The 113,832-nt window shown below is 67.8% G+C and carries 106 protein-coding genes, 1 tRNA gene and 1 riboswitch (1 of these 108 cut by a window edge); of the genes, 37 read left to right on the forward strand and 70 right to left on the reverse strand.

From position 1 onward, the window contains the following. From MBR110_RS11180 to MBR110_RS11190, 3 genes are all read left to right on the forward strand, one after another. A protein-coding gene (locus tag MBR110_RS11180; RefSeq protein ID WP_011884308.1) for a peptidoglycan DD-metalloendopeptidase family protein crosses the window boundary here: on the forward strand, nt 1-275 show its end. The gene continues 424 nt to the left of window position 1, outside the view; 275 of the gene's 699 nt are visible here — the last part of the coding sequence; its start codon lies beyond the left edge, outside the window; the stop codon is at nt 273-275. Nucleotides 276-1,124: 849 nt separating this feature from the next. Continuing rightward, entirely contained in the window at nt 1,125-1,448 is a 324-nt protein-coding gene (locus MBR110_RS11185) for a DUF2288 domain-containing protein (protein WP_034193252.1), read from the forward strand. A gap of 10 nt (nt 1,449-1,458) precedes the next feature. Next, entirely contained in the window at nt 1,459-2,829 is a 1,371-nt protein-coding gene (locus MBR110_RS11190) for an MATE family efflux transporter (RefSeq protein ID WP_181709070.1), read from the forward strand. A gap of 16 nt (nt 2,830-2,845) precedes the next feature. Here MBR110_RS11190 and MBR110_RS11195 read toward each other — a convergent pair whose 3' ends face one another. After that, on the reverse strand, nt 2,846-3,031 hold the full coding sequence (locus MBR110_RS11195; RefSeq protein WP_034193330.1) for a hypothetical protein: 186 nt from the start codon (nt 3,029-3,031) through the stop codon (nt 2,846-2,848). Nucleotides 3,032-3,166: 135 nt separating this feature from the next. Between MBR110_RS11195 and MBR110_RS11200 the strand changes: the two genes are divergently transcribed. Further along, a complete protein-coding gene (locus tag MBR110_RS11200; protein ID WP_011884304.1) occupies nt 3,167-3,337 on the forward strand; it encodes a hypothetical protein in 171 nt (56 codons plus the stop codon). Between the two features lie 172 nt (nt 3,338-3,509). On the opposite strand, the gene MBR110_RS11205 is transcribed toward MBR110_RS11200, so the two are convergent. Then, complete coding sequence (locus MBR110_RS11205; RefSeq protein WP_011884303.1) at nt 3,510-4,316, reverse strand: GNAT family N-acetyltransferase; 807 nt, start codon at nt 4,314-4,316, stop codon at nt 3,510-3,512. A gap of 160 nt (nt 4,317-4,476) precedes the next feature. After that, nucleotides 4,477-4,938, reverse strand: a complete 462-nt coding sequence (gene sixA, locus MBR110_RS11210; RefSeq protein ID WP_011884302.1) for a phosphohistidine phosphatase SixA — start codon at nt 4,936-4,938, stop codon at nt 4,477-4,479. A gap of 161 nt (nt 4,939-5,099) precedes the next feature. Between sixA and MBR110_RS11215 the strand changes: the two genes are divergently transcribed. Continuing rightward, nucleotides 5,100-5,176 (forward strand) — tRNA-Pro (locus tag MBR110_RS11215). Nucleotides 5,177-5,318: 142 nt separating this feature from the next. Further along, nucleotides 5,319-5,753 carry a hypothetical protein gene (locus tag MBR110_RS11220; RefSeq protein ID WP_011884291.1) on the forward strand — a complete coding sequence of 145 codons (435 nt, stop codon included), beginning with the start codon at nt 5,319-5,321 and terminating at the stop codon, nt 5,751-5,753. Between the two features lie 72 nt (nt 5,754-5,825). Here the strand turns inward: MBR110_RS11220 and ppx are convergent, their stop codons facing one another. After that, the gene (gene ppx / locus MBR110_RS11225) at nt 5,826-7,340 is read right to left on the reverse strand and encodes an exopolyphosphatase (protein ID WP_011884290.1); all 1,515 of its coding nucleotides are present in this window, start codon (nt 7,338-7,340) and stop codon (nt 5,826-5,828) included. A gap of 283 nt (nt 7,341-7,623) precedes the next feature. Here ppx and ppk1 point away from each other — a divergent pair, with 283 nt between their 5' ends. Further along, nucleotides 7,624-9,687, forward strand: a complete 2,064-nt coding sequence (ppk1, locus tag MBR110_RS11230; RefSeq protein WP_011884289.1) for a polyphosphate kinase 1 — start codon at nt 7,624-7,626, stop codon at nt 9,685-9,687. A gap of 117 nt (nt 9,688-9,804) precedes the next feature. On the opposite strand, the gene phoR is transcribed toward ppk1, so the two are convergent. From phoR to MBR110_RS11285, 11 genes are all read right to left on the reverse strand, one after another. After that, entirely contained in the window at nt 9,805-11,124 is a 1,320-nt protein-coding gene (phoR, locus tag MBR110_RS11235) for a phosphate regulon sensor histidine kinase PhoR (protein WP_011884288.1), read from the reverse strand. Nucleotides 11,125-11,181: 57 nt separating this feature from the next. Then, entirely contained in the window at nt 11,182-11,883 is a 702-nt protein-coding gene (phoB, locus tag MBR110_RS11240) for a phosphate regulon transcriptional regulator PhoB (protein WP_006750313.1), read from the reverse strand. A gap of 31 nt (nt 11,884-11,914) precedes the next feature. Further along, entirely contained in the window at nt 11,915-12,619 is a 705-nt protein-coding gene (gene phoU, locus MBR110_RS11245; protein WP_011884287.1) for a phosphate signaling complex protein PhoU, read from the reverse strand. 18 nt (nt 12,620-12,637) lie between these two features. After that, a complete protein-coding gene (gene pstB / locus MBR110_RS11250; protein WP_011884286.1) occupies nt 12,638-13,486 on the reverse strand; it encodes a phosphate ABC transporter ATP-binding protein PstB in 849 nt (282 codons plus the stop codon). A 15-nt stretch (nt 13,487-13,501) separates the two neighbouring features. Then, entirely contained in the window at nt 13,502-14,395 is an 894-nt protein-coding gene (gene pstA, locus MBR110_RS11255; RefSeq protein WP_011884285.1) for a phosphate ABC transporter permease PstA, read from the reverse strand. Then, the gene (pstC, locus tag MBR110_RS11260) at nt 14,392-15,378 is read right to left on the reverse strand and encodes a phosphate ABC transporter permease PstC (protein ID WP_011884284.1); all 987 of its coding nucleotides are present in this window, start codon (nt 15,376-15,378) and stop codon (nt 14,392-14,394) included. The genes pstA and pstC overlap by 4 nt, the downstream gene beginning before the upstream one ends. A 95-nt stretch (nt 15,379-15,473) precedes the next feature. Further along, on the reverse strand, nt 15,474-16,508 hold the full coding sequence (gene pstS, locus MBR110_RS11265) for a phosphate ABC transporter substrate-binding protein PstS (protein ID WP_014722815.1): 1,035 nt from the start codon (nt 16,506-16,508) through the stop codon (nt 15,474-15,476). Between the two features lie 446 nt (nt 16,509-16,954). Continuing rightward, nucleotides 16,955-18,310 (reverse strand): phosphoglucosamine mutase, encoded by a 1,356-nt coding sequence (glmM, locus tag MBR110_RS11270; protein ID WP_011884282.1) that lies wholly within the window; start codon nt 18,308-18,310, stop codon nt 16,955-16,957. A gap of 36 nt (nt 18,311-18,346) precedes the next feature. Continuing rightward, nucleotides 18,347-19,240: a dihydropteroate synthase gene (gene folP / locus MBR110_RS11275; RefSeq protein WP_014722814.1), complete on the reverse strand. Its 894-nt coding sequence runs from the start codon at nt 19,238-19,240 to the stop codon at nt 18,347-18,349. Between the two features lie 76 nt (nt 19,241-19,316). Continuing rightward, nucleotides 19,317-21,212: an ATP-dependent zinc metalloprotease FtsH gene (gene ftsH, locus MBR110_RS11280; RefSeq protein WP_011884280.1), complete on the reverse strand. Its 1,896-nt coding sequence runs from the start codon at nt 21,210-21,212 to the stop codon at nt 19,317-19,319. 166 nt (nt 21,213-21,378) lie between these two features. After that, nucleotides 21,379-22,041: an RlmE family RNA methyltransferase gene (locus tag MBR110_RS11285; RefSeq protein WP_011884279.1), complete on the reverse strand. Its 663-nt coding sequence runs from the start codon at nt 22,039-22,041 to the stop codon at nt 21,379-21,381. 193 nt (nt 22,042-22,234) lie between these two features. Between MBR110_RS11285 and MBR110_RS11290 the strand changes: the two genes are divergently transcribed. Then, a complete protein-coding gene (locus MBR110_RS11290) occupies nt 22,235-22,759 on the forward strand; it encodes a YhbY family RNA-binding protein (RefSeq protein WP_011884278.1) in 525 nt (174 codons plus the stop codon). A gap of 57 nt (nt 22,760-22,816) precedes the next feature. On the opposite strand, the gene MBR110_RS11295 is transcribed toward MBR110_RS11290, so the two are convergent. The 8 genes from MBR110_RS11295 to gloB form a co-directional block, all read right to left on the reverse strand. After that, on the reverse strand, nt 22,817-23,275 hold the full coding sequence (locus MBR110_RS11295) for a DUF4149 domain-containing protein (RefSeq protein ID WP_059992372.1): 459 nt from the start codon (nt 23,273-23,275) through the stop codon (nt 22,817-22,819). Nucleotides 23,276-23,289: 14 nt separating this feature from the next. After that, nucleotides 23,290-23,766, reverse strand: a complete 477-nt coding sequence (greA, locus tag MBR110_RS11300) for a transcription elongation factor GreA (RefSeq protein ID WP_011884276.1) — start codon at nt 23,764-23,766, stop codon at nt 23,290-23,292. 118 nt (nt 23,767-23,884) lie between these two features. Continuing rightward, entirely contained in the window at nt 23,885-27,139 is a 3,255-nt protein-coding gene (gene carB, locus MBR110_RS11305) for a carbamoyl-phosphate synthase large subunit (RefSeq protein WP_011884275.1), read from the reverse strand. Between the two features lie 49 nt (nt 27,140-27,188). Then, complete coding sequence (gene leuE, locus MBR110_RS11310; RefSeq protein ID WP_059462292.1) at nt 27,189-27,869, reverse strand: leucine efflux protein LeuE; 681 nt, start codon at nt 27,867-27,869, stop codon at nt 27,189-27,191. A gap of 46 nt (nt 27,870-27,915) precedes the next feature. Next, on the reverse strand, nt 27,916-29,061 hold the full coding sequence (gene carA, locus MBR110_RS11315) for a glutamine-hydrolyzing carbamoyl-phosphate synthase small subunit (RefSeq protein WP_011884273.1): 1,146 nt from the start codon (nt 29,059-29,061) through the stop codon (nt 27,916-27,918). A gap of 359 nt (nt 29,062-29,420) precedes the next feature. Beyond that, nucleotides 29,421-30,653, reverse strand: coding sequence for an MFS transporter (locus MBR110_RS11320; RefSeq protein WP_059734094.1), 1,233 nt, complete (start codon nt 30,651-30,653; stop codon nt 29,421-29,423). A gap of 168 nt (nt 30,654-30,821) precedes the next feature. Next, the gene (locus MBR110_RS11325) at nt 30,822-32,393 is read right to left on the reverse strand and encodes a transglycosylase SLT domain-containing protein (protein ID WP_011884271.1); all 1,572 of its coding nucleotides are present in this window, start codon (nt 32,391-32,393) and stop codon (nt 30,822-30,824) included. 151 nt (nt 32,394-32,544) lie between these two features. Continuing rightward, nucleotides 32,545-33,351 (reverse strand): hydroxyacylglutathione hydrolase, encoded by an 807-nt coding sequence (gene gloB, locus MBR110_RS11330; RefSeq protein WP_011884270.1) that lies wholly within the window; start codon nt 33,349-33,351, stop codon nt 32,545-32,547. 18 nt (nt 33,352-33,369) lie between these two features. Here gloB and MBR110_RS11335 point away from each other — a divergent pair, with 18 nt between their 5' ends. Genes MBR110_RS11335 through dnaQ form a run of 3 tightly spaced genes read left to right on the forward strand, consistent with a single transcriptional unit; the run spans nt 33,370 to nt 35,395 of the window. After that, the gene (locus MBR110_RS11335; protein WP_011884269.1) at nt 33,370-34,182 is read left to right on the forward strand and encodes a class I SAM-dependent methyltransferase; all 813 of its coding nucleotides are present in this window, start codon (nt 33,370-33,372) and stop codon (nt 34,180-34,182) included. Next, nucleotides 34,179-34,622 (forward strand): ribonuclease HI, encoded by a 444-nt coding sequence (gene rnhA, locus MBR110_RS11340; protein ID WP_011884268.1) that lies wholly within the window; start codon nt 34,179-34,181, stop codon nt 34,620-34,622. Before MBR110_RS11335 ends, rnhA begins: the two co-directional genes overlap by 4 nt. Before the next feature lie 38 nt (nt 34,623-34,660). Next, nucleotides 34,661-35,395, forward strand: a complete 735-nt coding sequence (gene dnaQ / locus MBR110_RS11345) for a DNA polymerase III subunit epsilon (protein ID WP_059568519.1) — start codon at nt 34,661-34,663, stop codon at nt 35,393-35,395. Between the two features lie 34 nt (nt 35,396-35,429). Here the strand turns inward: dnaQ and MBR110_RS11350 are convergent, their stop codons facing one another. Continuing rightward, nucleotides 35,430-35,762 carry a YnfA family protein gene (locus MBR110_RS11350; protein WP_059894796.1) on the reverse strand — a complete coding sequence of 111 codons (333 nt, stop codon included), beginning with the start codon at nt 35,760-35,762 and terminating at the stop codon, nt 35,430-35,432. A gap of 58 nt (nt 35,763-35,820) precedes the next feature. Here MBR110_RS11350 and MBR110_RS11355 point away from each other — a divergent pair, with 58 nt between their 5' ends. Continuing rightward, nucleotides 35,821-36,141, forward strand: a complete 321-nt coding sequence (locus MBR110_RS11355; RefSeq protein ID WP_155624954.1) for a hypothetical protein — start codon at nt 35,821-35,823, stop codon at nt 36,139-36,141. Nucleotides 36,142-36,314: 173 nt separating this feature from the next. Further along, the gene (proP, locus tag MBR110_RS11360; RefSeq protein ID WP_011884265.1) at nt 36,315-37,799 is read left to right on the forward strand and encodes a glycine betaine/L-proline transporter ProP; all 1,485 of its coding nucleotides are present in this window, start codon (nt 36,315-36,317) and stop codon (nt 37,797-37,799) included. A 127-nt stretch (nt 37,800-37,926) separates the two neighbouring features. Here proP and MBR110_RS11365 read toward each other — a convergent pair whose 3' ends face one another. Together MBR110_RS11365 and MBR110_RS11370 are read right to left on the reverse strand one after the other, a co-directional pair. After that, nucleotides 37,927-38,133 carry a hypothetical protein gene (locus tag MBR110_RS11365; RefSeq protein ID WP_014722807.1) on the reverse strand — a complete coding sequence of 69 codons (207 nt, stop codon included), beginning with the start codon at nt 38,131-38,133 and terminating at the stop codon, nt 37,927-37,929. A 370-nt stretch (nt 38,134-38,503) separates the two neighbouring features. Then, nucleotides 38,504-39,133, reverse strand: a complete 630-nt coding sequence (locus MBR110_RS11370) for a glutathione S-transferase family protein (RefSeq protein ID WP_059888068.1) — start codon at nt 39,131-39,133, stop codon at nt 38,504-38,506. A 180-nt stretch (nt 39,134-39,313) separates the two neighbouring features. On the opposite strand from MBR110_RS11370, the gene phaZ reads away from it, so the two are divergent. Further along, nucleotides 39,314-40,537: a polyhydroxyalkanoate depolymerase gene (gene phaZ / locus MBR110_RS11375; protein ID WP_014722806.1), complete on the forward strand. Its 1,224-nt coding sequence runs from the start codon at nt 39,314-39,316 to the stop codon at nt 40,535-40,537. Here the strand turns inward: phaZ and MBR110_RS11380 are convergent. The 11 genes from MBR110_RS11380 to madL all read right to left on the reverse strand — a co-directional run bounded on the left by MBR110_RS11380 (nt 40,524) and on the right by madL (nt 49,600). Then, nucleotides 40,524-41,204 (reverse strand): phosphoribosyltransferase, encoded by a 681-nt coding sequence (locus tag MBR110_RS11380; protein WP_014722805.1) that lies wholly within the window; start codon nt 41,202-41,204, stop codon nt 40,524-40,526. The two genes, phaZ and MBR110_RS11380, sit on opposite strands and share 14 nt — an antisense overlap. Nucleotides 41,205-41,531: 327 nt before the next feature. Next, a complete protein-coding gene (locus tag MBR110_RS11385) occupies nt 41,532-42,053 on the reverse strand; it encodes a phospholipase D-like domain-containing protein (protein ID WP_011884259.1) in 522 nt (173 codons plus the stop codon). Between the two features lie 174 nt (nt 42,054-42,227). Beyond that, the gene (locus MBR110_RS11390; protein WP_059475901.1) at nt 42,228-43,160 is read right to left on the reverse strand and encodes an acyltransferase domain-containing protein; all 933 of its coding nucleotides are present in this window, start codon (nt 43,158-43,160) and stop codon (nt 42,228-42,230) included. Then, the gene (mdcB, locus tag MBR110_RS11395) at nt 43,157-44,032 is read right to left on the reverse strand and encodes a triphosphoribosyl-dephospho-CoA synthase MdcB (RefSeq protein ID WP_059475900.1); all 876 of its coding nucleotides are present in this window, start codon (nt 44,030-44,032) and stop codon (nt 43,157-43,159) included. The genes MBR110_RS11390 and mdcB overlap by 4 nt, the downstream gene beginning before the upstream one ends. Further along, on the reverse strand, nt 44,029-44,697 hold the full coding sequence (mdcG, locus tag MBR110_RS11400) for a malonate decarboxylase holo-[acyl-carrier-protein] synthase (RefSeq protein WP_011884255.1): 669 nt from the start codon (nt 44,695-44,697) through the stop codon (nt 44,029-44,031). Before mdcG ends, mdcB begins: the two co-directional genes overlap by 4 nt. Beyond that, nucleotides 44,684-45,391 carry a biotin-independent malonate decarboxylase subunit gamma gene (mdcE, locus tag MBR110_RS11405; RefSeq protein WP_181709071.1) on the reverse strand — a complete coding sequence of 236 codons (708 nt, stop codon included), beginning with the start codon at nt 45,389-45,391 and terminating at the stop codon, nt 44,684-44,686. The genes mdcG and mdcE overlap by 14 nt, the downstream gene beginning before the upstream one ends. Then, on the reverse strand, nt 45,378-46,319 hold the full coding sequence (locus tag MBR110_RS11410) for a biotin-independent malonate decarboxylase subunit beta (protein ID WP_176315877.1): 942 nt from the start codon (nt 46,317-46,319) through the stop codon (nt 45,378-45,380). The genes mdcE and MBR110_RS11410 overlap by 14 nt, the downstream gene beginning before the upstream one ends. Continuing rightward, nucleotides 46,316-46,630, reverse strand: coding sequence for a malonate decarboxylase acyl carrier protein (gene mdcC / locus MBR110_RS11415; RefSeq protein WP_059462915.1), 315 nt, complete (start codon nt 46,628-46,630; stop codon nt 46,316-46,318). Before mdcC ends, MBR110_RS11410 begins: the two co-directional genes overlap by 4 nt. A gap of 10 nt (nt 46,631-46,640) precedes the next feature. Beyond that, nucleotides 46,641-48,287: a malonate decarboxylase subunit alpha gene (mdcA, locus tag MBR110_RS11420; protein ID WP_045579276.1), complete on the reverse strand. Its 1,647-nt coding sequence runs from the start codon at nt 48,285-48,287 to the stop codon at nt 46,641-46,643. A gap of 138 nt (nt 48,288-48,425) precedes the next feature. Next, nucleotides 48,426-49,193 (reverse strand): malonate transporter subunit MadM, encoded by a 768-nt coding sequence (gene madM, locus MBR110_RS11425; protein ID WP_011884249.1) that lies wholly within the window; start codon nt 49,191-49,193, stop codon nt 48,426-48,428. Between the two features lie 11 nt (nt 49,194-49,204). Next, nucleotides 49,205-49,600, reverse strand: a complete 396-nt coding sequence (gene madL, locus MBR110_RS11430; protein ID WP_011884246.1) for a malonate transporter subunit MadL — start codon at nt 49,598-49,600, stop codon at nt 49,205-49,207. Nucleotides 49,601-49,928: 328 nt separating this feature from the next. Here madL and MBR110_RS11435 point away from each other — a divergent pair, with 328 nt between their 5' ends. From MBR110_RS11435 to MBR110_RS11445, 3 genes are all read left to right on the forward strand, one after another. After that, complete coding sequence (locus MBR110_RS11435; protein WP_011884244.1) at nt 49,929-50,777, forward strand: LysR substrate-binding domain-containing protein; 849 nt, start codon at nt 49,929-49,931, stop codon at nt 50,775-50,777. Between the two features lie 227 nt (nt 50,778-51,004). Then, on the forward strand, nt 51,005-51,445 hold the full coding sequence (locus MBR110_RS11440) for an Hsp20/alpha crystallin family protein (RefSeq protein ID WP_011884243.1): 441 nt from the start codon (nt 51,005-51,007) through the stop codon (nt 51,443-51,445). Nucleotides 51,446-51,461: 16 nt separating this feature from the next. Then, complete coding sequence (locus MBR110_RS11445) at nt 51,462-51,878, forward strand: Hsp20/alpha crystallin family protein (RefSeq protein ID WP_011884241.1); 417 nt, start codon at nt 51,462-51,464, stop codon at nt 51,876-51,878. Nucleotides 51,879-51,982: 104 nt separating this feature from the next. Here MBR110_RS11445 and MBR110_RS11450 read toward each other — a convergent pair whose 3' ends face one another. Both MBR110_RS11450 and MBR110_RS11455 read right to left on the reverse strand, forming a co-directional pair. Beyond that, nucleotides 51,983-52,306, reverse strand: coding sequence for a TFIIB-type zinc ribbon-containing protein (locus tag MBR110_RS11450; protein ID WP_034193232.1), 324 nt, complete (start codon nt 52,304-52,306; stop codon nt 51,983-51,985). Nucleotides 52,307-52,389: 83 nt separating this feature from the next. After that, complete coding sequence (locus MBR110_RS11455) at nt 52,390-53,145, reverse strand: TerC family protein (protein WP_011884237.1); 756 nt, start codon at nt 53,143-53,145, stop codon at nt 52,390-52,392. A 107-nt stretch (nt 53,146-53,252) separates the two neighbouring features. Here MBR110_RS11455 and MBR110_RS11460 point away from each other — a divergent pair, with 107 nt between their 5' ends. Together MBR110_RS11460 and MBR110_RS11465 are read left to right on the forward strand one after the other, a co-directional pair. After that, nucleotides 53,253-54,146, forward strand: a complete 894-nt coding sequence (locus tag MBR110_RS11460) for a LysR family transcriptional regulator (RefSeq protein ID WP_011884235.1) — start codon at nt 53,253-53,255, stop codon at nt 54,144-54,146. A gap of 139 nt (nt 54,147-54,285) precedes the next feature. Next, the gene (locus MBR110_RS11465) at nt 54,286-55,824 is read left to right on the forward strand and encodes a DUF2242 domain-containing protein (RefSeq protein ID WP_081058915.1); all 1,539 of its coding nucleotides are present in this window, start codon (nt 54,286-54,288) and stop codon (nt 55,822-55,824) included. Between the two features lie 389 nt (nt 55,825-56,213). Here the strand turns inward: MBR110_RS11465 and MBR110_RS11470 are convergent, their stop codons facing one another. Further along, nucleotides 56,214-57,134 (reverse strand): pyridoxal-phosphate dependent enzyme, encoded by a 921-nt coding sequence (locus MBR110_RS11470; RefSeq protein WP_045579281.1) that lies wholly within the window; start codon nt 57,132-57,134, stop codon nt 56,214-56,216. A 225-nt stretch (nt 57,135-57,359) separates the two neighbouring features. Here MBR110_RS11470 and MBR110_RS11475 point away from each other — a divergent pair, with 225 nt between their 5' ends. Together MBR110_RS11475 and MBR110_RS11480 are read left to right on the forward strand one after the other, a co-directional pair. Beyond that, a complete protein-coding gene (locus MBR110_RS11475) occupies nt 57,360-58,271 on the forward strand; it encodes a LysR family transcriptional regulator (RefSeq protein WP_181709072.1) in 912 nt (303 codons plus the stop codon). 490 nt (nt 58,272-58,761) lie between these two features. Beyond that, complete coding sequence (locus MBR110_RS11480; RefSeq protein WP_034193228.1) at nt 58,762-59,967, forward strand: MFS transporter; 1,206 nt, start codon at nt 58,762-58,764, stop codon at nt 59,965-59,967. Nucleotides 59,968-60,108: 141 nt separating this feature from the next. On the opposite strand, the gene MBR110_RS11485 is transcribed toward MBR110_RS11480, so the two are convergent. From MBR110_RS11485 to MBR110_RS11495, 3 genes are all read right to left on the reverse strand, one after another. After that, nucleotides 60,109-61,131: a histone deacetylase family protein gene (locus MBR110_RS11485; RefSeq protein WP_059559123.1), complete on the reverse strand. Its 1,023-nt coding sequence runs from the start codon at nt 61,129-61,131 to the stop codon at nt 60,109-60,111. A gap of 24 nt (nt 61,132-61,155) precedes the next feature. After that, a complete protein-coding gene (locus tag MBR110_RS11490) occupies nt 61,156-62,421 on the reverse strand; it encodes a Zn-dependent hydrolase (protein ID WP_059458853.1) in 1,266 nt (421 codons plus the stop codon). 133 nt (nt 62,422-62,554) lie between these two features. Continuing rightward, complete coding sequence (locus MBR110_RS11495) at nt 62,555-63,865, reverse strand: MFS transporter (protein ID WP_011884223.1); 1,311 nt, start codon at nt 63,863-63,865, stop codon at nt 62,555-62,557. Between the two features lie 203 nt (nt 63,866-64,068). Between MBR110_RS11495 and MBR110_RS11500 the strand changes: the two genes are divergently transcribed. Beyond that, nucleotides 64,069-65,025, forward strand: a complete 957-nt coding sequence (locus tag MBR110_RS11500; RefSeq protein ID WP_011884220.1) for a LysR family transcriptional regulator — start codon at nt 64,069-64,071, stop codon at nt 65,023-65,025. Between the two features lie 73 nt (nt 65,026-65,098). On the opposite strand, the gene MBR110_RS11505 is transcribed toward MBR110_RS11500, so the two are convergent. The 9 genes from MBR110_RS11505 to MBR110_RS11545 all read right to left on the reverse strand — a co-directional run bounded on the left by MBR110_RS11505 (nt 65,099) and on the right by MBR110_RS11545 (nt 74,194). Beyond that, on the reverse strand, nt 65,099-66,529 hold the full coding sequence (locus MBR110_RS11505) for a purine-cytosine permease family protein (protein WP_034193226.1): 1,431 nt from the start codon (nt 66,527-66,529) through the stop codon (nt 65,099-65,101). Nucleotides 66,530-66,806: 277 nt separating this feature from the next. Next, the gene (locus tag MBR110_RS11510; RefSeq protein ID WP_181709073.1) at nt 66,807-67,490 is read right to left on the reverse strand and encodes an SOS response-associated peptidase family protein; all 684 of its coding nucleotides are present in this window, start codon (nt 67,488-67,490) and stop codon (nt 66,807-66,809) included. Nucleotides 67,491-67,761: 271 nt separating this feature from the next. After that, on the reverse strand, nt 67,762-68,388 hold the full coding sequence (locus MBR110_RS11515; RefSeq protein WP_014722788.1) for a flavin reductase family protein: 627 nt from the start codon (nt 68,386-68,388) through the stop codon (nt 67,762-67,764). A gap of 214 nt (nt 68,389-68,602) precedes the next feature. Further along, the gene (locus MBR110_RS11520; RefSeq protein WP_011884212.1) at nt 68,603-69,748 is read right to left on the reverse strand and encodes a porin; all 1,146 of its coding nucleotides are present in this window, start codon (nt 69,746-69,748) and stop codon (nt 68,603-68,605) included. A gap of 862 nt (nt 69,749-70,610) precedes the next feature. Beyond that, nucleotides 70,611-71,408 (reverse strand): IS21-like element helper ATPase IstB, encoded by a 798-nt coding sequence (gene istB, locus MBR110_RS11525; protein ID WP_011875575.1) that lies wholly within the window; start codon nt 71,406-71,408, stop codon nt 70,611-70,613. Beyond that, a complete protein-coding gene (gene istA / locus MBR110_RS11530; protein ID WP_408913024.1) occupies nt 71,401-72,879 on the reverse strand; it encodes an IS21 family transposase in 1,479 nt (492 codons plus the stop codon). The genes istB and istA overlap by 8 nt, the downstream gene beginning before the upstream one ends. A 118-nt stretch (nt 72,880-72,997) precedes the next feature. Beyond that, nucleotides 72,998-73,144 carry a hypothetical protein gene (locus MBR110_RS11535; RefSeq protein WP_181709074.1) on the reverse strand — a complete coding sequence of 49 codons (147 nt, stop codon included), beginning with the start codon at nt 73,142-73,144 and terminating at the stop codon, nt 72,998-73,000. Next, nucleotides 73,137-73,508, reverse strand: coding sequence for a hypothetical protein (locus MBR110_RS11540; protein ID WP_155625004.1), 372 nt, complete (start codon nt 73,506-73,508; stop codon nt 73,137-73,139). Before MBR110_RS11540 ends, MBR110_RS11535 begins: the two co-directional genes overlap by 8 nt. 317 nt (nt 73,509-73,825) lie before the next feature. After that, nucleotides 73,826-74,194: a helix-turn-helix transcriptional regulator gene (locus tag MBR110_RS11545; RefSeq protein ID WP_146125862.1), complete on the reverse strand. Its 369-nt coding sequence runs from the start codon at nt 74,192-74,194 to the stop codon at nt 73,826-73,828. 119 nt (nt 74,195-74,313) lie between these two features. Here MBR110_RS11545 and MBR110_RS11550 point away from each other — a divergent pair, with 119 nt between their 5' ends. Further along, nucleotides 74,314-74,592: a pyocin activator PrtN family protein gene (locus tag MBR110_RS11550; protein ID WP_059735191.1), complete on the forward strand. Its 279-nt coding sequence runs from the start codon at nt 74,314-74,316 to the stop codon at nt 74,590-74,592. Nucleotides 74,593-74,659: 67 nt separating this feature from the next. Here MBR110_RS11550 and MBR110_RS11555 read toward each other — a convergent pair whose 3' ends face one another. Beyond that, complete coding sequence (locus MBR110_RS11555) at nt 74,660-75,298, reverse strand: hypothetical protein (RefSeq protein ID WP_155625005.1); 639 nt, start codon at nt 75,296-75,298, stop codon at nt 74,660-74,662. Between the two features lie 429 nt (nt 75,299-75,727). Here MBR110_RS11555 and MBR110_RS11560 point away from each other — a divergent pair, with 429 nt between their 5' ends. Next, nucleotides 75,728-76,831 (forward strand): acyltransferase family protein, encoded by a 1,104-nt coding sequence (locus MBR110_RS11560; protein WP_081058959.1) that lies wholly within the window; start codon nt 75,728-75,730, stop codon nt 76,829-76,831. Nucleotides 76,832-76,939: 108 nt separating this feature from the next. Here MBR110_RS11560 and MBR110_RS11565 read toward each other — a convergent pair whose 3' ends face one another. From MBR110_RS11565 to MBR110_RS11580, 4 genes are all read right to left on the reverse strand, one after another. After that, a complete protein-coding gene (locus MBR110_RS11565; protein ID WP_196481732.1) occupies nt 76,940-78,268 on the reverse strand; it encodes an NHL repeat-containing protein in 1,329 nt (442 codons plus the stop codon). A 135-nt stretch (nt 78,269-78,403) separates the two neighbouring features. Next, complete coding sequence (locus tag MBR110_RS11570) at nt 78,404-78,733, reverse strand: hypothetical protein (protein ID WP_155625006.1); 330 nt, start codon at nt 78,731-78,733, stop codon at nt 78,404-78,406. Between the two features lie 11 nt (nt 78,734-78,744). Continuing rightward, on the reverse strand, nt 78,745-79,275 hold the full coding sequence (locus MBR110_RS11575) for a hypothetical protein (RefSeq protein WP_059735195.1): 531 nt from the start codon (nt 79,273-79,275) through the stop codon (nt 78,745-78,747). A gap of 191 nt (nt 79,276-79,466) precedes the next feature. Continuing rightward, on the reverse strand, nt 79,467-80,660 hold the full coding sequence (locus tag MBR110_RS11580) for a tyrosine-type recombinase/integrase (protein WP_181709076.1): 1,194 nt from the start codon (nt 80,658-80,660) through the stop codon (nt 79,467-79,469). An 803-nt stretch (nt 80,661-81,463) separates the two neighbouring features. Here MBR110_RS11580 and MBR110_RS11585 point away from each other — a divergent pair. The 7 genes from MBR110_RS11585 to MBR110_RS11615 all read left to right on the forward strand — a co-directional run bounded on the left by MBR110_RS11585 (nt 81,464) and on the right by MBR110_RS11615 (nt 88,868). Further along, nucleotides 81,464-82,489, forward strand: a complete 1,026-nt coding sequence (locus MBR110_RS11585) for a LacI family DNA-binding transcriptional regulator (RefSeq protein WP_059568527.1) — start codon at nt 81,464-81,466, stop codon at nt 82,487-82,489. Nucleotides 82,490-82,560: 71 nt separating this feature from the next. Then, a complete protein-coding gene (locus MBR110_RS11590; protein ID WP_059735198.1) occupies nt 82,561-83,589 on the forward strand; it encodes an ABC transporter substrate-binding protein in 1,029 nt (342 codons plus the stop codon). A gap of 17 nt (nt 83,590-83,606) precedes the next feature. Further along, nucleotides 83,607-84,431 (forward strand): ABC transporter permease, encoded by an 825-nt coding sequence (locus tag MBR110_RS11595; protein ID WP_059735251.1) that lies wholly within the window; start codon nt 83,607-83,609, stop codon nt 84,429-84,431. Between the two features lie 10 nt (nt 84,432-84,441). After that, nucleotides 84,442-85,338 carry an ABC transporter permease gene (locus MBR110_RS11600; protein ID WP_014722780.1) on the forward strand — a complete coding sequence of 299 codons (897 nt, stop codon included), beginning with the start codon at nt 84,442-84,444 and terminating at the stop codon, nt 85,336-85,338. Nucleotides 85,339-85,364: 26 nt separating this feature from the next. Beyond that, nucleotides 85,365-86,396, forward strand: coding sequence for an ABC transporter ATP-binding protein (locus MBR110_RS11605; protein ID WP_034193221.1), 1,032 nt, complete (start codon nt 85,365-85,367; stop codon nt 86,394-86,396). Nucleotides 86,397-86,434: 38 nt separating this feature from the next. Continuing rightward, nucleotides 86,435-87,259 carry a phosphodiesterase gene (locus MBR110_RS11610; protein ID WP_059735200.1) on the forward strand — a complete coding sequence of 275 codons (825 nt, stop codon included), beginning with the start codon at nt 86,435-86,437 and terminating at the stop codon, nt 87,257-87,259. Between the two features lie 409 nt (nt 87,260-87,668). Beyond that, nucleotides 87,669-88,868: an MFS transporter gene (locus MBR110_RS11615; RefSeq protein WP_059735253.1), complete on the forward strand. Its 1,200-nt coding sequence runs from the start codon at nt 87,669-87,671 to the stop codon at nt 88,866-88,868. A 19-nt stretch (nt 88,869-88,887) separates the two neighbouring features. Here MBR110_RS11615 and MBR110_RS11620 read toward each other — a convergent pair whose 3' ends face one another. From MBR110_RS11620 to MBR110_RS11635, 4 genes are all read right to left on the reverse strand, one after another. Beyond that, nucleotides 88,888-90,090, reverse strand: coding sequence for an EamA family transporter (locus tag MBR110_RS11620; protein ID WP_060043286.1), 1,203 nt, complete (start codon nt 90,088-90,090; stop codon nt 88,888-88,890). Nucleotides 90,091-90,537: 447 nt separating this feature from the next. Beyond that, the gene (locus MBR110_RS11625) at nt 90,538-91,326 is read right to left on the reverse strand and encodes a molybdopterin-dependent oxidoreductase (RefSeq protein WP_059668808.1); all 789 of its coding nucleotides are present in this window, start codon (nt 91,324-91,326) and stop codon (nt 90,538-90,540) included. A 29-nt stretch (nt 91,327-91,355) separates the two neighbouring features. Next, nucleotides 91,356-91,988 (reverse strand): cytochrome b/b6 domain-containing protein, encoded by a 633-nt coding sequence (locus MBR110_RS11630; protein ID WP_034193327.1) that lies wholly within the window; start codon nt 91,986-91,988, stop codon nt 91,356-91,358. A gap of 144 nt (nt 91,989-92,132) precedes the next feature. Next, nucleotides 92,133-92,381, reverse strand: a complete 249-nt coding sequence (locus MBR110_RS11635) for a pentapeptide MXKDX repeat protein (RefSeq protein ID WP_034193219.1) — start codon at nt 92,379-92,381, stop codon at nt 92,133-92,135. Nucleotides 92,382-92,646: 265 nt separating this feature from the next. Continuing rightward, nucleotides 92,647-92,763, forward strand: a riboswitch (TPP riboswitch). A gap of 124 nt (nt 92,764-92,887) precedes the next feature. Here MBR110_RS11635 and thiC point away from each other — a divergent pair. The 5 genes from thiC (at nt 92,888) to MBR110_RS11660 (ending at nt 98,328) form a co-directional block, all read left to right on the forward strand. Next, a complete protein-coding gene (thiC, locus tag MBR110_RS11640) occupies nt 92,888-94,819 on the forward strand; it encodes a phosphomethylpyrimidine synthase ThiC (protein WP_011884090.1) in 1,932 nt (643 codons plus the stop codon). A gap of 267 nt (nt 94,820-95,086) precedes the next feature. After that, complete coding sequence (locus MBR110_RS11645; RefSeq protein WP_034193216.1) at nt 95,087-95,302, forward strand: glycine zipper 2TM domain-containing protein; 216 nt, start codon at nt 95,087-95,089, stop codon at nt 95,300-95,302. 211 nt (nt 95,303-95,513) lie between these two features. Beyond that, nucleotides 95,514-95,762, forward strand: coding sequence for a hypothetical protein (locus tag MBR110_RS11650; protein ID WP_011884086.1), 249 nt, complete (start codon nt 95,514-95,516; stop codon nt 95,760-95,762). Nucleotides 95,763-95,891: 129 nt separating this feature from the next. Further along, nucleotides 95,892-96,818, forward strand: a complete 927-nt coding sequence (locus MBR110_RS11655; protein WP_034193215.1) for a DMT family transporter — start codon at nt 95,892-95,894, stop codon at nt 96,816-96,818. 217 nt (nt 96,819-97,035) lie between these two features. Further along, nucleotides 97,036-98,328, forward strand: a complete 1,293-nt coding sequence (locus tag MBR110_RS11660; RefSeq protein WP_181709077.1) for a sensor domain-containing phosphodiesterase — start codon at nt 97,036-97,038, stop codon at nt 98,326-98,328. A gap of 24 nt (nt 98,329-98,352) precedes the next feature. On the opposite strand, the gene arfB is transcribed toward MBR110_RS11660, so the two are convergent. The 4 genes from arfB to recC are packed head-to-tail and all read right to left on the reverse strand — an operon-like array spanning nt 98,353 to nt 108,114. After that, nucleotides 98,353-98,757, reverse strand: a complete 405-nt coding sequence (arfB, locus tag MBR110_RS11665) for an alternative ribosome rescue aminoacyl-tRNA hydrolase ArfB (RefSeq protein ID WP_011884080.1) — start codon at nt 98,755-98,757, stop codon at nt 98,353-98,355. Continuing rightward, the gene (locus MBR110_RS11670) at nt 98,754-101,078 is read right to left on the reverse strand and encodes an AAA family ATPase (protein ID WP_176315617.1); all 2,325 of its coding nucleotides are present in this window, start codon (nt 101,076-101,078) and stop codon (nt 98,754-98,756) included. Before MBR110_RS11670 ends, arfB begins: the two co-directional genes overlap by 4 nt. Next, nucleotides 101,075-104,779, reverse strand: coding sequence for an exodeoxyribonuclease V subunit beta (gene recB, locus MBR110_RS11675; RefSeq protein ID WP_181709078.1), 3,705 nt, complete (start codon nt 104,777-104,779; stop codon nt 101,075-101,077). Before recB ends, MBR110_RS11670 begins: the two co-directional genes overlap by 4 nt. Beyond that, entirely contained in the window at nt 104,776-108,114 is a 3,339-nt protein-coding gene (gene recC / locus MBR110_RS11680; RefSeq protein WP_059735201.1) for an exodeoxyribonuclease V subunit gamma, read from the reverse strand. Before recC ends, recB begins: the two co-directional genes overlap by 4 nt. Before the next feature lie 181 nt (nt 108,115-108,295). Between recC and MBR110_RS11685 the strand changes: the two genes are divergently transcribed. Then, nucleotides 108,296-110,587 (forward strand): FUSC family protein, encoded by a 2,292-nt coding sequence (locus MBR110_RS11685; protein ID WP_059735203.1) that lies wholly within the window; start codon nt 108,296-108,298, stop codon nt 110,585-110,587. A 312-nt stretch (nt 110,588-110,899) separates the two neighbouring features. On the opposite strand, the gene MBR110_RS11690 is transcribed toward MBR110_RS11685, so the two are convergent. The 5 genes from MBR110_RS11690 to MBR110_RS11710 form a co-directional block, all read right to left on the reverse strand. Next, nucleotides 110,900-111,061, reverse strand: a complete 162-nt coding sequence (locus MBR110_RS11690; protein ID WP_011884072.1) for a hypothetical protein — start codon at nt 111,059-111,061, stop codon at nt 110,900-110,902. A 190-nt stretch (nt 111,062-111,251) separates the two neighbouring features. Further along, nucleotides 111,252-111,722, reverse strand: coding sequence for an Lrp/AsnC family transcriptional regulator (locus MBR110_RS11695; protein ID WP_014722767.1), 471 nt, complete (start codon nt 111,720-111,722; stop codon nt 111,252-111,254). Between the two features lie 263 nt (nt 111,723-111,985). Next, nucleotides 111,986-112,627, reverse strand: a complete 642-nt coding sequence (locus tag MBR110_RS11700) for an NAD(P)-dependent oxidoreductase (RefSeq protein WP_014722766.1) — start codon at nt 112,625-112,627, stop codon at nt 111,986-111,988. Between the two features lie 130 nt (nt 112,628-112,757). Then, on the reverse strand, nt 112,758-113,198 hold the full coding sequence (locus MBR110_RS11705; protein WP_011884064.1) for an Rrf2 family transcriptional regulator: 441 nt from the start codon (nt 113,196-113,198) through the stop codon (nt 112,758-112,760). A gap of 92 nt (nt 113,199-113,290) precedes the next feature. Further along, nucleotides 113,291-113,719: a hypothetical protein gene (locus tag MBR110_RS11710; RefSeq protein ID WP_011884063.1), complete on the reverse strand. Its 429-nt coding sequence runs from the start codon at nt 113,717-113,719 to the stop codon at nt 113,291-113,293. Nucleotides 113,720-113,832: the final 113 nt, after the last annotated feature.

Below are 113,832 nucleotides of genomic sequence, written 5' to 3' on the forward strand. Positions count from 1 at the left end.
GTACGCCGGTGCAGGCGGCCGCCACCGGCACGGTCGTCTATGCGGGCAACGGCTTGCGCGGCTACGGCAATCTGATCATCCTGAAGCACAACGCCGATTACCTGACGGCCTACGCGCACAACCGCGCGCTGCTCGTGAGGGAAGGCCAGTCGGTCACACAGGGGCAGACGATCGCCGAGATGGGCAGCAGCGACAGCGATCGCGTCGCGCTGCATTTCGAGCTGCGTTACGGCGGCCGCTCGATCGACCCCGCACGCTACCTGCCCGCGCGCTGAACGCGCGGGCCGCCGACGGACGACATGAGATGCCGGCATGCATCGCATGTCGTCGCGAGGGCAATCCGAAAGGTTGTGTCAGCGCTTGCGCAGACGACCGATGAAACGGCCGGACAACGGATCGACACGGCTCGCAAACATCACCAGCGCGCCGATTCCGAACAGGCTGAACCCCGTAGCAATCAGAAGCAAATCCATGGTCACATCACTGTTTTGTCGTGATCTTATGCGTCATTGAGAAATCGTGCACTGAACTGCCCCGTCGCACGAGTCCGAACATTCCCTATCCACAGTCGCCATTGTGGTTTCGGTCGCGTGAATCAATGATGTAAGCGCGCCGACGGTTGCTTCGGCAGACCTCGACGCGACCCGCGATACCGCGTGCAGCCGACCGCCCAAAAAGGCCGCTCAGCCACTTCAGCACGAGGGTTCCAGCCGCGCCGCGATTGCCGCGTGAGCGACGGCGGACGGCTCGCGCCGACTCAACAAACATCCCACGGCAACGTGACACGCACCGCGCTCGGCGAACTGAGGAAGGTTTCTAACCGTCGCGCGAACGGCTCCGTGCGCGCCGTGCACTTCGTCGGCCGCGACGACGAAGCAATCGCGACCGGCGGTTACCGCATCGGCCCGCGGTCATGGTCGGCGTGCCCCAGGGCGGGACAGCTACCGACATCGTGAAGGCGTTCATCGCGCCGCCGAACCCCGGCGATGTTGGCGACGACACGCTCGCGCATCCCTCGCCATGCAACGCACGCCAGCAGCACGGCCGTGCCGCGACGGCCAGCCGGTCGCCCGATAGCCCGGATGGTTTATAGTGGCGCCACGCAGCCTTTCTCCCGAACACCGATGTCCTCCCAACACGAAACCGCCGCGGGCGCGTCGCATAGCCCGCTCTACGCCAAACTCCTGGGTGAAACCGCCAAGATCGACTGGTGCGATCTCGAGCGCTTCTTCGCACAAGGCAAGCTGCTGTCGGTCGCGCGCGATCTCGATCTCGTCAGCGTCGCGGAAGCGATCGCCAGCGACGACGCCGAGCAAGTCACGCGCTGGCTGTCGGCCGGCCTCGTCGCGCGCATGCCGGCACCAACCGCTTCCGACTACGCGGCACGCGATCCGGAGCTGTGGGCGGTAGTCGTGTCGCCGTGGGTGTGCGTGCAGGAACGCGCCTGACGCGTTCGCGATGTCCGAATCCGCCTTACCGCACGCGGCCGACACCGCATCGGCCGCCGTCTCGCACCGGCGCGTCCTCGCGCTCGCGTTCCCGATCGTCCTCGCCAACCTGACCCAGCCGCTGCTCGGCGCGGTCGACACGGCCGTGGCCGGCCATCTCGACGGCGCGCAGTATCTCGGCGGCGTCGCGCTCGGCGGCCTCGTCTTCAACTTCGTGTTCTGGGGCTTCGGCTTCCTGCGGATGGGCACGACCGGCCTCGTCGCGCAGGCGCACGGCGCCCGCGACGCAGCCGGCATCCGCCTGAGCGTGCTGCGCGCGCTCATCGTCGCGTTCGTGCTCGGCGCCGCCGTGCTCGCCTTGCAGGTGCCGCTGCTGTCGTTCGCACTGACCGCGCTCGGCGGCAGCGACGCGGTGCGTGCGACGGCACTCGCCTACAGCCGCGCACGCATCTGGAGTGCTCCGTTCGCGCTGGCGAACTACGTCGTGCTCGGCTACCTGCTCGGCGTGCAGCGCGTGCGGCTCGCCCTCGTCGCGCAGGTGTTCATCAACGCGGTGAACATCGGCGCCGTGCTGCTCTACGTGTACGGCTTCGGCTGGGGCATCGCCGGAATCGGCGCCGCAACGGCCACCGCGGACGCGTGCGGCTTCGCGCTCGGCGCGTGGATGCTGTGGCGGCTGCGGCCGCGCGGCCTCGGGCCGCTCGCGGCGCATGCGCTGGTGGATCGCATAGCGCTCACGCGGCTGATCGCGCTCAATCGCGACATCTTCCTGCGCACGCTGTGCCTGCTGGGCGCGTTCGGCTGGTTCGCGCATCTCGGCGCCCAACAGGGCGACGCGACGCTCGCCGCAAACGCGCTGCTGCTGAATTTCCAAACCTTCATGGCATATGGGCTCGACGGCTTCGCTCACGCGGCCGAAGCGCTCGTCGGCGCCGCAGCCGGCGCACGCGATCGCGCGACGTTCCGGCAGGCCGTGCGCGTCACGCTGCTGTGGTCGGCGCTGGGTGCGCTGCTGTTCGCGCTCGTCTATTGGGCAGCCGGCGGCTGGATCGTCGCGCGGCTGACCGACCAAGCAGACATCCGCGCCGTCGCGCTGCGTTATTTGCCCTGGGCAGCCGTCTCGCCGATCGTTTCCGTGTGGGGCTTTCTGCTCGACGGCGTGTTCATCGGCGCAACCCAGACGCAGTCGCTGATGCGCGCGATGGTGGCATCGCTCGCGGTCTTCATCGCTGCGACGCTCGTCGCCGTCGGCCCGTTCGGCAACCACGGACTGTGGTTCGCACTGCTGCTGTTCATGGCCGCGCGTGGCGCGACACTCGCACGCCATCTGCCGGCGCTCGTGCGGCGCATCGGCGCCGACGGGCCGGCGGCCGGCGCCTGAGCGCCTCGGGCAACGGCTATTGCGCCGCAGCGCCCGCGGGCGCCGGCGACGCATCGAGCATCGACGGCGGCGTCATGTCGGTCGGCACGCCGTGGTAGTCGGCTGGATCCTGCGGCGGGTGGCCGCGGCGTGCCTCGCGAGGATCGCCGGCACAACCGGCAAGAATCGACACGGCCAGCACGAACAGCATCAAACGGGTCATCGGGAAGGCTCCGAAAAACGGCGCGCCCATCGCGCGCCGGAACCGGGCCGAGTCTAGCCGAATTCCGGTTTGGGAGTCGTCGCGCACATGTCCTACCATGCAAACATGGCGCTGTGCCGTTGAAAGGAGGCTGCCATGATGTCTGAAGAGATCGCCGGCCTGATCGGCCTGTTCATCGGTGTGATGGTGCTCATCGCGCTGTCCTACTTCGAGTCGCGCGAATACAAGCGCACCCACGGTGGCGAAGGGATGATCCATCACTGGATGGCGGAACACCATCTGCTCGACTGGCGGCGCAAGCATTAGCGCACGCCGCTGCATCGTCGGGTCCGCCGCGTGAGCGGCGCGTCCAACGTGCGGACATGCGCACGCTGGAGCGGCCGGTGTGTGCCGCGAAAAGCGAACGCCATCACGCGGCGCATTGGCGCGTGATGGCGTTCGTGCGCGTCGGGCGCGACGCGCACGCAAGCGGCAGTGCTCAGCCCAGGAAGTGCCGGGCGTAGCGCGCGTTGATGTCCGACAGGCGGAACAGCGTCAGGAAGTCGGCGCAGTTGAAGTCGGGATCCCAGGCCGGTGCGCCGCAGATCTTCGCGCCGAGGCGCAGATAACCCTTGATGAGCGGCGGCGGCGCGACGACGGTGCCCGTCTGCAGCTCGTCGACCGGCAGCGCGGTGTGCGGGAAGGCACGGTACTCGGGCGCGGTCAGCGAGTGGGCGGGCAGCGACTGATACAGGTTCGCCGCATAGTGGCCGCCGTCGGCCATCGACACGCTCGCGCAGCCCAGCATCGTCTCATAGCCGTTCTGCATCATGTAGGCGCCGAGACCGCCCCACAACGCCATGATCACCGCGCCGCTACGGTAGTCGCTGTGCACGCACGAGCGGCCGACCTCGACCATCTTGCCGCGCAGGTGCGTCAGGCGCGACAGGTCGAATTCGCCCTCGGCGTACAACCGGCCAACGCGGGCCGCCTGGTGCGGCGGCAGCACGCGATACGTGCCGACGACTTTCAGCGTATCGAGATCGCGGACCAGCAGGTGGTCGCAGTAGGCGTCGAAAGGATCGACGTCGAGACCGGACGGGCCACTGACCTGCGCGCCCATCTCTTCGGCGAATACGGTGTAGCGCAGGCGCTGCGCCTCGCGCAGTTCGTCTTCCGTGCGCGCCCAGGCGGCCCGCAGACGGTACTCGGATGTGACGGTTTCAGCGGCGCGCGGCAGGTGGCGCCGCGCTGTATCGAGGGGCAGCGAGGCGAAGGGGAGCGTAGGCGTCGGCAGTTCTCGCATTAGGCTTTCCTGGTCGTAAGGAATAGGACGACATGCCAGCCAATGTAGTAACCGGTCGTTACCGTTCTGTGGCACGACCGTGTCCTTTCAATGACGTGTCGCCGAATTGACTTTAGCAGAAAGCTTACGCAACCGTATGATCAATGGCACGAAAACCGCTTCAGACAAGCTCCGGCGTCAGTACGGCGCGCAGCACGGCCTGATGGTTGCCGTCGCGGGTGCGGCTCGCGAGCCACACGATGCCGCCCTTCTTGACGCTCCAGCTGTCGCCGTTGCGCGCGATCAGTTCGGCGGCGACGCAGCCGAGCGTCGGCTGGTGGCCGACGATCACGACCGTCGGTGCGATGCCGTCGGGCCAGCCTGCGGCGGCCAGCACGTCGTCCACGCTGCCGCCCGGGGCGAGCGCATCGACGGTCCGGTACTGGTCGGTGAGCGCCTCGACCGTCTGCACCGTGCGCGCCGCCGGGCTCGCGAGGATCACGCTGCTCGATTCGAGCCGGCCGCGCAGCCATTTGGCCATCGCCTGCGCTTCCTTGCGGCCGCGGGTGGTCAGTTGTCTCGCCAGATCGTTGGCCGCGTAGTCCTCGGCCTCGGCGTGACGCCACAGGATCAGATTCATCATCGTGTCTCTCCATGTGTCGGCGAACCGTCCGGCCGTACGTGTGCGCGGCGGACGGTCATCGTTGGTATTGTCGCCAATCGGTGGGCGTTCGTGGTCGAACGCGGCATGTGGATAACGGGATTGACCCAGCGACCCATTAGACGCTAGAATCTTTGGCTCGTCGGAGCGTAGCGCAGCCTGGTAGCGCATCTGATTTGGGATCAGAGGGTCGTAGGTTCGAATCCTATCGCTCCGACCAAAGGAATCAAGGGGTTACATGCCAAAAGCGTGTAACCCCTTTTTCTTTTTACGCAGTAGCGACCGGTTTTCCCCGGCGCCCGCCCACGCACGAATCTTGCGACACCACGCGATAATATCCGTGATCAAACTCGCAACCGCGCATGAACGACCCAATTTTCAAAACCGCCCTCTTCGGCGCGCTGCTCGCGTTCGCCGCATCGTGCAACGCCGCACCCGGCAAATCGATCGACGCCGCGCTCGACTGTCATTCGAACGGCCACAAGTTCGTCGCGCCGCTGCTCGCCGCGGGCGACATCGAGTCGCAGCCGATGCACGTCGAACCGAATTCGGTGAACGCGTTCCGGACGAGCCATCCGTTGACCGCCTATGGCTTCGGCGTCTACGTCGTGCTCGGCTACCAGGCGAACGACCCGATCTTCCGCTCGGGCACCGGCACGCCGATCGGCGAATGGGCCTATGGCGTCGTCGTGCACGGCACGAAGAGCGCCGTCGAGACGGCCGTGCGCAATGCAGGCAGCGACGCCACCGTCAAGCAGGCGTTTCCGTTCCTGACCGCGATCGTGTGCTCTGACTGAGCGAGTCGCGCAGAATCCGGGCGCGCGCAAACGCGCCGCCCGCCCACGCGCGAACGCCGAACGCCGAACGCATCAAGCGCCGGTATAGACGACGCGATACGGAATACCGACCTTCTCCCACTCGGCCGCTTCCTGGCTGAGGCTGTAGTCGGTCAGCGGGTTTTGCTCGACCCATGCGCCCGGCAGGCGCACTTCATACCCGCCCTTCTTCATCTGCGACACGGAAATGTCCGGCAGCCCGGCGTCCGTGCGGCGTCGGCACAGCAGCGCGGCGAGCCGCAGGCAGAACAGCAGCGGCCACTCGACATCGCGCGCCTGCGACAGCTTGCCGAGCTTGCCCGCATGCCCGAGCACGAGCGCGGCGAGGCGCGCCTGATCGGTACGCGAAAAGCCCGGCATGTCCGCATTGCTCGCGATATAGGCCGAATGCTTGTGATACGAACTGTGCGAGATCGACAGCCCGATCTCGTGCAGCGCAGCGGCCCAGCCCAGAAACGTCCGGCCTTCCTCGCGCGCCTCGTCGTCGCCTTCCTCGAGTTCGTCGTAGAACCGCACAGCCAGCGCGGCAATCCGCCCGGCCTGCGCACGATCGACGCCATAGCGGCGCGTGAAGCCCTCGACGGTCACCGCGCGCATGTCCTCGTGCTGCGTGCGGCCGAGCAGGTCGTACAGCACGCCGAGACGCAGCGCGCCGTCGGTCGTATCGACATAGTCGACGCCCAGCTCCTCGAACACGGCCAGCATGATCGCGAGGCCGCCGGCGAGCACCGGCACGCGATCGGGCTTCAGCGCGATCAGCTTCAACCGGTTCACGTTCTCCGACTTGATCAGCGCGCGCTTCAGGCGCTCGAGCCCGCCGCGCGAAATGCCGTGCGTGATGCCCGCATCGTTGAAGCCGTTCGCCTCGACGAGCTCGGCGAGCGCACGCGCGGTACCGGACGACCCGATCGCCTGGTCCCATCCGGCCTTCTTGTACTCGCTGGAAATGATCTGGATCTCGCGCTTGGCGGCGAGCTCGGCCTGTCGCATCGTGTATTCGTCGACGTTGCCGGCCGGAAAGAACGTGCGGCTGTGGCTCACGCAGCCGATATAAAGGCTCTCCATCACGAGCGGCGTGTAGTGCGAGCCGATGATGAACTCGGTCGAGCCGCCGCCGATGTCGACCACGAGCCGCTTGCCCGCGCTCGCCGGCACCGAATGCGCAGCGCCTGCGTAGATCAGCCGCGCCTCTTCGCGACCGGCGATCACTTCGATCGGAAATCCGAGCGCCGCCTCGGCCTCGCCGAGGAATTCGCCCGCGTTCTTCGCGACCCGCAACGTATTGGTCGCCACCGCGCGCACATGATCGGGATGGAAATCGCGCAGGCGCTCGCCGAACCGTTTGAGCGCGTCCCAGCCACGCTCCTGCGACGCACGGTCGAGCATCTTGTCGCTCGACAGCCCCGCGGCCAGTCGAACGGGCTCGCGCAACGCATCGACAGGATAGATCTGGCTGCCCGCCGACGTTTCCTCGACGCGCCCGACGATGAGCCGGAAGCTGTTCGAGCCGAGATCGACGGCCGCCAGCAAGTGGGGGGATGTAACCATCAGAAGGGGCTCCGTGCGCGTACGCCCGCGGCAACCGCAACCGGTCAGGCCCGCTGGACGACTGTCAAAGGCGTCATTTTAAGCGTGGAACCCTTGCCATTGCCACGCTTCACGGGCATGTAAACAGGTAGATTCCATATATCCGAAACATTTATGAGACGAAACGGGTTCCGGCGTAGAATTTCCCGATACCAATAAACCAACGTCATCAGCACGTCATCCTACCGTGAGAGTTTCCGAGCGTCCTTTCGAATCATCGCCCGAATCATCCGTTACTCTGCCGATGTCCGCTCGCTACCCGCTACTCAATCGTGAACTCGGCATCCTCGGTTTCAACGAGCGTGTGCTGGCCCAGGCCGCCGACCCGCAAGTGCCGCTGCTCGAGCGCCTGCGCTTCATCTGCATCACCAGCAGCAACCTCGACGAATTCTTCGAGGTGCGGATGGCGGGCCTGCAGGAACAGATCCGCGACAATCCCGGTGCGCTGACGCCCGACGGCATGTCGCTGCAACACGCTTACGATCTCGTCGTCGAGCGCGCGCAGCGGCTCGTCCATCGCCAGTACACGATGCTGCACGAAACCGTGCTGCCCGCGCTCGAACAGGAAGGCATCTACTTCCACGCGAGCGACACCTGGAACGACGCGCAGCTCGAATGGGCGCGCGGCTACTTTCTCGACGAACTGCTGCCGGTGCTCACGCCGATCGGCCTCGATCCCGCGCATCCGTTCCCGCGCGTGCTGAACAAGAGCCTGAACTTCGTGGTCGAGCTCGAAGGCCGCGACGCGTTCGGCCGGCAGGCGGTGATGGGCATCGTGCAGGCGCCGCGCGCGCTGCCGCGCGTGGTGCGCATGCCGCAATCGCTGTCGGGCTTCGAGCACGGCTTCGTGCTGCTCAGCTCGTTCATGCAACGCTTCGTCGGCGAACTGTTCCCGCAGCTCGTCGTGAAGAGCTGCAACCAGTTCCGCATCACCCGCAACAGCGAGCTGTTCGTCGACGAAGACGAAATCACCAACCTGCGCGTCGCGCTGCAAGGCGAACTGCCCGCGCGCCACCTCGGCAACGCGGTGCGCCTCGAAGTCTCGGCCGACACGCCGGCGCACATCGTGCGCCGCCTGCTCGACGAAAGCAGCCTCGGCGACAAGGACTGCTACCGCGTGGCAGGCTCGGTGAACCTCGTGCGGCTGATGCAGATCCCCGATCTCGTCGACCGCCCCGACCTGAAATTCGCGCCGTTCGTCGCGTCGATCCCGCCCGCGATCGCGAATGCGCCGACGATGTTCGACGCGATCGACGCCGGCGACATCCTGCTGCACCATCCGTACGAGAGCTTCCAGCCGGTGCTCGAGCTGCTGCAGCAGGCCGCGAAGGATCCGAGCGTGGTCGCGATCAAGCAGACGATCTATCGCACCGGCACCGATTCGCCGCTGATGGACGCACTGATGGAAGCCGCGCGCAACGGCAAGGAAGTGACGGTCGTCGTCGAGCTGCTCGCGCGCTTCGACGAGGAGACCAACATCAACTGGGCGTCGCAGCTCGAAGCGGTCGGCGCGCACGTCGTGTACGGGGTGGTCGGCCACAAGTGCCACGCGAAGATGATGCTGATCGTGCGGCGCGTGGTCGAAGGCGGCAAGGCGACGCTGCGCCGCTACGTCCACCTCGGCACCGGCAACTATCATCCACGCACCGCGCGCCTCTACACCGACTTCGGGCTGATGACGGCCGACCAGAAGATCTGCGAGGACGTGCACCACGTGTTCCAGCAGCTGACCGGCATCGGCGGCGAGCTGACGCTGCACGAGCTGTGGCAGTCGCCGTTCACGCTGCATCCGCGCATCATCGATTCGATCCGCGCCGAGATCGACAACGCGCGCGCCGGCAAGCGCGCCCGCATCGTCGCGAAGATGAACGCGCTGCTCGAGCCGTCGGTGATCGCCGCGCTGTACGAAGCGTCGCAGGCCGGCGTCAAGGTCGACCTGATCGTGCGCGGCGTGTGCGCACTGAAGCCGGGCGTGCCGGGGCTGTCGGAGAACATCACGGTGCGCTCGATCGTCGGCCGCTTCCTCGAACATCACCGCATCTACTATTTCCATGCGGGCGGCGCCGAGGAAGTCTATCTGTCGAGCGCCGACTGGATGGACCGCAACCTGTTCCGCCGCGTCGAAGTCGCGTTCCCGATCCGCGCGCGCAAGCTCAAGCGCCGCGTGATCGCCGAAGGGCTGTCGGTCTGCCTCGGCGACAACCAGTCGGCCTGGCTGATGCAGAGCGACGGCCACTACCGCCGCCGGCGCGCGGGCAAGACGGTCCGCAACGCGCAGCTCGGGCTGCTCGCGAAGTTCTGTTCGTAGCGACGCCGTGCGCGCGCTCGCGCGCCGTGCAGCAAACGAAAAAGCACAACCCGCGGGTTGTGCTTTTTTCATTCCGGGCCGCGCGCCGATGCAACGCCCGGCGCGCGCGTTACGCGCTCACGCCTCGAACGCCGCGGGCCGGATCGCGATCACGCGCGACGCCGGGAACCGCGCGGTGAACGTGCTGCCGCGCCCTTCCTCGCTCTGCACGTACAGGTGCGAGTCGTGCCGCTGCAGCACGTGCTTGACGATCGCGAGGCCGAGCCCCGTGCCGCCCGTGTCGCGCGAGCGGCTGCGATCGACGCGGTAGAAGCGCTCGGTCAGTCGCGGCAGGTCGGCCGCCGGAATGCCGAAGCCGCTGTCGGTGACCGAAAACACGCCTTGCGCGCCCTCGCGCCGCCACGACACGGCGATCTTGCCGCCGTCCGGCGTATAGCGGATCGCATTGGTGACGAGATTCGCGAACGCGCTGAACACTTCGGTCTGCGCGCCGGTCACGCCGAGCGTCTCGTCGATCGAGAACGTGATGTCGTGGTGCCCGTTCGACAGCGTCTGCGCGTCCTCCTTCAGATGATCGAACAGCGCGCGCATGTCGACCGCGTGATCCGTCGGCGGCCGGCTTTCGCCCTCGAGCTTCGCGAGCACCAGCAGATCGGTCACGATATGTCGCATCCGCGACGCCTGCTGCTCCATCAAGTCGAGATAGCGCGCGCGATCGTCTTCGTTCAGCGGCAGCTCGCGCATCGTCTCGAGGAAGCCCGACAGCACCGTCAGCGGCGTCTTCAGCTCATGCGACACGTTGGCGACGAAGTCGCGCCGCATCGCATCGGTGCGCTCGAGCTCGGTGATGTCCTGCGTGAGCAGCAGCTTGCGGTTCTCGCCGTACGGAAACACCTGCACTTCGAGCACGTTCTGCCGCGATTCGCCCATGCCGCGCATCACGAGCGTCTCGTCGTAATGCTGCCCGTTCAGGTAGCGGACGAACTCGGGATGGCGCACGAGGTTCGTGATGTGCTGGCGCAGGTCGCGTTTCGCATCGACGCCGAAGTGCACCTCGGCGATCGCGTTGCACCATTCGATCTGGTCGTGATCGTCGAGCATCGCGACGCCATTCGGCGACGCCTGGATCGCCTGGATGAAGCGCGAATGCTGCTGCTCGACCTGGCGCACCTGCGCATGCCACTGCTTCGCGAGCTTGTGCAGCCGGTAATAGATTTCGCCCCAGATGCCCGGCGCGCTCGGCACCTCGCCATAGACGGGGGCATCGAGCAGACGCCACAGGCGTTGCGTGTGGAACGTACTGAAGAAGCCCTGCGCAACCAGCATCACGACCGCGAACGCGAGGCCCGCAATCGGGCCGGCGAACACGCCGACCAATACGCTGATCAGCACGAGCAGCATGAGCGACACGAGAAAGCGCGCCCAGATGATGTTCATGTTTCAGCGCCCGAATGAATGAACGGCATGCCGTGGCACACGGCACGTGCGGATACGTTACGCGTGCTTCGCGAGCCGGTAGCCGCTGCCGCGAACGGTCTCGATCATCGCATCGCAGCCGGCCGGTTTCAAGGCCGCGCGCAAGCGCTTGATGTGCACGTCGACGGTGCGCTCCTCGACGAACACGTGATCGCCCCACACCTGGTCGAGCAGTTGCGTGCGGCTGTGCACGCGCTCCGGATGCGTCATGAAGAAATGCAGCAGGCGGAATTCGGTCGGGCCGAGGTCGAGCTTGATCTCGCTGCCGTCGCCGTGCGCGGCGACCCGGTGCGTGGCCGGATCGAGCCGCAGCCCGTTGATCGACACGACGTCCTCGGTCAGCTGCGGCGCACGGCGGCGCAGCACGGCCTTGATGCGCGCCATCAGCTCCTTCGGCGAGAACGGCTTCGTCACGTAGTCGTCCGCGCCGATCTCGAGGCCGAGCACCTTGTCCTGCTCGTCGCCGCGCGCGGTCAGCATGATGATCGGGATGTGCTTGGTCCGCTCGTTGTTGCGCAGGTCGCGCGCGAACGCGATGCCCGATTTGCCCGGCAGCATCCAGTCGAGCAGCACGAGGTCGGGCAGCACGTCGCTGATCAGGTTCTGCGCCTGCTCCGCGTTGTAGGCGCGGATCGGGCAGTGACCGGCATGCTGGAGATTCACCGAGATCAGTTCGGAAATCGCGGGCTCATCTTCGACGACGAGAATGTTGCTGGGCATCGGCACCTCTGTTCTTCCTATACGGAGTCGATTAACTGTTGGCTTCGCGATCGAGCGTGTCGCGCGGCTGATGCCGCACGTCGGTGCCCTTCACGATGTAGATGATGAACTCGGCGATGTTCTTCGCGTGATCGCCGATGCGCTCGATGGCCTTCGCGATGAACAGGTACTCGAGGCCGACCGAGATCGTGCGCGGATCTTCCTGCATGTACGACACGAGCTTGCGCACGAACGCACGGAATTCCAGGTCGATCTCCTTGTCGTCCTTGACGATCTGCGCGGCGGCCACCGTGTCGAGGCGCGCGAACGCGTCGAGCGCCCGGCGCAGGATCGTCACGGCCATCTCGCCCGACACCTTGATCTCGGCGATGTTGACCGCGCGCGCGGCCGGCTCGTCGATCAGGCGGCGCACGCGCTTCGCGATCTTCTCGGCTTCGTCGCCGGCGCGCTCGAGGTTCGTAATCGTTTTCGAAATCGACATCAGAAGACGCAGATCGCGCGCGGCAGGCTGCCTCCGCGCGATGATGTTGCCGCACTCCTGGTCGATCTCGACTTCCATCGCGTTCAGCGTTTCCTCGGCCGTGACGACCTTCTCCGCCGCCTCGCGGTCGAATTCGTTCAGCGCGTACATCGCGCCGACGATCTGCGACTCGACGAGTCCGCCCATTTCCAGCACCTTCGACGACACGGCGTTCAGGTCCGCGTCGAACTGGCTCGACAGATGTTTATCCGACATGGCTGTTGTTCTCCGTCATCAGCCGAAACGGCCGGTGATGTAGTCTTCCGTTTCCTTGCGTACCGGCTTGATGAAGATCTTCTCGGTCTCGCCGAATTCGATCAGCTCGCCCAGGTACATGTACGCGGTGAAGTCCGAGCAGCGTGCGGCCTGCTGCATGTTGTGCGTGACGATCACGACCGTGTAGTCGCTCTTGAGCTCGGCGATCAGCTCCTCGATGCGGCCCGTCGAGATCGGGTCGAGCGCGGAGCACGGCTCGTCGAGCAGCAGCACTTCCGGACGGATCGCGATGCCGCGCGCGATGCACAGCCGCTGCTGCTGGCCGCCGGACAGCCCGTAGCCGCTCTGGTTCAGCTTGTCCTTCACCTCGCTCCACAGCGCGGCTTTGGTCAGCGCCCATTCGACGCGGTCGTCCATCTCCGAGCGCGTGAGCTTCTCGAACATCTTCACGCCGAACGCGATGTTGTCGTAGATCGACATCGGGAACGGCGTCGGCTTCTGGAACACCATGCCGATGCGCGCACGCAGCAGCGAAATGTCGCGCTTGGTGGTCAGCAGGTTCTCGCCGTCCATCAGGATCTCGCCTTCGGCGCGCTGCTCCGGATAGAGCGCGAACATCTTGTTGAAGGTGCGCAGCAGCGTCGACTTGCCGCAGCCCGACGGGCCGATGAACGCCGTCACCTTCCCTTCGGGAATGCGCAGGTTGATGTTCTTCAGCGCGTGGAACTTGTTGTAGAAGAAATTGAGGTTGTTGACCTCGATCTTCGCGTTCAACGGCTCGAGCGGGCGGTCGTTTGCCGTGTCTTGCGTGCCGGCGGGCGCAACCGTGCGCTCGACGGGATTCAGGTGGCTTTCTGCCATATTCATCGGATTGCTCCGCCGTTACTTTTTCGAGAAGATCGAGCGCGCCAGGATGTTGAGTCCGAGCACACCGAGCGTAATCAGGAACACGCCCGCCCACGCGAGCGATTGCCATTCCGCGAACGGGCTCATCGCGAACTTGTAGATCGTGACGGGCAGGTTGGCCATCGGCTGGCTCATGTCCCACGAGAAGAACTGGTTCGACAGCGCGGTGAACAGCAGCGGCGCGGTTTCGCCGGCGATCCGCGCGACCGCGAGCAGCACGCCGGTCACGATCCCGCCCACCGAGGCGCGCAGCGTGATCTTCATCACCATGCGCCACTTCGGCGTGCCGAGCGCGACCGCTGCTTCGCGCAGCGCGTTCGGCACCAGCTTCAGCATGTTCTCGGTCGTGCGGATCACGATCGGAATCTGCAGCAGCGCGAGCGCGATCACGCCGGCCCAGCCCGAGAAGCGCCCGGACTTCGCGACGACGATCGCATACACGAACAGGCCGATCACGATCGACGGCGCCGACAGCAGGATGTCGTTGATGAAGCGGATCGTGCTCGCGAGCAGGTTCTTCTGGCCGTATTCGGCGAGATAGACGCCCGCGAGGATGCCGATCGGCGTGCCGACCAGCGTGCCGAAGCCGCACAGCAGCAGGCTGCCGACGATCGCGTTGGCGAGACCGCCGCCGGTCGTGTTCGGCGCCGGCGTCGATTCGGTGAACAGTTGCAGCGACAGGCCGCCGATACCGAGGTGCACCGTCGTGTACAGAATCCACACGAGCCACAGCAGGCCGAACGCCATCGCGCCGAGCGACGCGGTCAGCGCGATCGCGTTGATCGCCTTGCGCTTGCGCTGCAGGCGGCTGCGCATCGCTTCGAGCACGGCGCCGTCCGGGCCGGGGAAATTCATGATGGGCTGACTCATTTCTTGCCCTCTCCCTTCTCGAGACGAAGCAGCAGCAGTTTGGAGATGGACAGCACGATGAACGTGATCACGAACAGGATCAGCCCGAGTTCCATCAGCGCGGACGTATGCAGGCCCGGTTGCGCTTCCGCGAATTCGTTCGCGAGCGCCGACGTGATGCTGTTGCCCGGCGCGAACAGCGACACGCTGTCGAGCAGGTTCGTGTTGCCGATCACGAAGGTCACGGCCATCGTTTCGCCGAGCGCGCGGCCGAGGCCCAGCATCACGCCGCCGATCACGCCGGTCTTCGTATAGGGCAGCACGACCTTCCACATCACTTCCCAGGTCGTGCAGCCGATCCCGTAGGCCGATTCCTTCAGCAGCACGGGCGTGACTTCGAACACGTCGCGCATCACCGACGCGATGTACGGGATGATCATGATCGCGAGGATCACGCCGGCCGCGAGGATGCCGATCCCGATCGGCGGGCCGGACGTCAGCGGGCCGAGTACCCACACGTCCTTGAACAGGCGGCCGATCGGCTTCTGGAAGTATTCCGCGAAGATCGGCGCGAATATGAGCAGGCCCCACATCCCGTAGACGATCGACGGGATCGCGGCGAGCAGCTCGATCGCGATGCCGAGCGGGCGGCGCAGCCACACGGGCGACAGCTCGGTGAGGAACAGCGCGATGCCGAAGCTGACCGGCACCGCGATGACGAGGGCGATGATCGACGTCACGATCGTGCCGTAGATGGGCACGAGGGCGCCGAACACATCCGAGTTCGGATCCCACTCAGATTGCCACAAAAAGCCGAAGCCGAACTTCTCGATGGTCGGCAGCGACGCAAAGATCAGGGAAACGATGATCCCGCCCAGCAGCAGCAGGGTCACGATCGCGGCAAGCCATGCGAGGCCGCCGAACAGAACGTCTCCGAGGCGGCCGGGCGCGCGTTGCTGCGCGGCATCGGGGGACCGGAAGGACGTGTAGGAAGTGTCAGACATTGGGTGCCTGTTGTGGATCGCCGGGCGCCGTGACGCCCGGCCTTACCGCACGCACTGCCCGGCCGGCACGGCCGGGCAGCGAACCGCTCTGCTGCTTACTCGGTGGCGACCGGCTTGCCCGCTGCGTCCGTCACCTTGGTCTTCCACTGCTTGCGGATTTCCGCTTCGACTGCCGGCGGCAGCGAGATGTAGTCGAGGCTGTCCGCTGCCTTCTCGCCGTTCTTGAACGCCCAGCTGAAGAACTTCAGCGTTTCGGCGCCCTGCTCCGGCTTGTCCTGCTTCGCGTGCAGCAGCACGAACGTCGCGCCGACGACCGGCCATGCTTCCTTGCCCGGCTGGTTCGTCAGGATCTGGTAGAACGACTTCGACCAGTTCGCGCCGGCTGCAGCGGCCTTGAACGTTTCCGTCTTCGGCTCGACCACCGTGCCCGTCGAGTTCTTCAGGGCGGTGTAGATCATGTTGTTCTTCTTCGCGTACGCCCATTCGACGTAGCCGATCGCGCCCGGCAGGCGCTGCACGAACGCCGCGACGCCGTCGTTACCCTTGCCGCCCGTGCCCGTCGGCCAGTTGACCGTCGTGCCTTCGCCGATCTTCGACTTCCACTCGTCGTTGACCTTCGACAGGTAGTTCGTCCAGATGAAGCTCGTGCCCGAGCCGTCGGCGCGGCGCACGACCGCGATGTCCGTATCCGGCAGCTTGACCTTCGGGTTCAGCGCGGCGATCGCCGGGTCGTTCCACTTCTTGATCTTGCCGAGGTAGATGTCGCCGAGCACCGGGCCCGACAGCGTCAGTTCGCCGGCCTTCACGCCCGGCACGTTGACGACCGGCACCACGCCGCCGACCACCGTCGGGAACTGGAACAGGCCGTCCTTCGCGAGGTCTTCATCCTTCAGCGGAGCGTCCGAGCCGGCAAAATCGACCGTCTTCGCGATGATCTGCTTCAGGCCGCCCGACGAGCCGATACCTTGGTAGTTCACCTTCGCGCCGCCCGACTGCTGGTAGTCGGCAGCCCATTTCGTATAGATCGGCATAGCGAACGTGCTGCCTGCGCCCGTGATGTCGGCAGCGTGCGCAGCAACTGCGAAAAGTGCGCCAGCCAGGCCAGCAATCGCGGTTTGCATCAATTTCATGAGACCTCCAGTGTGTGAGCGGATGACTACGGCACCGCGAAGGTTAGGGGCTCCTCATGACGGTAATGTGACAATGAATGAAACTGGCGTGACAGTAACATGACTGCTTGAAAGGTGATATTCGGTGAAGCGCGAGCCCGTGTACGCGCGCGGCGCGCTGGGAAAAGCGGCAAGAATTGCCCGTTGCGCGGAGTGGCCGCGCCCCGTTTCGGGCAGTGTGCGGCGCAGGGCGCGCCGCTTCCCGCATCGCGCACCGCCCGGTGCGCGCTCGTCTTCCGGTTGGGCGCAGAAGACTTCATCGAGTACGAAGGACGCCATCGAGAGCGTCCTCTATTTATTAGCGCAAACCTTTGCGTCTGACGAATTGACGACGCTCACGGTAGCTCGGCCATCGTTCAGCCGGCATGCGCGATCGAATCGTCACGCGTGCCGGCCGCCCGCCTCGCTCAGCTCGTCGCTTCGCGCACGGCGTCCGCGATCGCTTCCGCGTGGCGCGTCGCGTCGGCCGCCTGCTGCGCCTCGACCATCACGCGCAGCACCGGCTCGGTACCCGAGGCGCGGATCAGCACGCGGCCATGGCCCGCCAGTGCGCTCTCGGCCGCGTCGATCGCGGCGCGGATCGATGCGCTGCCCTTCCAGTCGGCGCCCGGCTTCATCCGCACGTTGATCAGCTTCTGCGGGAACAGCGTGACGCCGTCGAGCATCTGCGCGAGCGTGCGGCCGCTGCGCTTGAGCGCGGCCAGCACCAGCAGCGCCGACACGATGCCGTCGCCGGTCGAATGACGGTCGAGCGACAGGATGTGGCCCGAGCCTTCAGCGCCGAGCTGCCAGCCGCGCTCGCGCAGCTGTTCGAGCACATAGCGGTCGCCGACCGCCGCCCGCACGAATTCGACGCCTTCGCGCTGCAGCGCGACCTCGACCGCGAGGTTCGTCATCAGCGTGCCGACCGCGCCCTCGACCTTGCCGGCCGTCGCGATGCGGTCCTTAACGAGCACGTAGAGCAGCTCGTCGCCGTTGAACAGCCGGCCGCTCGAATCGACGACCTGCAGGCGGTCCGCATCGCCGTCGAGCGCGATGCCGAGATCGGCATGGTTCGCGCGCACCGCGCGCACCAGCGCGTCGGGCGCCGTCGCGCCGACGCCGTCGTTGATGTTGAAGCCGTTCGGCGCGACGCCGATCGGGATCACGTCCGCGCCGAGTTCGTGGAACACGTGCGGCGCGATCTGGTAGGCGGCGCCGTGCGCGCAGTCGATCACGAGCTTCAGCCCGCGCAGATCGTAGGCGGCCGGGAACGTGCTCTTGCAGAACTCGATGTAGCGGCCGGCCGCGTCGTCGAGCCGGCGCGCCTTGCCGAGCCGGTCCGACGATGCGCATTCGAGCGGCTTGTCGAGCCAGGCTTCGATCTCGGCCTCGGTTTCGTCGGGCAGCTTGTTGCCGTCGGCCGAGAAGAACTTGATGCCGTTGTCCTGATACGGGTTGTGCGAAGCGCTGATCACGACGCCGGCCGACAGCCGCAGCGCGCGCGTCAGATATGCGACACCCGGCGTCGGCATCGGGCCGGCCAGCATCACGTCGACGCCCGCCGCCGAGAAGCCGGCCTCGAGCGCCGCCTCGAGCATGTAGCCCGACACGCGCGTGTCCTTGCCGATCAGCACCGTCGGTCGCGCGCCCGTCGCGCCGTCCGCGGCACCGGCCAGCACCTTGCCCGCGGCATAGCCGAGACGCAACACGAAATCGGGCGTGATCGGCGTATCGCCGACCGTCCCGCGAATGCCGTCCGTGCCGAAATATCGACGTCCCATGCGAACCTTCCTCCTTCGTCTTTCCTGAACACTGACTTATCGTTGCCGCGCGGCTTCGCGCACGGCGTTCCAAACTTTCAATGCATCGACCGTCGCGGCCACGTCGTGCACGCGCACGATCGCGGCGCCGCGTGCGACCGCGCACACGGCCGCCGCCACGCTCGCCGCGACGCGCTCGAGCGGCGGCTTGCCGCCGATCACCGCGCCGAGCATCGACTTGCGCGACATGCCCGCGAGGATCGGATAGGCGCGCCCGTCGGGCCGCAGCGGCGCCGTGTCGGGCAACGCGGCCAGCAGCGCGTAGTTGTCGTCGATCACCGCCTTGCCGAAGCCGAAGCCCGGGTCGACGCAGATCCGCTGCGGCGCGATGCCCGCATCGCGCAGCGCCTGCGCGCGCGCGGCGAGAAAGTCGTGCACGTCGACGACGACGTCGTCGTAGTCCGGCTCGCCCACCTGCATGGTCTGCGGCTCGCCGAGCATGTGCATCGCGCACAACCCGCAGTTGCCGTCGCGCACCGCATCGATCGCGCCCGGCTGTCGGAACCCCCAGATGTCGTTGATCAGGTCGGCGCCGGCCGCGAGCGCCGCGCGCATCACCGCCGGTTTGTACGTGTCGATCGACAGCGGCACGTCGAGCGGGCGCAACGCTTCGACGAGCGGGATCACGCGCGCGAGCTCCTCGTCGAGCGGCACGGGCGGCGCGCCGGGGCGCGTCGATTCGCCGCCGATGTCGATCAGATCGACACCGTCGGCGACCATCCGCTCGGCCTGGCGCAACGCATCGTCGCGCGCGAGGAAGCGGCCGCCGTCGGAGAACGAATCGGGTGTGGCGTTGAGGATGCCCATCACGAGCGGGCGCTCGAAGGTGAGCGAGAAGCGGCCGCACTGGAGCGGCGCGGGAGCGGATACGCTGACTGCGGATTCGGACACGGGAGCGATGCGTTGATGAATGCAAAACGGGCCGGTGTGAAGCCACACCAGCCCGTGAACGGAGCGACTACGAAGGTCAGGCCGGGGAAGCCGGCGCCGGCGCGTTGCCGGTCTTCACCTCGGCGGTCGTGCCGCCGCCCGACGAGTCACCGCCGACCGCCGGCGAACTCTTCGGCGAGCGCGGCGGGCGCCCTTCCATGATGTCGTTGATCTGATCGGCGTCGATCGTTTCCCACTCCATCAGCGCGGCCGTCATTGCCTCGACCTTGTCGCGGTTCTCTTCGAGCAGGCGCCGCGCGAGGTTGTACTGCTCGTCGAGCACGCGGCGGATTTCGCCGTCGACCTTCTGTTGCGTCGCTTCCGAGATCGTGCGCGTGAAGCCGCGCCCGAACGGGCCGTTGTCGCTCTCGTCGTCGACGTAGACCATCGGCCCGAGCGCATCGGTCATCCCGAACCGGGCGACCATCGCGCGCGCCGTCTGCGTCGCCTTGTTGAAGTCGTCCGACGCGCCGGTGCTGATCAGGTTCAGGAACAGCTCCTCGGCCACGCGGCCGCCGAACAGGATCGCCAGACGGTCGAGCAGATAATCCTTCGAGTACGTTTCGTTGTCATGCTCCGGCAGCTGCCACGTGACGCCCAGCGCGCGACCGCGCGGGATGATCGTGACCTTGTGCACCGGGTCGGCCTTCGGCAGCAGCTTGGCGATGACCGCATGGCCCGACTCGTGATAAGCCGTCGCCCGCTTCGCTTCCTCGCGAATGACGGCCGACTTGCGCTCCGGACCCATGAAAATCTTGTCCTTCGCGTCCTCGAAATCCTGCATCTCGACGATCCGCTTGCCGCGGCGTGCGGCGAACAGCGCCGCTTCGTTGACGAGGTTCGCGAGGTCGGCGCCCGAGAAGCCCGGCGTGCCGCGTGCGATGACGGCTGCGTCGACGTCGTTGGCGATCGGCACCTTGCGCAGGTGCACGCGCATGATCTGCTCGCGGCCGCGGATGTCCGGCAGCCCGACATAGACCTGACGGTCGAAACGGCCCGGGCGCAGCAGCGCCTTGTCGAGCACGTCGGAGCGGTTCGTCGCGGCGATCACGATCACGCCCGAGTTCGCCTCGAAGCCGTCCATCTCGACCAGCATCTGGTTCAACGTCTGCTCGCGTTCGTCGTTGCCGCCGCCCATGCCGGCGCCGCGATGGCGACCGACCGCGTCGATTTCGTCGATGAACACGATGCACGGTGCGTGCTTCTTCGCCTGCTCGAACATGTCGCGCACGCGGGCCGCGCCCACGCCGACGAACATTTCGACGAAGTCGGAACCCGAGATGCTGAAGAACGGCACCTTCGCTTCACCGGCGATCGCGCGAGCGAGCAGCGTCTTGCCGGTACCCGGAGGGCCGACCAGCAGCACGCCGCGCGGAATGCGGCCGCCCAGCTTCTGGAATTTCTGCGGGTCGCGCAGGAAGTCGACGAGCTCGGACACCTCTTCCTTCGCTTCGTCGCAGCCCGCGACGTCGGAGAAGTTGACTGCGTTGTTGTTCTCGTCGATCAGACGCGCGCGCGATTTGCCGAACGAGAATGCGCCGCCTTTGCCGCCTCCCTGCATCTGTCTCATCATGTAGAACCAGAACACGATGATGAGGATCGTCGGCCCGAGGTAATACAGCGCGGACATCAGCGCATTGGGCTCGTCGTCGGCCTTGCCGCTGACCTGCACGCCGTACTTCATCAGATCGCCGACCATCCAGATGTCGCCGGGCGACACGATCTGGTATTTCTGGCCATCAGCCGGAGTGACGGTGAGGTTGCGCCCCTGCACGACGACGTTCTTGACCTTGCCGTTCTTGGCGTCGTCCATGAACTGCGAATAGGACACACCTTCCTGGACGCGGGGCTTGTCGAACTGCTTGAACACTGTAAACAGCACCAGTGCAATCACCAGCCACACTGCTGCCTTCGAAAACATATTGTTGTTCAAAGCACCACTCCTTCACTCGTAGACGAGCGCCTACATTTTCCTTGCGGCGCTCCTCGGTCATTCTAATCCAGTCCGACCACCCCTGCCATAAGCATTGACAAACGCCACGATAGCGCTGCGCTTGTCTGGCAAGGGCCGGAGCCCGTTTGCGGCATCCCGCTCCGCGTCACCGCGGATGCTTGAGCTGCCGACCCAAAATGAACGTTTCGGACGACTTGTCGCGAGACGCCTTGGGTTTGCGTGGTGCGACGACCTTAAACTGCTGTTTGAACTTTTCGACGATCTGGCTGTAGCCGCTGCCGTGGAAACACTTCACGAGCAGCGCGCCCTCCGGCTTCAGGTGATTCTGCGCGAACTCGAGCGCCAGATCGCAGATGTGCTCGATGCGCGCGGCGTCTGCCGACGCCACTCCGGACAGGTTGGGGGCCATGTCGGAAATAACAAGATCCACCGGCCGACCTTCGAGCACGCCTTCGAGCTGATGCAGCACGTCGTCCTCGCGGAAGTCGCCCTGCAGGAAGTGCACGTCGGCGATGGGCTCCATCGGCAGGAGGTCGAGCGCGATGATCGTGCCGTCGATGCCGCCTTCGCGCTGCGCGTCGCGCTGCTTGCCCTGCGCGAGCTTGTTGCGCGCGTACTGGCTCCAGCTGCCGGGCGCGGCGCCGAGATCGACGATCACCTGACCCGGACGGATCAGCTTGTCCTGCTCGTCGATTTCCTTGAGCTTGTACGCCGCGCGCGCGCGATAGCCCTCCCGCTGCGCCATTTTGACGTACGGGTCGTTGATGTGATCGTGCAGCCAGTGCTGGTTAAAGCGGTTTTTTGCCATTCGAGAGAGTGATTGCTGCTATTTGCTTCGTGAAGCCGGGCTTTTGGCGGATAATACGCGTCTTATTCGCGCGGCTGCGGCCCCTTTCGGGGCCCAAGCCGCGATTTTACGTGGTTTCGGCGCGCGGCTGACGCGGTAACTTACCGCGTTCGCATCTGATGCAGCGCGCCCTTATTTAGATTTCGACATTTCCATGCCCGCCCTTTCGCTTTCCCCCGCCGAGCGCTCCGCGCTGCGCTCCCAGGCCCATGCGCTCAAGCCCGTCGTGCTGATCGGCGCCGAGGGGCTCACCGACGCCGTGCTGAAGGAAATCAAGGTCCACCTTGCCGCCCACCAGCTGATCAAGATCCGCGTGTTCGGCGACGAGCGCGACGAGCGCGTCGCGATTTACGACGAGATCTGCGATCGCCTGAACGCGGCGCCGATCCAGCACATCGGCAAGCTGCTGGTGATCTGGAAGCCCGAGGCGCCCGTGGCCGCCCCGTCCCGCCGCCGCGCCGGCGCGCTGCCGAGCGCAGCCGAAGCCGCCGAGGATCGCAAAGGCCGTGCGCCGCGCACCGTGAAGGTCGTCAAGGTGTCGCCGAACGCGAGCCCCGTGCGTCGCCCGAAGCCGGTCAAGGTCCTCGTGCGCGGCAACGAGCGCGTGACCGCGGGCGGCACCGTGAAGCGTGCGAAAAAGCGTCAGGCCAGCACGAAGCGGCCGCACCAGGGCAAGTAACACCGGCGCGCGGCACGGGGTGTCCCGTGTCGTGCCGGCCGTTTGGTCATTGGTCGCTTACGCGTCGCGCGCCGGCAAACGCCAGATCAGCATCAGCCCCAGCACGCTCTCGACCAGATAGAACAGGCTCGAGACGCCGTGCAGCATCCCGAAGCGGCTCGCGTACGGCGAGTTCGCGATATCGGTGCCCGCATCCATCGCGGCCACCCGCAGCGCATTCATGAACGGCTGCAGCGCAAAATAGCCGATCAGCACGCACGCGATCATCGCGGCGACGATCCAGCGCACGCGCCGATAATCGCCGCTGCCGCGCCGCACCTGCTGGTTCGACAGCGTGAGCAGCAACACGCCGCACACGACACCGAGAATCGCCTCGATACGAAACAGCTGGGCGGCGACCGAACCGGCCGTCATCCGCTCCAGCGTCCTGAACAGCACGGGTGCGACCGCATACCCGATCGTCAGCAGGCTGCCGACCCATACGGCCGACAGCAAACGGAACACGCGATGCGGCATCACGTTGCCCCGCTTCAGATGTAACTGACCGAGATGATCTCGTATTCGCGCACGCCGCCCGGCGCCTGCACGGCCGCGACGTCGCCTTCGCTCTTGCCGATCAGCGCACGTGCGATCGGCGAGCTGACCGAAATCAGGCCGTGATCGATGTCGGCTTCGTCGTCGCCGACGATCTGGTACTTGACGGTGTCGCCCGACTCGAGATCCTCGAGTTCGACGGTCGACGCAAACACCACGCGGCCTTCGGCGTCGAGCACGGTGGGATCGATGACCTGCGCGGCGGACAGCTTCGATTCGATTTCCGCGATGCGGCCCTCGATGAAGCCCTGCTTTTCCTTCGCGGCGTCGTATTCGGCGTTTTCGGACAGATCGCCCTGTGCGCGGGCCTCGGCGATCGCATTGATCACGGCCGGCCGCTCGACGGACTTGAGGCGCTGCAATTCATCGCGCAGTTGCTCTGCGCCACGCTTTGTCAACGGAATGGTGCTCATAAACGGGTCAATCGCTAAAAACGGCTATAAAAAAAATCACCGCGATTAAGCGCGTTTCCGGCGAACCGGAAACACCGCTTAACCGCGGCACGTGTTGCTTCGACAGGTAACTGAACGCTTAGTTTAGGCGAGCGTGAAGACCTTGTAAATCATAGACTTCCAGATCCTTCAGGTAGCGCAGGCCTTCCACCGCCGCGCGCGCGCCCGACATCGTCGTGTAGTACGTGACCTTGTGCGCCTGCGCGCTCATGCGGATCGAGCGCGAATCGGCGATCGCCTGACGCGTCTCGTCGACCGTCGTGAAGACGAGTGCGATCTCGCCGTTCTTGATCATGTCGACGATGTGCGGACGACCGTCCTTCACCTTGTTCACGACCTTCACCGGCACGCCGGCCGCTTCGATCGCGGCGGCCGTGCCCTTGGTCGCGACGATCGGATAGCCGAGGTCGTGCAGCATGCGCGCGACTTCGACGGCCTTCGGCTTGTCCGCATCCATCACGGTCAGCAGCACCGTGCCCGACTCCGGCAGGCGCGAGCCGGCCGCGAGCTGCGACTTGAACAGCGCCTCGCCGAACGTGCGGCCGACGCCCATCACTTCGCCGGTCGAACGCATTTCCGGCCCGAGGACCGGGTCGACGGTCGGGAACTTGACGAACGGGAACACCGCTTCCTTCACGCTGAAGTACGGCGGCTCGACTTCCTTCGTCACGCCCTGCTGCGCGAGCTTCTGGCCGACCATCGCGCGCGCCGCGATCTTCGCGAGCGGCAGGCTGGTCGCCTTCGACACGTACGGCACCGTGCGCGACGCGCGCGGGTTCACTTCGAGCACGTAGATGACGTCCTGCTTCGAACCGTCCGCCTGCGGCACCTGCTGGATCGCGAACTGCACGTTCATCAGGCCGACCACGTTCAGCGCCTTGGCCATCGCGCCGGTCTGGCGCTTCAGCTCGGCCACGGTTTCCTTCGACAGCGAGTACGGCGGCAGCGAGCATGCCGAGTCGCCCGAGTGGACGCCCGCCTGCTCGATGTGCTCCATCACGCCGCCGATGAACACCGCTTCGCCGTCGCAGATGCAGTCGACGTCGCATTCGATCGCGTCGTTCAGGAAGCGGTCGAGCAGCACCGGCGAATCGTTCGACACCTTCACGGCCTCGCGCATGTAGCGCTCGAGGTCGCGCGGCTCGTGCACGATTTCCATCGCGCGGCCGCCCAGCACGTACGACGGGCGCACGACCAGCGGATAGCCGATTTCGGCCGCCAGCGCGAGCGCCTCTTCTTCGGCGCGGGCCGTGCGGTTCGGCGGCTGGCGCAGGCCGAGGTCCTGCAGCAGCTTCTGGAAGCGCTCGCGGTCTTCGGCCGCGTCGATCATGTCCGGCGACGTGCCGACGATCGGCACGCCGTGCGCCTCGAGGTCGAGCGCGAGCTTCAGCGGCGTCTGGCCGCCGTACTGCACGATCACGCCGACCGGCTTTTCCTTGTCGACGATCTCGAGCACGTCTTCGAGCGTCAGCGGCTCGAAGTACAGGCGGTCGGACGTGTCGTAGTCGGTCGACACCGTTTCCGGGTTGCAGTTGACCATGATCGTTTCGTAACCGTCCTCGCGCATCGCGAGCGCCGCGTGCACGCAGCAGTAGTCGAACTCGATGCCCTGGCCGATCCGGTTCGGGCCGCCGCCCAGCACCATGATCTTCTTGTTGGTGGTCGGCTGCGCCTCGCACTCTTCCTCGTAGGTCGAGTACATGTAGGCCGTCTTGGTCGCGAACTCGGCCGCGCAGGTGTCGACGCGCTTGTAGACCGGGCGCACGTTCAGCTCCACGCGGCGGCGGCGCACGTCTTCCGGCGTCGCGCCGAGCAGCTTCGCGAGGCGCCGGTCCGAGAAGCCGCTCTGCTTCAGGAAGCGCAGCTCGTCGAACGTCAGCGACGCGAGCGTGCGGCCCGACAGCGCCTTCTCCTTCAGGATGATCTGCTCGATCTGCGCGAGGAACCACGGATCGATCGACGTTTCAGCGAAGATCTCTTCGGCCGTCATGCCGATGCGGAACGCGTCGCCGACGTACCAGATCCGGTCCGGGCCCGGCTCGTGGATCTGGATTGCGATCTCGTCGCGGTCGGTCGACTTCTCGTCGAGCCCGTCGACGCCGACTTCGAGGCCGCGCAGCGCCTTCTGGAACGACTCCTGGAAGGTGCGGCCGATCGCCATCACTTCGCCGACCGACTTCATCTGCGTGGTCAGGCGCGAATCGGCCTCACGGAACTTCTCGAACGCGAAACGCGGGATCTTCGTGACGACGTAGTCGATCGTCGGCTCGAACGACGCCGGCGTCTGGCCGCCGGTGATTTCGTTCTTCAGCTCGTCGAGCGTGTAGCCGACCGCCAGCTTCGCCGCGACCTTCGCGATCGGGAAGCCGGTTGCCTTCGACGCGAGCGCCGACGAACGCGACACGCGCGGGTTCATCTCGATGACGACCATGCGGCCGTCCTTCGGGTTGATCGAGAACTGCACGTTCGAGCCGCCCGTATCGACGCCGATCTCGCGCAGCACCGCGAGCGATGCGTTACGCAGGATCTGGTATTCCTTGTCGGTCAGCGTCTGCGCCGGCGCGACCGTGATCGAGTCGCCGGTATGCACGCCCATCGGGTCGAGGTTTTCGATCGAGCACACGATGATGCAGTTGTCGGCGCGGTCGCGCACGACTTCCATCTCGTATTCCTTCCAGCCGAGCAGCGACTCTTCGATCAGCAGCTCGCGCGTCGGCGACAGGTCGAGGCCGCGCTTGCAGATTTCCTCGAATTCCTCGCGGTTGTACGCGATGCCGCCGCCGGAGCCGCCGAGCGTGAACGACGGACGGATCACGACCGGGTAGCCGCTGCCGCCCGTCTCCGCCATGATCTCGGCGTGCACCTTCGTCGCTTCTTCCATCGAGTGCGCGATGCCCGACTTCGCGGAGCCGAGCCCGATCTTGGTCATCGCTTCCTTGAACTTCTGGCGGTCTTCGGCCTTGTCGATCGCCTCCGGCGACGCGCCGATCAGCTCGACGCCGAACTTCTCGAGCACGCCGTGGTGATGCAGGTCCAGCGCGCAGTTCAGCGCGGTCTGGCCGCCCATCGTCGGCAGGATCGCGTCGGGGCGCTCCTTCTCGATGATGCGGGCGACGACTTCCCACGTGATCGGCTCGATGTACGTGACGTCGGCCGTGTTCGGGTCGGTCATGATCGTCGCCGGGTTGCTGTTGACGAGAACGACCTTGTAGCCCTCCTCACGCAGCGCCTTGCATGCCTGTGCGCCCGAGTAGTCGAACTCGCACGCCTGGCCGATGATGATCGGGCCGGCGCCGATGATGAGGATGCTTTTGATGTCTGTGCGTTTTGGCATGGCTTGTGAATTCAGTAAGTAATCTTTGTCGTGGGTCGGCGGGCCGCGCTCAGCTCATGGTGGCAAGCGCGAGCTTGACCGAGAAACCGATGAACAGGCCGCCCACGCTGCTCGCCGCGCCGGCCGCGAGCTTGCGGCGACGACGGAAATGCTCGGCGAGCCGTGCGCCCGCGAAGATCAGCGTGCTCAGGTACAGGAAGCTCGCGCTTTGCGCGATCGCCCCGAGCACGACGAACGACAGCGCGGGATGCGGGAATGCCGGGTCGACGAACTGGATGAAGAACGAGATGAAGAACAGGATCGCCTTCGGGTTCAGCAGGCTCACGACCAGCGCCTTGCGAAACGGCGTGTCGAACGAGCGCTCGCCGGCGGGCGGCTGCGGCGCGTCGGTCGTGTCGGCCGCGGCGTCCGCGCCCGCGCGCAGCTTACGCCACGCGCTGCGCAGCATCCCGGCGCCGATGTACAGCAGATACGCGGCGCCGCCGTACTTGACGACCGAGAACAGCAGCGGGTTCGCCTTCAGCAGCGACGCGACGCCGGCGGCCGACAGCACCATCAGGACCGTGTCGCCGACGAACACGCCGCAGGCCGCGCGATAGCCGGCCTTCACGCCGCGCTGCGCGGCGAGCGACAGCACGTACATCGAGTTCGGCCCCGGCAGCAGGATGATGAACACCACGCCGAACACGTAGGTCCAGATATCGGTGATGCCGAGTGCGTGGCCGAACATGATGCGACTCTCCCGTTCTTCGTTTGCTTCGGTTGCTTCTATCGCGTCAGGCGCTGCGCTGCTTCGCCGCGTCCATCAGTGCGGTGAAACGGTCGAACAGGTACGCGATGTCGTGCGGGCCGGGCGACGCTTCCGGGTGGCCCTGGAAGCAGAACGCCGGCTTGTCGGTCAGCTCGAAGCCCTGCAGCGTGCCGTCGAACAGCGACACGTGGGTCACGCGCGCGTTCGCGGGCAGCGAATCCGCATCGACCGCGAAGCCGTGGTTCTGCGACGTGATCACCACGCGACCGTCGCCGAGATCCTTCACCGGGTGGTTCGCGCCGTGGTGGCCCGTCTTCATCTTCAGCGTCTTCGCGCCGACCGCGAGGCCCATGATCTGATGGCCGAGGCAGATGCCGAAGGTCGGCACGCCGCGCTCGATGAATTCCCTGGCCGCCGCGATCGCGTAGTCGCACGGCTCCGGATCGCCGGGGCCGTTCGACAGGAAGATGCCGTCCGGATTCAGCGCGAGTGCGTCGGCGGCGCTCGCCTGGGCCGGCAGCACCGTCACGTGGCAGCCGCGCTCGGCGAGCATGCGCAGGATGTTGTACTTGACGCCGAAGTCATAGGCGACCACGCGGTACTTCGGCGCCTGCTGCATGCCGTAGCCGCTGCCGAGACGCCATTCGGTCTGCTTCCATTCGAACGGCTTGGCGGTCGACACGACCTTCGCGAGGTCCATGCCGGCCAGGCCGGGGAACGAGCGCGCGAGTTCGACGGCCTTTGCTTCGTCGTCCGAGCCGGCGAGGATGCAGCCGTTCTGCGCGCCCTTGTCGCGCAGGATGCGCGTCAGCTTGCGCGTATCGATGCCGGCGATTGCGACGACGCCTTCGTCGCGCAGGTAATCGCCGAGCGTGCGCTCCTTGCGGAAGTTCGAGGCGAGCGTCGGCAGATCGCGGATGATCAGTCCGGCGGCATGGACTTTCGTGGCTTCGACGTCTTCGGCGTTGACACCGACGTTGCCGATATGCGGGTAGGTGAGCGTGACGATCTGGCGCGCGTAACTCGGATCAGTCAGGATTTCCTGATAGCCGGTAATCGCGGTGTTGAACACGACTTCACCGATCGTATGGCCTTCGGCCCCGATCGAATAACCACGAAAGACCGTGCCGTCGGCGAGTGCAAGCAAGGCGGGGGAAAAAGACGGCAACACGGGAGGCTCCTTGGGGAACACCCTGCTGCCGACCTGTCTACCCGGCCGCGCGAGCGCCGCGCTGCGTGGACGCGCGTCGGTCGCTGGCTTGACGCCCCTGGGTGGTCGACACGCGAAGCCGGCGCAGCGCGCACGAGGCTTCGCGGCATCGCCCGACAGGCGGCGTGCGGCGGATGAACGGGGTGAATGAGGTAGGCGCTAGGGTGCGAGGTTGATCAGCACAAACTTTCAAATTATAGTCCGAAAATGGCCTAATTTTCAATCGGCATGGGCGCCCGATCGTGCGCGCCGCGTGCCGCATCCATCGCCGGCCCGTGGCCTCCGCTGCTGCGGCCCCGTTTGCGCCGCCGCATCACCCTTCAGCGTACTGCCGGATCGGCCCGCTTGCCAGCACTGCGCGCGGGCCATGCGGACCACGCCGCGCTCGCGAACTGCAGCACGAGCAGCACGCCCCACGCCGTCGCATGCGCGCTCGCCGGATAATGGCCGTCGGTTGCCGGCCAGCGCGACAGCACGACACCGATCCCGATCTGGAACGTAAAGATCAGCACGAAGATGGCGAGCGTGAGCGTCGTATTCGCGCGGCCGATCAGATGCGCGGGGAAATGGGCGGCGAGCACCGCATAGGTCAGGATGCCGACGCCGCCGAACATCCCGTAGGCGGCCCACAACAGCGCGGGCGGCAGCGGTGCACGCGCGACGATCGCGACCTGCGTCGCCACGAACAGCGCCATCCCGACACTGCAGAACGCATGGACCGACACGCCGCGTCGCTCGAGCGCGCGCGCCGCCGCGCCGAAGCCGACACACCCCGCCATCATCGCGAAGCCCAGCACCGACACCAGCCGCGCCGCGTGCTGCGCGTCGAATCCCCCGACATCGCGCAGATACGGGCCGACCCACAGCGACTGCATCGCGTAGAACACGCCCTGCGTGACGATCGAGAACGACGAGATCTTCCAGAACGCTCGACTGGCGAGGATGTGCCACGTGCCCTTGAACTGGCTGACGAGCCCGCCCTGGTGGCGCGGCTGCGCGGTCTCGGGTGCGCCGCAGCCGATCGCGGCCGCGACGACGATCGTCAGCGCCGCGAGCCCGCCGCAGATCGCGCGCCAGCTCGTCAGACCGAGCAGCCAGGTGAGCGGCGAACCCACCGCGACGCCGCCGAGGCCGCCGACGGCCATCACGAGCCCGTTGACGAGCGGCAGCCGGCTGACCGGGAAATGCTGCGCGAGCGCCTTGAAGGCCGCACCGAGACACACCGACACGCCGACGCCGATCAGCAGCCGGCCGACCATCATCGTACCCAGACCATGCGCTGTGCCGAACACGGCCGCGCCGGCGGCCGCGAACAGCAACATCCCGGCCGCCACGCGGCGCGGGCCGAAATGGTCGAGCAGCACGCCGGCCGGAACCTGCGCGCCGGCGAAGCCGAGAAAATAGAGACTGGTGAGCAGCCCGAGATCGGCCGCCGACAGCCCGAGCTCGTGCGTGACGAACGGCGCGAAGCCGAGATTGACGCCGCGAAACACGTACGACACGAAATAGCCGAGCGCAAACAGCGCGAGCACCCTGATCTGCACCGCCGACATCGCCCTCTCCTCGCAACCGGTTGCCGCGGGTTGCCGCGCGAAGCGTTCGCCCGCCGCCGCGCACAAACGAAAACGCCGTCACCTCGGTGACGGCGTCGCTTCGTGTCGGATCGTCGCGCAATCGCGCCGCCCGACCGGGCCAGCGCGCTGCGCGCGCGGCCGCGTGGGTTACTTCTTCTTGCCCTTGTGCGCGGCGGCCTTCGGCGCTGCCTTCGCGGGCGCCGCCTTCGCCGCATGCGCAGCCGGCTTCGCCGCGGCATGCTTGCCGCCGCGCGACTTGCCGCCCACCGACAGGCTCGCGCGCTCGATGTGCGCGCCCGCCGCCGACGTCGCGATCCGCTCCGGGCCCGGCTCGGCCGGCACCGCGCGGCCGACCGGCACGTGCAGCACCAGCGCCTGACCCGGCATCGCGATGTCGCGATGCGTGCGATTCCACGCCTTCAGCTGGCCGACCGACACGCCGTAGCGGCCGGCGAGCGCGGCCATCGACTGCTTGCGGCGCACGCGGATCAGCATCTTGCGCGTGTCGGGCACGTCGGGTTCCATCGCCAGCACGCCGTTCTCGGCGACGTCGGCGCTGATGTCCTCGTCATCGTCGTCGCCGCGCGGCACGACGATCGTCGAGCCCGGCTTCAGGCGCATGCCGGCCGGAATCTTGTTGACCGACATCAGCGTATCGGGGTCGACGCCGATCTTCTCGGCGATCGCAGCCGGCCGCGCGCGTTCGCTGACCGTGTAGGTGGTCCACGACGACAGCTGACCGTTGTACGCCTTCAGGCTCTTCTCGAACGCCGCCGCGTTGTCGAACGGCAGCAGGATCTGCGGCTCGGTCGCGCCGAGAATGACCGGCTTCGAGAACGACGGGTTCAGCGAGCGGAATTCGTCGAGCGACAGATTGGCGAGCTTGGCGGCCACCGCCACGTCGATGTCGCGCGACGTGGTGACGGTCACGAAGTACGGGTGGTTCGGAATGTCCGGCAGCGCGAGACCGAATTGCTGCGGATTGGCGATGATGTTCTTCACCGCCTGCAGCTTCGGCACGTAGTTGCGCGTCTCGTTCGGCATCCGCAGGTTCTGGTAGTCGGTCGGCAGGCCGGCCGCCTGGTTGCGCGCGATCGCGCGCTGCACGTTGCCCTCGCCCCAGTTGTATGCGGCCAGCGCCAGATACCAGTCGCCGAACATGTCGTGCAGGCGCGACAGGTAATCGAGCGCGGCGCTCGTCGACGCCAGCACGTCGCGGCGCTCGTCCTGCCACATGTTGCGCTTCAGGTTGTACGTGCGGCCCGTGCCCGGCATGAACTGCCACATGCCGGCCGCCTTCGCGACCGACAGCGCCTGCGGGTTGTAGGCGGATTCGATGAACGGCAGCAGCGCGAGCTCGGTCGGCATGTGGCGCGCCTCGAGCTCCTCGACGATGTGATACAGATATTTCTGCGAGCGCTCGGTCATGCGCTGCACGTAATCGGGACGCTGCGTGTACCAGGTCGTCTGCATGTCGACGAGGTCGCTCTGCAGGTCCGGCATCTGGAAGCCGCGGCGAATGCGCGCCCACAGGTCGGAATCCGCACTGGTCAGATCGCCGACGGACTGCTTGTCGACGTCGACGGTTTCTTTCGCGGTGGCTGATTTACGGAGGTAGTTGGACGCCGCCTGCGAATCGGCGGCGTTGTTGGCGACAGGACCCTGGCTCGCGCATGCGGCGAGCAGCAGGACCACCATCGCACTCAATATAAGTCGCATGAAAATCTCGGCTTCCGACGGCTGGAAATTGCAGGCGATACTACGGAAGTGCGTGCTTCACGTCAATAAAAACACCGAAAACTCAGCGAAATCCTACGTTTGGGGCAATTTTTACAGGTAGCGCCTGAGGTATGGAGTCCTCCCGATTGCGTCATCGGAAGCGGTTTTTCCATTCGCGCATCAGCGTGAATGCCGCCAACCGGTCGGGCACCGTTTCGTGCAACTCGGCCTCGAGCGTCGCGTGGATCGCCGCGCTGTCCGCGCGCAGGAACGGGTTCACCGCGCGCTCGTGCGCGATCGTGGTCGGCAGCGTCGGCATCCCGCGCGCGCGCAGCGCCTGCGCGTCGTCGCGCCACGCGGCGAGCGCCGCATTGCCCGGCTCGCACGCGAGCGCGAAGCGGATGTTCGACAGCGTGTATTCGTGTGCACAATGCACGCGCGTGTCGCCGGGCAGCGCCGCGAGCGCATCCAGCGACGCGAGCATCTGCGCGGGCGTGCCTTCGAACAGGCGGCCGCAGCCGCACGAGAACAGCGTGTCGCCGCAAAACACGTGAGGGATGGCGGCGCCGTGGCCGGCCGCCTGGAAATACGCGATGTGGCCGCGCGTGTGACCCGGCACGTCGAGCACGTCGAACGCGAGCGCCGGCGCGTCGAGCGTCACGCGAGCGCCGCCGGCCAGCGGCCGCGTCACGACGCCGATCGCCTCGGCGGCCGGGCCGTATACGACGAGCGGCGCATCGTCCGGCTGGCTATCGCGCAGGGCGGCGACACCGCCGACATGGTCGGCGTGATGGTGGGTGAGTAGAATAGCGGTCAACCGCCAGCCGCGTTCCGCCAGAACGCGGCGTACCGGCGCGGCTTCACCCGGATCGACGGCGATCGCATCGCGGCCGTCCGACACGAGCCAGATGTAGTTGTCTTCGAATGCCGGCACCGGCACGTATTCCAGCTCGTTCATGGGCGCGCAATCATCGTTATGTCCGATCCTCAAATTATAGACTGGCCCGCCTGGACCGACTCGCCGCCCGGCCGCTACGTGCTGGGCTGGGAGCAGGCGCAGCTCGACCGGATCGTGTCCGACGTGTTCGGGTTTCACGCGCTGCAGCTCGGGCTGCCGCAGCTCGATGCCTTGCGCGAGAACCGCATGCCGTATCGCGGTCTCGTGCTCGATCCCGCCAGCGGCGCGAGCGCGCCCTACCAGTATCCGTGGGCGCGCGAGGCATCCGCCCCCGAGCATGCGCCGGCCGAGCGCAGCACCACGTGGTGCGACCTGCTCGACCTGCCGTTCGAGTCGCAGAGCGTCGACCTGATCGTGATGCCGCACACGCTCGAGTTCACGTCCGACCCGCACCGGCTGCTGCGCGAGGCCGAACGCGTGCTGATGCCCGAAGGGCAGCTGGTGATCACCGGCTTCAACTCACTGAGCCTGTGGGGCATGCGGCAATCGTTCGGGCGCATGGCGAACCGCCCGTTCGTGCCGGCCGCGCGCGACCAGATCGCGTTCATTCGGCTCAAGGACTGGATCAAGCTGCTCGGCTTCGATCTCGAGCGCGGCCGCTTCGGCTGCTACCGGCCGCCGCTCGTCACCGACAAGTGGCTGGCCCGCTACGGCTTCATGGAAGCCGCCGGCGACCGCTGGTGGCCGATCTTCGGCGCCGTCTACATGGTCACGGCCGTCAAGCGCGTGCGCGGCATGCGCCTGATCGGCCCGATCAAGATGAAAAAGCCGGTGCTCGCGCCGGGCCTCACGCCGGCGGCCACCCCGACCACCCATCAAGAACATTCATGACCATCGACACCATCGACATCTATACCGACGGCGCCTGCAAGGGCAACCCCGGCCCCGGCGGCTGGGGCGCACTGCTGCGCTACGGCGACCGCGAAAAGGAGCTGTTCGGCGGCGAGCCGAACACGACCAACAACCGGATGGAGCTGATGGGCGTGATCGCCGCGCTCGAGGCGCTGAAGCGCCCGTGCCGCGTGATCGTCCATACCGACTCGCAGTACGTGCAGAAAGGCATCAGCGAGTGGATCCACGGCTGGAAGAAAAAAGGTTGGGTCACCGCGGCCAAGACCCCGGTGAAGAACGCCGATCTCTGGAAGCGGCTCGACGCGCTCGTCGCGCAGCACGAGATCGAGTGGCGCTGGGTGAAAGGCCACGCGGGCCATCCCGAAAACGAACGCGCTGACGCGCTCGCGAATCGCGGCGTCGAATCCCTCGCGGCCTGAACGCCGGCCGCCCTACCGTCTTTCCCGATTTATCCGACATGCGCCAGATCATTCTCGATACCGAAACCACCGGCCTCAATCCCCGCTCGGGCGATCGCCTGATCGAAATCGGCTGCGTGGAGCTGCTGAACCGGCGGCTCACCGGCAACAACCTGCACATCTACGTGAACCCCGAGCGCGACAGCGATCCGGGCGCGCTGGCCGTGCACGGGCTGACCACCGAGTTTCTGAGCGACAAGCCGAAGTTCGCGGAAGTCGCCGACCAGATCCGCGACTTCGTGAAGGGCGCGGAGCTGATCATCCACAACGCACCGTTCGACCTCGGGTTCCTCGATGCCGAATTCGCGCGGCTCGGCCTGCCGCCGTTCATCGAGCATTGCGACGGCGTGATCGACACGCTGGCCGAGGCCAAGCAGATGTTCCCCGGCAAGCGCAACTCGCTCGACGCACTGTGCGACCGGTTCGGCATCAGCAACGCGCACCGCACGCTGCACGGCGCACTGCTCGACTCGGAGCTGCTCGCCGAGGTCTATCTCGCGATGACGCGCGGCCAGGACAGCCTCGTGATCGACATGCTCGACGACGCAGGCGCCGATGGCGGCGCGGCGAACGGCCAGCGCATCTCGCTCGCGTCGCTCGACCTGCCGGTCGTCGCGGCCGGCGACGACGAGCTCGCCGCGCACCAGGCGCAGCTCGACGAGTTGGACAAGTCGGTCAAGGGCACCTGCGTCTGGCGCACGTCCGCCGAAGTGGACGCCGTCGAAGCGGCCTGACGCATCCGACCGCTCCGCTGCACTGCACCCGCGCCTACGTGCGCGGCTGCAGCGCGATCATCGCCATCCCGCCGAGCGCGAGCGCCGCGCCGGCCGCGTCCCAGCGGGTCAGCGCGACGCCGTCGACGACCCGCAGCCACAGCAGCGCCACGCCGATGTACACGCCGCCATACGCCGCGTAGGTGCGCCCCGCCGCGCTCGGATGCAGCGTCAAGAGCCACGCGAACAGCGCCAGCGACAGCGCTGCCGGCACCAGCAGCCACACGGGCCGCCCGCCTTTCAGCACGAGCCACGGCAGGTAGCAGCCCACGATTTCGGCCACTGCGGTAACGGCGAACAATGCCGCGATCCTGATCAGTTCGGTCATCCGGTTCCTCTTGGAATGAGCGTCCGTCGCGCAGGGTCCGCGAGGGCCCCGCGACGGCATGCCCGGCGCGGCCCATCATACCCGCGCGAGCCGCGCCGGAACCGCCGCGGGACGGGCGATTCCGAGCAATTTGCACGATCGTCTGTCATCGTGCTATCATGTCGCCTGTTTCAACCTCGAATCTCTTTCTTTTTTGATCTCGATCGAATGCCGCCCGCGCCTGCAGGCCGGCGCTTCGATCGACATTGCATCCACAGGAAAGCCCGCCCGACAGGCCCGCTTTTCTCGTTTCGTTGCCCTTCCGGGGCACTTGCCGGAGCGCCGGACTTTCGTCCGCACCGGTATCCGCCGCCTGCATCACGCGGCCCATTCTTCATGAGCGCACCGTCGCGGCGGCCCATCGGGCCCGCGTCGAAGCAGTCCCTTGCGGCTCTTTACCGCCATTCGCGCAGTAAGTGCTTAAAGGCCTGCCCCGACGCGCTACACACGACCTCGCGCTTGCCGGCAAACCGTGTCGGACGGCCATCCGTTCCGGCGCAGTCAAAGGAGTGCATGACCTTGACCGCAACACACGTCAGCCCGATCGCTGCTTCCCCTTCCCCGTCGTCCGGCGAGGCCCCGCTCGCCGCGGACGACATCACCGTCGTCGACCAGAGCCTGCTCAAGCGCGCCGTCAGCGCAATGGCCATCGGCAATGCGATGGAATGGTTCGACTTCGGCGTCTACAGCTACATCGCCGTCACGCTCGGCAAGGTGTTCTTCCCGTCGAGCAGCCCGTCCGCGCAGCTGCTCGCCACCTTCGGCACGTTCGCGGCCGCGTTCGTCGTGCGCCCGCTCGGCGGCATGGTGTTCGGCCCGCTCGGCGACCGCATCGGCCGCCAGCGCGTGCTCGCCGCCACCATGATCATGATGGCCGTCGGCACCTTCGCGATCGGCCTGATCCCCAGCTACGCGTCGATCGGCATCATGGCGCCCGTGCTGCTGCTCGTCGCCCGCCTCGTGCAGGGCTTCTCGACCGGCGGCGAATACGGCGGCGCCGCCACCTTCATCGCCGAGTTCTCGACCGACAAGCGCCGCGGCTTCATGGGCAGCTTCCTCGAGTTCGGCACGCTGATCGGCTATGTGATGGGCGCCGGCGTCGTCGCGCTGCTGACCGCGTCGCTGTCGGAGGACGCGCTGCTGTCGTGGGGCTGGCGCGTGCCGTTCCTGATCGCAGGGCCGCTCGGCCTGATCGGGCTGTACATCCGGATGAAGCTCGAGGAGACGCCGGCGTTCAAGCGTCAGGCCGAAGCGCGCGAAGCGCAGGACAAGGCCGTGCCGAAGACGCGCTTTCGCGAAACGCTGTTCGCCAACTGGCGCGCGCTCCTGCTCTGCGTCGGCCTCGTGCTGATCTTCAACGTGACCGATTACATGGTGCTGTCGTACCTGCCGAGCTTCATGTCGTCCACGCTGCACTTCGACGAGTCGCACAGCCTCGTGCTGGTGCTGATCGTGATGGTGCTGATGATGCCGCTCACGCTCGCGGCCGGCCGCCTGTCGGACCGCATCGGCCGCAAGCCGGTCATGCTGGCCGGCTGCGTGGGCCTGCTCGCGCTGTCGATCCCGTCGATGATGCTGATCCATGCGGGCACCACCGCGTCGGTGTTCGGCGGCCTGCTGATCCTCGGCGTGCTGCTGTCGTGCTTCACCGGCGTGATGCCGTCGGCGCTGCCCGCGCTGTTCCCGACGGAGATCCGCTACGGCGCGCTCGCGATCGGCTTCAACGTGTCGGTGTCGCTGTTCGGCGGCACGACGCCGCTGGTGACGGCCTGGCTCGTCGACGTGACGCAAAACCTGATGATGCCCGCCTATTACATGATGGGCGCCGCCGTGATCGGCATCGTGTCGGTCGTCGCGCTCGCCGAGACCGCGCGTCAGCCGCTCAAGGGCTCGCCGCCGGCCGTCGCGACGCACCGCGAAGCACACCAGCTGGTGCGCCAGCTGCGCGACGAGGACGAAGCCGAAATCTACGGCGTCGTGTCGGCCGCACGCGCCTGAGTGCTCAACAAGCGCCCAATGAGCGCCCAATAAAAACCCCGGCAATAGCCGGGGCCAGATCTACTCCGATTCGCCCGACCGGCGCCTGCCGGCCGGGCGTTCCTTTATTCGTTCGCCGAAGCGGCGTTCAGGCGTGCGCTTCGCATTCGCGGCAGAAGATCAGCGCACGCGAGCGCGACACGGCAGCCTGGGCACCGCGCGCCGCGACGATCAGGCCGACCTGGCCGAGATTGAAATCGCGCTCGACCATCAGCTGCGTCAGCGCGGCGAGCGGCAACACGACGGACGGGTGGTACAGGCTCGATTCGATCAGGGCTCTCATCTTCGGCTCCATCAGACAACGCATATTCGATGGAGTGAATTCTAGGGATCACCCTGATCCCGATAAACGGCACATTTGCGAAGTCACTTGTTGCCGCCGGTGAACAATCGGCCACGCCCTTGGCTGGTGCGGCTGACGGCGTCGTCCGGGGGCCTGTGGGGGCGGCTGTGTCGGGGTTGCGCGAACGCGCCGGGTAGCCGCGCCGTGGGTCGGATCAACGTGCGTGGGGCTATCGCACGGCCGTCGGCGAACCGCGCGGTCGGGCCGTGCGGGACGCCCGCACCGCACCGCACCGCACCGCACCGCGCGAAGCGGTGCGGCGCAAGCGGATCGCGGAGCCTCCCCGCGCTCGCTCGCGTACCGGCGCGATGCGCCGCCGCGCTCAATCGAGCGGCGTTTCGACGAAGGCGGGAAGCTGCTCGGCCCGCGCCGAATGCGCGGCGAGCGCCGGATAACGGGCCGGCTCGATCCGCGCGAGCGGCGCATATTCGGCGGTCATGAACTGCGTGAAGCGCCACGCGACGGCCACCGTCACGTCGGACTGCAGCAGCCGCGCGCCGCCGAGCCAGCCGTTGGCGGCCGCCACCAGCGGCTCGAGTTCGCCGTACGCGGCCTCGAGCTGGCCCAGCACGCGCTCGAGCCACGGCGCGTGCTGCTTGTCGGCCGGCCGCAGCGCCTGTTCGTAGATGACCTGCACCGTCTTCTCGGCCGCGGCCAGCGCGAAGCCGACCGGCACGAGCGCGCGCAACCGCGCGTCAACGGCCTCGGGCAACAGGCGCCGCTCCGGCGCGACGAGATGGTCGAGGTAGTCGACGATCAGCGAGGAATCGATCAGCGTGACTCCATCGTCGGTCACGAGCGTCGGCGCCTTCACGACCGGATTGATCTCGCGGAACCGGTCGAAATGGCGAAACACCGAAACCGACTCGTGCTCGAACGGCAGGTCCAGCAGCTTCGCCGAAATGGCGACACGGCGCACGAACGGGGAATCCAGCATACCGATCAGCTTCATTGCAAACGCTCCGAGTGACAAACCAGGGCCATCGACTGTAGCAGCGACGCAGGCGGCCGCCTAGCGACGCGCGGCCCCCCGCGCGATTGATGCGCATCACCCGGTCACGCATCGGACACCCGCGGCGCGTCCGGAATGACCATAATGCAGATTCACGCCCCTTCCGCGTCAAGGTCTCCCATGTGGTACGCCGTCGTCGAACAGCAGCGGGAATGGATGCGCGCCTGGCGCGCGGCGACGCGTCACGCGTTCGACGTGTGGCCGGCCGCGACGCTGCCGCACAGCGCGTCCACGTGTTACGACGACCTGTTCGAGCCGCTGCTCGGCCCGGCCGCCGGCCCGCCGCGCTTCGAGCTGCGCGAGCCGGGCATCGACGAGCGGATCGTCGCGCACACGCCGTTCTGCCAGTTGCGACGCTTCGCGCAAGCCGGCACGCGCCGCACCGTGCTGTTGTGCGCGCCGCTCGCCGGGCACGCGGCCGTGATGATGCGCGAAACCGTCGAGGCGCTGCTCGCGGACGGCGACGTCTGCGTGACCGACTGGGTCAATGCGCGCGACGTCCCGCTCGCCGCGGGCCGCTTCGGGCTCGACGAGTACGTGGCGACGCTCGACGGCTTCGTCGACGCGCTCGCGAGCGACGCCCGGCCGCTGCACGTCGTCGCCGTATGCCAGGCGACGGTGCCCGCGCTCGGCGCGCTCGCGCTGCGCGCCGCGCGCGGCCTGCCGCCGCCCGCGAGCATCACGCTGATCGGCGGCCCAATCGACGCGCGCGTCAATCCCAGCGCGCTCGGCACGACGGCCGCGTCGCATTCGCTCGCGTGGTGCCGCCGTCATCTGATCGATATCGTGCCGCCATGCTTCCCCGGCCACGGCCGTCACGTGTTCCCGACCTATCTTCAGCAGGGCGAAATCGCGCTGCTGTATCCGCAGCGTTTCATGTCGTTGATCGAAAACTACGCGCGCGCCGCATCGCGCGTCGACATGGCGGCGCTGGCCGACGCACGGCGCGCCCTGCGCGAGTACACGGCGCTGCTCGACATGCCGGCCGAGTATTTTCTGGATACCGTCGACATCGTGTTCCAGCGGATGTGCCTCGCCAACGGCACGTGGGACGTGGGCGGCCGGCGCGTCGAGCCGGCCGCGCTGCGCGGCGTCATGCTGCTGACCGTCGAAGGCCGCTGCGACGCGGTCACCGGCGCCGGGCAGACCCATGCGGCGCTCGACATGTGCGGCGGGCTGACGGCCGGCGAGCGTCATCGCGTCGATGTCGACGAGTGCGATCACTACGGCCTCTTCACTGGCGACCATTGGCACGCCGACGTCCACCCGGCGCTGCAGCGGATGTTCGCGCAGGCCGAAGCCGAACGCCCGCGGCCGCGCCGGCGCCGCATCAGGCGGGGCTGATCCCGTCGTGCCGGACGCGTGCCGCGTCGAGCAGCGCGCGCACCTCGTCGTCGCCGACCTGGTCGAAATCCGCATAGAACTGGCCGATGCCGAAGAACCGCGCGGGCTGCAACACCGTGACGAACGCGTCGGCCACGTCGTCGAACATATGCGCGGCACCGGCCGGCGCGACGGGCACGGCAGCCACGATGCGCGCGGGACGGCGCGCGCGCAGTGCCTGCAGCGCGACGCGCATCGAGGCGCCGGTCGCGACGCCGTCGTCGACGACGATCACGACGCGCCCTTCGACCGGCAGCGGCGGCCGCGCGCCGCGATACAGCGCGTCGCGGCGCTGCAGCTCGGCGGCTTCACGCGCGATCACGTCGGCCAGTTGGTCGCGCGTCACGCCCATCGCGCGAATCGCCGCATGCCGCAGATGAATCGCGCCGCCCGTCGCGAGCGCGCCGATCGCGAGCTCCGGATCGGACGGCATGCCGAGCTTGCGCACGATCAGCAGGTCGAGCGGCGCGCGCAGCGCCTGCGCGACGGGGAACGCAACCGGCACACCGCCGCGCGGCAGCGCGAGGACGACGACGTCGCGACGGTCCGCATAGCCGTGGAGCGCATGCGCGAGCCGGCGCCCGGCGTCGGCGCGATCGGTGAAACATTCGGGCAGGTTCGGGGCCATGCTGTCGCGATGCGGTTGTGGGGCTTCGGGGCTTCGGGGCGGGATGCGTGATGAAAGATGCGGGACATGCGGTACGCGCTACCGCGATCGATGCCGAGCCGCACCTGCGCCCGTTCAACGAGCATGGTTCATCGCTGACGCCGATGCAAGCGGGGTCATACCGGCGTATCGGGCACCGCCCGCAGGGAACGCGACGAAGAGCGTCGCGCGAAAGTTGGGCGGTAGACCAACGCGGCCCAGAACCCGAGCCGGCCCGCTGCGCGCGGAGCTCGCAACGCGGAGCGCGCCGACACGCGGCTCATAAGCCGCGCAGCCCGCCCCGCCCGCTCACCGCCCGGCGGCCTGCCGGTACAGACGCCAGAACGACTGCGCGTAAGACTGCGCGAGCTCCGGCGCGCGCTGGAATACGTTGACCGTCTCCGCGTGCGCGGCAGCGCCTTCGGACAGCGTCGGCAGCGCGACGTTGTCGTCGACGATCGCGAAACGCGGCGCGGGATCGTCGTGCCGCGAGTCGATCGCGACGTCGATGCCGGCCGCTTTCAGGTAACCGGCGCCGCTATACCTGCCTGCACGCGCCGAGCGCACCAGCACGACGCGCACGTCGACGCCGCGCGCGCGCGCCGCCCGCAGCGCGGCCGCGACCGCGGGCGGCACATGCGCATAGCCGGCCAGCAGCACGCGCCGCTGCGCGTTGTCGATCAGGTCGACGGTCGCGTCGGCGGCCAAATTGTCATAGGAGAAGTATGTGCCGACCGACGCGGCGTCGGACGGAATGGGGCTGGCGTGGGCGCTCGCCGCGCAGCCGAGCGCGGCGAGAAGAATGGCGGCTGGTCTCATGGCGCGCGCCATTTTAGCGATGCCAATTCGCGTGGCAAGCGCTAGCCGACACGGTGCTGCGCCGGCGCAACACCCGTTGCGCCACGGCGATCGCGCGGGCCGTGTCGCGTGCCGGATTGCGCGCCGAGTAACGTGCCGAGCTACACGCCGAATTGCATCCGATCGCGCCGCGCCACGCGCTACCGTTCAGTCGCCCGCGACCCGCGCGAGCCAGCTCTCGACGCCGTCGACCGAGCGAAAATCGGCGACGCTGCGCGCCGGCAGCGCCGGATACGCGGCCGCCGCCATCTCGGCGAGCGCGCGGCCCGGCCCGAGTTCGAGGAACGCGCTTGCGCCGGCCTCGACACAGGCGGCCAGACACGCCGCCCATTCGACCGGCTCCGCGATCTGCCGCGCCAGCTTGTCGCGCCCCACGTCGACATCGAGCACCGACCCGCCATCGATCCCGGCAAACACGCGCGTGCCGGGTAGCGGCCGGCGCACGTTCGCCGCGGCGAGCGACGCGCGAAACGGCGGCACCGCTGCCGCCAGCCGGCGCGTGTGCGATGCGATCCGCACGCACACGGGCGCGACGCGCAATGCGCCCGCGCCCGCCGCAGCGTCGGCCACCGCGGCGACGTCGGGCTGGGCGCCGGCCACCACGAACGCATCGTCCGGATTCGCGATCGCGATCGCCGCGTCGCGGCCGTCACACAGGCCCGCGAGCTGCGCGCGCGCAAGCCCGCGCACGAACACCATCCGTTCATCGCCGCCGCTGGCCGCATCCATCGCACGCGCGCGCGCATCGGCGAGCTCCAGCGCGTCGTGCGGATCGATCATCCCGGCCACGCTCCACGACGCGACTTCGCCGACGCTGTAACCGGCCACGCAGCGGCGGCGCGGCCACGCGGCCGCGAGCAGTGCGGTCGCGGCGAGCGCCTGCAACGTGCAGAGGATCTGCGCTGCGCGGTTCTCGCCGAGCGCGTCCGGCCCGGCGCGCCGCACCCAGTCGCGCGGATCGTCGCCGAGCAGCCGGCCCGCGTGTGCGAACAGCGGTTCGGCCTGCGGCGCCGCACCGGTCAGCTCGAACATGTCGGCGCGCTGCGCGCCCTGCCCTGAACACAGGATCGCGAGCGTCATCGTTGCGCCTCGTCGGCGTCGAGCGCGTCGACGAATACGCTCATCGCGAGCAGGTCGGCCGCGCCGCCGGGGCTGAGGCGGCGCGCGACGAATGCGCGGTGCGCGGCAGCGGCGCGCAGCCGCCAGTCGCGCGCGCGGATGCCGCCGCGTGCGACGAATGCGCGTGCACTCGCGCGGGCGAAGTCGAGCCCGTCGCGCCCGCCGCGATGCAGCAGGTTCGTATCGTCGAGCGCGGCGATCAGCGCGAAGCAGGCTTCGACGCGCGCGGCTTCCGCGTCGCCCGGCATCCAGCGCGCGGCGCGCCGCAACGCCGGCAAGCCGACGCGATATACCGTCGCGAAGCCGCCGGCCGCCTCGCCGCGCGCGCCGCCGACGCCGTAGCGACGGCTCGCGCGCTCGCCGTGGCTGTCCGGCAGCCGCGGGCCGCCGAGGATCTCAGCGCCCCACCGCCGTGCGACGAATGCGCCGAGCGTCATCGTGCGGGCGGCCGCACCGGCTGCATCGGCCGTGGCGCGCCGGCCGGCCGCCGCGCACAGCAACCCGAGCCCGAAGATCGCGCCGCGATGCGTGTTCACGCCGCCGGTCGCGGCCAGCATCGCGTGTTCCGCGCGCAGCCCGATCTTGCGCAGCGTGCCCATGTCCGCGTCGCGCGCGCCGGCCTCGGCGAGTTCCGCGAAGTACGGCCGCAGCACGGCCGCGCTGCGTGCGAACGTCGCCGCGTCCATGTCCGCATGGCTGCCGGTGTCGACGTGGCTGACGAGCCCCGGTTTCGGATAAGTCCGGATTTCGAGCACGAGGCTGCGCTCGGCGAGTTCGGCGATGCGCTCGGCGCCGGACGGCGCGAGCGTGCGGCACGCAGCCCACGCATTCATCGCACACCTCGCGCGAAGGCTTCCACCGACATCAATTCGACGGCGAGCGCCGTCTTCACCGCGACTTCCGGCAGCCGCGCGTACAGTTCGCGCCAGTTCACGCCGGCGCCGTCGTCGCGCAGCAATTCGCCGTCGATGCGCATCGGCGCGCGCGCGTCGAGCGCCGCGAGGCCGTCGAGCAGCGCGTCGCGCAGCGCCGCGGCCGGCAGCGGAAACACGACGTCGAGATCGGATCCGTCGCTCAGATAGCGTTCGCCGGTCAGCGTCTGCCATGCGAGGCTGCCGAACACGCGCCCCTCGACGCCGCAGCGCGCACCCAGCGCAGCCAGTTCGCGCAGCGTTGGCTGCCATGCGGCGGGCGCGGCGGCGAGCACGTCGGCCAGCGCCGGCAACGCGCGACGCGCTGCGACGGCATCGGCCGCGGCGTTCAGCGCGACGCGCCGCTTGCCGGCGGCAGGCGGCAACGGGATGCCGAGCGGCACGCGCGCCGCGTCGGCTTCGTCGGGCGTGGCGCGGCGCACGATCAGCGGCCGGCCGTCGGCAGCCCACGCATGCACGACCGGATCGGCCGCGAGCGCGGGATCGCGCGCGAACGCGGCGGACCACCCGGCCGCCGTCAGCGTGACGAGCGTGTGGCGGCGCAGCGGTGCGTCAGCGCGCGGCACGCGCGAGCGCCTCGACGCGACGCGCGACGTCGGCCGCGACCGGGCGGCCGCGCGCGGCGCGCGTGTCGCCGCGATCGACTGGCCTGGCGAGCCACTCGCCGACCTGCGCGTCGAGCGCGCAGGCCGGATCGAGCACCGCGTCGACCGCGCCCATCTTCACGAGATTGTCGAGCCCCGGCGCGAACACCGGCGTCGAGCGCGCCATCGCCTCGAGCACGTCGATCGGCAGCTTCGTCACGCGCGACATCGACGGCAGGTCCATCACCTCCGGCTCAGCGCCCGGCAGCGCGAGCAGCGTGCGCGTCGCGAGCGCGGTCGCGATGAACGCGCCGGCGGCCGTATGGCCGTACAGCAAGCCGATCGTCCGGTGCCCGGCGAGCTCCGCATGCATCAGGCATTTGGCGAGATGCGACAGCCCTTCGTTCAGGCCGAGCAGTTCGTCGCGCTTGCTCATCCGCTGGCTGTCGCTGTCGACGAGCACGAGGATCGGCGTGGCGCCGCCGCGCTCGATCGTGGCGAGCACCTGCGACGCGAGCGCCAGCGCTTCGTCGATGCCGAACGGCAGACGCTCGGCGACGCCGATCACGTCGACGCGCGTGCCGCCCAGTTGCGCCGAGCCCGTCAGCAGGCCGCCATCGCGCGCAATCGAATGGCCCGTGGGAAACAGCGAGGTCAGTACTTCATCGAGCGTCATGCTGCGGCTCCTGTAACTGGTCGGCGAGCTTGGCGAATGCGTCGTCGGGCATACCGGGAATCGCTTCCGGCCGATCCGCGCCGAGCGCGCGCCACACGTCGAGCGCATCCGCACATCGGCCGAAGCGGGCGACGCGCGCTTCGAGACGCGCCTGCTCCGCGCGCAGCATCGCCGCATCGAACGCCGGCGCGCAGCCGAGCAGTTCGAGCGCCGCCGCGCGGAACGCTGCCGGCGTATCGGCGACGTAGCGGTCCGCGCCGCCGATCAGCCGCCGGTGCTTGCCGCCCATCGTGCGCCAGATCAGCGCGCGATCCTTCGCGTCGAATTCCTCCACGCCGCGATTGGTCTCGATCACCTCGGGCCCCGACACGCTGATGCGTCCCTGCTCGGACACTGCCAACGCCGAACAGCAGGCCGCGAGCAGACCGCCGCCGCCGTAGCAGCCGGCGCGCCCGCCGATCAGCCCGAGCACCGCCACGCCGGCCGCGCGCGCGTCGACCAGCGCCCGCATGATCTCGGCGATCGCGAGCTCGCCCGCGTTCGCTTCCTGCAGCCGCACGCCGCCGGTATCGAACAGGATCAACACCGGCTTGCCGAGCTCGCGCGCCGCGCGCAGCAGCCCCGTGAGCTTCGCGCCGTGCACTTCGCCGAAGGCGCCGCCCATGAAGCGGCCTTCCTGCGCGGCGATCAGCACGGGCCTGCCGTCGAGCCAGCCGTGGCCGACCACCATCCCGTCGTCGAACTGCTGCGGCAGCCCGAACAGCGGCAGATGCGGGCTCGCCACGCGTTCGGCCGGCCCGAGGAATTCGTCGAAGCTGCCCGCATCGAGCAGCGCGTCGATGCGCTGCCGCGCGGACGCCTCGTACCAACTCGCGTCGTTCGCGACGAACGCGGGCGCGTCGTGGTCGTGAATCGCCGGGTTCGTCATGCGTCCCCCTCGATCGCGCGCACGGCCTGCGCGAGCCGCAGCGACACCATGTCGGGCCGCGCGCCGCCGTCGTTGATCGACAGCTTCAGCCCGCCCGGCGCGCGCCGGTCGACGAAATCCGCCACGACGGCCCGCCACACCGCGCCGAAACCGACCGCCGCGGTGCGGATGTCGATCTCGCATTGATCGTCGGGCAGGACGCGCTCGACGAGCACCTCCAGGTTGCCCGACGCGACCACGCCGACGAGCGCCGCGGCCAGCCGGCCCTTCGCACGCGCGCGCGCGGCGAACCGATAGTTCAACTGTTCCATCCCGTCTTCCTCACCAGTTGCGGAACCGGGCCGGCGGCGCATAGAGGCCGCCCGACCAGTGCACGAGGTCCTTGATCGAGCGCGCGGCGAGCCAGCGGCGGTCGGCGTCGAGCGGATCGATGCCGAGATCCTCCGGGCGGCGGATCACGCCGCGCTCGCGCAGGCGCTCGACCATCCGGCGGTCGCGGCCGCGGCCGACCTCCGTGTAGCCGGCCACGCCGCGGATCGCCTGCTCGCGCTCGTCGAGGTCGCGGCACATCAGCAGGTTCGCGATCCCTTCCTCGGTGACGATGTGCGTGACGTCGTCGCCGTAGACCATGATCGGCGCGAGATCGAGCTGCAGCTTGTCGGCGAGCTTCAGCGCGTCGAGCTTCTCGACGAACATCGGCACGTTCTTGTCGCCGAACGTCTCGCCGATCTGCACCACCAGCTTGCGGCCGCGCCTGAGCGCCGCGGGCGTGTCGGGGTCGGCCTGCGCGCCGGCCTTCAGCCACGGCTCGCTCGGATGGCGCCGGCCGCGCGCGTCGCTGCCCATGTTCGGCGCGCCGCCGAAACCGGCGATGCGCTCGGCCGTGACCGTCGACGAATGGCCGGCCAGGTCGATCTGCAGCGTCGAGCCGATGAACATGTCGCACGCGTAGAGGCCCGCCGTCTGGCAAAACGCGCGGTTCGAGCGTAGCGAGCCGTCGGGGCCGGTGAACCAGACGTCGGAGCGCGCGCGGATGTAGTCGTCCATCCCGACTTCGGAGCCGAAGCAGTGAATCTGTTCGACCCAGCCCGATTCGATCGCGGGGATCAGCGTCGGGTGCGGATTGAGCGCCCAGTGCGTGCAGACCTTGCCCTTCAGCCCGAGCTTCGCGCCGTAGGTCGGCAGCAGCAGCTCGATCGCGGCCGTGTTGAAGCCGATGCCGTGGTTCAGCCGCTTGATCCCGTACGGCTCGTAGATGCCCTTGATCGCGAGCATCGCGGTCAGGATCTGCGTTTCGGTGATCGCGGCCGGGTCGCGCGTGAACAGCGGCTCGACGTAGAACGGCCGCCCCGCCTCGACGACGAAATGCACGCGGTCGCCCGGAATGTCGACGCGCGGCACCTTGTCGACGATGCGGTCGACCTGCGCGATCACGATGCCGTCCTTGAACGCGGTGGCTTCGACGACGGTCGGCGTGTCCTCGGTGTTCGGGCCGGTGTACAGGTTGCCGTCGGCGTCGGCGCTGACGGCGGCGATCAGCGCGACCTGCGGCGTCAGATCGATGAAGTAGCGCGCGAACAGCTCGAGATACGTGTGCACCGCGCCGAGCGCGATCTTGCCGCCGAACAGCAGCTTCGCGATGCGCTGCGACTGCGGGCCCGAATAGGCGAAGTCGAGCCGCTTCGCGATGCCGCGCTCGAACACGTCGAGATGCTCGGGCAGCACGACGCCCGACTGCACCATGTGCAGGTCGTGGATCTTCGTGTTGTCGACGTCGGCGAGCGCGACGGCGAGCAGGTCGGCCTGCTTCTGGTTGTCGCCTTCGAGGCACACGCGATCGCCCGGCTGCAGCACCGCTTCGAGCAGCGCGACGGCGTCGCGTGCCTCGACGCGCTTGCCGCGCGCGAACGCCGCGCCGGCCGCGATGCGTGCGTCGCGCGCCTGCCGCGCGTGATTCCATCCGGTCATGAAGAGTTCTCCCGCTTCGATGGTTCAGCGGCATTCTAAGCCGCGGGCTGCCGCCGATTGATGATGATGACGAATGCGACTCAGAGGGCGCCGCGATGGATGCGGCCGGTCGCCGCACGCGCGTGCCGCCGGCGCACGCTACGCGCCGACCAGCGCGCGCGTCGCGAAGAACAGCAGCGACGGCCCGAGCAGGCAGCCGACGCCGGTGTGGAACGTGGCGATCAGCGCGCCGTACGGCACGAGCCGGCGATCGGTCGCGGCGAGCCCCGCGCTCACGCCGCTCACCGTGCCGGCCAGCCCGCCGAAGATCATCGCGGAGCGCGGCGTCTTCAGCCCCATGAAGTTGGCGGCAACCGGCGTGCCGACCATCACGATGATCGCCTTCACGAGGCCGGTCGCGATGCTCAGCGCGATCACGTCGGAGCTCGCGCCGATCGCCGCGCCGGTGACCGGCCCGACGATGTAGGTGACGGCGCCCGCGCCGATCGTCGTCATGCTGACCGCATCGGTGTAGCCGAATGCGCGCGCGATGCTCGCGCCGACGATGAACGGCAGCACGGTGCCGAGCAACAGCGACACGACGCCGACGAGGCCGGCCTTGCGCGCCTCGGCCGGCTGCACTTCGAACGCGGTCGCGACGATCGCGAAATCGCGCAGCATCGCACCGCCCATCAGGCCGATGCCGGCGAACAGCCGCACGTCGGCGAGGCCCTTGTCGCCGCCGGTGAACGCGCCGCCGACGTACGCGAGCGCAAGACCGATGACGATCGCGATCGCGGAGCCGTGCACGCGGCCGAACGTGAGCCGGCGCGACGCGATCGACGACAGCCACATGATCAGGCCGACCAGCGCGAACGACGCGACGAGCCCGTTGTGGGCGACGGTTTTTTCGAGCATCTGCAGCATGGCGGCCTCCGTCACTGTTCTTCGAATTGCGGCACGCCGGCGAAGGCCGTGTCGTCGCGTCCGGTGCGCACCAGCACCGCGATGCAGCATGCGCAGATCGCGACCGCGCCGAGCGCGGCCAGCAGCGCGACCGGGCCGCCCTTCAGCGCGGCGACGACGTTCTGGTTCGCCGCCATCGCGACGACGACCGGGATGTACATCGCGCCCCAGAACCCGACGCCCGCTTCCGTCTCCTTCGGCAGCCAGCCGCGCCGGTGCAGCCACAGCCGCAGGCAGATCAGCAGCAGCATCGCGATGCCGACGCCGCCGACGTTGGTCTTCACGCCGATCGCGGCGCCCAGCAGGTCGCCGAGGAACAGCCCGGCCAGATGGCAGAACGCCAGCAGCGCGGTTCCGTAGATGATCATGAGTCGTCTCCAGTCTCTTGGTGCGGCGCCTGACGCGTGCAGGAGGGAGGGCCGGCCGCCGATACCCGGCCGGACTGTCCGTCTCCTGCGGCGCGGCGCCGCGGCCCGGCGGCTCGTCGTGCGAGCGCGTTCTCGGGGTCGATGGGATGATGCGGGTTCGGGCCGAACGCCGAATGGCTTAGACTGACCGAAGCAGCCGCCGGCACGACACGGGCTACGCCGCCGGTGCGGCCGGCCTTGAAGGGCCGCACTGGCGCGTGATCCGATACTAGCGCCGCAAAATCCGGCGATTTATGAAGTTGTCGAAACCGATTCAGTGGATTTAGCAATGCGTCCGTTACCGCCCGAACTGCTGCGCAGCTTCGTCGCCGTCGCGCAGTCCGGCAGCTTCACCGCCGCGTCCGAGCGCGTGAGCCTGTCGCAGTCGACCGTCAGCCAGCACATCCGCCGCCTCGAGGAGCTGCTCGACCGGCCGCTGTTCGAGCGCGACACGCGCAACGTGCGCCTGTCGCAGCACGGCGACGCGCTGTTGCGCTACGCGGTGCGCATTCTCGAGCTGATGGACGAAGCCGTCACGTCGGTGTGCGGGCCGCCGCTGTCCGGCAAGGTGCGGCTCGCGATGTCGGAGGATTTCGCGTCCGCGCATCTGACGGCCGCGCTCGCGAGCTTCGTGCAGCGCAATCCGGACGTCGAGCTGGCGATCTCGACCGGGCTGTCGGGCGATCTGTTCGACGCGCTCGACGAAGGCCGCCACGATCTGGTGTTCGCCAAGCGCGTCGCCGGCAGCCGGCGCGGCCGCGTGATCCGCAGCGAGCCGCTGTACTGGTGCACCGGCCCCGATTCGGCGATCACCGGCCACGAGGCCGTGCTGCCGCTCGCGATGCATCCGGAGCCGAGCGTGTCGCGGCGCCGCGTGCTCGAATCGCTCGAAGCGGTCGGCCGCCCTTACCGGATCGCCGTCGTGAGCAGCAGCATCGCGGTGCTGCGGGCGGCCGCGAGCGCCGGGCTCGGCGTGAGCGCGTTCGCCGGCTACGTGATCCCGGCCGGACTCGCGCGGCTCGACGCCGGGCTGCCGGAACTCGGCGAGCTCGAATACGTGATCGACCGGCCGGCCGCGGCGTCACGCTCGACGCTTGCGCTCGAGGCGACGCTGATCGCGGCGGCGGCGGGGTTGTAGCGGGATGCGTCGCGGTCGCGACGGTGGCGGCGGTCGAGGGTGGCGTCGAACGTGAGCCGCTGCGACGCGTCGCGACACGCCGCCGCCACCGCCGCAATCCACCCTCTTGAAATGCCGCTCGCCGGCCACTAACTAAGCGTCATCAGGCAATGCCCACCACGCGCACCGTGCGCGTCGACGGGGCTGCGTCGGCGCGTATCCCGCGCTTCACGTTCAGGAGGACCATCATGAGCGGTATGTATTTCGGCAACGATCTGTTCGACGAATTCACGCGCCTGCAGCGGCAGATGGCGAGCCTGTTCGGCGAGCTGCCGACCGGCATCCGCGCGGTGCGGCCCACCGCGTTCCCGGCGCTGAACATCGGCGCGACCGACGACGCGATCGAAATCGTCGCGTTCGCCCCCGGCATGGCCGCCGCCGACTTCGACGTGTCGATCGACAAGGACCTGCTGACCATCAGCGGCGAGCGCAAGCCGGTGCCGCAGGACGGCGGCGACGACGTGCGCACCTATGCGCAGGAGCGCTTTCACGGCGCCTTCCGGCGCGTGGTCGAGTTGCCGCAGAACGCCGATCCCGACAAGGTCAGCGCGCGCTACGAAAACGGCTGCCTGCTGATCCGCGTCGGCCGCCGCGAGGAATCGAAGCCGCGTGCCATCACCGTTCAGTGAACTTCAGGAGACCGACATGAACACGAGCCAGACCCTGACCGAACGTCCAACCGACGCCGCACAGCCGGCCGCCGCCGCTGCCGAAGGCGCGCGCCGGCCCGCGATCACGCCGGCCGTCGACATCGTCGAGGACGCACAGCGCGTCACGCTGCGCGCCGACCTGCCCGGCGTGCCGCGCGAGAACCTCGACGTCAAGGTGCACGACAACACGCTCACGATCGACGCGCAAGCGCGCATCGACACGCCGGCCGACCTGCGCGTGCGGCATGCGGAAGTGCGCGTGCCGCGCTTCGTGCGCTCGTTCGTGCTGAGCGCCGATCTCGACACGACGCGCATCGACGCGAACCTGCGCGACGGCGTGCTGACCTTGACGATCCCGCGCCGCGAAGAAGCGCGTCCGCGCCGTATCGACGTGACGGTCGGCGGCGCGTAAGCGCGCGAGAACCGGCCGACGACGACATGCGATGAAATCCCCGCCGGGCATGGTCCCGGACGGGGATTTTTCACATGCGGCGGCCCACGCCCGCGCAGCCGCGTTCAATCGAAATCGAACAGGTCGAACACCGACCGCTTGCGCCGCTGGCCGCCGTGCCGATGGCGGTCGTCGTCGGCGCGCGCGTCGCGCGGCCAGCCCCCGTCTCGGCCGCGCGGCGCGTGGCGATCGGGCCGCCCGTCAGCCGGTGCGTTAGCCCGTGCGTCGTGCCGTACATCGGGCCGTACCTCGCCGGTTTCGCGCGCGATCAGCTTGTCGAGTTCGCCGCGATCGAGCCACACGCCGCGGCACGTCGGGCAATAGTCGATCTCGATCGACTGGCGCTCGGCCATCAGCAGGTCCGGCGTCTTGCAGACAGGGCATTTCATCAGGCGGCTCCTTCGGGACTGGATTGCGCATCGGCGGCGGGCGTCGCCCGCCCGCCGGCTCGTTCGGTGACGCGCAGCTACGCTCAGTGACGCTCGGCCCGCGCCGCGCGCTTCGCCTTCGCGCGCCGCGCCAGCATGTTCATGCCTTCGACGAACGCCGAGAACGCCATGGCCGCGTAGATATAGCCCTTCGGCACATGCGAGCCGAAGCCTTCGGCGATCAGCGTCATGCCGATCACGACCAGGAACGACAGCGCCAGCATCACGATGGTCGGGTTGCGGTCGATGAAGCGCGCGAGCGGCTGTGCCGCGAACAGCATCACGCTCACCGCGACGATCACCGCGACGAACATGATCGGCACGTGCTCGGTCATCCCGATCGCGGTCACGATGCTGTCGATCGAGAACACGATGTCGAGCATCACGATCTGGCCGACCGCGGCCCACATCGTCAGGCCGGCCGCGCCGCTGCGCGCGCCGTCGTCGTCGCCGTCGTGCGACACGTGGTGATGGATCTCCGTGGTCGCCTTCCAGACGAGGAACAGGCCGCCCGACAGCAGGATGACGTCGCGCCACGAGAACGCGTGGCCGAACAGCGTGAACACCGGTTCGGTGAGGCTGGCGATCCACGCGACGCTGGCCAGCAACGCGAGGCGCATCACGAGCGCGAGCGCGATGCCGATGCGCTGCGTACGCGCGCGCTGCGCTTCGGGCAGCTTGTTGCTGAGGATCGAGATGAAGATCAGGTTGTCGATGCCGAGCACGACCTCCATCACCACGAGGGTCAGGAGCGCGGCCCAGACGGCAGGGTCGGCGGCAAGCGTCAGCAGGTAGTCCATGGAAGGCCCGGTTCGCGAGAGGAAAACCTGATGATAGGCAATCCACGACTTCGGAAAAATCAGCGAGAATCTGAGCTTTGGTGCGGTTTTTTCGATATATCGTCGCGATGCTGAATTTTCGCCATCTGTACTACTTCTGGGTCGTCGTGAAGGAAGGCGGTTTCGCGCGCGCCGCGCAGCGGCTCGACATGGCCGTGCAGACGATCAGCGCGCAGGTCCGGGAGCTGGAAAAGTCGCTCGGTCATCAGTTGCTGCGTCCGGCCGGCCGGGGCGTCGCGCTGACCGACGCCGGCCGCGCCGCGTATGCGCGCGCCGAGGTGATCTTCGAGATGGGCCGGCTGATCCCCGACGACGTGCGCGCGGCCGCCGGCCGGCCGACCGTGCGGCTCGCGGTGGGCCTCGCGGACGGCATCTCGAAGCTCGCCGCGCATGCGATCCTCGCGCCGGTGCTCGAGACGCCCGCGCTGCGGCTGCTGTGCCACGAGGGCGAGCACGATGCGCTGCTGGCCGAGCTCGCGCTGCATAATCTCGACCTCGTGCTGGCCGGCCAGGGCGCGCCGGCCGGCTCGAACCTGCGCGTGACGAGCGAGCGGCTCGTCGCATCGCCGGTCGACTGGTACGGCCCCGCGGCGCTCGTCACACCGGCCGCGCGGCAGCGTTTTCCGCAGTGTCTCGCCGAGTTGCCGGTGCTGCTGCCGACCGCGCATTCGGCGCTGCGCGCGCGCCTGGACCTGTGGCTCGAACGGGAACGGATCGTGCCGCGCGTGACCGGCGAATTCGAGGACAGCGCGCTGATGGCCGTGTTCGGCGCGCGCGGCCTCGGCGTGTTTCCGCTCAGCGAGCTCGGCGCGAACGATGCGGCGCTGCTGCGCGGCCTGCGCCGGCTCGGGCGGGCGGGCGACGTGACCGAGGAAATCCACGCGATCCGCTCGCGCCGCGGCGAGCACCATCCGCTGGCGTCGCAACTGCTCGCGGCGGCACGCGCGACGCCGGCCGACTGAAGCGAGCGCGACATCAAACGAAACTATAATGACGCCCCGGCCATACGAGATTGCCGCGCGCGCCGTGCGCGCACCGACGTCGCGCGACCTCGCGCTCGCCCGCCGTCGCGGCAACTCGCCGAGCCCTCTGAAAGACGCCATGCACAACCGATTTCGCCTGTCCTCCGTTTCGTGCGCGCTCGCGGCCGCCACCGTGCTGGCCGCGTGCTCGTCGCCGCCCAAGCCGATCTATCAGCAGGAACAGTTCGACGCGACGAGCAGCCCGTATGCGCATACGTTCCATGCGAAGTCCGAGGCGGCCTGCGAGGCCGCGCGGCGCTCGCTGCTGAGCCAGGGTTACGTGGTGTCGTCGTCGCGCAACGATGCGGTCGACGGCAGCAAGAACTTCCAGCCGAACAACGACATGCACGTCGTGATCGAGTTTCACGTCGTGTGCGCGGACGCGAACGCCGACGGCTCGTCGAGCATCGCGTACGTGAATGCGGTGCAGGACCGCTATACGCTGAAGAAGTCGAATACGTCGGCGAGCGTCGGCCTGAGCGTGTTCGGCTCGCTGTCGCTGCCGATCGGCTCGAGCGACGACGCGCTCGTGAAAACGGCGAGCGAGACGATTCCGGCGGGCGTCTTCTATGAACGCTTTTTCAATCTGGTCGACCATTTCCTGAAGATCGATCCGGCCCGCCGCGATCGCGCGACCGTGAAAGCGGCGGAAAAGGAGCATGTCGCGCCGCTGCCCGAGCCGGCGCCGACGCCGCAAGGCGAACCGATGAAGATGACGACGCCGGTCGTACCGACGCCGCCGGCCGCGCCGGTGCCGCTTTCGGGGACGGGGGTCGCGCCGGGTTCGGGGGGGCCGGTGGGGGCGGCGGCTGGGTCGGCCGTGGTCGCGCCGAGTGCGATGCGCGGGGCGACGCCGGGTGGAGGAGCGGGTTCGGCGACTGGTCCGGCTGCGGCTCGGGCTTCGGCCGCTGGTGCCGCTTCGGCGCCTGCCCCGGCCTCCGGACCTGCTTCGGCTCCGGCACCCGCTTCGGCACCCGCAGCGGCCTCCGCGCCAGCAGCCTCTTCGACATCCGCTCCGGTTTCGGCCCACGGTCCAGTTTCGACACACGCTCCGGCCTCGGCACCTGCTTCGCCTTCACCTGCTTCGGGGTCGACAGCTGTTCCTGCTTCGGCACCCGCACCGGCTTCGGCGTCCGGTCCTGTTTCAGCCCTCGGCCCGGCTTCAGCTACTGCGTCGCTGCCAGCCGCTGTTTCGACCGCTGCACCTGCTTCGGCTTCGGCGTCCGCTCCGGCCGCGACGCTCTCTCCGGCTTCACCGCAAGCACTCGAGACTGCTTCGATTTCGGCAGCCGGTTCAGCTGCTTCGGCTGCGGCCCATGCTGCGGCTTCTGCATCGGCTACGGCCGCAGCACTCGCTTCGGCTCCCGTCCTCGCTTCCACGGCTTCGTCTGCGCCGCCTCATGCCGCTGCGTCGGAAGCGGTTTCCGCGTCGGCACCCACCGGCACGCGCGGCACGCCGGTCGCTTCGAGCGCAGCTTTGGCAATGTCCGGTCCCACGGCAACGGCAACCACGCACGCCGCTGCGGCCTCCGCAAGCAATACGTCGGCGTCCGCACCCACCGCCGATCCCATAGCATCGTTCGCGCCGACCGCGGTCAGCGCAGCGCCGGCCAACTGACCACGCGCCCCTCGTCCACGCGTGCCATGCGCACGTAGCGACGGAACGGTGGACGTTTCGCGCGACACAGTGCTTCGATGCGTCGGCGCTTCGCCCGCCGTGTGCGGAACCGATCGCGAGCGCGCCGCTCGTGCATGCGGCCGACGGCGGGTACGACACGCCCTCGTCCTCGTCGTCGCATAGCGATCTGCGCCGCTGCGGCCGACCACCTCACGCGCCGCGCTCGCATCCGCTCACGGCAACGCGAATCGCGAGCCAGCCCCGCCGAGCACCGCGCGACAGACACCGCGAAGTCACACCGACAAGCCATCGCCGTCCGTTCGCACCGCCGTCACGCATCCGGCTCGATCGCCGCCAGTCACCGGCCGAGCGTCACGGACGGCCACACCTCACCGCAACGTAGCGCTCCACGACTGCAGTTGCTCGATGGTCGCCGTCACGCCGCCGCAGACGATCACCGCGATGTTCGACGCCGCGGCCAGCACCGGCACCGGCCGTTCGAGCGCAGCCAGCGCGGCGCCGCACGCGGGCTCGACGACGAGCCGGTGCTCGTCCACCAGCCGCAACGAGGCGGCCACCGCCTGCGCATCCGATACGACGACCGGATGAATCGGATGCCGGCTCGCCCACTCGAGCGCCGCGTCGCACGGCCGCTTCGCGCCGAGCGACGTCGCGATGCTCTCGATCGCCGGCAGTTCCACCGGACGCCGCTGCGCGACCGAGCGCGCATAGCAGTCGGCGCCCGCCGTCTCCACCGCGACGACCGGCACGTCGTGCCAGCCGTTGCGCGCGAGCCCCTCCAGCACGCCGCACAGCAGCCCGCCGCCACCGACCGCGAGCACGATCGCGTCGGGTTTCGGGCCGACGGCCGCGATCTCGTCGACGATCGTCGCGTGGCCGCCCCACAACACCGGATCGTCGAACGGGTGCACGAACGCGTCGTGCTCGCCGACGGCCGCCAGCGCGAACGCGTTGGCCTCGACCCAGCTCGCGCCATGCACGACGACCTCGGCCCCTTCGCCGCGAATCAGTTCGCGTGCGCGCACGGACGCGGTTTCAGGCACCACCACCAGCACCGGCACGCCGAGTTCGCGCCCGCAATACGCGACCGCGATGCCCGCATTGCCGCCCGACGACGACACGAAGCGACGCGCGCCGGCCGCCTGTCGCGCCGCGCACACCGCGCCGATCCCGCGCAATTTGAACGAACCGGATGGCTGAAGCGCATCGAGCTTCAACCAGACGTCGGCGCCGAGCCGGCGGGAGGCGGTGTGCGAGCGGAGGTACGGCGTCTGAATATGGAGCGGCATGGTGCGGATCACGATGGAACACGAGGGACGGGCGCAGCCGTCGATCAAGCAACGGCAACGGCAACGGCAACGGCAACGGCAACGGCAACGGCAACGGCAACGGCAACGGCAACCATCGTACGGCACGCGGGCCATGCTTTTCCAATACCATCGAAGCGTATTCGCCATGCTTGCCAGGCATATCATTCTCACCAACCGAAACCGGAAACCGGAGTCCCCACCCGCATGCGCCAGATCGAACTGCGTCACCTGCGTTATTTCGTGGCCGTCGCGCAAGCCGGCAGCGTGATGGGCGGCGCCCGCGCGGCAGGCATCGTGCAGCCGGCGCTGTCGCGGCAGATCCGCGAGCTGGAGGGCGCGATCGGCACGCCGCTGCTGATCCGCCGCGCGACGGGCGTCACGCTGACGGCGGCCGGCGCGAGCTTCCTGCGCGATGCGACCGCCGTGCTCGCCACGGTGCGGGACAGCCGCGAACGCGCATTGCGCAGCGCGGCCGGCCAGCTCGGCGAACTGCGGCTCGGCGCGCTGCCGAACTGCCTGCCGCTGCCGGTGTTCGCCAACGTGCTGAAGACGTTTCGCGCCGCATGCCCGGACGTGAAGCTGTCGATCGCGCCGATGCTGTCGGCCGAACAGGCCGACGCGCTGGTGCGCGGCCAGCTCGACGGCGGGATCATGGCGTGGCGTCGCGACGAGGCGCCGCACCTGTCCGGCGTGCGGCTGCTGAGCGACCGCTTCGTGCTCGCGATGCCCGCGCCGCCCGGCGAACCCTTCGATGCGCCGCGCTCGCTCGCGGACGTCGCGGACCAGCCGTTCGTGTGGTTCGACGCGCAGCGCTCGGCCGCGCACCACCGCTTCCTGATCGCGCAATGCGAGCGCGCGGGCTTCACGCCGCGCATCGCGCAGGTCGGCAGCGACATCCCGACGCTGATCGGCCTCGTCGCGGCCGGCATGGGCTGCGCGTTCGTGCCGCACAGCGCGGCGCCGACGTGTCCGCACACGGTCCGGCTCGTCGCGCTCGACGAGCTGGCGAGCCGCTTCGACATCGAGTTCGTGTTCGACGGCGCGGCCGTGCCGGCGTCTCCCGTCGTCGCGCGGTTTCTCGAAGCCGTGCACGCAGTGGTCGACCAGGCGGACTGAGCGCAAGCGCGCACGGCAGCCGCGCTCGTCGGCGCTCGTTCGGCCGGCAGGCCGCCAGCCCGCCGCCACGACCGGCTTCGCGGCCATCGCGCACTAAACACTTCAGCACCCCGACGAAAATCCTTTCAAATATATAACGCACAACATTACCGTGTCGGTATTTTTAAATTGACGCCAAAAACAGCCGTTTAACGTCATTTCGAATCGCAATGCCGCGAAATATACTTCGCGCGCATCCATTCCTCGTGCCAAAGAGAGGATGCCTTTTCGCCCCGGTCACGGCCCCCCTGTGACCGGGGCTTTTTTTGCTCGAGGCCCGCCGACGCGGCCGTCGCAGCGCGCGGGCACGCCGCCCGCATCACGCATTCTTGACATCGAATCAAGATTATTTCGTGCGCACGCGGCTTTTTTCATCAGAACAATGTGGGCACACTGCAGGCTGTCCGCGACGGCCCGCTGCCGTTGCGCAACGCTGACAGGAAGGCATCGCGTGAACCCCAACTCCACTTCTCCCTCCCGCGCGGCCCACGGCACCGCGCTGCCGCTGCTGGCGCTCGCCGCCGGCGCGTTCGGCATCGGCACGACCGAATTCGCGCCGATGGGCCTGCTGCCGGTGATCGCCGACGGCGTGCACGTGTCGATTCCGCAGGCCGGCATGCTGATCAGCGCGTATGCGATCGGCGTGATGGCCGGCGCACCGCTGATGACGCTGCTGCTCGCGCGCTGGTCGCGCCGCTCGGCGCTGATCGCGCTGATGTCGATCTTCACCGTCGGCAACCTGCTGTCGGCCGTCGCCCCGGGCTACACGACACTGCTGCTCGCGCGGCTCGTCACGAGCCTGAACCACGGCGCGTTCTTCGGGCTCGGCTCGGTGGTCGCGGCCAGCCTGGTGCCGCGCGAGCGGCAGGCCAGCGCGGTCGCGACGATGTTCATGGGTCTGACGATCGCCAACGTCGGCGGCGTGCCGGCCGCGACCTGGCTCGGGCAGATGATCGGCTGGCGGATGTCGTTCGCGGCCACCGCGGCGCTCGGCGTGATCGCGATCGCCGGTCTGTTCGCGGCGCTGCCGAAGGGCGACGCCGGCAAGATGCCGGACCTGCGTGCGGAGCTGGCGGTGCTCACGCGTCCCGTCGTGCTCGGTGCGCTCGCGACGACGGTGCTCGGCGCCGGCGCGATGTTCACGCTCTACACGTACGTCGCGCCGACGCTCGCGCACGTGAGCGGCGCAACGCCCGCCTTCGTGACGGCGATGCTGGTACTGATCGGCGTCGGCTTCTCGATCGGCAACATCGCCGGCGGCCGGCTCGCCGACCGCTCGCTCGACGGCACGTTGATCGGCTTCCTCGTGCTGCTGATCGCGACGATGGCCGCCTTTCCGCTGCTCGCCCGCACGCACGTCGGCGCCGCGCTCACGCTGCTGGTGTGGGGCATCGCGACGTTCGCGGTGGTGCCGCCGCTGCAGATGCGCGTGATGCGCGCGGCCCACGAAGCGCCGGGCCTCGCGTCGGCCGTCAACATCGGCGCGTTCAACCTCGGCAACGCGCTCGGCGCGGCAGCCGGCGGCGCCGCGCTGTCGGCCGGCTTCGGCTACCCGGCCGTGCCGCTCGTCGGCGCGCTGATCGCCGCGGCCGGCCTCGCGCTGGTCGCGCTGCAGCGGGCGCAACGCCGGCGCGCACCGGTTGCCGCGAATTCGTAAACGCCGCGCGATCCGCATTACGCCGGCACGCGGCGCGACAACCGGTTACCGGCGACCGGCAACGGGCGACCGGCCCGCACCGGGATGCCGATGCGCTCTTCATCGTCAGCGGCATGCGCGCGGCCGCCGCGCCCGCGACGCTCAGCGTGCGGCGGCGAACCCGCTGAAGAACGCGCGCGCGTTGGCGTCGAGGCTCTCGAGGTGATAGCCGCCTTCCTGCACGATCACCGTCGGTAATGCGAGCGCACCGAGCGCGCCGCCGAGCCGCCCGAACCCGTCGGTCGTGACGGCCACCTGCGACTGCGGGTCGTCCTTGTAGATGTCGAAGCCGAGCGCGAGCACGAGCGCATCGGGCTCGAAACGCGCGAGCGCGCGCAACGCATCGTCGAGCCGCTCGAAGAACGCCGACTCCGGCGCGCCGTGCGGCATCGGCAGGTTCAGGTTGTAGCCGTCGCCGGCCGCCGCGCCCGTCTCGTCCTCGTAACCGGCGACGACCGGGTAGAAGTTGGTCGGGTCGCCGTGGATCGACACGTACAGCACGTCGTCGCGATCGTAGAAGATCTCCTGCACGCCCTGCCCGTGATGCATGTCGGTATCGAGCACCGCCACGCGGCGATGGCGGCCGAGCAGCGCCTGCGCGGCGATCGCCGCGTTGTTCAGATAGCAGAAGCCGCCGGCCGCGTCGCGCCGTGCATGATGACCGGGCGGACGGCACAGCGCGTACGCGTCGCGCGCGCCGTCGTTGACGTGCGCGGCCGCCGCGAGCGCACTCTGCGCCGACCAGTACGCCGCGCGCCACGTGTGCGCGCCGATCGGGCAACTGCCGTCGGCCAGATAGCGCGCCGCTTTCGCCAGTATCCCGCGCAGCGGGTTCGGGTCGCGCACGAATACGTTCGACATCACTTCGTCGCCCCAGTCGTCGGGCATCCGCTTCCAGTCGCCGTGCGCTTCCTCGAGAAAGCGCAGGTAGTTCATGTCGTGCACGGCCGCGATCGGCGCGGTGCCGCGGTCGGCCGGCTCGCACACGTCGAAGTCGAGCGCGCGCACCGCCGCGACGAGGCGCGCCGCACGCTCGGGCACCTCCTGCGGCTCGCGCATCCTGCCGCGCGACAGGTAGGTGCGCGGATGGTGCAGCAACTGTTCGGGATGGAAGTAGGTTTTCATCGTTGTCCTCGTGGGTTCGTCTCGTCACGCGTCGAGCGCGGCGGCCGCCGCGTGCGTCGCGACACCGGCGCGCGCGAGCACCGCGTTGAGCAGCACGTTCGCGCCGCGCGTCACGTCGTCGGGCAGCGCGTCCTCGGCCTCGTTGTGCGACAGCCCGCCGACGCACGGAATGAACACCATCGCGGTCGGCACGCGGCGCGCGAGCACGATCGCGTCATGGCCAGCGCCGCTGACGATGCGCTCGCTCGCATAGCCGAACGCGTGCGCCGCCCGCGCGACGAGATCGACGCACGCCGCATCGAACGGCGTCGCCGGGCTGCGCCAGCACGTGTCGAGCGCCACCTGCACGTCGCGCGCCGCGGCCACGCGCGCGCACGCTTCGCGCAACGCCTGCTCGATCGCGTCGACGCACGCATCGTCGTGATGGCGCAGGTCGACGGTGAACGTCACGTCACCGGCGATCGTGTTGCGCGACGCGTGGCGGATGCCGATCTGCCCGATCGTCGCGAGCGCGCGCGGCGCGTAGCCGGCGACGATCCGCTCCAGCTCCAGCGCGATCTGCGCGCACGCGAAATACGCGTCCTGGCGATACGCCATCGGCGTCGTGCCCGCGTGCGCGGCCACGCCCGTCACGCGCACGTCGAGCCAGCGGATCGCCTGGCCGCCGGTGACGATGCCGATCGTCGTGCCGTTCGCCTCGAGCACCGGGCCTTGTTCGATATGCGCTTCGAAGTACGCATCGACCGCGCCGCCGGGCGCGTGCGTGCCGCGATAGCCGCAGGCGTCGAGCGCGGCGCCGAGCGCGATGCCGTCGGCATCCTGCCGCGCGAGCGCGTCGTCGAGCGGCAGCGCGCCGGTGAACACGGCGGAGCCGAGCATCGCCGGCGCGAAACGCGCACCTTCCTCGTTGGTCCACGACACGATCTCGAGCGGCTTGTCGGTCGCGATGCGCGCGTCGTTCAGCGCACGTACGACTTCGAGCGCCGCGAGCACGCCGTACACGCCGTCGAAGCGCCCGCCCTCGGGCTGCGTGTCGAGATGGCTGCCGATCAGCACCGGCGCGGCCTGCGCATCGGCGCCGTCGCGCCGCGCGAACAGGTTGCCGATCGCATCGACCCGCACCGTCATCCCCGCATCGCGGCACCATTGCGCGAACAGGTCGCGCGCGCGGCGGTCGTCGTCCGTCAGCGCGAGGCGGCGCACGCCGCCGCGCGGCGTCGCGCCGATGCGCGCCATGTCGGCGAGGCTTTGCCACAGGCGATGGCCGTCGACTTCCAGCAAGTCGTTCATGTGCACTCCAATGAATTCGTTCGTCGGGGGTATCGATTTCCGCACGCTGCCGATCCCGCCGCGCACGCCCTGCGACGGTCGCGTACCGGCAGCGTTCGCCCACACGCGGCGCGGCTGATCGAAGCGTCGGGATTCAGTGCGAGCCGAGCGCCTCGGCGGCAGCCGGCCGGGACGCGCGCCGTGCGTCGAGCGCGACGATGCAGAGCAGCGAGATGCCGGCGAGGCCCGTGTAGAACACCGCGAGCGGCCACCACTGGCCGGTGAAGCGATGCGCCAGCCAGGTGCCGACGAGCGGCGTCAGGCCGCCGGCGAGCGCGCCGCACACCTGGTACGCGAGCGAGATCGCCGAATAGCGCACGTGGGCCGGAAACACGTCGCTCACGAAGCCGGCGATCACCGAATAGAAGCCGGCCATGCAGACGACCGCGAGCGCGATGCCGGCGATCAGCGACGCGGACGTGCCGCCCTGCACCAGCATGAACATCGGGTACGGCGACAGCATCGCGAGCAGCGCGGCGATCTTCAGGAACCGCGCGCTGCCGATGCGCTCGGCAAGCCACGCGGCAGCCGGCTGCGCGACGAACTGGATGATCGCGACCGCGAACAGGCTGTCGAGGATCAGCGAGCGCGACACGCCGACGTACTGCGTCGTGTACGCGATCATGAACGTGTTGGTGAAGTAGACGCCCGCGATCCCGATCGTGTTCGCGCCGATGCAGAACAGCACGAGCCCGGACGCGGAGCGGAACACTTCGGCGACCGGCAGCTTCACCGTGCGGTTCGCCTCTTTCACGCGCGCGAATTCCGGCGACTCGTTCACGCCCAGCCGGATCAGGATGCCGACCACCAGCAGCACCGCGCTCGCCAGAAACGGCACGCGCCAGCCCCACGCGAGGAAGTCGGCCTTGTCCATCGACGTGACCGCGCGAAACGCGACCAGCGACAGGATCAGCCCGGCCGGGCTGCCGAGCTGCGCGAACGACGCGAAGAACGTGCGGCGGCCCTGCGGCGCATGCTCGCCGGCCATCAGCACCGCGCCGCCCCACTCGCCGCCGACCGCGATCCCCTGCACGACGCGCAGCGCCACCAGCAGCACCGGCGCGAGCACGCCGACCTTCGAATAGTCGGGCAGCAGCCCGACGCACACCGTCGCGACGCCCATCATCATCAACGTCGTCATCAGCGCCTTCTTGCGGCCGATGCGGTCGCCGAGATGGCCGAACACGATGCCGCCGAGCGGCCGCGCGAAGAAGCCCACGGCAAACGTCGCGAACGACGCCATCGTGCTGACGAACGGGTCGTGCGACGGGAAATAGAGCTGACCGAACACGAGCGCGGCGGCGGTCGCGTAGATGTAGAAGTCGTACCACTCGATCATCGTGCCGATGAACGCCGCGGTCGCGGCACGCGCCGGCTGACGCGCGCTAGGAAGGGACTGGCTCATGCGGGGCTCCTGACGCGCGCCGCGGCACGCGCAATATCGTGATGGCCGGCCGTCTGTCGCGGCCCCGTGCCGCCGGGTGCGGCACGCCTCCTTTATCGGCGGCCACATATCATTAGTCCAATTTCAAATTATTATTTCGCGTATAAATCTGGCTAATACCCCTTTCAACGTTCCGACGTTCCGACGTTCAGCCTGGAGCCCCGATGCGCGCCGACCTCGCCCGCTTCGTCAACGACCGCCTCGACTGGAACCTGTTGCGCACTTACCTGGTGATCATGCAGGAGCGCAGCGTGAGCCGCGCGGCCGCGCGCCTGCATGTCACGCAGCCGGCCGTCAGCCAGGCGCTGCGGCGGCTCGAGGACGCGCTCGGCCGCAAGCTGATCGAGCGGCGCGGCGCGCACTTCGCGCCGACCGCGGCAGGCGAAGCCGTGTACCGGATCGCGAGCGACATCTACGGCGGCGTGTCGCGCCTCGACACGGAGCTCGACGACAGCACCGCAGACCTCACCGGGTCGATCCGGCTATTGACGGTGAGCCGCATCGAGTCGCCCGTCTACGACGAATTCCTCGCCGAATTCCATCGCGCGTATCCGCGCATCGACCTGCAGATCGACGTGATGCGTTCGTCGGACATCCTGTCGTCGCTGCTGCAGAAGACGGCCACCGCCGGGCTCGGCCTGTGCCGCACGCCGCACGACAAGCTGCAGATGCGCTGCTTCCTGCGCCAGCGCTATGCGATCTATTGCGGCCGCCATCACCGGCTGTTCGGGCAGACGCAGTTGCGGATGGAAGACCTGCTCGCGGAGAACTTCGTGTCGTTCACCAGCGACCAGATCGGCGACAGCCTGTCGCCGCTCACCGTGTTCCGCGATCAGAAAGGCTTCACCGGACGCATCGTCGCGTCGTCGCCGAGCCTCGATGAAGTGCGGCGGCTGATCTTCGCCGGCTACGGGATCGGCTGCCTGCCCGAGCACATCGTGCGCGACGACGTCGCGCAGCAGCGCCTGTGGCGCCTGCCGCCCGACGACGGGCTGATCGACGTCGACGTATTCCTGCTGTGGCATCGCGAGCGCAGGATGAACGCGGCCGAGCAGGCGTTTCTCGATGCGATGGAGCGCTGCATGCAGCGCCATTCGCTCGCGGAGCGGCTCGGCGCGTAGGCACGCGCGCACCGGGCCGTGGGTGCGGCGCCGCGCGATGCGGCGGCGCGAACGCTGCGCGGGGCGCGTGACGTCAGTGCGGAATTCCGCCGTGTTCGAGCGGCAGGATCAGATGCTCCGGGATGCTGCGCCGCGACGCGCGCGCGCCGACGTAATACAGCGCGGCCGGCACGACGAGGCCGAGGATCCACGAGATGTCGGTGCCGCCGAGCGCGTCGACGAGCGGGCCGGTGTAGATGTGCGTCGACATGAACGGCAGCTGCACCAGGATGCCGACCACGTAGATCGTGATCGCCATCGCGTTCCACCGGCCGTAGCGACCGTCGGGATCGGACAGCGCCGGCACGTCGTAGCGCGAACGCGTGAAGCAGTAATAGTCGACGAGGTTGATCGCGCTCCACGGCGTGAAGAACGCGAGCAGGAACAGGATGAACGCGGTGAATTCCTTCAGGAACGAATGGCGGCCCGCGAGCGCGATCAAGGTCGACACGCAGATCATCCCGAAGATGTACGCGGCGCGGCTGCGCGACGACACCGCGCGCTTGCCGCGAAAGCCGCTGACGATGGTGGCCATCGACATGAAGCTGCCGTATGCGTTGAGCGTCGTGACCGTCACCTTGCCGAACGCGATGCTGAAGTACAGCAACGCGGCGACCGCGCCCGTCGAGCCGAGGCCGACGATGTACGACACCTCGTGATGCGCGAAGCCGCTGCCTGCCAGCGCGGCCGCGAATACGCCGAACACCATCGCGGCCTGTGCGCCGATCACCGAGCCGAGGCCGACCGCGGCGAACGTGGCCGCCGACGACGTCGAGCGCGGCAGATAGCGCGAATAGTCGGCGACGTACGGGCCGAACGCGATCTGCCACGATGCCGACAGCGACATCGACAGCAGGAAGCTCGCGAGCGAAAAGTGCTTGTTGGCGAGCAGCGCGCCGACGTCGTGGCGCGCAAACAACTGCGCGAACATGTAGACGAACGCGACGACGCCCACCACGCTCGCGATCCGGCCGACGAAGTGGATCGCGCGATAGCCGAACACCGTCAGCGCGACGATCACCGCGGCGAACAGCAGGATGCCGGCCGCGTCGTCGACGTGCAGCAGCTGCGCGACGGCCTGCCCCGCCAGCACCGAGCCGCTCGCGGAGAAACCGATGTACATCAGGCACACGAGCACGATCGGGATCATCGCGCCGTAGACGCCGAACTGCACGCGGCTCGAGATCATCTGCGGCAGCCCGAGTTGCGGCCCTTGCGCGCCGTGCAGCGCCATCACCGCGCCGCCGACGAGCTGGCCGAGCAGCAGCGCGATCAGCGACCAGAACACGTCGCCGCCGAGCACGACCGCGAGCGCGCCGGTGACGATCGCCGTGATCTGCAGGTTCGCCGACAGCCACAGCGTGAACTGGCTCAGCAGGCCGCCGTGGCGTTCGGCATCGGGAATGAAATCGATCGAGCGCACCTCGATCAGACCGCCGGCTCTTTCGCTGGAATTCGTCGACACGGAAAATCTCCAGAATGCTGAGGATCACGGAGGGTGTCGCCGACACGATCGCCGGGTCGGGCCGCCCTGTTTCAATTTCTCGAAGTGCTTCTGCTTCTCCGGCTTCCGTCCGCCGTTCGAACGACGGGCGCCGACATTGGTCAGCGGATATTGTTGTATATACAACTAGGACGATATAGGTGATTACCCGAGGCGCTCGGTGCGGTCGGGATGGTGCGCGCACGCCGCGCGTATCAGCCTTTCCGGACCGTCAGCGATCCGTATGAAAGATGAAAGATCAAGCGCCGGCGGGCGGCGGCAGAGGCGGTTCCGGCGCGGCGTCCATCTCGTCGGCGGGTAGCAGCGCCAGCATGAGCCGCACGGCTTCGACGTCGCGCGCATGCAGCCATTCGTCGTAGTCGTCGCGGCGCAGGATCACGACGCCGCGCGTGTCGTCGCCGGGCCGATGCATGCGCGCGAACAGCGGATGGCCGTCGGCGTCGACCGTGAGCATCGCCATGCCGATGCGCTCGCGGCCGTCGGCGCTTACGTAGCGTCGCCAGATGCCGGCGACACAGTACGCCTGCCAGCCGGCCAGGCCGATCCGGTGCCACACGTTGCGGCCCGTCTCGTAGCAGGGTTCGTAGATCCAGCGCACCGGGATCAGACAGCGCTGCCCGTCGCGCCAGGCGTTGCCGTAGAGCCGCGACGAGCCGACCGTCTCCGCACGCGCGTTGACCGTGTCGAGCTTGCGCTTCCTGCGGCCGTTGTCGTCGACGCGTTCGGGCTGCATGAACTTCGGCCAGAAGCCGAACACCGCGCTGACGACCGCGAGCCCGTCGCCGTCGGCGCGCGCGATCGGCGCCGCGTAATCGGGGTAGACGTCGGGTGCCCACGGCTCGCGGTCGAACAGATCGCCGATGCCGATTCGCAGCTCGCTGATGCCCGGGTCTTCGCCGGGAGCACGGTAGTGGGTGCACATGGTTCGACGGACGACGGATGCGATGCTCCATCGTAGGTCAGCCTGCATCCCGCGGCTGTGCGATTTCGGCCGGAGCGAGGCGGGCCGTGCGGCTCGAAGCGCGTCGCTCGCTGCACCGGCCGGATGAACGGCGCGTCAGGATGTCGATCCGCGAATCCGCGCACGCGGCCGTGCCGGCACGCATCGAACGAAACGCCCCGCGCGAACGTCGATTCAGGCGGGGCGTTGCGGGTGCGGGCGGCCGCGCGCCGGACGGCTCAGGCCGCCTTGGTCACGCGTCCGGACGCGCGAGGTCGAAACGGCTGTCCGGCGTGACGTGGACGTAGGCGGTCGGCCCGCCCGCGCGCAGGATGATGCCCGCGCCGAACGTGTCGAAGATGCCGTCCTTCAGCAGATCGTCGCGAATGTGGACGGCGACGACTTCACCGAGCACCAGCGTGGCCGACGTCTCGCCGCCGCGGTGATCGCGCAGCGGGACCACGTCGGTGACCTTGCATTCGAAGTTGACGCCGCTTTCCGCGACGCGCGGCACGTCGACGAGACGCGACGCAATCGCGGTCAGCCCGCCGAGTTCGAATTCGTTCACGCCGTACGGCACCGCGGCGCAGGTCCGGTTCATCCGCTCGGCGAGATCGCGCGTCGCGAGGTTCCAGACGAACTCGCCGGTTTCCCGCACGTTGCGCAGGCTGTCCTTCGCCGTGGTGCTCGAAAAGCCGATGATCGGCGGATGATAGTTGAACGCGTTGAAGAAGCTGTACGGTGCGAGATTGACCGTGCCGTCGCTGCCGCGAGAGGAAATCCAGCCGATCGGGCGCGGGCCCACGATTGCGTTCAGCGGATCGTGCGGCAGGCCGTGGCCTTGCGAGGGTTCGTAATAGTGGTAGGTCGGGTGCGTCATGACGGAGCTCGGGCAGCGGACAAGGTGCGTGGAAGGCGATCGCCCGCTGCGCATGGCCGCGTGAAGCACATGCGAGCGGCGCGGCGGGCGGCGCCCAGTATCACACGAGCCTGCATTCGCTGCACCGGTTGCGGCGCCGGAGCCTGGCCGATGCAGCCGCCGGCTGCACGCCGCCCGGCTGTTTGCCGGGCGGTGTCCGCGGGTGAGCGGTCGGTCAGAAGTGATGCAGCAGCGCGACGCGCACGACGTACTGGTTCGGGCCCGACGAGATGTCGGCTGCGCCCGGAACGTACGCGTAGTCGAAGTCGGTGCCGGTGTGGGCGTTCATCGCATGCTGGTAGACGCCTTCGACGAACACCGACGTGCGCTTCGACATGTCGTAGTTGAGCTTCGTGCTCAGCTGGTGCCACTTCGGATTGAACGAGCCGACCGTCGACGACACGCGCGCCTGCGTGTACGTGTAGGCCGCGCCGAGGTACAGCGCGGGCGTGAAGTGATAGAGGCCGTTCACTTCGAAGTTGTCGAATTTCCACGCGTTCCAGCTGCCGCCGGCCGGCTGCGTCGTGCCGGTGAAGTATGCGTTGGCGGTCGGGTCGTAGACGTCGACGTGCGAGTACGTGAAGCCGATCAGCGCGTTCGCGAACGCATAGTTCACGCCGATGCCGATGTTCTGTTGCGACGACGCGTCGAACGTGTTGTCGCCGGTGATCGCGCCGTTCGAATCGCCGTTGTGTGCGTTGTTGATCTTCAGGTATGACGCGCCGACCGTCAGCCCGCCCTGCTGGTATTGCAGCGCGGCGCCGTACAGACGGTTGTTCGCAAAGCCGGACTGGTTGCTGAACCCGTACATCGCTTCCGCGGTGATGCCGTGCCACACCGGCGACACGTACTTGACGGCGTTATTGACGCGGAACGAGTAGTCGGTGTTGTCGTTGTCGTACGGGTGCGCGAACAGATAGCCGGTCCAGTTGCCGTTGGCCGTGAGCGGCGAGAAGATGTCGACGCTCGGGTCATACTGGCGGCCGAACGTCAAGGTGCCGTAACGGTCCGACGCGATGCCGACGAACGCCTGGCGGCCGAATTCGCGGCCGCCCTGGCTCATCTTGCCGGTGTTGACGTCGAAGCCGCTCTCGAGCTGGAAGATGGCCTGATAGCCGCCGCCGAGGTCTTCGGTGCCCTTGATGCCCCAGCGGCTGCCGTAGTCGTAGCCGCTTTGCAACTGCACGGTCCCGTGGCCGCGTGCGTTGCTCGTGTAGTTGATGCCGTCCTCGATCTTGCCGTACAGCGTAACGCTGCTTTGCGCATGCGCGGCCGTGGCAAGCAATGCGGCGGGCACGATGATCCCCCAACGCTTGTTCATGATGATTTACCCCCCAAGTCATTCGTTTTCCGGTCGCTTTGCTTACGCGCTGCGAATTCGCGTCGCATCGATGCTTCCCCGCGATGCGACGGGCGCAGTGTAATGAGCCGTTTTTCCGCTGTTAGTGACCGGCGTTGCAAAGGTGCTGTGCAGAATCGAGGGTGTTTTGGGGGGAGGGAAATGGGTTAGCGGGGGGGGTTGGCGGTGCGAATGGGGGATAGCGGGTGGCGAAGTGCGTGTGCGACGATGCCAAACGATGTGCGTGGTGGGCGGGCGATGCGAGCGGCAGGAAGCGCGAAGGGCGTGCAATGGTCGCCACGGACGTGTTTTATAAGCCCGATCGTCAACACGGTCTCGCGGACGACCTGTTACCCGTCGAGTTTGAACGGCGCTACGCGCTGAGCGGCCCATCTATGAAACTCTGGCCCGTTCAGCTCGCCATCTTGCGTTCGGGCAAATTGAATCCGCCATCTGCGCGGGCTGCCCCATGCGGGCCGTGGCGTCAATCTGCGCGCGTTCCGCAATCGAGTGCCCGCTGACGAATCAGGTTGCGCGGACTGATACGGGTTACGTGACCATATTCGCACGAGCCGGTGTTTTTTCTTCAACCCTCGGCAGGTCGAATCCAGACAAACCAGCCCATGCTTTTACGCTGCATTTCGCAAGACTCGACCGGGACCCGGCATTGGGCGCGATTCGTCTCGTTGAACGGGTATATGCGACAAAAATGCGTTGTCTGCAGTACAAATGTTCGGGGCGCGCTGATCGCCGTGTCCAGCAAGGCTCCGAGTGTTGATTTTCACCGAATCTTGACCCACCGTTTTCATCTAAATCTGACCCACCCCGAGACAGCGTAGTACATCTATTCCGGTGTGGATAACTCCTCACTGCCTGCTGCTTTTGCTGCTCTCTTTCTGGTTGCCTTCGCCTTGGCAGAACTGGACTTGAAGCGCCAGGATTCATTGCCCGTTTCGACGATGTGGCAGTGATGGGTGACGCGGTCCAGCAGCGCCGTCGTCATCTTTGCGTCCCCGAACACGGTCGCCCACTCGCCGAAGCTGAGGTTGGTGGTGATCACGACACTCGTGTGTTCATACAGCTTCGAGAGCAAGTGGAACAGCAATGCGCCACCGGTCTGGCTGAACGGCAGGTAGCCCAGTTCGTCGAGGATTACCAGGTCGACGTACATCAGCTTATGGGCGATCTGGCCTTGTTTGCCGATGGACTTCTCCTGCTCCAGTGCGTTGGTCAGCTCGACGGTCGAGAAGTAGCGCACGCGCTTGCCGTGGCGCTGCACGGCCTCAATTCCGATCGCTGAGGCGAGGTGCGTTTTGCCGGTGCCGGGGCCACCGATGAACACGACGTTGTGTGCGCTTGCGAGGAACGACAGGTCACTGAGTTCTCGAACCAGCGCTTCGTCGACGTGCGCCTGCGCGAAGTCGAAGCCCTTCAGGTCGCGGTGAGCCGGGAAGCGAGCGGCGGTCATCTGATAGGCGATCGAGCGCACCTGTCGCTCCGCCGTCTCAGCCATCAGCAGCTGCTTCATGAAGCGCTCCGGGTCGAACTCCGTGTGACGCGACTGCGCCAGCAGCTCTGGCCAGGTGCTCGCCATGCCATGCAGTTTGAGCCCCTTGAGTTGGGCGGCGATGTCGTTAGACATGACGGTCCTCCGGTGGGTTGGCGCGCAGGGTTTCGTAGCGGCTCACGTCGGCAGCCGGCTCTTCGGTAAGCTGGAGTTTCGTCGTCGCGAGGTTGGTACTCGTGGTGGGCGCCTTCAACCGGCTCAGCACGTTCAGAACGTGCTCCCCACTGGGGCGTCCCGAGTCCAGCGCTGCCTGCACGGCAAGCAGCACGGCATCGAGTCCGTGTTCGCGCACCGCGGCGAGCACCTGCGTCATGATGCGATCGCCTCCCTGGTGCTTCAGTAGGTGTCGCTGCAACTGCTGCAGCGGCTGTGGCATCGTGACGAACGGAGCGCCGTTGCGCAACGCGCCGGGTTTGCGCTCAACCAGCGTGATGTAATGGCGCCAGTCGTAGAAGGTCATGTGCCGCTCGAAGCTGCGTTCGTGGCGTGCGATCTCCTGGGCGTCGGCGACGACGCTGAGATATGCCGGATAGCAGCGCACGCTCACCAGCTGGTTCGTATACTCGGTGGGCACGCTGTAGCGGTTGCGCTGAAAGTGGATGAGGCTGGTCGACGACACCCGCAGGGTCTGCTCGACATAGCCGTCGAACGGGCGTGGATTGGGCATCAGCCTGGTGCGCTCGTCCTGCAGCACGTCCTCGACCGTCAGCTCGGGCCACTGCGGGTGCCGCATCTGCCAGGCCTGACGACACTGGCCCGCGACCCATTCGTTCAGAAGCTCCAGCGTTTCCCAGCGTCGTAGCGCAGCCTCGTGCCAGATCTGGCGGCGCCGGTCCTGCACGTTCTTCTCAACTATGCCCTTCTCCCAGCCGGCGGCACGGTTGCAGAATTCCGGCTCGAACAGGTAATGGCCGCACATTGCCTCGAAGCGGGCGTTGACCGCGCGCTCCTTGCCGCGGCCGACCTTGTCCACGGCGGTCTTCATGTTGTCGTAGATGCCGCGGCGCGGCACGCCGCCGAACGCGGCGAATGCGCGGGCGTGCGCATCGAACAGCATCTCGTGACTCTGGGTCGGATAGGCGACCAGCCAGAACGCCCGGCTGGCATTGAGCTTGACGTGGGCGACCTCCAGGCGTCGCCGCAACCCGCCGATGAAGGCATATTCGCAGCTCCAGTCAAACTGGAATGCTTCGCCGGGTTCGAAGGCCAGCGGTACATAGGCCTTCCTGCGCGGGGCTTCAGCCTGCTCCTCGTGCCAGCGTCTCACGAAGGCGCTGACGCGGCCGTAGCTGCCGGCGTAGCCCTCGCCGCGGATGGCCTCGAACATGAACCGGGCCGTGCGCCGGTCACGCTTCGGGCGATGACTGTCTGCCCGCAGCCAGCCCGTCAGTTGCGCGGCCCACTCGTCGACGACGCTCGGGCTGACGCGCTTCGGGTACTTCGGCTCAACGGCATCCGTCTGCCGAAGCCAGCTGCGCACCGTGTTCCGGGACAGGCCCGTGCGCCTGGCAATCTCGCGCAGCGGGACCTTCTCGCGGAAATACATCCGCCTGATCTTGGCCAATATGCCCACCGTGATCACCTCTGTATCCCCTGCTCAAAGATTGAGCAGGGCATTCAATCACGTGGGTCAAAATTCGATGAAAACTACAGCCTCAGGTGGGTCAGTTCTGCGTGGACATCAACAGGCAGGACGAAGCTTCCAGGGCATCTACCAGCGGCAAGCCTGCAGTGATCGACAGAAAACTGGTCACTACACTGCTGCCGGAAAGCAACTCGGGAGCGGTCTTCAGCGCACGAATGTCAGTCATGGCTAACCTCCGCAGAGTCGCGCGCGCGCTTGGCCAGTTGCAGGCCTTCCACCATTCGATCCGCAACTTCGGTCAGGTACTGGCCGATGAGCTCGGCCGCGTTCAGCAGGCCCAAGTGAGCAGCTTGCCCGAGAGGTTCAGCGTTCGACATTCCTGGCTCGCAGCTGCTGTTATGAACCAGCCTGGCGATTGTCGTGATCGCGTCAGATGCGCGGTACACGTCCGCGATCAGGTTCGTCGGAACCATGGCGAATTCGCTGTCGTTGCCGGTGACCCAATGGTCATCCATCAGCGCGCTGCAAAATGCCGGATCGGTATAGTCAGGTGTGGAGGGAGGAACAGACGAAGGCTTGACGGTAGACATAGCGGGTCCTTTGTGAGTAAAGAACCTGCGCCCTCATCGCCAAATGAGGGTGGGCAGGCAGATAGCGAGGTTGGCGAACCGGACACAAAGGAACCCGGCATACCCGAAGGTATCCCCACCACTGCCCGCCCGTTGAACTGGACGCACGCGTAGTGTACAGACGAAAAAATACCGCCATGTGGCGGTCGTCGTCCGCCTTTGTGAAATCAGGTCGCCAAACCCGGCGCTTGTTGTCTCAAGCGCGATTCAAGATTATGTCCGACACGTTACGTCGTCAAGCGGAATTTTGTAAACCCGCGCTGCGGATGCGACGTATGTCACTTCTTCTTTCGGGATCGCCCATCCGCCGTTCCATTACTTTGTCGGCTGCTCTCCTCGAGCCTACCCATCAGAAATTCGCGGAGGCTGCTTTGCTTCTTCTCGCCCGGCAGCGTAACGGTACGCGTCGGATACGGCTTCCGACCACGGACGACTGGATCGACCGTCGGCGCTTGCACCGGTCGCACCTCCTTCGCCAACAGGAACTGCTCAAGTGACTCGACGTCGTAGACGACTGTCTTGTGGCCAAGCCTGTATCGACGGATGATTTCACCTCGTCGATCGATTCGACTGATCGTTTCCTTGGGGACGCCTAAAATGGTGGCTGCTTCGGCAGCACTAACACGTTTCTTTTGCAAGATGCTCACGACGTTCTCCGAAGGTCAGATGGCACCATTCTATGGCCACGACGAAACCACGGACGAGGCATGTCCGATCCGATATGTTGCCGCCAAGCCCGCAACCGTTCATCGCCCTTCTCAGTGAAATGAACACGTTATTCGTACTCATGGCGCAGTACGGCGCCCGCGCGATCATCCCGATAGAAGATGTCTGCCGCGACGTCTTCGCTCCGTTGACTTTGCCGACTCTGATGCGCAAGGTCTCTGCCGGTGAGATCGCGCTGCCGGTGATCAGGATGGAGCGATCGCAGAAATGCGCGAAAGGAGTCCACATCTCTGACTTGGCTGCGTTCATAGACAAGCAGCGCGCCGCCGCAATTAAGGAGTACGAGTCATTTCACGGAAGGAAGTGGATTGCCGGGTGACCAGCACCGCCAGTCATGATGTGAGCAGAGCGTCGAGCCACAACAGTGGCTCGAGTTCTAGTTGCACTTAGTTCCCTGTCGCCGACTTGGGCGCCCCGTTCGACGCAACGGCAGGCGATTGTGGCTTATCAGGCTGCTTGCCAGGCTGCACCTGCCCCTCGGTTAGCCGGTGGCTGTCGGCTTGTGCCTGCGCTTGCTTCGTGCCAAGCTTCACAGCGTTGTCGATCGAGTATTTGATCAATTCGATCAAGTCTTCGCGCTTCAGTACCGTCCCGTCAACCTTGTGGTTCAGTTGATTCATCGCGATGATGCAGATGTTGGATAGTGCCGTGTCCAAGAACGTCACCGCATTGTCCTTATCACTGAGCAGTTTGACGTTTTCCAGTACGCGATTTACCGCATTGATGTCTCCGCTCTCGCCGAGCAGCTTTGGGAGCGTTGCTGACAACCCTGTCTCGCGATCTTGACTCTTGAATGCTGCGGCAGCTTCAAAGCATCCTTGCCCGTGCCCATCGAACAGCGCAACGTTGTTGTTCGCGTTCCAGGCAACAATTGTCGTGTTGCGATCACCAGTGTCTTTCCCACCTCCGTCAGTAGTAACAAAACCTCTGTCCGTAACCATAAGACCAGAAACTAGCGGACGATCCGATGTACATGCTGTTAGTGCCAGCACTACCCCCAATGTAGCGATTGCGGTGCGGTTCATCACTTGTCCTTTTTCGTTTTTGACTCATCGATCCCCATACAGCACGGTCTCCCAGCAGTTCTTCCTGGGCCTATCAAGCATATACATGGATCAGGTCATCGCAACCGTGGAGGCCTAGTGCTTTCCCGACAACACCTAGTGCGGAAGACGATCGTGGGTGCGCACGCTTTGTCTGCAAACCCACGCGTGCTTGCGGACGCGATATTCCACCGAGTGCACAAATAGAACACAAGCCGCGCGCCGCTCACGAATCCGTCTTGTCGGCCAAAGTTCCTTGATATGGTCCGACCACCATATCGTCAGCGGGCAAACCTGCAGCATCGCCCGCATCACCTCGACGCGCGACGTCGTCAACCATTCTGTCCCACCGATCGATGACGACTGGTCTAGAATCGCGATCATTTACCGACAGCACGCAAACACCACCTCATGCAGCCCATCAGTCACCGAGAACGATACACCGCCCTGGACGGCCTTCGAGGAATGTTCGCGATACTCGTCATGGCTTTGCACTTCTTCGGGTCCGGGGCCGGATGGAGCAACTTCCCGTTCGCCAACGCGAACCTCGCCGTCGACTTCTTCTTCATGCTGTCTGGCTTTGTGCTGTGTCACGTGTACGAGCACGGGATGAAAACCAGGACGATCTCGACGGCCAAATTCATCAGCCATCGATTCGTGCGCATGTACCCCTTGCACATCGCAAGCATGATCGCGATGGGCGTGGTGGATCATCTCTACTGGGGCAAACTGCCCTACGTTGACGGCCCGGTATGGACCGGGGTTTTGAACGTCCTGTTGTTGCAAAGCATGGGCTTCACATCGCAGTGGAGTTGGAACGCCGCGAGCTGGTCCATCTCCAATGAGTTCTGGATCGGCGCGCTCATCCTGCCCATCGTGTTCCAGAAGGTACGGACGGAAGCCATCGTACTGGCCGCCTACGCGGGCTACTTCTTCCTGTACAACTCGGCACACACGATTCATGCTGCGTACCAGGCCCTCCCTGCCGGGCTGTCGACTGGCATGGTGCGCTCGTTCAGTGGCATCCTGCTCGGCGTCGCCATTTATCGCATTGCTGCCGCTACCGCGCAAACGCCGGTCAACCCCTCGCGATGGAAGAACCTTTCTGCCTTGGTGGAAGTGCTGCTGCTCGGCGGGATCGTCTACGTCGTCTATGGCGACGCACGCGGCAACATCGAATTTGAGGCACTCGCCGCCATGCCCTTCCTCATCTTCAGCGTGTCGCAGTCTGGGAGCGTGGTCGCTCGCATCCTCTCATTCCGCCCGATGAAATGGCTCGGCGAGATCAGTTACTCGGTCTACCTCGTTCATTTTCCGATGATCACGCTGGGCGTCTACCTCGGGATGATGAAAATCGCCAATCCGTACATCCGCTTTGCGGCCTTTGCCGCGGTCGTGTTGACCTTGTCGACGCTTGTATATCGCTACTTTGAACGCCCGATCTACAAACGCTATCGCGACTTGTTTGTGCCCGTAGGTTATCGGGAGGAAGTCTCAGAGCGCGTCAAAGTCTAGCGCTCGCGGACTGCGTGTGAGCGGCGCGGCGCCTCGACGTTCGACACCGTCAGCCTCCCCATCATCCAGACGCAGGATCACGACCGACCTCGTGGGTCGGCCGATCGGTCATTTCGCTGGCAGGATAATCTTGCGAATCTGTTCATTGTAGGAATCCGCGACATACACGTTCCCATCATTGTCCATCGCAACACCTCGCGGAGTATTGAATTTGGCGGACGCAGCAGGACCATTGTCATCGCCTCGCGTAGAAGACCCCGCCAGGGTTGTGACCACAGCCTGCTGGGTGACCATTCGGATCTGGTTATTATTTGAATCCGCAACGTAGATATTGCCACTCTTGTCCACCGCAACATCCATTGGCCCGCTGAACGACGCCCCCGTTCCGGTGCCATTGACGGAGCCCGGCGAGTTCGAGCCAGCGAGAGTTGTGACTACGCCGGTCGGGGTGACCTTGCGAATATCATTGTTTCCCCAGTCCGCTACATAGATATTCCCGCTTTGGTCCACAGCGATGCCAATGGGACGCTTGAATGACGCTGCAGCCCCCGTCCCATCGCCATACGCAGGTACTCCTGAGCCGGCCAGAGTCGAAACTACTCCAGCTGGAGAGATCTTGCGGATACGGCCGCCTGTAGCATCGGCTACGTAAACATTGCCCGTGCCATCGAGAGCAATGCCTGCTGGGTCATTAAATGATGCGACGGTAGCACTGCCGTCTGCCCCTCCCAGTTGCCCGGAACCGGCGAGTGTTGTCACGACACCCGCTGGAGTGATCTTGCGAATCTTTTGGGCGGTCGAGTCAGCAACGTACACATTCCCATTAGCGTCAACTGCGACACCGATCGGATAGCCGAACGACGCTGCAACGCCTGTACCGTCATTCCATGCCTGCTCCCCCGATCCAGCCAATGTCGTGACAACACCATCCGGGGTAATTTTTCGGATTTTGCGATTCGCGGAATCAGCAACATAGACGTTTCCGCCGGCGTCCACCGCAAGATCGCCGGGGGATGCGAACGATGCATCGAGGCCCTGCCCATCCGTCGCCCCTGGCGCTCCAGAGCCAGCAAGAGTAGTGACCAGCGTCTCCGTTGCAATGCAAGCCGCACTCACGCTTGTTACGTTGCCGGTGAGCGTACCGCTGGCGTTACTGAGCGTGCACGATTGGCCCGGGGGAGAGTTGGCCACGGTAACGGCATACGACGATCCACTGGCGAGGGGTGTTGCGAACACAAACGAGCCATTTGAAGACACAGCAAGTGCATCGGTCCCGTTGTTCAGCAAGGTAAGCGCACCGCTGATCAAACCAGTGACTGTGCCGCCAACTGAAAAATGCGCGGAGGAAGAAGGAGGGGGAGAAGAACTCGATTCGCCACCGCAAGCAGCCAAGACCGAGGACATGACAGCAATAGCGATTAGATGGGTCTTGATCATAGTTCTCGTCATAGTTAGCGAATCGACAATGCGATCCGTCTTAGCGGCCCGCCTCTCGGTCCAACACTACCGCATCATCACGCGTTTCGTCGGATGTGAAAAGCCCCGCTCGGGGCGGGGCTTGCGAAACATTATTCACGGGTTCTTGTCTATCCAATCATGCTCACCACAGACCCGCATGAATGCAGTACCTTCCTCGAAAGTGAAACTCGCCTTGAACTTGTCGTCCGAAGTTAGATGAACCGTATAAACGGCACACTTTTTCTTCGGGTCTAACGCGCTTTTCACCTCCTTATCCTTCAGAGTATGCAGGTGAAGTTTGGCCGGCGGCTTACTTATGTCGAGCAGTAGCATTTCTGAAATAGCCTTGCGCGCTTCTTTTTTTACTCGCTCATCAAGCTTGGAGAAGGTTTTTTGGAAGGTGTCTGAGCCGCAGTCAATTTTTTCTACTATGAAGCCTGCCAACACGCCTCCCGTCAAAAGCGGCTCAGCATTTGCATCACCTCGTCTGCGCTCGATGCAACAAAATCCTCATGGCGAACGCTATTGTCAGCATCATGTTCAGCTACGTCCCACTGCAGCCCATTGGCAATTTCGAACGCCTCGCAGCAGAGTGCAATCGACCGAGCAACCTCTGCTCCGACAGCCTCATCAAACCGAGCTCTCAACCGAAACTTGTCGTTGGGGCTAAGCATCCCTTGGATGTGCACCAATCGTCTGCGGATATTCAGTACATCCGACTTGATGCTCTCCAGTTTGTCTCTAAGTTGAAAATCTGGGTCTATAACCTTTTCGTCGACGAACGGCACCGCCCGCCGCAGATCCATGAGCCGGGTATTGGAACTCGCCAAGCTATCGTTGAACTTTCGCGCATTGACTATGACGCGACGCGCCATCCAAGGCAGCATAATCGCGCTGCGCCAGTAGACCCCCCCCAGCTTTGAGACCAGGTCGGACAGGGACGCTTCAACGCCTCGCGCGGTCGTTTGCATCGTCACCGAGTACATGATTTCTCCAGATTGCGTCACTCCACTTGACAAACCATCAAGTTTGTTTTCGGCATTGTACCCAAGAACCTTAGGTTAGTACCGGATGCTACACAAAAAACTACGCATCCGGCCCCCACATTTCCCCGAAAATGTCAAGATATGGGCTGCCTCAAAGAAATCAAGTCGATGGAAACGCACTTGATGGCGCCCTATTTCTTAACTTGCACAACGACCCGGCATCGCTGCAAATAGTCGCCCCACCACTGCATCATCTTCCGGCGCTCCGGCAGGTACTCCGCGTGGTTGTACGCTGCCCGGACGCCGTCCCGCTCGCTATGCGCGAGCTGACGCTCGATCCAGTCGCGGTTGAAGCTATGTTCATTGAGAATGGTCGACGCAAGGCCGCGGAAGCCGTGCCCCGTCATTCGTGAGTGGTAGCCCATCCGGTACAGGGCGTACAGGATCGTGTTCTCGCTCATCGGTTTCTTGGAGCTCGACCGACTCGGGAACAGGAACTGGCTGTGTCCGTTCAGTTCGCGGAGTTTCGCGATCACCTCGACGGCCTGCTTCGACAGGGGCACGATGTGCGGCGTGCGCATCTTCATCTTCTCGCCCGGGATGCGCCACTCTTTCTTCTTCTCGTCGATCTCGGTCCATTCCGCGAACCGCAGTTCACTCGTCCGGACGAACGTCAGCGCCATGAACTGCAGTGCCAGGCGCGTCTGCAAGTCGCCGTCGTACGCGCTGATCTTCTGCATGAGCTCCGGCAGCTCGGCCTCGCTCACGCGCTTCATGTGCACGACGGTGCGGGTCTTCAGCGCGCCGCGGAGATCGGGAGCGGGGTCGCGCTCTGCCCGGCCGGTGGCAATGGCGTATCGGAAGATCTGGCTCGTTGCCTGAATAGTCTTGTGTGCGAGCTCGATCGCACCGCGCGACTCTATCTTTCGGATCACTGCAAGCAGCTCCGGCGCCGAGACATCGGCGATCGGTCGTGCACCAAGTCCCGGAAACAACTCGCGCTCGAGTAGCTTCATGATTCGTACAGCGTGGCCCTCACTCCACGACTGCTTTCGCTGTTCATGCCACTCCCTAGCGATGGGCTCGAACGAATTCACGCGGTCCAGGCTGCGCTGTGCCTTCACACGCTTCTTTTCGTGCGATGGATCCAGACCGCCGCGCAACTGCTCCTTGATCTCGTCTCGGGCCTTACGCGCAGCCAGCAAGGTCACGGCCGGATAGACCCCGAGGGCCATCCGTTTCTCCTTACCGTCGATGCGATACTTCAACCGCCAGTACTTCGAGCCGTTGGGCATGACCTCGAGGTACATGCCTTGGCCGTCGGCCAGCTTGTAGGACTTTTCTAGAGGCTTGGCCGCACGGACGGCGACATCGGTAAGGGGCATTTGGGCATGGGGGCATTGCGATGCCCCGGATCAGGATAACTGCCCCCTACGATGCCCCCGGATTATGTGGGTGTCAATGGGAAACGATGGGCAACGCTGGTAACAAAAAGCCCCGTAAGTGCTTGACTGACGGGGATTTTTGGCAAACCATGGAAACACTTGGGAGTATGTGTGGTGCCGGGGACCGGACTCGAACCGGCAAGCCAATTAAGGCGGCGGATTTTCGTCACACTGCTTCTTTCAAAGCCGGCGCCGCCAAGACGACGCCGTTCGTGCGCTGGACTATGCCTTCGCCATCGCGCGCGGGCGTTTTATCGCTGCCCGTGCGCCTTAGGCGCCCCCCGTCTAGTCTCTACACCTTCCTCGCGGGCGCTGCGCCGCGAGGCTTGGCTCGGTGTTGCCTCGATGCGCGTCGCGCATCAGGGGTTTCGCCGAATTTGAAGGGTTCTGCACCGGCCGTTTCCGGCCGGGCACTCAATCGTTTAAGTCCGCTATGTTTACCAATTTCATCACCCCGGCAAAAGGGCGGACGCGATTCTACCATTGCTTCGCGCATCCGTTCCCCGATTCGGGTGCGGCGCATCGCGCCGCGCCGCGCGCATGAGCGCCGCCGCCATGGCCGCCGCTCGTTTCCCGCGCCGCAGCCTCCCGCCGCTACAATCGGAGCGGCCACGCTCGTGCGCAACCGAACGCCCGCATCCCCCGCCACGCGTTCTTGCGAAACCGCCTCGCCGCGCGTCATCGCGAAGTCACAAACGTTTTCGATAATCCACTCGCCGAAAACGTTTACATCGCGTCACGCCATGCCCCAGACCATCAAGGACGTCGCCGCCCTCGCCGGCTTCTCCATCGCCACCGTATCGCGTGCGATCAACGCGCCGCACACCGTCAGCCCCGCGACGCTGGCGGCGATCCGCACCGCGATCGACACGCTGCAGTTCCGCCCGAGCCCGCTCGGCCGTCAATTGCGCGGCGAGCGCACGCGCCTCGTCGGCGTCGTCGTGCCGACGGTCGCGAACCCGGTGTTCGCCGACTGCCTGCAAGGCATCGACGAACTGGCGACCGCGGCCGGCTTCAAGCTGATCCTGATGACGACCGAATACGACGCGGCCCGCGAGCGTCACGCGATCGAAACGCTGCGCGAACAACGCGTCGAAGGCCTGATCCTGACCGTCGCCGACGCCGACACGCATCCGCTGCTCGACATGCTCGATCGCGACGGCCCGCACTACGTGCTGATGCACAACGACACGCAGCGCCGCCCGTCGGTGTCGGTCGACAACCGCCGCGCCGCCTACGACGGCGTCCGTCTGCTGACCGCGCGCGGCCATCGCCGCGTGCTGATGCTGGCCGGCTCGCTCGCCGCATCCGACCGCGCGCGCCAGCGTCATCTCGGCTACGCGCAGGCACTCGCCGAAGCCGATGTCGCGACGCTGCCGCCCGTCGAAGTCGACTTCAACGCCGCCGAGCTGCCCGACGCGGTGCTCGCGCATCTCACCGCGCGCGCGACGCGCCCGACCGCGCTGTTCTGCAGCAACGACCTGCTCGCGATGGTCGTGATGCGCGGCCTGCGCCGCGCGGGCTTCTCGGTTCCCGACGACCTGTCGGTGCTCGGCTTCGACGGCATCGCAATCGGCGAGCTGCTCACGCCGCCGCTCGCGAGCGTCGCGACGCCGAACCAGGATATCGGCCGCCATGCGTGGCGCCGCCTCGTCGATTGCATCGGCGGCGCGTCGATCGAACGCACGTCGCTGATCCTGCCGCACACGGTGCGCGACGGCGCGACCGTCGCGCCGCCGGCCGCCGACCTGCAAACCCGCAACGCCTGAACCCCCGAATGCACCCGCCGCGCGCTCGCGCGCGGCACGCGAAGCTACCCCACCCTGCCCGGAGATCCACCGTGTCCTTTCGCCTGACCTCGCTGCTGCGCCTCGTCGCAGCGCCCCTTGCGTGCGCCGCGCTCGTCGCGCTCGCGCCCGCCGCCCACGCCGACGAAACCGCCATCTGCTACAACTGCCCGCCCGAATGGGCCGACTGGGCCGCGCAGATCGCGGCGATCAAGCAGAAGACGGGCATCCGCGTGCCGTTCGACAACAAGAACTCGGGCCAGGCGATCGCGCAACTGATCGCCGAGCAGAAAAGCCCGGTCGCCGACGTCGTCTATCTCGGCGTGTCGTCGGCGTTCCAGGCGAAGGACAAGGGCGTGATCGCGCCGTACCGCCCGGCGCACTGGAACGACATCCCCGCGAACCTCAAGGACCCGCAAGGCTACTGGTTCGCGATCCACTCGGGCACGCTCGGCTTCTTCGTGAACAAGGATGCGCTGGACGGCAAGCCGGTGCCGCGCTCGTGGGCCGATCTGCTGAAGCCGGAATACAAGGGGATGGTCGGCTACCTCGATCCGTCGAGCGCGTTCGTCGGCTACGCGGGCGCGGTCGCCGTGAATCAGGCGCTCGGCGGCAGCCTCGACGACTTCAAGCCGGGCCTCGACTGGTTCCGCAAGCTCAAGGCGAACGCGCCGATCGTGCCGAAGCAGACCGCGTATGCGCGCGTGCTGTCCGGCGAGATTCCGATCCTGCTCGACTACGACTTCGACGCGTATCGCGCGAAGTACAAGGATCACGCGAACGTGGAATTCGTGATTCCGAAGGAAGGCACGATCGCGGTACCGTACGTGATGAGCCTCGTGAAGGGCGCGCCGCACGACGCGAACGCGAAGAAGGTGCTCGACTTCGTGCTGTCCGACGAAGGCCAGAAGCTGTGGGCGAACGCCTACCTGCGGCCGGTGCGCGCACAGACGCTCGGCGCCGATCTCGCCGCGAAGTTCCTGCCGGCGAGCGAATACGCACGGGCCAAGCCGGTCGACTTCGGCAAGATGGCGACCGGCCAGCAGGCGTTCGGCCAGCAGTATCTGCAGATCATGCAGTGAGCGGCAGGAACGACGCGATGCTCGACCTCACTTTTCCGCTGCGCTGGCGCGTCGCGCTCGTCGCGCCGGCGCTCGCGGTCTTCGCCGCCTTCTGGCTGCTGCCGATGGGCGCGCTCGTGCGGGTGTCCGCCGACGGCGCGTTCTTCGCGCGCTACGCGGCGCTGCTCGGCAACGCGCGCTACATGACGAGCCTCGGCGAAACGGTCGCGCTGTCGGCCGGCGTCACGCTCGCGACGCTCGCGCTGTCGACGATCTCCGGCCTGCTGCTCGCACGCCGCGACTTCGCGGGCAAGCGCGTGCTGCTCGCGCTGCTGACCTTCCCGCTCGCGTTCCCCGGCGTCGTGGTCGGCTTCATGGTGATCATGCTCGCCGGCAGACAAGGGCTGATCGGGATGCTCTCCTCGAAGCTGACCGGAGACAAGTGGGTGTTCGCGTATTCGGTCGCCGGGCTGTTCGTCGGCTACCTGTACTTCTCGATTCCGCGCGTGATCGTCACCGTGATCGCGGCCGCGTCGAAGCTCGACGCGTCGCTCGAGGAAGCGGCGCGCTCGCTGGGCGCGTCGCCGTGGCGCATCTTCGTCGACATCGTGCTACCGGCGCTCGCGCCGGGCCTGATCGCCGCCGGCGCGATCTGCTTCGCGACCGCGATGGGCGCGTTCGGCACCGCCTTCACCCTCGCGACCGACCTGAACGTGTTGCCGATGACGATCTACACCGAGTTCACGCTGAACGCGAACATCGCGACGGCGGCCGGCCTGTCGATCGTGCTCGGCATCGTCACGTGGGCCGTGCTCGCGCTCGCCCGCCGGTTCGCCGGCCACACCGCCGCCGGCGCGGCCTGAGGACGCAGTCATGCAATCGCTTTCCGGTTCATCCGCGCCGTCGCCGGCGCCAGCCCCGTCCGACGCGCGCGGCGCCACGCTGCGCGCGCCGCGCGTGAGCGGCGCATGCGCGATCGCCGCGCTGCAATGGAGCGTCACGCTGCTGCTGTGCGCGTTCCTGATCGTGCCCGTCGTGATGTCGGTGCTCGCCGGCGTCACCGTCAACTATTTCCGCGGCCTGTCGAGCGGCCTCACGCTGCGCTGGCTCGAGCAGGTGTGGCAGCAGTATCAAGGCTCGGTCGCGCTGTCGCTCGGCGTCGCGTTCGCGACGCTCGCGATCGTGCTCGTCACCGGCGTGCCGGCCGGCTATGCGCTCGCGCGCAGCAACAGCCGCGTGGCGCGCGCCATCGAAGAAGCGCTCGTGCTGCCCGTCGCGCTGCCGGGCCTCGCCTCTGCCCTCGCGCTGCTGGTCGTGTACGGCGGCTTCACCGCGTTCCGGATGAGCCTGTGGTTCATCGTCGTCGGCCACGTCGTGTTCACGCTGCCGTTCATGGTGCGCGCGGTCGCTGCCGTGGCGGCCGGCGCCGAGCTGCGCACGCTCGAAGAAGGCGCGGCGAGCCTCGGCGCGTCGTTCGTCACGCGCTTCGTGACCATCGTGCTGCCGAACCTGCGCCCCGGCATCGTCGCGGGCGCGCTCGCGGTGCTCACGCTGTCGATCGGCGAATTCAACCTGACGTGGATGCTGCACACGCCCGACACGAAAACGCTGCCGGTCGGGCTCGCCGATACGTATGCGTCGCTGCGCCTCGAAGTCGGCAGCGCATACACGATCGTGTTCCTGCTGATGACGCTGCCGCTGCTCGTCGCGATGCAATGGCTCGGCGTCGATCCGTCCGGCACGCGCGCCGCGCGACGCCGCGCGCGCTGATGTCGCGCCACCCCTTACCCTGCCCCATGAAACTCGACTCCACTCCCATCACCCTGACCGGCTGCGCGAAGACCTTCCGCGGCACGCGCGTGCTCGAACCGCTCGACCTGTCGATCGGCGCCGGCGAGACGCTCGTGCTGCTCGGCCCGTCCGGCTGCGGCAAGACGACGACGCTGCGCCTGATCGCCGGCCTCGACACGCCGGACGCCGGCGGCCGCATCCTGTTCGGCGGCGACGACGTGACGCGCCTGCCGATCGAGCGCCGCCAGGTCGGCATGGTGTTCCAGAACTACGCGCTGTTCCCGAACCTGACGGTGCGCGGCAACGTCGGCTACGGGCTGAAGATCCGCAAGACCGCGCCGCGCGCCCTGCGCGAACGCGTCGACGAATTGCTCGCGATGATGCGGCTCGACGCGCATGCGGACAAACCGGTCGATCAGCTGTCCGGCGGCCAGCGCCAGCGCGTCGCGCTGGCGCGCGCGCTCGCGGTGCGGCCGCGCGTGCTGCTGCTCGACGAGCCGCTGACCGCGCTCGACGCGAAGCTGCGCGACGTGCTGCGCCGCGACATGAATGCGCTGCTGCGCGAGCTCGGCGTGACGACCGTCTACGTGACGCACGATCAGGCCGAGGCGATGGAGCTCGGCGACCGGATCGTCGTGATGGGCGCGGGCCGCATCGAGCAGATCGGCACGCCGCGCGACATCTACTACCGGCCGGCGAACCGCACGGTCGCGCAGTTCATCGGCACGCTGAACCGTCTCGCGGGACAATGGCGCGACGGCGCGCTCGCGACGACGGGCGGCTCGATCGTCACGCCGCATGCCGCCGACGAGTGGTTCTTCCGCCCGGAGGACGCGCAGCTGGCCGATCCCGCGAAGGCGCCGCTGCGCGGCGCGATCGGCGCGTGCGCGTTCCTCGGCGAGCGGACGCGGCTCACGATCGAGCACGCGGCGCCCGATGCGCTCGTGATCGACGTGCCGGGCCGCATCGAGCTCGCGCGCGGCACGGCGGTCGGCCTGACGATCGCGGCCGAAGGGCTGATCGCGCTCGCCGCGTGACGCCGCCCCACGATCAACCGACATTCCGGGACCCCACGATGCTGCTTGCTCAAATCAGCGACCTCCACATCAAGCGCCCGGGCCAGCTCGCGTACCGGCGCGTCGACACCGCCGCCGCGCTCGCGCGCTGCATCGCGAAGCTGAACGCGCTGACGCCGCGCCCCGACGCGGTGCTCGTCACCGGCGATCTGACCGACTTCGGCCACGGCGACGAATACCGGCATCTGCGTGCGCTGCTCGCGCCGCTCGAGATACCGTACTACCTGATGGTCGGCAATCACGACGACCGCGCGGCGCTGCGTCGCGCGTTCCCCGAGCGCGCCGAGCTGCACGACGGCGCGTTCGTGCAGTACGCGCTCGACATCGGCGCGGTGCGCGTGCTCGCGCTGGATTCGCAGGTGCCGGGCGCGAGCCACGGCGACCTGTGCGATGCACGGCTCGCATGGCTCGCCGCGCAGCTCGACGCCGCACGCGAGCGGCCGGTGATCGTCGCGCTGCATCATCCGCCGTTCGCGTCCGGCATCGGCCACATGGATGCGCTGCGGCTCGCGCCGGCCGCGGCCGCGAAACTCGATGCGCTGCTGCGCGGCCATCCGAACGTCGAGCGCGTGCTGTGCGGCCACGTGCACCGGACGATGTTCACGCGCTTCGGCGGCACGCTCGCGGCGGCCGTGCCGGCGCCCGCGCACCAGGTCGCGTTCGACCTGCGCGCCGATGCGCCGTCCGCGTTCCGGCTCGAACCGCCCGCATTCGCGGTGCACGCGCATGCGCCCGACACGGGCGTCGTGTCGCATCACGTGTATGTCGACGAAGGCGACGGGCCGTATCCGTTCTATGAACCGAGCGGCGAGCTGGTCGACTGACGGGCGGCATCGGCACGGGGGATGACGAGGGGCGGCGCCGGGAAGGGGCGCCGGCGTGTGCGTCCGTGTGCGAGGTAAGCGCGTGTGCGTCGGCATACGTGGGCGCACGTCGGTATGGGCGCTGCGCGGCGGTACGCGCCGGCGCGGCTCGGTGCGCGGCTCCCGCTCGATCGGAACACGAACCGGCACGACCCGAGCATGACCGGAGCGCCACCTGAGCCCGATCCGAGCCGCACCTAAGCCCTCCCCGCGCACAACGTCATCGCGGCCCTCGCGCGGCCCGTCTCCCGTCTTCCGCACGGCGCGGCCGCACGCCGGCAGGATTCGCGACGCTCCGGTATGATCGGCACCCTCGACAAGCGTGCGCCGCGCCGCGCGCGCCGCCGTTCCACTCCGTCCCGTCGCGACCATGTCCTCCGCCGCCCCCGACCGCTCGACCGACGCCGCCTCGCCGCACTATTCGCGCAGCCTGCTGTTGCTGCTCGCGACGATCGCCGGCGTGTCGGTCGCGAACATCTACTACAACCAGCCGCTGCTCGACGCGTTCCGTTCGGCGTTTCCGGACCGCGCGTCGTGGATCGGCGTGGTGCCGACCGCGACCCAGCTCGGCTATGCGGCCGGCATGTTCGTGCTCGCGCCGCTCGGCGACCGCTTCGACCGCCGCGGGCTGATCCTGATGCAGATTGCGGGCCTGTCGATCGCGCTGATCGTCGCCGCGGCCGCACCGTCGCTGGCGGTGCTGGCAGCCGCGAGCCTCGCGATCGGCGTGCTCGCGACGATCGCGCAGCAGGCCGTGCCGTTCGCGGCGGAAATCTCGCCGCCGGCCGAGCGCGGCCAGGCGGTCGGCACGGTGATGAGCGGGCTGCTGCTCGGCATCCTGCTCGCGCGCACGGCGGCCGGCTTCGTCGCCGAATATTTCGGATGGCGGGCGGTGTTCGGCGCGTCGGTCGCCGCGCTCGTCGTGCTCGCCGCGGTGATCGTGCTGCGCCTGCCGCGCAGCACGCCGACGTCGACGCTGTCGTACGGCAAGCTGCTCGGCTCGATGTGGCATCTGGCGGTCGAACTGCGCGGGCTGCGCGATGCGTCGCTGACGGGCGGCGCGCTGTTCGCCGCGTTCAGCGCGTTCTGGCCGGTGCTCACGCTGTTGCTCGCCGGCGCTCCGTTCCATCTCGGCCCGCAGGTCGCCGGGCTGTTCGGGATCGTCGGCGCGGCCGGCGCGCTGGCCGCGCCGTATGCGGGCCGCTTCGCCGACAAGCGCGGCCCGCGCACGATCATCTCGCTCGCGATTGCGCTGATCGCGGTGTCGTTCGCAATCTTCGCGGTGTCGGGCACGAGCCTCGTCGGCCTCGTGATCGGCGTGATCGTGCTGGATGTCGGCGTGCAGGCTGCGCAGATCTCGAACCAGTCGCGCATCTACGCGCTCAAGCCCGACGCGCGCAGCCGCGTGAACACCGTCTACATGGTGTGCTACTTCATCGGCGGCGCGCTCGGCTCGTCGATCGGCGTCGCCGCATGGCACGCGTTCGGCTGGATCGGGATGTGCACGGCCGGCTTGCTGTTTACCGCGCTCGCCGGCTGGTGCCACCACCGCGGCGCACGCCGAAGCTGAGCGTCACCGCGCGGCGGCGTCACGCGTCGGCACGCGAGGCGGCCGGCTGGTCGGCGGGCGGCACGGCGAACACCGACGCGGGCTCGACCACCGCGGCCGGATCGACGACGGCGCCCGGCGCCGGCACCCCCAGCGGCACGGCCGACGGCGCGAGGATCGGCGCGGGCTCGGGCATCGCCGGCTGATCCGGCGCGGCGGCAGCGCCGGCTTGCAGCTCGACGGCGGCCGGCGACGTGGCCGACGACATGGCCGACGACATGGCCGGCGCAGCATCGGCCGCCGGCCGGCGCGCCGGATCGAACACGAACGACAGCCCGACGCTGCCGAGAATCGCGACCGTCGCGACGACGGTCGCCGTGGTGACCGGTTCGCCGAGCATCAGCGCGCCCAGCGCGACCGCGACGATCGGATTCACGTACATGCAGCTGCTCGCGATGATCGGGCTCGTATGGCGAATCAGATAGCCGTACGCGACATACGCGGCCATCGTGCAGAACACCATCAGGTAGACGAACGCGAACACCGGCCCGGCCGACAGCTGCTCGATGCGCTCGCCCATCAGCCAGGCGGCGAGCGTCGACATCAGGCCGCCGAGGCCGATCTGCAGCGACGTCGACAGGAACAGGTCGGACGGCAGCTTCAGCCGTGTCGCGAGATGCGCGCCGCCTGCCCAGAACAGCGCGCCGGCCAGCACGCAGATGGTGCCGAGCGCCGAGTTGGCGGCGCCGCCGCCGCCCGAGTTCAGCACGACGATGCCGACCATCCCGAGCGCGACGGCCGCCCACTCGCCTCGCGCGACCGGGCGCCCGGCGACCGCCGCGATCACGGTGGCGAACAGCGGCACCGTCGCGACCATCACCGCGGCCGAGCCGCTGCTGACGGTGCGCATCCCCAGCGCGATCGTGCCGGACGACAGCGCGACCAGCATGGTGCCGACGATCGCCGAGTTGCGGACTTCGACGAGCGTCGGCCGCGCGGGCTTGCGGCGCAGCGCGAACACGAACAGCCCGATGCCGCCGAGCAGGTTGCGCAGGCCCGACAGCAGCAGCGGCGGAAACGACTGCAGCGCGAAATGCAGGCCGCTGTAGGTCGAGCCCCAGACGAAGTAGATGAAAACCAGCGCCAGTGCGACGCGGCCGCCGCGGCTTTGCGGCAGGCGGATGCGCAATGGCAGTCGGGGCAGCCCGGCGAGGAAATCCAGCAGACGGTCGAGTGGCGTCATCGTTCAGCCCGCCCGCACAGCAGGTGGCGCGCTCCGCTGCAAGACGCCGGAGCAACCGGCAAGCGGCCCAGACGGGACCGGGGAAGCGGGGACGAGCGTGCGGAACGACATGACAGTGCGAACGGCGACGAATAGGAACCGGCAAGCGGCGGCAGAGGGTCGGACAAGATGTGCGCGCACGGCATCGTGCGCGCATGCCCGGCATTATGGCATCAAGGATTCGAAAGGATCGCCCGGCCCGGTCGAAAGGATGTCGACTGACGTTTCGGCGCGACATTTGCGGGCCGCGGCGCAGGTAGGGTGCGACGGTGCCGGTAGGTCGGGCGTGTGTCGACGGTTGGCTGGGGCGGCCGCTGCGCGACGCCGCCCACCATCACGCACCATCGCCCACCATCGCGCGCGGTGCGCCGCCGTGACACACCGCCCCGCCCCGCACCGCCCCGCCGCTCACGATCCGCCGAACCAGTTGTAGCCCTGGTCGACCCAGTAGCCGCCCGGATAGGTGTCGGTCACGAAGATCTCCATGATGTGCTTCGGATTCTTGTAGCCGAGCTTGGTCGGCATCCGCAGCTTCATCGGGAAACCGAATTCCGGCGGCAGGCGGCGGCCGTCGTAGTCGAACGCGAGCAGCGTCTGCGGGTGCAGCGCGGTCGGCATGTCGATGCTCTCGTAGTAGTCGTCCGCACATTTGAAGCCGACGTACTTCGCGTGCGTATCGGCGCCCGCGCGCGCGAGGAACGCGCCGAACGGCGTGCCGCCCCAGCGGCCGATCGCGCTCCATCCTTCGACGCAGATGTGCCGCGTGATCTGCTCCGCATGCGGCAGCGCGCGCAGCTCGTCGAGCGTCCATATGCGCTTGCCGGTCACGCGGCCGGACAGCACGAGCCGGTAGGTCGACGCATCGACGTGCGGCACCTCGTCGATGCCGTAGTACGCATTGAACGGGAACGGCCGCGTGATGTCGGCCTCGGTATAGGTCGGCGCGAGCCGCTCGCCGCTGAACAGCCACGCCTGCACGCGATCGTTGATGCGCGACACCTGCTCGAGAAACGTGTTCACCGACGCGTCGTCGTGCAGCGTGCAGCCGCTCAGCATCGTCAGGCCGCCGAGCGTCAGGATGCGCCGGTTGAACAGGCGCCGGGAGGGCATTTCGAGCTCGCGCCGCACGTCGAGCGCGAGCGACTGGCGGTCGAGCGTCCACGGCCGGCGCTCGCCGGGGGATTCGGATTCGGACATGATGAGTTCCTCGATCGTGAGCAGACGAATCAGCGTCCGCGCAGCATCGCGAGCAGCGAGCGCGGCACGCGCAACGCCATCGCGACGTGCACGACGACGAACGCGACGAGCAGCGTCATCGCCCAGAAATGCACGATGCGTGCGTTGTCGTAGCCGCCGAACGATGCGCGCAGCAGCGGAAACTGCACCGACTTCCAGATCGTCAGCCCGGACAGCACGAGCAAAATCAGATCGGCGATCGCGAACAGGTAGGCCGCACGCTGCACCGCGTTGTAGACGCTCGGGTCGTCGTGCGCGAGCCGGCCGCGCAACGCGGCGCCCAGGTCGCGCCACACCGCGCGCGGCGTGACGGGCAGCATCTTGCGCGCGACGCGTCCGGTCGAGATCGACATCGTCAGGTAGAACAGCCCGTTGCCGACGAGCAGCCACATCGCCGCGAAATGCCATTGCAGCGCGCCGCCGAGCCAGCCACCCAGCGTGATGCCGTGCGCGAACACGAACGGCGGATAGATCGGCGACGCATCGTAGATGCGCCAGCCGGACAGCACCATCAGGATCGCCGCGAGCGCATTGAGCCAGTGGCTCACGCGCACCCACAGCGGATGAATCGGGCGCGCGGGGCGCGGGGCCGCCGCGTGGCCGATGGCGGGAAGGGTTGGCATGATGAACACTCCGGATAGCGTCCGCGTCGATGCGGACGGGCACGACGCGGCACGATGCGCCACGCCACGACACGCGCAGCGCAGCGCGACGCGCAACCGGCCGGCGTGCTGCGCACGCGGCGGCCACGCGCCCGTACGGCTGCGTCAGTTCGACGGCGCCATCTTGTCGCCCGACGCCTTGCCCATCGCATCGTGCGACATCGCATCCGGCTTCATCGCGTCGTGCTTTTTCATCGCGTCCTTCTTCATGCCGTCCTTCTTCATCGCATCGTGGCCCATTGCGTCCTTCGACATCGACGACGCGCCCTGCGACATCGCGTCGTTCTGCGCGTAAGCGCTCGTTGCAAGCGCGGCGAAAGCGGCGACACAGGCGGCGATCAGTACGTTTTTCATCAGATTTCTCCACAACATGGGTTCGAGGAGCCGAATAGACGAACGACGCCGCCGGAAATGACAGCCGCCGCGAAATTTTTTTGGGGCCGCGCAAACGCGCGCGATGTTGCACCGCTTCGCACCCGTGCGCGACGCGCGAACGCGCTGCGGCGGCGCGGTGTGCTGCCGGCCGCGCGGGCGCTCGCGGCGGCGGCCATGCTGCGGCGCACCGCGGCGGCGTCCGGCTGCCGGTTGAAACCGCCGCGAAGCCGGTGTATCTTGTGCGCTGCTAACGCGGGGGTCCTGCAATGCGCCCGGTCAAACAACCGGCATTGCGGGTGAGAAATACCCTTTGAACCTGATCTGGATAATGCCAGCGCAGGGAAGCGTACGGATTTCGCCGCCATCCTCCTGACGAAATCCGCCGCCTCACCAAGCGTCGTCTCCTGCTTAGCTCGAGCCCCACATTCGTCAAGGGCTCCGGGCCTGCGCAGAAGCGCCTGCCCGGCGCTCACACAGGAGATTGCATGAACGCCAATCCGAAGTTTCTGTCCGCCGACGCCCACGTCGACGCCGCTGCCGTCGCCCCGCTGCCGAATTCGCGCAAGGTTTACGTAACCGGTTCGCAGCCCGACATCCGCGTGCCGATGCGTGAAATCACTCAGGCCGACACCCCGACCGGCTTCGGCGGCGAAAAGAATCCGCCGATCTACGTGTACGACACGTCGGGCCCGTACACCGACCCCGACGCGAAGATCGACATCCGCGCGGGCCTGCCCGCGCTGCGCCAGCGCTGGATCGAAGCGCGCGGCGACACCGAAGTGCTCGACGGCCTGTCGAGCGGCTACGGCCGCGAGCGCGCGGCCGACCCGGCCACCGCCGACCTGCGCTTCCCCGGCCTGCACCGCAATCCGCGCCGCGCGCAGGCGGGCAAGAACGTCACGCAGATGCACTACGCGCGTCAGGGCATCATCACGCCGGAAATGGAATACATCGCGATCCGCGAGAACCAGCGCCGCGCCGAGTATCTCGAGAATCTGAAGGCGAGCGGCCCGAACGGCGCGAAGCTCGCCGCGATGATGGGCCGCCAGCACCCGGGCCAGGCGTTCGGCGCCGCGGCCTTCGGCGCGAACGCGCTCGCCGAGATCACGCCCGAGTTCGTGCGCGACGAAGTCGCACGCGGCCGCGCGATCATTCCGGCGAACATCAACCACCCGGAATCGGAGCCGATGATCATCGGCCGCAACTTCCTCGTGAAGATCAACGCGAACATCGGCAACTCGGCCGTCACGTCGTCGATCGGCGAGGAAGTCGACAAGATGACGTGGGCGATCCGCTGGGGCGGCGACACGGTGATGGACCTGTCGACCGGCAAGCACATCCATGAAACGCGCGAGTGGATCATCCGCAACAGCCCGGTGCCGATCGGCACGGTGCCGATCTACCAGGCGCTGGAGAAGGTCAACGGCAAGGCCGAGGACCTCACGTGGGAAATCTTCCGCGACACGCTGATCGAGCAGGCCGAGCAAGGCGTCGACTACTTCACGATCCATGCGGGCGTGCGGCTGCAGTACGTGCCGCTCACCGCGAACCGGATGACGGGCATCGTGTCGCGCGGCGGCTCGATCATGGCGAAGTGGTGCCTCGCGCACCACAAGGAAAGCTTCCTGTACGAACACTTCGAAGAGATCTGCGAGATCATGAAGGCGTACGACGTGAGCTTCTCGCTCGGCGACGGCCTGCGCCCCGGCTCGATCTACGACGCGAACGACGAAGCGCAGCTCGGCGAGCTGAAGACGCTCGGCGAGCTCACGCAGATCGCGTGGAAGCACGACGTGCAGGTGATGATCGAAGGCCCCGGCCACGTGCCGATGCAGCTGATCAAGGAGAACATGGACCTGCAGCTCGACTGGTGCAAGGAAGCGCCGTTCTACACGCTCGGGCCGCTGACCACCGACATCGCGCCGGGCTACGACCACATCACGTCGGGCATCGGCGCCGCGATGATCGGCTGGTTCGGCACCGCGATGCTGTGCTACGTGACGCCGAAGGAGCACCTCGGGCTGCCGAACAAGGACGACGTGAAGGAAGGAATCATCACGTACAAGCTCGCCGCGCACGCCGCCGACCTCGCCAAGGGTCACCCGGGCGCGCAGGTGCGCGACAACGCGCTGTCGAAGGCGCGCTTCGAGTTCCGCTGGGAAGACCAGTTCAACATCGGCCTCGATCCGGACAAGGCGCGCGAATTCCACGACGAAACGCTGCCGAAGGATTCGGCGAAGGTCGCGCATTTCTGCTCGATGTGCGGGCCGCACTTCTGCTCGATGAAGATCACGCAGGACGTGCGCGAGTTCGCCGCGCAACAGGGCGTGTCGGAAACCGAGGCGCTGCAGAAGGGCATGGAAGTCAAGGCAGTCGAGTTCGTGAAGACCGGCGCGGAGATCTATCACCGCCAGTAAGCGGACATGCGGAGGCCGCGGCTCGCACGGGCCGCGGCCCCGCACACGTCTGCCGACGCCTGCACGAGCCCGCTTTCGAGCGGGCTTTGTTTTGCGCGTTCGTCGCATCGCGCATGCCTGCCCGCGGGCGAGAAACAATTCATTACGAAAGCGCCCGAGCCTTAACAAGTCCTTACAGCAGCATGACGGGACGGCGGGTAGATTGGCCATATGCACAGCCTCGATACGGTCGTGCGACCTCCCTCCACTACCACAAGGACAACGATCATGCGTAACTCGATTCGGCGTTTTGGGGTATGCGCGCTCCTCGTCGCGACGGTGGCGAGCCTGTCGGCCTGCGATTCGATGACGCGCCGTCAGCGCGATACGGCGATTGGCGCAGGCGTCGGCGGTGTGGCCGGCGCGGCGATCGGCGGCAACGCGCTGTCGACGCTCGGCGGCGCGGCAGCTGGCGGCCTGATCGGCAACCAGGTCGGCAAGTAAGCGTACGCTCAGGCTCATTCCAGGTCGCCGCCGCGCGCGGCGGCTTGGGCGAAACGGCGTTTCCGCGATGCGGAAACGCCGTTTCGCATTGGCGGGCACGCATTGGCACATTGCGCGGCGATGCCCCCGGAAACGCGCCGTTACCCTTTTGCTCGCCGATGCGTCGCCGTGCGGGCTAAGCTGAAGCATCGGCTCCCGCCGGAGAAACATCATGACCAGGACCCTCGTCGCCACGGCGCTCGCATGCGCAGCCCTCGCCGGTTGCTACTACCCTTACGGCTACTATTCGTCCGGTTATTACGCGGCCGCGCCGGTGCAGCCGGCGCCCGTGTATGTCGCGCCCAACCCCGCGTACTACTATCCGGCGCCCGTCTACGGGCCGGCGTGGGGCGGTTACTGGGGGCCGGCCGTGTCGCTGAACTTCGGCTTCGGCGGCCGCGGCGGCTGGCGCCACCATTGATGCACCGCGGCGCGGCCGGGCGGGCGCGCGCGCCGAGGTCCCGTTTCTTGTCGTTTCATCCGATCGTGAAACGAACGCGCGATCCTGCGGTGTAACATCCACCGCATTCCTCCTCTCGCCGGCCGCCCGATGTCGCCCAAGAACGCCCTTCTGCTGACCGTCCTCGCTGCCCTGTGGGGTGCGTCGTTCCTCTTCATCCGGATCGGCGTCGCCGAATTCGGCGTCGCGCCGCTGATGGCGTTGCGCGTGGGCATCGGAGCGCTGTTCCTCACGGGACTCGCGCTGACGCGCTTCAAGCCCGCCGATCTCGGCGCGCGGTTGCGCCGGCATGCGTGGCCGTTGTTCGTCGTCGGCGTGCTGAACTCGGGCGCGCCGTTCTGCCTGTTCGCGTTTGCGGAATTGACACTGTCGGCCGGCGTGACGTCGGTGATCAACGCGACGACGCCGCTGTGGGGCGCGCTCGTCGCGTACCTGTGGCTGAAGGACAAACTGTCGTTGCCGCGCGCGCTCGGCCTCGTGATCGGTTTTGCCGGCGTGCTGACGCTCGTGTGGGATCAGGTCGCCAGCGCGCGCGGCGCGACCGGCGCCACCGCCACCGTGCTGGCCGCGGCAGCCGCGCTCGGCGCGACGCTGCTGTACGGCATCGCGGCCAACTACACGAAGCGCAAGCTCAGCGGCGTCGATCCGCTCGTCAACGCGACCGGCAGCATGATCGGCTCGACGGTGCTGCTGGTGCCGTTCGCGATCGCGACGTGGCCTGCCGCGGCGATCGGCGTCCATGCGTGGGGCGCGGTACTCGCGCTCGGCATCGCCTGCACCGGCGTCGCGTATTTCATCTTCTTTTACCTGATCGCGCACATCGGTCCGGCCCGTGCGATCACGGTGACGTTCGTGATTCCCGTCTTCGGCCTGCTGTGGGGTGCGCTGTTCCTCGGCGAACGCGTGTCGATCGTGATGATCGAGGGCTGCGCGATCGTGCTCGTCGGCACCGCGCTCGCGACCGGCGTGATCAGACGGATTCCGGGCTTCGGCCCGCGCGGCGGCGAGGCGGCCTGAGCGGCGTGCGGCTGACGCCTGCGCCGCGCGCCGGTGTAGCGTTTGCGTCTGGAGTTTCCCTGATACGCACGTCGCGCGCTTGCCGTTACACTCGCAGCACTCATCCGCACAAGGCGGTTACGATGCACCGCGTTCTTTTGCGTCCACCCGCGCGTGCGACGGTTTCGGCGCGGCGCGCACGAGACCGTCTCGCCGATCGCCGCAGGGCGTCTTCGCCATGAAGCCCGCCCGCGACCTCCCCCGCGAACTCTCGCTCGACTCCCTGCTCGAACGCCTGACGCCGACGCCCGGCGGCTGGGTGGCAACCTACCGCGACACGACGCTGCGCAGCGTGTTCCAGCCGGTGCTGTCGATCACGCACAAGCGCGTGGTCGGCTACGAAGCGCTGCTGCGCGTCGTCGACGAAAATGGCGCGCTGAGGTCGCCGGCGGCGCTCTTCGACCGCACGCGCGCGGCGGCCGACGTGCTGCTGCTCGACCGGCTCGCGCGCTGCCTGCATACGGCCAACTTCGTCGCGCAACGCATCGGCGACGGCTGGCTGTTTCTGAACGTGACGCCGCGCGTGCTCGATTCGGGCCTCGTGCAGCGCGGTTTCGTCGATGCGCTGTGCCGGCATTTCGGATTGCCACCGAACCGCATCGTGCTCGAAGTCGTCGAGCAGGCGGCGCGCGACGAAGATGCGCTCGCCCGCACGATCGACATGATCCAGCACCGCGACTTCCTGATCGCGATCGACGATTTCGGCACTGGGTTCTCGAATTTCGACCGCGTGTGGCGCGCGCGGCCCGATATCGTGAAGCTCGACCGCTCGCTGGTCGAGCGCGCGAATTCGTCGGCCGACGACCGGCGCATCATGTATCACCTGGTGTCGATGCTGCATCAGGCCGGCGCGATGGTGCTCGCCGAAGGCGTCGAAAGCGACGACGCGCTGCAGACGCTGATGGAAGCCGACATCGATTTCGTGCAGGGCTTCTGGTTCGGCCAGCCGGATGCGTCGATCGCGCAAGCGAGCGCGGCGGCGCCCGCGCTGCTCGACGCCGCATGGCGGCGTTTCATCGCGCAGCGGCATCGGCCCGCCAGCGACGGGCAGCCCGGCTTCGATGCGATCGAGCGGCTGGTGCTCACCGGGGCGGCGACGTTCGCGGCGAGCGGCAGCCTGGAGGAAGCCGCGCAGCGCGTGTTCACGGTGCCGGCGGCGCGGCGCGTGTTCGTCACGGACGAGATCGGCGAACAGTTTGTGCCGTCGATCGGCGCGCGCGTCGACGCCGGTCAGGCTGTCGGCACGCGGCTGTCGCCGCTGTTCCCGGAAACGCACAGCAACTGGTCGCGGCGCCCGTACTTCCAGCGCGCGATCGCCGCGCCGGGCCGCGTTGCGCTGATGGGCCCGCATTTCTCGCTGACCGAAGGCCGCGACTGCTATACGGCAGCCGTCGCGATTCGCGCGGAAGGCCGTCTCGTGGTGTTCTGCGTCGATTTCGTGCTCGACCGCGCGGGCACGGTGATGCGGTAGGGGGAGCTGGGGCGCTGCATTTCATCAGTCGATCACCTTCCCTCTTCCCGATTTCACGACGCTGCGGCGCGACTTGTGTTCGAGGCGCCGCTCCTTCGATGCGCGCGTCGGCCGCGTCGCGACCCGCGCGCGCGGCGTGAACGCGACGCTGCCGATCAGCGCGTCGAGCCGCGCGAGCGCCGCCTCGCGGTTTTTCTCCTGGGTGCGGTACTCCTGCGACTTGATCACGACGATGCCGTCGCGCGTGATGCGCTGGTCGGACAGCGCGAGCAGCCGCTCCTTGAGCACCGGCGGCAGCGACGACGCGCGGATATCGAAACGCAGGTGTATCGCGCTCGACACCTTGTTCACGTTCTGGCCGCCTGCGCCCTGCGCGCGCACGGCCGTCCATTCGACGTCGGCCGGATCGAGCGTGTAGCGGATCATCATCGTGACGTCTCCGTGCGGCGGCGCGCGAGCGCCTCGTCGACGCGGGCCGCCAGCCCCGAGTCGCGCTGCGTGCGCGTCGCAACCGCCTGCGCCAGCACGCGCCGCGGGCCGATCACCTGCACGCGCGTCCGTGCGCGCGTGACGGCCGTATAGACGAGCTCGCGCGTCAGCACGCGGCCGAACGACGCCGGCAGCACCAGTGCGGCCTCGTCGAATTCCGACCCCTGCGACTTGTGGACCGTCAGCGCGAATGCCGTTTCGTGCGGCGGCAACGCGGCCGGCGACACCGCGCGCGCGGTGCCGTCCGCGCGCCGGAACCATACGCGCAGCACGCCCTGCGCGTCAGGCAACGCGATGCCGATGTCGCCGTTGAACAGCCCGAGCGCGTAATCGTTGCGCGTCACCATGATCGGCCGCCCGGTGAACCAGTGCGCGCCGACCGCGAGCGGCACGCGCGCCGCCTGCCGCACATGCGCGGCCACCAGCGCGTTGACGTGCTCGGCGCCGCGCGAGCCCGTGCGCGTCGCGCACAGGATCCGGAAACGGTTGAGCGCATCGAACAGCGGCAGCGGATCGGGTACCGTCTCGGACAACGCGGTGCGCAACGCAGCGAGGTACGCGCCGAACCGACGTGCAAGCCGCTCGACGGTGGACGGCGCGAGCGTGTCGCCGGCGTCGTCATGGAACGACGCGGCGGCCGTATCGTCGACGGGCAACGCATCGAGCGCGGCCTGAACGTCGCCGCGACGGATTGCGAGCGACAGCCGTCCGATCGGCGAATCGAGGCCGAAGCGGTAGTTGCGTTCGAGCCACACGACGCAGTCGGCCAGCGGCGCGGGGGCGAGCGCGGGCGGCACGGCGTCGGCACCGGCCGCGAGCGATGCGGCGGCCGATGCGAGCGCCGCCGTTTCAGCGCCGCCCGGTTCGAATGGCGCAAGCTCCACCGCGTCGAGCCACGCGAGTTCGTCGGCCTCGATCCATGCGGGATCGCCGATCGGGCGTTCGGTGGCAGTTGGCCCGCCAGACGGTGCGGACGCCGCAGACGGGACGGCCGGATCAGGCACATCCGCTTCGGCCTGCGGCGCGTCGTCGAACAACGACGCCTGTCGCGGATCCGCACTTCGCCGCGTCGACGGCTTGCGTGCGGTACTCGCGGCAGCATGCGGAACGGTTCGGTCTGGAGCGGGAGCGGGAGCGGGAGCTGAAGTCGAAACCGGAGCCACAGCAGCAACCGCATTCGCCGCATCGCCGTCCGGCACCGGCAACGCCGCAGCAAACGCGGCTTCGTCGATGCCGAGCGCCGCCGCGATGCGCGTGCGCGCAGCGGCACTGAAGGTCGGCCGCGCGCTGAGCTCCGCGAATACGGCGCCGGCCTCGACGGCCGCGAGCTGGTCCTTGTCGCCGAGCAGCACGAGCCGCGCGCCCGGTGCGAGCGCGTCGAGCAGATGCGCGGCGAGCGCGACGTCGATCATCGACGCCTCGTCGACCACGATCAGGTCGTACGGCAACGGATTGTCGCGATGATGCCGGAAGCCCGTCGACCCGCCGCCGCCCAGCAGGCGATGCAGCGTATACGACGTCTCGGGCAGGCGCGCCGCCAGCTCCGGCGGGAGATCGCCCGAGCGCGCGTGCAGCGCTTCCTGCATCCGCTGCGCGGCCTTGCCGGTAGGCGCGGCCAGCGCGATGCGAAGCCCCGGCTGCGCATCGAGCAGACAAGCGAGCACGCCGACCACGGTCGTCGTCTTGCCGGTGCCCGGCCCGCCGCTGACGATCGTCACGCGTCCGGTGAGCGCGACGATCGCCGCGACGCGCTGCCAGTCGACCTCGCCGGTCGCCGGTCCGAAGTAACGCGCGAGGCTCGCACGCAAGCGCTCGGAAGACAGCGCGTCGTCCGGTGCGGCCGCGTCGGCCTGGGCCACCAGCGCCTCGGCGAGACGCCGCTCGTAATCGAAATAGCGCGACAGATACAGCCGGTCGTGCCGGTCGACGATCAGCGGCCGCTCGTCACCGCGCGCGAGCGTGCCATAGGCAACCAGCCCGCTCGCTGCCAGCGCCGCGCGCACGTCGTCGACGGGCTCATCGTAGCGATGCGCGAGCGCGCCGAGCGCGACGCACACATGGCCGCCCGCCGTCGCGCGGCTCGCCGCGAACGCGGCGCGCGCGGCCCAGCGCGCAGCCGCGGCCGGCGCGCCCGCGCGACGCGACAACTCGCCGATGCGGCGCGCGAAACCCTCGGCCAGCGCTATGCCGAAATCCGCCGGCTCGGGCAGGCGCGCAACCAGGCCACCGGTGAATTCGAGCGTGTCGTCGGACGCGTTCATGCGCGGCCCCCTTCCATCATCCGGTCGAGCGCGTCGACGAGTTCGCGGGTCGGCCGCCCCGCATGGACGCCGGCCGGCATGCCGGCGCTGCGCCAGCCGGGCCGCACGCCGCGCACGAACAGATACAGGTAGCCGGCCATATGCGTGTCGTAGTCGTAATCGGGCAAGCGCGCGCGCAGGTAACGATGCAGCGCGACCGTATAGAGCAGCGCCTGCAGGTGATATGCGTGATCGGCCATCGCAGCGTCGAGCGCGCGCGGGCCGTACGCGTCCGGCGTATTGCCGAGGTGGTTCGACTTCCAGTCGACGATCCAGAAGCGCCCGTCGTGTTCGACGATCATGTCGATGAAACCCTTGATGAAGCCCGCGAGCGCACCGGCCTCCAGCGCGACGTCCGGATAGCCGTGCGCGACCAGCAGCCGGCGCAAGGCGCCAAGCTCGAGCGACGGCGCCGGAAACAGGAAGCCCATTTCGTCGAGCCGCCTGGCCGGATCGAGATCCGCGAGCCGCATGCCCGGCACGAGTTCCGTGTGCACGACGTCGTCGACGAGCCGCACCATCATCGCCGGCAGCCGCACCGCGAGGTCGGGCTCGGCCTCGACCGGCCGGTCGTGCAACGCGCCGAGCGCGGCCTGGAGCCACGAATCGGGCTCGATGAAGCGACTCAGTTCGAACAAGCGGTGCAGGCACTCGCCCGCCGCAGCGCCGCGCGGAAACGTCAGGATGTCGTCGTCGGGCGGCGCCGACACGGCCGTGTCGGCACCGACGAGCGCGAGGTCCACACTCACCGCGGCAAGTGCATCGTGATCGGGGCGCAACTCGTCGTCCGGCACGCTCGCGACGCCCGCTTCCTCGCGCGCCATCGACGCGGTCAGCGAACTGAAACTCGCGATGCGCCACGCGTCGCGCAACATGCGCGTCGCGCGGCGCGCCGCCAGCGCTTGCGAGTCGTCATGGCCGGCCGCCACGCGTTCGCGGCGCGCGGGCACCGGCAACGGCGCCACGCTGAGCGGCCCACCCGCGAGCGCCTGCCATGCTGCGCCGAGTTCCGCCTCGTCGGGCGGCTCGTCGAGCCACGCGTCGAACGAGCGGCCCGCGCCGGCCACGAGCCAGTTGAGCACGCCGCGGCGCGCCTCGCGCGTCGAGCGCGACGACAGATACGGCCCGGCGACCAGATAGCAGCGATAGACGGCGCGCGTGAGCGCCACGTAGACGAGCCGCGCGCGCTCCGCCGCCTGCTCGCGCAAAACCTGCCGCGCCGCGTGCGCGGCGGCTTCGTCGTCGCATCCGTAATGCAGCACCGCATCGCCTGCGTCGTCGTGATACTCGCGTGCGTCGGGCAGCGCCGACGTCGGCGGCTCGCGTAGCCCGCCGTCGTTCAGGAACGGACAGAACACGACCGCGTATTCGAGGCCCTTCGATTTGTGGACGGTGACGATCTGCACGAGGTTGCGGTCGGATTCGAGACGCAGCTGCGCCTCCTCGCCGCCGCCGTCGAGCCGCTGCGCGGCGAGCCAGCGCAGCGTCGGAGCGATGCCCGGCTGCGCGGACGCGCGCGCCTGCGTCAGTTCGGCAAGATGGTTGATGTCGGTCACGCGGCGCTCGCCGTCCGCGCCGGCCATCAGCCGCTCGGCGATCCGCAGCTCGCGCGTGAACGTGCGCCACATCACCGCGAAGCCGCGCTCGCGCCACAGCAGCCGGTAACGCGAGAAGCGCTCGACCCAGCTCATCGCATCCGCGCCGTCCGCCGCATCGCGCGATGCGTCGCCATCGCCCTGCTCCATGCGCCACAGCGCATCGGCATCGAGGCCGAACCAGTCGGCGGCGAGCGCGGCACGCAAGCGCCGCAGGTCGCCCGGCGCGTCGATCGCCGCGAGCACGCGCTCGAGCTGCTCCGCGTCACCCGTCGAGAATACCGATGCCTGCGCAAGCTCGACGCTGCCGATGCCCCAGGTGGCGAGCACGCGCTTCACGAGGCTGCCCTGTCGGTGCGTCTGCACCAGCACCGCGATGTCGCCCGGCGACAGCGGCGTATCGCCGAGCCGCGCGTGCCCGTCGCGCGCGCCGCGCATCAGCCGCGCAATCTCGGCCGCGCACGCCTGCGCGGCCTGTGCCTGCGCCTCGCGCTTGTGCAGTGTGCCGTCGCCGCCCGGCAACGCCCAGATCCGGAAATCGCCGGCCGGACCCGGATCTGTCTCGTCGATGAACGGCGCCCGCACGCGCGTGCCGGCACGCACCGCGTAATAGTCGAGCCCGTTGAGCACGAACGCGCGCGGATTCGACATGAAGAAGCGGTTGCACGCGTCGACGATCGCCGGCGTCGAACGCTGGTTGACCGCGAGCGTGTAGCACGCGCTCGCGCGTGCGCGCGCGGCGAGATAAGTGTGCAGATCGGCCGCGCGGAAGCTGTAGATCGCCTGCTTCGGATCGCCGACGAGAAACAGCGGACCGCGCGGCGCGAAGATCCGGTCGAAGATCGCGAACTGCAGCGGGTCGGTATCCTGGAATTCGTCGATCAGCGCGGCCGGATAGCGCGCACGCAGCGTCTCGCCGAGCCACGGGTGCGCCTGCAGCGCCTGATACAGGTTCGCGAGCAGATCGTCGAACGACACGACCCGGCGCGTGCGCTTGCGTTCGGCCAGCTCTGCCGGTGCGGTGTCGAGCCAGTCGGCGACCAGCGCGAGCCAGCGGGCGCGCTGCGCGGCGTCGGCTGCCGCGACCGCTGCCTCGAGCGCATCGGCCACGTCGAAGAACGCATGTTCGGGCGTCGCGCCGCCTTTTTTGGTCGCCTTCACGAGCGCGGTGCGCGTGAGCCTGAGCGCGGCCTTCGGCAGCGCGGCCGCGGCATTACGCTGCGCAAAGTGCGCGGACCACGCACCGAACGCATCGGCGATCGCCTCGGGCTTGTGCGAGCGCTGGTTGAGCGCCGGCTGCGCGGCGCGCAGCAGCGCATCGATCGCATCGCGCTCGTCGGCCCACATTTGTGCGGCCTGCTCGAAGCAGGCGGCGGCCGCGGCCTCCGCCGACTCGTCGGGCTCGGCGACGCCGTCCCAGCGCAGCGCGGCCAGCGGCTTCTTCAGCCGACGCGCCAGTTGCGCGTCGAGCGCGGCCGGGCCCGCGCCCGAATCGACGAGCCACGTCGCGAAGCGCGGCCAGCGGGCGGCCATCGGTTCGACGCGCGTGCGCCAGAAGTCGGCGGCCAGTTCGAAGCGCAGCGCCGCATCGTCGGCCTGCATGTCGAATGCGAACGGCATCGCGGCGGCGAACGGCGCCTCCTGGAGCGCGCGCTGGCAGAACGCGTGGATCGTGTGGATGGCCGCCTGATCGAACGCGCGAAGCGCGCGCCGGATCCGCTTCGCCGCCGTGTCGGGATCGAGCGCGCCGCCTTCGCCGAGCGTCGTCTCCAGCAGTCGTGCGACGAACGGGTCGCCGCCGTCGTCGCCCGTATCGAGCGCATGCGCGAGTTGCGCCAGCCGGCCGCGAATGCGCTCGTGGAGTTCGGCGGTCGCGGCCTTCGTGAACGTCACCACGAGGATTTCGTCCGCGCCGAGATCCTTTTCGAGCAGCAGCCGCACGTAGAGCGCGCAGATGTTCCACGTCTTGCCGGTACCGGCCGAGGCCTCGATCTGGTTGACGCCGTCGAGCGGGCATGCGAACACGTCGAGTTCGAGCGCCGCCGGCGATCTGGATGCGGCGTTCATTCGAGCTCCTTCAGATGTTCGAGCATCGGCTCGAATACGAGCCGCGCGAGCGTGCCGAACGGCTCGTCGAGAGACGGGTGCGCACCGCGCCACGCGATCGCGATGGCCGGATCGTCCGCCTCGCTCGCCACACGTTCGTTGATCCACACGCTCGCGGCCTTCGCGTCGCCGTCGGACACGCACGCCCATGCGCTGCGCGGAAAGAAGCGCAGCGGCATGCGCCGGCCCGCGCGAAACAGCGCGGCGAGCGGCGCGAGCCGCTCGAGCGGCGCCGCGACCGGCGTGAGCTCGAATGCCCCGCCGCTGCCGAACCACAGCGAGCGGCGCGGCCCGTCGGGCTCCACCGCGCAGTAGACGAGGTGCGCCAGCCACGCCGACAAGTAATCCCGCGCGCTCGGGCGTGCGTAGCGATAGATCACCTGACCGGCCGGCGTGAGCCGGTTCAGCGTGCCGTGCAACTCGAGCGGCGCGCTCACCGCATCGGCCGACAGCATCGCGTCGTGCACGCCGAACAGTTCATCGGCGGTTTCGGGCCATGCAGGCGCGATCGTGAGCGTGAACGGCCGCCGCGCGACGCCTTCGGCGAGCGCACGACGCACGTTCGACGCGAGCTGCGTCATCGAGCCGAGCGCCTGGTCGCGCCACACGGCGCCCGTCGCGCCGCCCGGCAGTTCGGGGCTCGCGTCGGCGATGCGCAACGCGTGATCGTGCACGTCGCGCTCGTCGGATTCGATCAGCAGCGGCAGCAGGCGCTCGGCGAGCGCGTCGCTGCCGGCGAAGTCGAGCGCGAACGGCTCGGTGTCGAGCAATTCCGCCTGCGCGTCGGACAACACGATGCCGAGCCGCGCGCGCAACAACGCGCGAGCCGGATGACGCCAGAACCGTTCGAATTCGCCGAATGCGACCGGCTCGACCGGCTCGGCCGCCAGCGGCTGCGCGAAGAACGGCTGCTCCCGCGACGCATCGCGTGCGGCTTCGGCCGCGAGCAGCGACGCCAGCGTCGCGCGCTCGGCGTCGTAAGATGCGAGTTCGCTGCCGGGCCGGAAATACTCGGCCGCGAACGGCTGCAGCGGATGTTCGACGACGAACGCACGGCGCGCAGCGTCGACCGCATCCGGCGCGGCGTCCGCGCCGGCCGTGACGAGCGCGAGGTGATCGAGCAGTTCGTCGACGAGCGCCGCGGGCGGCAACGGCGCGTTGTCGCGGATGCTGCGGCCGGTGTACGCGATCAGCAGCCGGTCGCGCGCAGCGAGCAGCAGGTCGAGGAACAGATTGCGCTCGTCGTCGCGGCGCTGCCGGTCGCCCAGCTTCGGCAGCACGGCCATCAGGTCGAACTCGTCGGCGCGCGCGAGGCTCGGCAGCACGCCGTCGTCCATCCCGAGCAGACATATCACGCGGTACGGCAGCCCACGCAAGCTCGTCAGCGACGAGAACGTCACACCGCCCCACGGCACCCCGCCACGCGCCGGATCGTCGAGCGCGGCGGCCAGCCCGGCCCGCACGACCGCAGCGGGCAGCGCCTCGTCCGGCGCACCTTCGGTCATCGCGGCCAGCATCGCGTCGAGCGCGTCGCGCACGCCGGCAAGCGCATCGGCATATGCGGCGCCCGAATCGAAGAAGCGCGCCAGCGTATCGGCGAACAGCTCGCTCCATGCGCGCGGCGTGAGCGCACCGGCAAGCCGCTGCGCGAACCCGTCGAGATCGTCGGTGAAGCGGGCCAGCCGGCCGAGCAGCTCGGCCTCGCTGCCCGTGGCCGCCTCGATCGGCAGCCATGCGCCGATCGGCGCGGCGCCTTCGGGCATCGCATAGCCGAGGAACAGGCGCGCGAGCGCATCGGCGAACGTATGGCGCGGTGCGGGCACCGCCGCATCGTCGCTGACCGCCGGCGACAGCCCGCGTCGCGCGCCCGCGGCCGCGAGCCAGGTCTGCACCGTCTCCAGCGCGGCCGCGTCGATGCCGTAACGGGCTGCGACTGCGTCGACGCGCAACCATTCGACCAGCTCGGGCGCGCCGACCTGCCGGTCCGGCAACGCGAGCCATTCGAGCAGCACGCGCGCGACCGGGTTCGCCTGCGACGGCGGCAGCCCGGTGATCCGGTACGGCACGCGTGCCGCCCCGGCGCCCGCCGTGCCGAACACGGCGTCGATCAGCGGCCCGGCCGCCGCGAGATCGGCAACCGCCACCAGCACGTCGGACGGCTGCAGTGTCGCGTCGGCGTCGAACCATGCCAGCAGGCGATCGTGCAACACCTCGAGCTGGCGCGCGAGGCTGTGGCACACGTGCACCTCGATCCCGCGCTCGGCCGGCGCGTCGCCGAGCTCGGCCTCGGGCTGCAGCCCGAGAATCGCGTTCTGCACGCGCGCGAGCCAGCTGGGCGCCGCGTTCTCGACGAAGCGCGACGCATCGCCCGACGCGGCGCTTTCGGTCAGCTCGTGCAGCATGTGCAGCTGCGCCTGCGTCTGACGGCCCCACTCCGCAAGCAGCGGATGGCCGACCTCCTGATAGTCGAGCCGCCCGGCCGCATCGAGCGCCTCCGCATGCGCGGCCGTGACGATGTCGAACCAGAATTCTCGACAAGGATTGAGCGCGTAAATGCGCACGTCGATCCAGCGCGACAGCTCGCGCAGCAGCGCGACGTGCAGCGGCGGCATCGTGGGCAGCGCGAACACGCAGACCGATTCCGGCCACTCGGCGCGTTCGACCGTCTCGGCATCGAGATTGCGCGCCTCCACGAGAAAGCGATGCGCCGGCGGCGTGCCGCTGTCGCTCAACTCGGCGAGCAGCGCGCGCCACAGCGCCGCCTGCCAGCGCTCGTCGTCGCGCGCCGCGTCGCTGATGCCGCGCGGTGCGGCATCGCCCGCGAGCACCGATTCGCCGGCCTGCCACGCCGCCAGCCATTCCGGCCGATAGGTCAGGTAGTGGTCGAGCACGGTCGCGACACGCTGCGCCAGCTCATAGCGCATCGCGTCGTCCGACGCGCTCAGGTACGCCGCGAGCCGCGGCGACGCGAACCACGGCGCACCGTCCGCAGCCTGCGCAAACAGCCGGTAGCAGCGCCACACGAGCCGATCGGGCGCGAACGGCGAGCGCGCGGGCACGGTCAACACGCGACCGATCTGCGCCCACAGCCATTGCGCGAGATACGTGAACTCGACGTTCGCGCAGACGCCGTGGCGCGCGGCGATGTCGAGCTCGAGACGGCGGCGCAACGCCGCGCTCGGCACGATCACTTGTTGCGACGCCCACGGGCCGTTGTGGGCCGGGAACGCGGCCAGATCCTCGAGCAGCGCATCGGCCAGCGTTTCGTGACGGTTCGAGTAGAAAAGATGGAGCATGAAGCGGGTGTCGGAGCGTCGCGTCGGCCACGCCGTGCGAACAGGAGCGACAAGGATAGCAAAAGGGGCGGCGCGGCGAAGTTCGGCCGAACGGCCAGGTTTTGCGGGCCGCGAAATACGATAGACTCGTCGCCAGTCAATACGCTGTCCCGGGCGTCTTCGTCTGCCATTACGTTCATCGATGCGCTATTCGGTCGAAATCAGAAAGTTTCTCTACAGCCAGTACTTCTTCGGTGGGCTGAGAATCGCGTTCGGCGTGTCGCTGCCCGCGGTGCTGTGCCTGATCGTGTTTCACAACCGGGAGCTCGGCTTCACGATCTCGACCGGTGCGCTCGGCGCGTGCGTCGTCGACATGCCGGGCCCGCTGAAGTACAAGCACAACGAAATGCTTGCGTGCAGCGTGATCGGCTTTCTGGCCGCGCTCGCGACGGGCCTCGCCACGCCGCACATCTTCGCGCTTTGGCTGACGATCGTCCCGCTCACGTTCGTGCTGTCGCTGATCGTCGTGTACGGCAACCGCTGGCCGCAAATCAGCTTCGCGACGCTGTTCATGATGGTGATGACGCTGGAGGAGAACTTCACGCCGCTGCAGGCGTTCGTCAATGCCGGCTGGATTCTGGCGGGCGGCCTCTGGTACACGTACTGGGCGACCATCGTGTCGCAATGGCAGGCGCGCCGGATCGAGCAGCAGGCGCTCGCGGAGAGCCTGTTCGCGTGCGCGGACTACCTGCAGGCGCGCGCGCAGTTCTACGACCTCGACGCGGATCTCGACGAGTGCTACCGCAATCTCGTCGCCAAGCAGATCACGGCGGTCGAAACGCAGGAAACCGCCCGCGACATCGTGCTGCGCAACCTGCCGAAGCTGCGCCGCGGCAAGCTCGATCCCGGCCGCACGACGATGTACAACCTGTTCATCAACAGCGTCGACCTGCACGAGCTATTCGTCGGCGCGCATACCGACTATCCGCTCGTGCGCAACACGTTCGGCGGCTCGGACCTGATCATTTTCTATCGCGACCTGATCGGCAAGGCGGCGGCCGATCTCGAGGAAATCGGCCTCGCGGTGCTCGAGAACCGCGCGCCGCATTCGCGCATCAGCGTGAAGGCCGAACTGCGCGCGATCGAGTACGAGATCGAGCTGATGCGCAAGAAGAACTTCGCGGCGGCCAATGCCGAGGCGTACGCGGCCGTGCTCGCGACGTTCCGGCGGATCTGGAGCGCGACGCGGCTGATCGACCGGATGCGCCGCAACCTGTCGGGCCGCGCCGATCCGCAGCAGACCGAACTGAAGATCGACAAGGCGCTCGTGCGGTTCCTGCAGCGGCGCCGGATGTCGCCGCTGCTGATCTTCTCGAACCTGAACATGCGCTCGCCGAGCTTTCGCCACGCGCTGCGCGTGACGATCGCCGTCGCGGTCGGCTTCTGGCTCGGCAGGCTGCTGCCGCTCACGAATGCCTACTGGATCGTGATGACGACCATCATCATCCTGAAGCCGGGCTACTCGTTGACCAAGCAGCGCAACGCGCAACGTATCGTCGGAACGCTGATCGGCTGCGCGGCGAGCATCGCGCTGATCTATTCGGTGAAGGAGCCGCACGTGCTCATCGCGATCATGTTCGGATCGATGGTGATGAGCTACAGCCTGCTTCTGTTCAACTATGCGGCGAGCGTCGTGTTCACTTCGTCGTACGTGCTGCTGATGTTCCACCTGCTCGCGCCGGGCAGCATGCGCATCATCGGCGAGCGCGCGATCGACACCGTGGTCGGCTGCATGATCGCGATCGCCGCGAGCCGGCTCTTCCCGTACTGGGAATACCGGCTGATGGGCAAGCTCGTGACCGACATGCTGAGCTCGACCCGCAAGTATTTCGAGGCGGCGTGGCGCGCCGGGCGCGGCGCCTCGGCGCCTGCCGTGCCGGTCGCGGACGGCGCGGCTGCCGTGCCGGTCGTTGCCGCGGCGATCGAAGCGCCGTCCACCGCGCTCGACGACGACTATCGCTACCGCCTCGCGCGCAAGGACGTGCACATCGCATTCGCGAACCTCGGGCAGGCGTTCCAGCGCATGATGATCGAGCCGAAGGCGCACCAGCGCTTCGTCGCCGAACTCAACGACCTGCTGGTGCAGGCCCACGTGCTCGGCGCGCAGATCACCGCCGCCGCGCCGCTGATTCGCAGCACATGCGCGGCAGACGGGCAGCGCGTTCACGATGACGCGCTGCATCGCGGCCTGTCCGCCGTGCTCGACAACCTCGAAAAGGCGGAAGCCGGCGAGCCGCCGCAGGCCGACCATCTCGATACGACCAGACAGATCACGCGCGCGCTCGACGAAATGGTCGTGTCGGCGGAAAAATCGGACGCCGTGGGCGCCGACCTCACGCACGACCTGAAGGTTCTCGCGCACCAGTGCAAGCAGATGCTGGCGTCATCGCTGCTGATCCGCAAGGACGCGAGCGTCATCCGGCTGCCGGCGTGACTAAGCGGGTGCGCAATGGTTCGACCGGCCGATCTTCCCGGCCGCGCGTGCCTCGTGACGCGTGATTCCGCGCGCGATTAACACGGTGCGTGAGCGCATTCTGCTGTTCCACGTGTTGCCGATGCCGTGCTGATGTCGATCGGCCGGTGGACCGGCGTGGGCAGCGACGGCAGCCTTCGGAGGCGAGCGCAGGCTTCGGCGGCCGCGTCGGTCCCGACGCAACAGAGCGCGTCGTCACGCCTCACGCCTCTTAGGCGCACATCGCTCCCGCCCCGTAGAGCACGCGCCTGCGGCTGCGCGCCCGCGCCGACGTCAGTGCGACGCGGCGCTCGCGGCCTCGGCCGGGTGGGCTTCGTCGTACGCGTGCTTCTGCGAGATCGCGTTGTACATGATCGTCCCGATCACCAGGAGTACGGCCACGACGATCAGGATGCTCACGTTGCGGACTGGGTTCTTCTTGCGCTGATCGTTCATGGCCGGTGCGGCTCCGTCGAATTCGTCGAAGCGGGCATTCTACGCGCTTGCGCCCGTTACGACGCGCCGGGTTGCGCCGTCGCACTGCGCCCCTGGTTTTCCGTCGAACATCGTTTCCGTGCGCGGGCGCGCGCCGCTGACGGGCAGGCAACACGCCGCACAGCGCCGACCGATGTGCGCGCGCACCGCGTTACGCCAGCTCGGACACGTCGCGCACCGGCAACGCGGTCGAATACTTGATCTGCTCCATGGCGAACGACGAGCTCACGTCGAACAGCGGCACCATGCGGATCAGCTGCTTGTACACGCGGTCGTAATCGTCGATGCCCGCCACCACGACACGCAGCAGATAGTCGGTTTCGCCGCTCATCCGATAGACCTCGACGACTTCCGGCATGTCGCGCACGACTTGCGTAAAGCGCTGGGCCCACTCCTCGGTGTGCTGGTTCGTGCGGATCGCGACGAACACGGTGGTGCCGACGCCGAGCTTGCGCGGGTCGCACAGCGCGACCTGCGCACGGATCGCGCCGGTTTCCTTCAGTCGCTGCACGCGCTTCCAGCACGGCGTCTGCGACAGGTTCACGCGCTGCGCGAGTTCGGCGATCGGCAATGTGGCGTCCGCCTGCAACAGCTCCAGCAGCTTGCGATCGATGGCATCCATTTATCTGGTCCCTCGTAGATAGAAATTTTTTCTATGCATCCAGCATAACGGGGAACAATATGGAAAGCACTCGCTGCCGTCGACCGGGATAAATACCAATCCGCGCGCATCCGACACCGCCTCACCCCCGGTTCGGGCGCGGGCGGCGCCGAGTTACGCCGCCCGTCAAACGAAACAGGCGACTTCACCCGTTCGGGTGAAATCGCCTGAAGTCACGACAACGGCGGCCGCCGCGCATGGACGGCGCGGCGGCGCGGCAGCGGTCAATACGCGACGGTCGCGATCTCGCGCACGAAGCTGTGCTGCTCGAGCGCATCGACGAACGCGACGGCGTAATCCTCCGCCGAGATCCGGCTGTCGCCGTGCGCGTCGGCGATCAGCGTGCCCGCGCCGGTGCGGAACGTGCCGGTGCGCTCGCCGGGCGCGATCAGTGCGGCGGGCGCGAAGAACGTCCAGTCGAGATCGCCGACCGTTTTCAGATAGTCGAGCGCTTCGCGATGCGCCAGCGCGACCGCCTTGTACGCCTGCGGGAAGCCGTCGGTGTCGACCAGTTGCCGGCCGGGCGCGACTTCGAGCGAACCCGCGCCGCCGACCACGACGAGCCGCTTCAGCCCGGCCTGCCGTGCGCCCGCCACGAGCGCCCGCGCGGCCGCGACGACCTTCGCGGCATCGTCCTGCTGCGGGCCGTATGCGCTCGCGACCACGTCGTGACCCGGCAGCACGGCCGCAATGCTGGCCGGCTCGAACAGGTCGGCCGCCTGCGCGACGATGCCGTCGCCGGCCGCGCCCGGTCGGCGCGACAACGCGGTCACGCGATGGCCGCGGCGGGCCGCTTCAGCGGCGATGCGCGAGCCGATCATCCCGGTGGCGCCGAACAGCGCGATGTTCAACGGATGGTGCGTCATGTCGATTCTCCAGAAATAAAAGTAACTACAGCGATTACATATAAGGCCAAAAAAAACGGAGCGAACTCCGTTGCGCGAACCACCGCGCGGTCCACCAGGCGCCGCCCCAGCGCCTTCACCAGCCGGCGCCCTACCCCGCGCCGCTGCGTTGCTCCGATGCGAGCACGTCCGCCGTGACGTCGGCGAGCGTGCGCGTGGCGAGCGATGCTTCCATCGCGCGCTGCGCATCGCCGATATAGTCGATCAGCACGCCCTGGATGTGCCGCCCGACCATGCACGCCGGATTCGGCGCCTCGCGATGGAGCGCGAACAATTGCGCATCGTCGACCGCGCGATACACGTCGAGCAGCGAGATGTCGCCCGGCTCGCGCGCGAGCAGCGCCCCGCCGCCCGCGCCGAGCTGCGACGTGGTCAGCCCGGCCGCCGCCAGCATCGACAGCAGCCGCCGGATCAGCGCCGGGTTCGTGTTCACGCTGCCCGCGATGATCTCGGACGACAACGGCACGCCGTCCTGCATCGACAGCAAGGCAAGCACGTGCACGGCAAACGCGAACCGGCTGCTGGTATTCATTCGTCACTCGCTCAACGACGCCGGCCCGAACCGCGACCGGCGACAATGTGTAACAACTATAATTACATTTAACGACTTGCGCAAGCGCGCCGTCACTGGCCGCTGGCAGGCTTTGCGCCGGCCGCGTTCTGCTGGCTCCACTGCTGGAGCTTCTTGCCGGCCTCGGCCATCTTCGCGCCGGCTTCGGACGCCGCATGCGCGACGACCGCCGACGCGGCCGCATCGAACTGCGCCTGCGCGGCCGATGCCAGCCCGCTCGCGGAAAGCGGCGGCACCGCAGACGCAGCCGACGCGATGCCGGCCTTCGCGGCATTGAGCTGCTGGCTCACGGTGCTCGCTACCTGGTCGAGCGCCTGGGCCGCATGGTTCGCGGCATCGGCGGCCGCGCTCGCGGCCGTATCGGGTTGGTTCGCCGGTGCGCCGGACTTCTCGCAGCCCGCGAGCAACAGCACCGTAGCGGCGGCCGCAGCCGCCAGCATTGCGCCGGGCGCGCGTCGCGCCGGCCAAGTCTTCATCTTCATCAGCAATCTCCGGCCATGCACGTACGGCCTGGTTGGTTGGACCGGTGTCGATGATACCGCCTGTGTCACCGCAGCCATGAAGCGTCGCGATCGAACATGCCGTGCAATTTCGA

It is taken from the genome of Burkholderia sp. MBR-1 (genome assembly GCF_013822785.1).
GTDB lineage: Bacteria > Pseudomonadota > Gammaproteobacteria > Burkholderiales > Burkholderiaceae > Burkholderia > Burkholderia vietnamiensis.

Coding starts and splice junctions, on each gene's coding strand:
- MBR110_RS11350 (WP_059894796.1), bottom strand. CDS start 35,762: ATGACCGAACTGATCAGGATCGCGGCATTGTTCGCCGTTACCGCAGTG.
- MBR110_RS11285 (WP_011884279.1), bottom strand. CDS start 22,041: ATGGCAAAAAACCGCTTTAACCAGCACTGGCTGCACGATCACATCAAC.
- leuE (WP_059462292.1), bottom strand. CDS start 27,869: ATGTTCGGCCACGCACTCGGCATCACCGATATCTGGACCTACGTGTTC.
- MBR110_RS11705 (WP_011884064.1), bottom strand. CDS start 113,198: ATGAATACCAGCAGCCGGTTCGCGTTTGCCGTGCACGTGCTTGCCTTG.
- MBR110_RS11550 (WP_059735191.1), top strand. CDS start 74,314: ATGAACACGTTATTCGTACTCATGGCGCAGTACGGCGCCCGCGCGATC.
- MBR110_RS11440 (WP_011884243.1), top strand. CDS start 51,005: ATGAGCGGTATGTATTTCGGCAACGATCTGTTCGACGAATTCACGCGC.
- MBR110_RS11370 (WP_059888068.1), bottom strand. CDS start 39,133: ATGAAGCTGATCGGTATGCTGGATTCCCCGTTCGTGCGCCGTGTCGCC.
- pstC (WP_011884284.1), bottom strand. CDS start 15,378: ATGTCTGACACTTCCTACACGTCCTTCCGGTCCCCCGATGCCGCGCAG.
- rnhA (WP_011884268.1), top strand. CDS start 34,179: ATGACCATCGACACCATCGACATCTATACCGACGGCGCCTGCAAGGGC.
- MBR110_RS11585 (WP_059568527.1), top strand. CDS start 81,464: ATGCCCCAGACCATCAAGGACGTCGCCGCCCTCGCCGGCTTCTCCATC.
- MBR110_RS11295 (WP_059992372.1), bottom strand. CDS start 23,275: ATGCCGCATCGCGTGTTCCGTTTGCTGTCGGCCGTATGGGTCGGCAGC.
- MBR110_RS11515 (WP_014722788.1), bottom strand. CDS start 68,388: ATGACGCACCCGACCTACCACTATTACGAACCCTCGCAAGGCCACGGC.
- MBR110_RS11630 (WP_034193327.1), bottom strand. CDS start 91,988: ATGCCAACCCTTCCCGCCATCGGCCACGCGGCGGCCCCGCGCCCCGCG.
- MBR110_RS11695 (WP_014722767.1), bottom strand. CDS start 111,722: ATGGATGCCATCGATCGCAAGCTGCTGGAGCTGTTGCAGGCGGACGCC.
- MBR110_RS11490 (WP_059458853.1), bottom strand. CDS start 62,421: ATGAACGACTTGCTGGAAGTCGACGGCCATCGCCTGTGGCAAAGCCTC.
- pstA (WP_011884285.1), bottom strand. CDS start 14,395: ATGAGTCAGCCCATCATGAATTTCCCCGGCCCGGACGGCGCCGTGCTC.
- MBR110_RS11540 (WP_155625004.1), bottom strand. CDS start 73,508: ATGTCTACCGTCAAGCCTTCGTCTGTTCCTCCCTCCACACCTGACTAT.
- pstS (WP_014722815.1), bottom strand. CDS start 16,508: ATGAAATTGATGCAAACCGCGATTGCTGGCCTGGCTGGCGCACTTTTC.
- MBR110_RS11610 (WP_059735200.1), top strand. CDS start 86,435: ATGCTGCTTGCTCAAATCAGCGACCTCCACATCAAGCGCCCGGGCCAG.
- MBR110_RS11650 (WP_011884086.1), top strand. CDS start 95,514: ATGACCAGGACCCTCGTCGCCACGGCGCTCGCATGCGCAGCCCTCGCC.
- MBR110_RS11390 (WP_059475901.1), bottom strand. CDS start 43,160: ATGACGCTCGCGATCCTGTGTTCAGGGCAGGGCGCGCAGCGCGCCGAC.
- MBR110_RS11410 (WP_176315877.1), bottom strand. CDS start 46,319: ATGACGAACCCGGCGATTCACGACCACGACGCGCCCGCGTTCGTCGCG.
- MBR110_RS11445 (WP_011884241.1), top strand. CDS start 51,462: ATGAACACGAGCCAGACCCTGACCGAACGTCCAACCGACGCCGCACAG.
- madM (WP_011884249.1), bottom strand. CDS start 49,193: ATGCTGCAGATGCTCGAAAAAACCGTCGCCCACAACGGGCTCGTCGCG.
- MBR110_RS11690 (WP_011884072.1), bottom strand. CDS start 111,061: ATGAACGATCAGCGCAAGAAGAACCCAGTCCGCAACGTGAGCATCCTG.
- MBR110_RS11220 (WP_011884291.1), top strand. CDS start 5,319: ATGAACGACCCAATTTTCAAAACCGCCCTCTTCGGCGCGCTGCTCGCG.
- MBR110_RS11580 (WP_181709076.1), bottom strand. CDS start 80,660: ATGCCCCTTACCGATGTCGCCGTCCGTGCGGCCAAGCCTCTAGAAAAG.
- MBR110_RS11535 (WP_181709074.1), bottom strand. CDS start 73,144: ATGACTGACATTCGTGCGCTGAAGACCGCTCCCGAGTTGCTTTCCGGC.
- sixA (WP_011884302.1), bottom strand. CDS start 4,938: ATGATGAATCTGATCCTGTGGCGTCACGCCGAGGCCGAGGACTACGCG.
- mdcC (WP_059462915.1), bottom strand. CDS start 46,630: ATGGAACAGTTGAACTATCGGTTCGCCGCGCGCGCGCGTGCGAAGGGC.
- MBR110_RS11355 (WP_155624954.1), top strand. CDS start 35,821: ATGCCCGGCGCGGCCCATCATACCCGCGCGAGCCGCGCCGGAACCGCC.
- istA (WP_408913024.1), bottom strand. CDS start 72,879: ATGTATTTCCGCGAGAAGGTCCCGCTGCGCGAGATTGCCAGGCGCACG.
- MBR110_RS11475 (WP_181709072.1), top strand. CDS start 57,360: ATGCGCCAGATCGAACTGCGTCACCTGCGTTATTTCGTGGCCGTCGCG.
- MBR110_RS11470 (WP_045579281.1), bottom strand. CDS start 57,134: ATGCCGCTCCATATTCAGACGCCGTACCTCCGCTCGCACACCGCCTCC.
- MBR110_RS11380 (WP_014722805.1), bottom strand. CDS start 41,204: ATGGCCCCGAACCTGCCCGAATGTTTCACCGATCGCGCCGACGCCGGG.
- MBR110_RS11200 (WP_011884304.1), top strand. CDS start 3,167: ATGATGTCTGAAGAGATCGCCGGCCTGATCGGCCTGTTCATCGGTGTG.
- madL (WP_011884246.1), bottom strand. CDS start 49,600: ATGATCATCTACGGAACCGCGCTGCTGGCGTTCTGCCATCTGGCCGGG.
- carB (WP_011884275.1), bottom strand. CDS start 27,139: ATGCCAAAACGCACAGACATCAAAAGCATCCTCATCATCGGCGCCGGC.
- gloB (WP_011884270.1), bottom strand. CDS start 33,351: ATGAACGAGCTGGAATACGTGCCGGTGCCGGCATTCGAAGACAACTAC.
- MBR110_RS11455 (WP_011884237.1), bottom strand. CDS start 53,145: ATGGACTACCTGCTGACGCTTGCCGCCGACCCTGCCGTCTGGGCCGCG.
- MBR110_RS11195 (WP_034193330.1), bottom strand. CDS start 3,031: ATGACCCGTTTGATGCTGTTCGTGCTGGCCGTGTCGATTCTTGCCGGT.
- MBR110_RS11465 (WP_081058915.1), top strand. CDS start 54,286: ATGCACAACCGATTTCGCCTGTCCTCCGTTTCGTGCGCGCTCGCGGCC.
- MBR110_RS11450 (WP_034193232.1), bottom strand. CDS start 52,306: ATGAAATGCCCTGTCTGCAAGACGCCGGACCTGCTGATGGCCGAGCGC.
- MBR110_RS11495 (WP_011884223.1), bottom strand. CDS start 63,865: ATGAGCCAGTCCCTTCCTAGCGCGCGTCAGCCGGCGCGTGCCGCGACC.
- MBR110_RS11575 (WP_059735195.1), bottom strand. CDS start 79,275: ATGTACTCGGTGACGATGCAAACGACCGCGCGAGGCGTTGAAGCGTCC.
- MBR110_RS11560 (WP_081058959.1), top strand. CDS start 75,728: ATGCAGCCCATCAGTCACCGAGAACGATACACCGCCCTGGACGGCCTT.
- MBR110_RS11620 (WP_060043286.1), bottom strand. CDS start 90,090: ATGACGCCACTCGACCGTCTGCTGGATTTCCTCGCCGGGCTGCCCCGA.
- MBR110_RS11365 (WP_014722807.1), bottom strand. CDS start 38,133: ATGGAGCCGAAGATGAGAGCCCTGATCGAATCGAGCCTGTACCACCCG.
- pstB (WP_011884286.1), bottom strand. CDS start 13,486: ATGAATATGGCAGAAAGCCACCTGAATCCCGTCGAGCGCACGGTTGCG.
- MBR110_RS11670 (WP_176315617.1), bottom strand. CDS start 101,078: ATGAACGCGTCCGACGACACGCTCGAATTCACCGGTGGCCTGGTTGCG.
- MBR110_RS11185 (WP_034193252.1), top strand. CDS start 1,125: ATGTCCTCCCAACACGAAACCGCCGCGGGCGCGTCGCATAGCCCGCTC.
- proP (WP_011884265.1), top strand. CDS start 36,315: ATGACCTTGACCGCAACACACGTCAGCCCGATCGCTGCTTCCCCTTCC.
- istB (WP_011875575.1), bottom strand. CDS start 71,408: ATGTCTAACGACATCGCCGCCCAACTCAAGGGGCTCAAACTGCATGGC.
- ppk1 (WP_011884289.1), top strand. CDS start 7,624: ATGTCCGCTCGCTACCCGCTACTCAATCGTGAACTCGGCATCCTCGGT.
- thiC (WP_011884090.1), top strand. CDS start 92,888: ATGAACGCCAATCCGAAGTTTCTGTCCGCCGACGCCCACGTCGACGCC.
- MBR110_RS11595 (WP_059735251.1), top strand. CDS start 83,607: ATGCTCGACCTCACTTTTCCGCTGCGCTGGCGCGTCGCGCTCGTCGCG.
- recC (WP_059735201.1), bottom strand. CDS start 108,114: ATGCTCCATCTTTTCTACTCGAACCGTCACGAAACGCTGGCCGATGCG.
- MBR110_RS11615 (WP_059735253.1), top strand. CDS start 87,669: ATGTCCTCCGCCGCCCCCGACCGCTCGACCGACGCCGCCTCGCCGCAC.
- MBR110_RS11700 (WP_014722766.1), bottom strand. CDS start 112,627: ATGACGCACCATCCGTTGAACATCGCGCTGTTCGGCGCCACCGGGATG.
- MBR110_RS11605 (WP_034193221.1), top strand. CDS start 85,365: ATGAAACTCGACTCCACTCCCATCACCCTGACCGGCTGCGCGAAGACC.
- MBR110_RS11565 (WP_196481732.1), bottom strand. CDS start 78,268: ATGATCAAGACCCATCTAATCGCTATTGCTGTCATGTCCTCGGTCTTG.
- MBR110_RS11485 (WP_059559123.1), bottom strand. CDS start 61,131: ATGAAAACCTACTTCCATCCCGAACAGTTGCTGCACCATCCGCGCACC.
- MBR110_RS11520 (WP_011884212.1), bottom strand. CDS start 69,748: ATGAACAAGCGTTGGGGGATCATCGTGCCCGCCGCATTGCTTGCCACG.
- MBR110_RS11435 (WP_011884244.1), top strand. CDS start 49,929: ATGCGTCCGTTACCGCCCGAACTGCTGCGCAGCTTCGTCGCCGTCGCG.
- MBR110_RS11600 (WP_014722780.1), top strand. CDS start 84,442: ATGCAATCGCTTTCCGGTTCATCCGCGCCGTCGCCGGCGCCAGCCCCG.
- MBR110_RS11290 (WP_011884278.1), top strand. CDS start 22,235: ATGCCCGCCCTTTCGCTTTCCCCCGCCGAGCGCTCCGCGCTGCGCTCC.
- mdcB (WP_059475900.1), bottom strand. CDS start 44,032: ATGAATGCGTGGGCTGCGTGCCGCACGCTCGCGCCGTCCGGCGCCGAG.
- phoR (WP_011884288.1), bottom strand. CDS start 11,124: ATGAACATCATCTGGGCGCGCTTTCTCGTGTCGCTCATGCTGCTCGTG.
- MBR110_RS11685 (WP_059735203.1), top strand. CDS start 108,296: ATGCGCTATTCGGTCGAAATCAGAAAGTTTCTCTACAGCCAGTACTTC.
- MBR110_RS11660 (WP_181709077.1), top strand. CDS start 97,036: ATGAAGCCCGCCCGCGACCTCCCCCGCGAACTCTCGCTCGACTCCCTG.
- glmM (WP_011884282.1), bottom strand. CDS start 18,310: ATGGGACGTCGATATTTCGGCACGGACGGCATTCGCGGGACGGTCGGC.
- MBR110_RS11655 (WP_034193215.1), top strand. CDS start 95,892: ATGTCGCCCAAGAACGCCCTTCTGCTGACCGTCCTCGCTGCCCTGTGG.
- ppx (WP_011884290.1), bottom strand. CDS start 7,340: ATGGTTACATCCCCCCACTTGCTGGCGGCCGTCGATCTCGGCTCGAAC.
- MBR110_RS11635 (WP_034193219.1), bottom strand. CDS start 92,381: ATGAAAAACGTACTGATCGCCGCCTGTGTCGCCGCTTTCGCCGCGCTT.
- arfB (WP_011884080.1), bottom strand. CDS start 98,757: ATGATGATCCGCTACACGCTCGATCCGGCCGACGTCGAATGGACGGCC.
- MBR110_RS11625 (WP_059668808.1), bottom strand. CDS start 91,326: ATGTCCGAATCCGAATCCCCCGGCGAGCGCCGGCCGTGGACGCTCGAC.
- MBR110_RS11510 (WP_181709073.1), bottom strand. CDS start 67,490: ATGTGCACCCACTACCGTGCTCCCGGCGAAGACCCGGGCATCAGCGAG.
- MBR110_RS11385 (WP_011884259.1), bottom strand. CDS start 42,053: ATGGCGCGCGCCATGAGACCAGCCGCCATTCTTCTCGCCGCGCTCGGC.
- phaZ (WP_014722806.1), top strand. CDS start 39,314: ATGTGGTACGCCGTCGTCGAACAGCAGCGGGAATGGATGCGCGCCTGG.
- dnaQ (WP_059568519.1), top strand. CDS start 34,661: ATGCGCCAGATCATTCTCGATACCGAAACCACCGGCCTCAATCCCCGC.
- MBR110_RS11645 (WP_034193216.1), top strand. CDS start 95,087: ATGCGTAACTCGATTCGGCGTTTTGGGGTATGCGCGCTCCTCGTCGCG.
- recB (WP_181709078.1), bottom strand. CDS start 104,779: ATGAACGCCGCATCCAGATCGCCGGCGGCGCTCGAACTCGACGTGTTC.
- MBR110_RS11335 (WP_011884269.1), top strand. CDS start 33,370: ATGTCCGATCCTCAAATTATAGACTGGCCCGCCTGGACCGACTCGCCG.
- mdcA (WP_045579276.1), bottom strand. CDS start 48,287: ATGACCGGATGGAATCACGCGCGGCAGGCGCGCGACGCACGCATCGCG.
- MBR110_RS11205 (WP_011884303.1), bottom strand. CDS start 4,316: ATGCGAGAACTGCCGACGCCTACGCTCCCCTTCGCCTCGCTGCCCCTC.
- mdcE (WP_181709071.1), bottom strand. CDS start 45,391: ATGACGCTCGATGAAGTACTGACCTCGCTGTTTCCCACGGGCCATTCG.
- phoU (WP_011884287.1), bottom strand. CDS start 12,619: ATGTCGGATAAACATCTGTCGAGCCAGTTCGACGCGGACCTGAACGCC.
- MBR110_RS11190 (WP_181709070.1), top strand. CDS start 1,459: ATGTCCGAATCCGCCTTACCGCACGCGGCCGACACCGCATCGGCCGCC.
- MBR110_RS11500 (WP_011884220.1), top strand. CDS start 64,069: ATGCGCGCCGACCTCGCCCGCTTCGTCAACGACCGCCTCGACTGGAAC.
- phoB (WP_006750313.1), bottom strand. CDS start 11,883: ATGCCCAGCAACATTCTCGTCGTCGAAGATGAGCCCGCGATTTCCGAA.
- greA (WP_011884276.1), bottom strand. CDS start 23,766: ATGAGCACCATTCCGTTGACAAAGCGTGGCGCAGAGCAACTGCGCGAT.
- MBR110_RS11325 (WP_011884271.1), bottom strand. CDS start 32,393: ATGCGACTTATATTGAGTGCGATGGTGGTCCTGCTGCTCGCCGCATGC.
- MBR110_RS11710 (WP_011884063.1), bottom strand. CDS start 113,719: ATGAAGATGAAGACTTGGCCGGCGCGACGCGCGCCCGGCGCAATGCTG.
- MBR110_RS11460 (WP_011884235.1), top strand. CDS start 53,253: ATGCTGAATTTTCGCCATCTGTACTACTTCTGGGTCGTCGTGAAGGAA.
- MBR110_RS11555 (WP_155625005.1), bottom strand. CDS start 75,298: ATGAACCGCACCGCAATCGCTACATTGGGGGTAGTGCTGGCACTAACA.
- MBR110_RS11320 (WP_059734094.1), bottom strand. CDS start 30,653: ATGTCGGCGGTGCAGATCAGGGTGCTCGCGCTGTTTGCGCTCGGCTAT.